The organism is Campylobacter sp. MIT 12-8780, from assembly GCF_006864535.1.
Taxonomy (GTDB): Bacteria; Campylobacterota; Campylobacteria; order Campylobacterales; family Campylobacteraceae; genus Campylobacter_D.
This window is the reverse complement of sequence record NZ_QHLL01000003.1, coordinates 57,672-173,014: the sequence shown is the minus strand read 5'-3', so window position 1 is coordinate 173,014 and position 115,343 is coordinate 57,672. Positions and strand designations below refer to the sequence as shown.

Below are 115,343 nucleotides of genomic sequence, written 5' to 3'. Positions count from 1 at the left end.
TTCAATACGCCTTAACGCCCAGCATATAAAACATTTTGAAAATTTCTAGCGATCATTTGCGCTCTTTGCAAGATCACCGCACTCATTTCTTCGTTAAAAACTTGATTTAAGCTTTCTTCAAAAAGTTTTAACCAAGTATCAAAAAACTCACGCGGAAAAGGCGGTAACTCAATATGAGCCTTCATAGGCTGTCCGTTATAATCACCTTGTCCTAAAAGCATACCCTGCCAGAAATTACTGATTTTTGCTTTATGGTTTTGCCATGCTTCATCATCTGTGCCAACCTTAGCGTTAAAAATCGCTCCTAAATCCTTATCGCGTCTAATCTTTTCATAAAAAATTTCCATTAAACGATCGATACCTTCTTTATTTATAGTATCTAACTTCATTTTTTCTCCTTGTTAAATTTGAAGCTAAAGTATAAGAAAATTTTCTTTAAAAATTATTGATTTGTGTTAAAATTAAGATAAAAAAACTAGGGAAAAATATGCAAAATGTGCTTGAAATTTTTCTTCGCATAGGGAGAAAAAAGCGATATCAAAAAGGAAATATTTTGTTTTTTGAAGGTGAAAAAGCAGAATTATTTTTTATCTTGCTAAGCGGAGAAGTAAGGGTTTATAAGACTTTAGCTGCAGGAAAGGAACTAAGTATCCATCATTTTACGCCTATATCTTTTATCGCCGAAATGCCAGCATTTGAGGGCTTAAACTATCCAGCAAGTGCTATTTGTGAAAAGGAAAGTGAAATTTTAGAGCTTGATTTTAAGCAGTTTAAGACTCTTTGTCAAGAGGATTCAAAAATCGCTTTAATGCTTATTAGCTCTTTGTTTAAAAAGATTCAAATTTTAGAAAAAGAGCTTGGTACCCAAAGTCTTGATTTAAGGCAAAAATTCCTATATTTTTTACTTGAAAATGAAGCAAATTTAAGCTCTTTGACGCAAAAACAAATCGCACAAAAGCTTAATTCAAGAGCTGAATCTCTTTCAAGATTGATTAAAGAGCTTAAAAATAAAGCTTTAATCGATACGCACAAGGGCAAGATTAAAATCACAAACAAAAACGAACTTTTCAAGCTTTTATAAAGGCAGATTTTGTTACAATAATGCTATGAAAAATCCCAAGCTAAGTATCATTATCCCCTTTGGCTTAAGTGTTGAGCGAGCTTATATCAAAGAAAGAGTATTGCAAAAAGCTTGTGCTTATAAAAGCGATGAGAAGGTGGAGTATATCTTTGTTGAGGGCTTTTCAAGTTGCTTTGATGAGAGTGTAAAAGAGTGTATTGTAAAGTCTGGACATATTTATATCAAAGACGAAATTCAAGTATATTTTTCTCAAGGCAAATGTAGAAATTTAGGTGCAATCAATGCTAGGGCAAATGTGGTGATGTTTTTAGACGTAGATTGTGAAATTTCACCTCAAAGTCTTGCAAAACTCCTTGAGCTTATATGTGTAAAGGGCATTGATGCAAACCCAAATGCTTTATTGTTGCTTCCTTGTATTTATCTTAAACAAGAAGCAAGTGAGTTTTTGCTTAGCCAAAGTCCAAATTTTTGGGATACTTTAGTGCAAAATGATTTGCTTAATGAGCAAAAAATGTGTAAATTTCTTGCCTTTTTTTCTAGCTCTTTTATAATGCATAAATATAAATTTCTTGAACTTGGTGGCAATGATGAAGGCTTTGTGGGGCATGGCTATGAGGATTTTGATTTGTTTGCCCGCGCTTTAAAAGCTTGCGTGCATTTTGAAAAAATGCCAGCAAATTTAGCTTATGATAGTAGAAACTGGCATTTTAATGAATTTAAAGGTTTCAGGGCTTTATTTTCCTTACTTGGCTATGAAAGTGCTTTTTACTCGCTTTTTGTGTATCATTTTTGGCACATTGAGCCTAATCAAAACAATTATCTAAGCAACAAAGAAGCCAATCATCGTTTATTTTTTACAAAATTAGAAAAGTATTTTAAAGACGAGCAAAGTTTTTTACAAAGCTTACCTCAGGTGTTACAACGTAAAGAAGCACAAGATCAAAAGGTGCTTGTTTTAAGTAAGGAACTTTTAAGTTTTAGGATAGCAAGCGTGTATTTTGGCTCTTTTGTATATAAGGAGTTTCAAAATGAAACCGAGTTTTTAAGCTTTCTTGAACAAGAAAAAATTGCTTTGATTTTGTTTAATGCGTCTTATTTATCTTCTCAAATTCAGTTTTTAGAATGTATAAAACAACACAGGCTTGAATATGCAGTATGTGAGCTTCAAAAAGATAAAAATGAGCTTGAACTTTGGCATTTTAAAGAGTTTCAAGGCAAAATTATAAATGAAAATTTACTTCAAGAAATAAGTAATTTTCAAGCTCATAAAAAAAGTTTTTATCCTTTAAAATCACTCATATTTAAGCCTTATATTTATGAGCTTAAGCATACTAAATTTAAGCTTTTACCAGCTTTTTTAGAGGCTAAACTCTCACAAACTAAGTTTTATAGGCTATTTAGAAAGCTTATGTGTTCGCCAAAAGAGTTCTTTAGGGACTCTAAATTTATTTCGCAAATGCGTTTTAAATGACAAAGGACTGGTATTGATGACAAATAAAGAAGCAAAAGTAGGTATAGTTGTGCCTATTTATAATATTGAAAAATATCTTAAAGCCTGCATAGAAAGTGTGCTTAAGCAAAGTTATTCAAATTTTGAACTTTTACTCGTAAATGATGGCAGTACAGATAAGAGCTTTGACATAGCTTTTGAGTATGCAAAAAAAGATAAAAGAATTACGCTCATTGATAAAAAAAATGCTGGACAAGGAAGCGCTCGTAATGTTGGTATAGAGTATTTTAGCGAGACTTTAAATTTTTATTTTAGTTATAAGAAAGAAAACTTGGCTTGTTTTAAACTTGATCAAGATGAAAAAAATGATATTTATGCTCTTTTTAAAAAAACTTCATTGCCAAAACTTGAAATTTCTAAGATAACTTATATTTGTTTTTTTGATGGAGATGATTTTTTAGCCTTGAATTGCTTAGAAGAAGCTGTGAAAAATATTAAAAATTATAATGTTTTATGGTTTGATTACCAGCCTTATTTCGATGGGGTTAAAGCTAAAAAAACTCAAACTCAAATGCAGCATTTTGCTTTTACTCAAAAGTCTATTATAAGCACTGAAGAATGGTTGCAAAGGGCTAGAAGTTTAAATATTGTAACTTTTTGGTTTGCATGGCAGGGTATGATAGCTTTTGAGTTTTTAAAAGACACTAAGATTCATTTTGTTGAAAAATCTTTTACTGAGGATGTGCATTTTGGTATAGCTTTATTTGCTGAGGCTCAAAAAATAGTTGTCTTGCCTCAAAAACTATACTATTACCGCATTCGCCCTAAAAGCTCCATGAATCATAGCCGCAAAAAAGCAGATATACAACTATCAACTTATTGCAATGATTTTTCTGTAAGTTATAAAGAGAATTTAGAGCTTATGAGGCAATATCAAGAAGCTTTTGCTTGGTTGCAAGTTGCTAGAGCTCTACTTCATTTTACACATAATTTTAAGGATAAAGAGCTAGCAAGGCAAATAGAAGAGCTTTTTTTACCTTATGTCTGCAATAAAGCTCTTGTCTTAGAGCTTTTAGACCCTCAAACCTTTAAAAAAGAGCTTAAGGAGCTTAAAAAATTCATAAAAACTCAGCCTTATGGTGCAATTGAAAGAACTAAAGAATATTTAAGCTACAAGCTTGCAAAAGAGTGTAATAAGGCAAAAGGACTTAAAAAACTAGTCTTGCCTTTTAAATTTATAAAAATTCTTTGCACCCATAAAAAGCGAAGTAATCTTAAGCGTCCAGAGTGCTATAAAGACTATATCTATGCTTTGAAAATGAAAAATAAAGCTAGCATAAAGAGGTTTTCAAATTTAGGGGCTAAGCTTTCAAGTATTAAAAATATATTATCTTTTTAGTTTTGCACTTGATAAAAAAGAATGAGAAAATTTAAAAGAATTTTTAACTTATTTAGACTAAAATTAGTCTTAAAAAACTACTAAGAGGAAAAAGATGGATTTTGATTTTATACTCAAATACACGCCAAATTTTATAAATGCAGCCTTACTTACACTTGAGGTTTTTGCTTTGGGGCTTTTCTTTTCTTTGTGTATAGGCATTTTTTGCGTGTTAATGCAGTATTTTAAGTTCAAACTTTTAAGCCAAATTTGCAGGGTGTATATAGAGCTTTCAAGAAATACGCCTTTGCTCATCCAGCTTTTCTTTTTGTATTATGGGCTTGGACGGCTTGGACTTGGGCTTGAGAGCTTTAGCTGTGCGGTTTTGGGGCTTTCATTTTTGGGCGGTTCTTATATGGCAGAGAGTTTAAGAGCTGGTATTGAAGCGGTAAAAAAACAGCAGTTTGAAGCAGCCTTAAGCTTAGCTTTAAGTCCTTGGCAGGTGTTTCGCTTTGTGATCTTGCCTCAAGCTTTAAGCGTGGCTATGCCAAGTCTTAGTGCAAATACTATTTTTTTATTTAAAGAAACCTCAGTTGTTACTATCATTGCCTTGCCTGATCTTGTTTATACGATGACGAGTTTAAATTCGCTTACTTATAAGACAGATGAGCTTTTATTTATGCTTTTTGTGAGTTATTTATGTATAATCTTACCTTTATCTTTGTTTTTAAGCTATCTTGAAAAAAGGTTGCGTTATGCCTGAATTACTGACTTTAAACACCTTTTCAAGACTGCTTGAAGGGCTTTTAATCACCTTAGAAATTTCTGCTGTGAGTATCATCATCTCTTCTGTGGGCGGGCTTTTTATGGGTGTAATTTATAATCTTAAAAATCCTTTTATAAACGCATTTTGTAGATTTTGCCTTGAATTTGTTCGCGTTATGCCTTTGATCGTGTGGCTTTTTGTGATTTATTTTGGTTTGTCGCGTTGGTTTGGCTTGAATTTAAGCGCGGTGAGTGCGGCGATTTTAGTCTTTAGCATTTGGGGCGTGTTTGAGATGATGGATTTGGTGCGAGCTGCCCTGCAAAGCATACCAAAACACCAATACGAATCAGCAGCTAGCCTTGCTTTAAACACTTATGAGCTTTATACTTTTGTCATCTTACCTCAAGCCTTAAGACGTCTAACTCCAGCAAGTATAAATTTACTTACTAGAATGATTAAAAGCACGACTTTTGCTTTTTTAATCGGAGCAGTTGAGCTTGTCAAAGTAGGGCAGCAAATCATCGAGTTTCATCATAGCAATGTTTATGCTTCTTTTGTCATTTATGGTATAATATTTTTTATATATTTTTTATTATGCTATCCGCTTTCTTGGTATTCTCAAATTTTAGAAAAAAAATGGAGTTAAAATGGAAATTTTAAAGATCAGCCATTTACAAAAATACTACGGCTCACACCATGTTTTAAAAGATATAAATTTAAGTGTAGCTAAAAAAGAAGTTGTGGTGATACTAGGACCTAGTGGGTGCGGTAAATCCACGCTTTTACGCTGTGTTAATGGACTTGAAAGTATAGCAAGTGGAGAAATTTATATTGATAAAGAAAAAATTGATACCAATTTTAAGGATTGGCAAAAGATTCGCCAAAAAGTTGGTATGGTCTTTCAATCCTACGAGCTTTTTGATCACTTAAATGTCGAGCAAAACTTGCTTCTAGCTCCTTTAAAAGTGCAAAAACGCAAAAAAGAAGAAATTTTGCAAGAGGCTATGACTTGGCTTGAAAAAGTAGGCTTAGCGCACAAGCTTAAAGCCTATCCAAGAGAGCTTAGCGGAGGACAAAAACAACGCATTGCCATAGTAAGAAGCTTGTGTATGAATCCTGAGCTTATGCTTTTTGATGAAGTAACAGCTGCTCTTGATCCAGAAATCGTGCGTGAAGTGCTTGATGTTATGCTTAATTTGGCAAAAGATGGTATGAGTATGCTTATAGTTACACATGAAATGGGCTTTGCAAGGGCTGTGGCTGATAGGATAGTATTTATGGACGCTGGGCAAATCGTTGAAATTTCAAGTCCGCAGGAGTTTTTTACCCAGCCTAAAACCCAAAGAGCGAGGAAATTTTTAAATTTATTTGATTTTCGTGCAGATAACAGATAAAGTAAAATTTTTGTGCGGTGATATTAGCTTGGCAATGTAGCCATTAAAAGCGTAATAAAGCTTTTAAATCCTTATAAAACTTATCCGCCATAAGCTCATAGCCTTGCACGCTTAAATGCACATCTTCTTTTGAATACCCTTGCTCTATCCACAAGTCTTTGCCTCCGCTTTCTTGCATAAATTTATGCATATCAAAAAGCAAGAGTTTTTGCTCTTTTGCGAGTTCATAAAGTGCATCTCTTACTGGGTAAAAGTCGCTTGAAAGTTGATAATTTTCAGCGATTTTTTGTGTAACACTTGGTGGAGAGATCAGCAAAATCACAGCATTGGGACTTGCTTGTTTGAGTGTGGTAATGAAATTTTTATAATTTTCTTTAAATTTAGTTTTATTGAAATTTCCTAACAAAACATCATTTGATCCATATGCAAGTATGATAAAATCGCTTTTTATTATGCCAAGTTGCGCTGGCAATGTTTTTTGATCCCATTTAAGCCACAAATCAGATCTTGCACCATTGATACCAAGCGTATCAAGTATGAGATTGTTTTTCGCATTATAGATAAAAAAGCCGTTTAAATTTGCTCCTTTTTCAAGGGCATGGATACTGATAGGAAAATGTATATTGTTAAATTCTTTGTAGTTAAGCCCAGAGTGCGTTGTTTTGAGCGTATAAGTTTTGCCTTTAGAGTCTTTGAGTATAAAGGCTTCTTTTTTGTTTTTACTTTCAAAAATGACGCCAAATTTGAAATTTTGTTCTTTGAGATTTGAGCTAAGTTTTACGAAAGCATTTTTTCTTAAAGCTTTTATACTTACGCCACCTAAAGCGTAGTTTTGTGTGCTATCGTTTTTAGAATTATACAGCTCAAAGCCCTTGCTTTCATAATCTAACATTAAATTATGTTGGTATTTGGGCTGTAAAGGGTAGGCAAAGCCTATGGCATTGACTTTTATAAGTAGCTTTCTTAGCTCTCTTGAAAAAAAATCAGCTGCCATATGAGAGTCGCCAAAAATGCGGATTTTCAAGTCTTTTTTATCGCTAAGGTATCCTTTTAGGCGTTCAAGTTCGCTTGAGCTTGCAAAGTTGATTAAAGCCGATCTTGGTTTGTCTAAAAGCTCTTTTTTGCTGATAGGCTGGCTTACTCGTATGCTTTTTGGCACGCTCATATATACACAAGCGTTGATAAAAAAAAGCCCAAAAACGCACAAAAGAAAAAAACAGATTTTTTTCATTTAAGCTCGTTTGTATCAAGTTTTTCAAGCAAAAGCTCAGACATAAGTTTTGCGCCTTTTATGTTAAAATGTGTGCCATCATCGGCTCTAATTTTAATGCTTTTGTTATTTTCATCTCTAATATAGCTTGAATACTTGCCGTCTTCACTTAAAGCTTGCGTTGTTTGAATGAAAATTTCGTTATTTTTAAGGTTTTCGCTACGATAAATTTCATTTAAGATTTTGATTTTTTCATTAAGACTGTCTTTTTTCACTGGAGGAATTTCATACCATAAAACCTTAGCATTGTGAAGTTTAGCGATTTTGATAATCTCATCAACGCGACTGGTATAAATTTCACGCCACTGCTCGCTGTTAAAGGCTTGGTATTTGCCCCCAAATTTAATGTCCCAAGGATCATTTGCGCCAAGTAAGACAACAAGATATTTTAAGTTCTTATTTTCCACAAATGCTGCTTGAGTCGCACTTGCCCAGTTAAAATAGCTTTTATAGCTTAAGCCTGTGCTTTGTTTGCTTAAATTCGTGCTTTTGATCTTAAGCTTGCTTAAATCTCTTGTCAAAGCCAAAGCTACACCTTGCATTAAAGAATCCCCTATCAGCAAGAACTCCTCGCCTTTTTGGATCACAAGCTTGCTTGGAATGGAGCTTAAATTTGTATCATAGTTTTGAATGCTTGTGTTTTTGTCAAGCTCAAGTGTTATTTTGCTTAAATTTTCATCAAGCTCATCGATAAGATAAGTTTCATTAAAACTTGCATTTATATCATTTGTGCTAAATTCACTCAAAGAGCCATAATGCAAGGCTTGGGTATCATTGCTTAGCACAGCTCGAATTTGTTCAAGCTTTACTTTAAAGCTGTTTGCTTCATCTAAAATATCATTTTGAAAAGCTACGTGCAAGTGATATTTTTGCTCTAAATACGAGGCTATGCTTTTATTCATCACAAAAGCAACGATGAAAAAAGTGCTTAGGATCACAAAGAAAAATCTAAAAATTTTCATCTTAAAAACTCTCGTAAATAAATTGAGGTATTCCACTTGGCATAAACGCAAAAACTACAAGTAAGATTAAAGCCAGCAAAATAGGCTTTAAAAACAAAGGAGTGATATGCAAAATTCGCACGCAATGTTTTTGAAAATTCACAAATAAAGGATAGATGATAAATAAAGCCACAAAGGACGCAAAAATATAAATATCTTTGTATTCAAGCTCAAAAAAGAAGTTATCCACGCAGGCTTTGAGGTATTCAAATGCTTTGTCAAAACTTGGATAATAAAAAAATATCCACGCAAAAGCCACAAAATGAAAGGTTAAAAAACTCCCCAGATATGGAATTTTTTGCAAATTTATCTTTTGGATAAATGGTAAATGCAAAAACACCACCCCAAGCCCATGCAAAAGTCCCCAAAATAAGAAATTGATGGTATTGTTATGCCAAATTCCAGAAAGCGCAAAAGCAATCAGCAAATTCACATAAGTTCGCATACGCCCTTTTTTGCTTCCGCCTAAAGGGATATAAATGTAATCTCTTATAAAGGTTGAAAGCGAGATATGCCATCTGCTCCAAAATTCTTTTAAGTTCTTTGAAAGATAAGGCATATCAAAGTTTTTAGGTAGGTTAAAGCCAAGCATTAAAGCAAAAGCTGTAACTAAATTCACATAGCCGCTAAAATCGCAATAAATTTGCACGCTAAAAGCATATATCGCACACAAAAGCTCTAAGAAATTATGCGTGCTAGGATTTGCTAAAATTTCTTTAGAGTAAATGCCTAAGTAATTAGCGATTAATACCTTTTTGATGATACCTAAGACGAGTAAAAAGATGATTAAATCGCCATTTGAAAATTCTCTTCTTTGATGAATTTGTTTGAAAAAAAACTCACTTCTCATGATAGGACCGGCTAATAAAGTCGGAAAAAAGGAAAGATAAGTGGCTAAATTTAAAAAAGTTTCGATTTTGTGTTCTTTATAAACGCTTACAAGATAGGTAATTGAAGCAAAAGTATAAAAGCTAATGCCTACTGGAAAAATAAGATCAGAATTTAAATACTCAAAACCAAAAAACGCTAAAAATTGATCAAAGCTATCTTTAATACTTGTAAAATACTTAAAAAAGCATAAATTCAAAACCGCAAAAGAAATGCAAGCAGCAAAAATGTATCTTTTTTGACGCACAAAAATCAACAAAGCAAAATAATGAATAAAAAAGGTATAAACAAAAAGCACAAGAGCAAAGTAAGGATTCATCAAGATATACACTATATAGCTAAATGCTAAAATAAAGATATTTTGTGCGCGAAAACTTTCTTTAAAACACCAATACAGCACAAAAAAAGCACAAAACATTAGTGCGAATTCTAAAGAAAAATAAGTCATTTCTACCTTTTTTGAGTGTATTTAAATTTGCAAATTAAAGCTTTGATTTTAGCTTATTTTGGCTTAAAGTGGGGTTAAGGATTTGAGTTTTAAGACTTTTGTTTTGTTGCCTCTTCGCTGTGTTTGTATAAAAGCTCTTCAAATTTTTGCACATTTTGTTGCAGTTCTTTAAGCATATTTTCAGCCTCAAGTCCTAGCATTAAAAGTTCATATACTCTTGGACGATCTTTTTTCCATTTGCGTAAGGTTTTGACATTGATATCAAGTCTGCCTGCTAAATCTCTTTGAGTCATCGCTTTTTCCAAAAAATTTTTACACAAGCATATATTTTTTAGCTTTAAAATACAACAAGGTAAATTTAGGATATTTTAAAGTAAAAAAGGGTAAATTTAGGACTTTATTTTCAAATATAAGTAGGGGGGGGGGGGAGCAAATTTTTATGATACCTTTTCAAAAAGATGAAAGAAATAATATCATTTATGGGGATTTAAGCAAGCAAAAAAATCTTAAATTTGAATTTAAAGGACGAGATAATATACTTTTCTTTGCCGCAGAAAGTGTAAATGTGAATGCAATTTTTTATGGAGACAATGCACTTTTATTTATTGCCGATAATATTCATATAAATGGAAGATTTGTTTTACATTCGCATGGGCTTTGTTATATAGGCAAAAATAGCACAAGTAATGGTGCAGATTTTCGGGTGTATGAGGGCAAAAATATCATTTTGGGTGATGATGTTATGTTTTCTTGGGGAATTTGGCTAAGCACCTGTGATCATCACTTGATTTTTAATAGCAAGACTTATGCAAGAAATAATTTCAGTAAAAGCATTTACATAGGCGATCATGTGTGGTGTGGGCAAGAAAGTGCGATTTTAAAAGGCTGTGTTGTGGCAAGTGGAAGCGTTTTGGGAGCAAAAAGCGTAAATTCTGGTAAAAAGTTTTCAAATGCTATTTATGCTGGAAATCCAAGTCAATGTATAAAAAATGAAGTATTTTGGAGCAGATTAGATCCATGTGTTGGTAATTGGGGTAAAGTCCAAACCAAGCAGCACAAAACCATGCAAACCGAAGATTTTAAATTCACCTTCCAAAAAGAAAAATTCCTCAATCCAGCTCTAATAGAAAAAGAACTAGAAAGTATGGATACAGCTTTGCAAAAGCTTGAGTTTGTGTATGATTATATCTATAATAACACAGAAAAAAATCGTTTTGCTTTGTTTGAAGATAGTGATAGTAGTGAATGTAAATTATATAAAGATGAAGGCAAAACAGCCTTTAAAGACTTAAAATTTATGGATAGTAAAGAACTTCAAAAACTAGAAATTTTTAAACCAAAAGGAGCTAAAGAAAGAATTCAAAACACACTTTCTTATAAACTTGGCTTAGCAATGATACAAAACTCAAAAAATACAAGTGGTATCATAAGCTTGCCTTTTACTTTGCTTAAGATTCAAAACAAACACAAAAAAGCTCAAAAACTTTATCAAGAACAAATTAAAATAAATCCAAATTTAAAACTTCCACCTTTGCAAATTTATAAAGACTATGAAGAAGCTTTAAAAGCAAAAGAGCATTTAAGTTATAAGTTAGGAGAAGCTTTGATACAAGCTCATAAAAACATACTTAAGGGAGGATATGTGAAATTTTTCTTTGAGTTAAAGAGGATTAAAAACAGCTACAAAAATACTCACAAATAAAACTATTTTGATTTAAATTTGTGTGTTTTTGTAAGAAAAGATAAAGAAGTTCTTAAATTTCAAGAAAAATTTTTCTTTTTATCGTTACAATTAAAAGAAAAATTAAGGAGTTTGAAAATGTCTTTTATCAAAGATTATCAAGAAAATGCAAAAGAAAGGGAAAACTTAGGCATTCCGCCCCTTCCTTTAAATGTAGAGCAAACAAAAGCACTTTGCAAGGCTTTACAAGATGAGCCAAGCGAAGAACTAGCCTTTTTACTTGAAAACCGAGTCAATCCGGGCGTTGATGATGCAGCTTTGGTTAAATGTGAGTTTTTAGATCAAATTTTAAAGTCAAAAATCAGCTGTAAAGTTATCGATAAAGCAAAGGCTTTAGATATGCTTGAGACTATGCTTGGAGGCTATAATGTTAAGGTTTTAATCCAGGCGTTAAAACAAGATGACACAGCCAAACAAGCTGCAAAAGTGCTTTCAAATATCATCTTTGTGCATGATGATTTTCATACCATTTGCGAACTAAGCAAAAGCAATACTTATGCTAAAGAAGTCTTAGAAAACTGGGCAAATGCAACTTGGTTTGAAAAAAGAGAAAAGCTTCCTGAACTTATAAAATGTATCGTCTTTAAAGTCCCCGGAGAAACAAATACTGATGATTTAAGTCCAGCAGGCGATGCTTTTACAAGAAGTGATATCCCACTTCACGCCCTAGCCATGCTTAAAAACCGCCAGAGCGGCAGCCTTGAAAAGATAGCAGAGCTTAAAAAAAGCGGTAGAGAAGTAGTCTATGTAGGCGATGTCGTAGGCACAGGTTCTAGTAGAAAATCAGCCATAAACTCTATACAATGGCATATGGGAAAAGACATCAAAGGCGTGCCAAACAAACGCACAGGAGGCATAGTTATGGGCTCAACCATAGCGCCGATTTTCTTTAACACTGCAGAAGATAGCGGAGCCTTGCCTATAGTGTGTGATGTAAGCAAGCTTGAAATGGGCGATGAGTTTGAAATTTATCCTTATAAGGGCGAGCTTGTTAAAAATGGCGAAGTCATAGCCAAATTTAAACTCAGCCCAAATACTATCTATGATGAAGTAAGAGCAGGCGGAAGAATACCACTTATCATAGGACGCGGTTTGTGTGCTAAGGCTAGAGAATTTCTAGGCTTAGAAACGGAGCAAATTTTCATCAAAGCAGAGCAGCCTAAAAACTCAAGCGGAGGCTATACTCTAGCTCAAAAAATGCTTGGTAGAGCCTGTGGAGTTGCTGGCGTGCGTCCGGGTATGTATATAGAGCCTATGACTTTAACCGTTGGTTCTCAAGATACAACCGGACCTATGACAAGAGATGAGATCAAAGAGCTTGCTTCACTTGGTTTTAATGCTGATATGGTTATGCAAAGCTTTTGTCATACTGCAGCTTATCCAAAGGTAAGTGATTCAAATTTACATAAAACTTTGCCATATTTTATGACAAGTCGCGGGGGCGTGAGCTTAAAGCCCGGCGATGGAGTCATTCACAGCTGGCTTAACCGCCTTGTGTTGCCTGATAGCGTTGGCACTGGAGGGGATTCTCATACTCGCTTTCCTATAGGCATTTCTTTTCCTGCTGGAAGTGGGCTTGTTGCATTTGCAGCTGTAACTGGCTCTATGCCTTTAAATGTGCCTGAGAGCATTTTAGTGCGTTTTAGTGGCGAGCTTCAGCCCGGAGTTACTTTGAGGGATTTGGTAAATGCTATACCTTATTATGCGATCAAAGAAGGACAGCTTACCGTAGCAAAACAAGGTAAGAAAAATATCTTTGCAGGTAAAATCCTCGAAATAGAAGGCTTGCCAAATTTAAAAGTCGAACAAGCCTTTGAATTAAGCGATGCTTCGGCTGAAAGAAGTGCAGCAGCGTGCTGTGTGGATTTAAGTGTAGAAAGTGTAAGTGAGTATATCAAATCAAATATCACCTTAATACAAGCTATGATTGAAGCAGGTTATGAAGATAAAAAAACCCTTGCAAGAAGAGCTGAAAAGATGAAAAAATGGCTTGAAAAACCTGAACTTTTAAGGGCTGATAAGGACGCAAAATACGCTTATGTTTTTGAGATTAATTTAAATGATATTAAAGAGCCTATTTTAGCTTGCCCAAATGATCCAGATGATGTAGCGACTTTAAGTGAGGTTTTAGCTGATAGCAAGCGTCCAAAACATATAGATGAAGTTTTTGTTGGCTCTTGTATGACAAATATAGGGCATTACAGAGCTTTAGGCGAAATTTTAAAAGGTAAAGGCATGATAGATACTCGCCTTTGGATAGTGCCACCAACGAAAATGGATAAAGCCCAGCTTAGTGCTGAGGGGTATTATAGTGTATTTGGTGCAGCTGGAGCGCGCATTGAGGTGCCGGGCTGCTCGCTATGTATGGGCAATCAAGCAAGAGTTGCTGATGGAGCTGTAGTATTTTCAACTTCAACTAGAAATTTTGACAATAGAATGGGTATGGGCGCACAAGTGTATCTTGGCAGTGCTGAACTAGCTGCTGTTTGTGCCTTATTAGGACGCTTGCCAAGCGTGAGCGAATATCTTGAACTTGTTAAAGATAAGCTTGATGATAGTAAAAAAAGCGAAATTTATAAATATCTTAATTTTAATGAGATTCAGGATTTTGAGCTTGTGGATTAAGAGAACTTTGGCTATAATTAACTTTTATTTTTATAGCCAATACAGCATTTTAGGGTTTTTGCCTTAAAATGTGAGCTTTTGAGGGGATTTTTTGAGATTTTTATTTTTCTTTCTTTTTTGTGCGGTTTTTACCTTTAATGCGTATGCAAGTTGCGAACTTTTAGAACAAGATAAAAGTCTCTTTCAAAGCGCAAACAAACGATCTGCTTTTGATCTTAATACTACGATCATAGAAACATTAAGAACTTGTGAAAAAAGTTTTAAAAACCAAAGCTTTAGCAAAAGACTTTATGAGCTTAGCAATGAAATCAGGGGCAATAATAGCTCTTGTGGAGGAATTCATTATTTTACTCATCTTGATTCTTTTCATCTTTTGCTCGCCCAGCTTGCACTTGATCCAAGCTCGTATCAAACGCCAAGTCATTTGGCGGATAAAAAAGGCGAGTTTCAAGCATATTTTCGTTATTGGGCGTATCAAAGTATAGGAAATTTCAGGCTTTACCGCGCATTTAATGAAGAACTTGAAAAAGCCAATAAAGCCTTTGTGGATTTTTTTATAAAAACGCACAAGATGAACGCACAAGATGCTAGAATTTATGCACAAAAGGCTACAGATGAGTTTTTATTTTGGGCTGTGGGTGAGACGAAAATCTTTAAAGATATTAGCGAGTTTCAAAAACTCATTATCGATAAAAGCAAAGGTTTAAGGCAAATTCAAGGCTATATCTATGCCAATAAACCAAGTGATATTGATCTTAGCATAGCCTTACAAACTGCACTTTTAAGCAAGAGAGATACAAGTATCATCAATGAGTTGATTCAATTTGGTGCGAAGATCAATGAGGGCTATGAAAGTGCTTTATTTTATGCTCTTGAAAGCTATGAAAATACGCAATTTCTTATTCAAAAAGGTGCTGATGTCAATGCAAGTAATGCTTTTGGCAAAACTCCTCTTTTTTATGCGGTAGAATTTAACCAAGAAAATATCGTCAGGCTTTTGCTTGAAAAAGGTGCAAATGTCAATGCAAGATACATCAATAATAACGAAAAATTAGCTATAAGTGGCAATACGCCTTATTATATCACACTTTGCGCGCTTGAGCATACTTCAAAAAATGTGTTTATGCACGCAGCAAGCTATGCAAATGTAAATATCTTAAAGCTTTTAACCACCTATAAAGTAGATATAAATGCAAAAGATGATTTGGGTTTTAACGCACTTGATTTTGCCATACTTGCACACAAAGATGAAAACATAGCCTATCTTAAAACACTAGGCTTAGAAGAAAACACAAATTTATTTTATGAAGGAACTTTAGAATGAAAACAGCATTTATCACAGGAGCAAGTTCTGGCTTTGGAGAAGCTATAGCTAGGGCATTAGCCAAAGATGGCTTTAAAATCATCGCTCTTGCAAGACGCAAAGAAAGACTTGAAAACTTAGCTAAAGATTTTCAAGGGCAGATTTATCCACTAGCCCTTGATGTAAGAGATAAAGAAGCTGTTTTTGAAGCAGTAAAAAATCTACCAAGTGAATTTCAAAATATAGACATACTCATAAACAATGCTGGTTTAGCCTTAGAAACTCAAAAATTTGACGAACTTGCCCTTGAAGATATAGAAACTATGGTCGATACAAATATCAGAGGTTTTTTATATGTAGCAAGGGCAGTTATCCCGCTTTTAAGAAAACAAAAAAGTGCTTATATCTTTAATCTTGGCTCAGTTGCTGGGGTAAATCCTTATTTTGGTGGCAATGTGTATTGTGGCACCAAAGCTTTTGTGCGTCAGTTTTCACTCGCTTTAAGAAACGACTTAAGAGGCTCAAATATCAAAGTAACAAATATCGCTCCGGGGCTTTGCAAAACCGAATTTAGCGAGGTGCGTTTTAAGGGTGATAAGAAAAAAGCTGATGAGTTGTATGAAAATACCAAGTATTTAAGCGCTGAAGATATAGCCAAAGTCATTTGCTCTATACTAGCCTTGCCCGATCATATCAATATCAACGAGCTTGAACTCATGCCTGTAACACAGACTTGGAATGGCTTTTTTGTGGAAAAAGGACAAACTCTATGAAAGCTGCATTTTTCTTATTTTTACCACTTTTTGCAATGGCTCAAAGCCCTGATTTGGCAAGTCAAAACGCCCAGCTTTTTGGCGTTTTTACACTTTTGCCCCCTATCGTTGCTATCGCTCTTGCTTTTATAAGCAAAGATGTGGTTTTATCGCTTTTCTTAGGAGCTTTTACGGGCACTTTTATGCTTGCGCTAACACAAAATGGACTTAGCAGTGAAGCCACGCTTTTAAACACTCAACTTGCAAATGAAACTTCTTTAAATTCAGCCCAAGTAAGCTTTTGGGCTATGCTGTATCATTCTACAATAGGAGCTTTTACCGGACTTGTTTTTAAGCTTTTAAATTCTATGGCAAGCGCTGGAAATGCTGGTATTATCTTGCAAGTTTTAACCATAGGAGGCGTAGTCGCTTTAATCACAAAAAGCGGAGGCACTAAGGCTGTAGCTTTGTGGCTTTCTCAAAAAGCTAAACAAGCTAAAAGCTCACAATTTGCTACTTGGTGCATGGGATGTTTTGTGTTTTTTGATGATTATGCAAATTCCTTAATAGTTGGACCTATCATGCGTCCAGTTACTGATAAGTTTAAAGTAAGTCGCGAAAAACTTGCCTTTATCATGGACGCAACAGCTGCTCCTATTACAGGGCTTGCTATCATCTCTACTTGGATAGGGCTTGAAATTTCACTGATTAGAAGTGGATATGATTTGATTGATTCGGCTGAAATTTTTACAGCTCTTGGGGTTGATAGGGCTTCGCTGAATGCTTTTGAAATTTTTGTGCAAACCTTGCCTTACCGCTTTTATAATCTTTTTATGCTCGTTTTTGTATTGCTGACTATCTTTATGGGACGTGAGTTTGGTCCTATGCTTAAGGCTGAACTTAATGCAAGAGCAGGTAAGTTTTCGCACGGACACGAGCAAATTGACAATATAGAAGATAAACTCTTAGAGCCAAAAGAGCATATCGCCCTTAAAGCAAGCAATGCTCTTATACCTTTACTTATCTTGGTTATTTTTGCTTTTGTGGGTTTTTATTTTAGTGGATATAATGCCCTTGAAGATGAAGCTTTAAAAGCCCAAATTAACGCAAGCCCACTTAGCCTTTTTGCCTTGCGTGAGACTTTTGGGGCAGCTGATGCTTCTGTGGTGCTTTTTCAAGCTGCGCTTTTAGCTTCTATAGTGGCTATTATCATGGGAATTTGGCGTAAAATTTGGACTTTAAAAGAAGGAATAGCGACTTGGACTCATGGCTGGAGGACTATGATAATGACGGTTATCATTTTGTTATGTGCGTGGAGTTTGGCTTCTACGATCAAAGATCTTGGCACTTCAAAATACCTTATCGAGCTTCTTTCAAGCACCACACCACTTTTTGTGTTAGCTTCAGCTGTATTTTTGCTTGCTTCTATCATTTCTTTTTCAACTGGCACAAGTTATGGAACTATGGGAATTTTAATGCCTCTTACCATACCTTTGGCTGCTGCTGTTGGCTTTCATAATGACTTAAGCGGAGCAGAACTTCATCATTATATGGTGATAAATATCTCAGCTGTTTTAACCGGAGCCATTTTTGGCGATCACTGCTCGCCGATTTCTGATACTACCATACTTTCATCTATGGGAAGTCGTTGTGAGCTGCTTGCTCATGTTAAAACGCAAATGCCTTATGCGCTTAGCGTTTGTGTTATAAGCATACTTTGTGGGTATTTGCCTGTAAGTTTTGGTTTAAATGTTTGGTTAAGCCTTATTTTAGGGCTTGTAGCTATGATCTTGCTTTTAAGATTTGTTGGCAAAAAGGTGTAAATGTCTGATTTTGCCAAAAAAAGTCAGTTTGCAAAAGAACTTTTTAAAGAGCTTGTAAATGAGCTTAAGATCGAGGAATTTCAAAACCATTCAAAAGCCTATAGAAACAGAGCCGAGCTTGCTTTTTATAAAGACGAGCAAGGCTTAAGTTATGCAAGTTTTGAGGGTAAGAAAAAGGTAAAAATTCAAAGTCTTGATTTTGCAGAGCCTCAAATTCAAAACTTTATGCCTTGCTTACTTGCGCGCTTAAATGCTAACAAAACCCTTTCAAATAAGCTTTTTGGCGTAGAGTTTTTAAGCACAAAAAAAGGCTTTAGCATAACCTTGCTTTATCATACAGATATAACTTTGTTTCAAGATGAATTAGCTCAACTTAGCAAACACTTAAATACTAACATCATCGCAAGATGCAAGGGCAAAAAACTTATCTTTGGCGATGAAAAACTCAAACAAAGCCTTGATATAAATGAAGATAAATTTGAATATATCTTTAGCAATGATTGCTTTGTGCAGCCTAATACTTTTATGAATGAAACTATGATTTCTTGGGTGTTAAATAAGCTTAAAAAGGATGATAAAAATGATTTGCTAGAGCTTTATTGTGGGTATGGAAATTTTACCCTGCCCCTTTCAAAGCTTTTTCATAGGGTTTTAGCTAGTGAAATTTCAAAGAAAAATATAGAATTTGCCCTTAAAAACTGCGAGCTTAATCAAAGTCAAAATATAGATTTTATCCGCCTTTCAAGCCAGGATCTTGTTAAAGCCTTTAAAAAAGAAAGAGCATTTTTTAGACTAAGGCATATAAACTTAGATGAATTTAAGTTCTCTCATGTCTTTGTTGATCCTCCAAGAGCTGGACTTGATGAGCTTAGTTTAGAATTTATTTCTCATTTTAAAAATATCATTTACATCTCATGCAATCCACTTACACTTAAAGCTAATCTTGACATTTTAAGCAAAAGTCACAAAATCAAACATTTTGCGATCTTTGATCAATTTGCTCACACTTCTCACCTTGAATGTGGAGTGATTTTGGAAAGAAAATAATTTTAGCTTTGAAATTGTATTTAAAGCTAAGATAAAGCTTGTATTTTATTTTTGCAAAATTTAAGCAAAATAAAGCTATGATTAATGCTTAGCAAAAAAAGGAATACTCAAAATGATAGAGCTCAATAAAATTTATCAAGCCAAACAAAAAATCGCTGATTTTATCATAAAAACACCATTTACTTACTCAAGTCAGCTCAGTGAAATTTGCAAGGCAAAAATTTATCTTAAAAATGAAAATTTACAACTTACTGGAGCTTATAAGATACGAGGAGCTTATAATAAAATCGCAAACCTTGATAAAAAAGCCCTAGAAGCTGGAGTAATAGCAGCAAGTGCTGGCAACCACGCCCAAGGTGTAGCCATAGCTGCACGAGAATTTAAAGCCAAAGCTATCATCATCATGCCTGAATCAACTCCCCTTCTTAAAGTCTCAGCCACTAGGGCTTTAGGTGCTGAAGTGCTTTTAAAAGGGGATAATTTTGATGAAGCCTATAGCTTTGCTCTACAATATGCCAAAGAACACAAACTTAGCTTCATACATCCTTTTGAAGACGAGCAGGTTATGGCTGGACAAGGCACACTTGCTCTTGAAATGCTTGATGAGATCAGTGATCTAAGCACTTTAATCGTGCCTGTTGGTGGAGGTGGGCTCATCTCAGGCATAGCAAGTGCTGCAAAACAAATCAATCCAAAAATAAGAATCATAGCAGCAAGTGCAAAAGGCGCTCCTGCAATGCATGATAGCTTTAAGGCAAAAAAGATTAAAAACTCAAAATCCGTTCGCACTATAGCTGATGGCATAGCCGTTAGGGACGCTCATAAGGTGAATTTAGATCTTATCTTAGAAAGTGTTGATGAGTTCGTGCAGCTTGATGATGAGGAGATTGCTAGGGCTGTGCTTTTCTTGCTTGAAAAGCATAAAATCATCGTTGAAGGCGCTGGAGCTGTGGGCGTAGCAAGCTTGCTTCAGCACAAGATCGAGTTTCAAAACGATGAAAAAGTAGGCGTAGTGCTAAGTGGGGGCAATATAGATGTGCAAATGCTTAATATCATCATAGAAAAAGGGCTTTTTAAGGCACACCGCAAAATGCTTATCTCAGTTACTCTTGTGGATAAACCAGGAGCCTTATTAGAACTTAGTGAAGCCTTAAAAGAAGCTGGAGCAAATATCATAAAGATTGACTATGATCGCTTTTCAACTAAGCTCAATTATGGAGATGCTATGATTAGCATCACACTTGAAACTAAAGGTAAAGAGCACCAAGAAAGCTTGAGGCAAATTTTGCACTCTAAAGGCTTCATTTTCAGCGAAAACAGCTAAAGAAAGGAAGAAAAATGCAAGAAAATATCGAATATATCATAAAAAATTGCAAAAAAGTTGCCGTTGTTGGCTTAAGTCCAGATGAGAGCAAGCCAAGTCATTATGTAAGCAAATGCTTGCAAGAGCATGGTTTTGAGGTTTTTCCTATCTATCCAAAAGAGCTTATGCTTTTTGATAAGCTTGCTGTGCCTAGTCTTGAGCATATAAATGAAAAGGTGGATTTAGTGCTGATGTTTAGAAAGGGCGAATTTGCAGATGAGCTTTTGCCTATCATCAAGAAAAAAGGCATTAAAAACTTTTGGCTCCAGCTTGGTATCACAAATGAAAAAGTCAAAGAAGAATGCAAAAAGGCTGGAATTTGCTTTGTGCAAGATAGGTGTATGAAAATCGAGCTTGAAAAAAGAGCTTGTATATAATAGAATTTTAAGCTAAATGGGGATTGTATGAATTATCTTATCATTGTTACTTGTATTTGGGCTTTTTCTTTTCCGCTCATAGGCTATTTTATCAGCGGACAAATGGATAGCTTTTTTGCCATTTTTATGCGTGTGTTTTTAGCTTTTTTGGTGTTTTTGCCTTTTTTGAATTGGCAGTGCAAAAACTCTTTAAAGCTTAAATTTATGGGTATAGGTGGCTTGCAAATTGGCATTATGTATATATTTTATTACCATTCTTTTTTGTATTTAAGTGTAGCTGAAGTGGCTCTTTTTACTATCTTTACGCCTTTTTATGTGAGCTTGATTTATGATTTATTTTCTCATCGCTTTAGAGCCTTTTATCTTTTAAGTATAAGTATTTGCGTGCTTGGAGCTTATATTATCAAAGCAAATGATTTAAGCTCAAATTTCCTCATAGGCTTTTTACTCATTCAGGGAGCAAATTTAGTCTTTGGCACAGCTCAAAGTCTTTATAAAATCGTGCTTGAAAAAGAGCCTATTAAGGATCAAAAAAGTATTTTTGGGTATTTTCATTTAGGAGCAAGTCTCATCGCTGGCTTAGCCTTTTTTACACTTGGAGATAGCTCAAATTTGCCAAAAAGTGCAAGTTCTTGGGCTGTTTTAATCTATCTTGGGCTTATTGCCTCTGGGCTTGGGTATTTTTGGTGGAACAAGGGAGCAACTATGGTAGATAGTGGGGTGCTTGCCATTATGAATAACGCTCTTATACCAGCTGCTGTATTAGCTAATGCACTTTTAATCTGGCTTTTTTTCCCAGAAAAACAAGTTCATTTTAGCACAGCTGAACTTGTGCGTATAAGCATAGGCACAGCCTTGATGTTTTTTTCTTTGTGGATTCATTATAAAATCATCAAGCATTATGAAAAAGGGACGAAAATTTAAAATTTGTTTTTACTTTTTTATCATTGTTAGAAAAGTTAGAGCATATAGCTTTCAACAAGTTTTTGCACAAGCAAATTCCAACCATCAACAAGCACAAATATGAGTAGCTTAAAAGGTAGTGAAATCATCACAGGCGGAAGCATCATCATACCCATAGACATTAAAACTGAACTAATGACCATATCAATAACCAAAAAAGGCAAATAAATCAAAAAACCTATCTCAAAAGCTGTTTTTAGCTCAGAAATCACAAAGGCTGGCACGATGATGGTTAAGGGCACATCATTGATAGTTTGAGGATTTGGCAGGTTTCGTATGCGGTAAAATAAAGCTAAGTCCTTTTCTCTTGTGTTTTTAAGCATAAAGTCTTTAAAAGGGCGACTTGCTCTATCAAAGGCTTCTTCATAGCCAATTTGTTCTGCTAAGTAAGGACGCACACCTTCATTATAAGCCTTTGTTGCTGTTGGCTCCATGATGAAAAAGGTAAGCACTAAAGCAAAGGTTAAAAGTATGGTATTTGGTGGCATGGTTGTGGTGCCTAAGGCTTGTCTTAAAAAAGAAAATACCACGATAAGCCTTAAAAAAGAAGTCATCACAAAAACTATGGTAGGAGCTAGGGCAAGTATGGTTAAAACGATGATGATATTCATCACGGTAACGAGCTGTTGTGGGCTATCTGGTGCGCTTAAGCTTAAATTTACGCTTGGTATAGTTGCTTCAGGAGCAGCAAATAAAACAGAGCTAAGCAAAAAAAGCAAAGAGATAATTTTCAAAATGAAGCCTTATTTTAATCTAAAAGCTGATTATAGAATTTCATCACTGAAATTTGGGTTAAAAGAGCTATAAAAATCAAGATAAATTCAAAAATTCCATAGCCAATTTACACCCTAAAATCAAGCCTTTTTAACTTTAACTTGCTACAATATAAGAAATTTTTCAAGGAAATATAATGAGCATTTCTGTAGTTGTCCTAGCAGCTGGACTTGGAACAAGAATGAAGTCAAATAAGGCTAAAGTTTTACAAAGTCTAAGTGGCAAGGCTATGATCTTTCATATACTCAAACAAGCTTTTGTAATCAGCGATGATGTGAGTGTGGTGCTTTCTCATCAAAAAGAACTCATAGAAGAAGAAATTTGCAAAGACTTTAAAAATGTGCGTTTTTTTACTCAAGATTTAGAGCATTACCCAGGAACCGCAGGAGCTTTAAAAGGCTATACACCAAAATATGAAAGGCTTTTAGTGCTGTGTGGGGATATGCCCTTAATCACTCAAAAAAGTTTGGAAAAAATGAGGGATTTACAAGCTGATTTTGGCGTGGCTGTCTTTGAAAGCAAAGAGCCAAAAAATTACGGCAGAGTGGTGCTTAAAAATGATGAAGTACAAAAAATCGTCGAATTTAAAGATGCAAATGAGAATGAGAGGAAAATTAGCATTTGTAATAGTGGCGTGTATGTGATTAAAAGTGAAATTCTTGCTCAGGTATTGCCTCAAATTTCAAACCAAAATGCGGCAAAGGAGTATTATCTAACCGATGCCATTGCCTTAGCTAAGAACTTAAATGCTAGTGTGAAAGCTTGCTTTGTTGATGAGCTTGAGTTTATGGGCGTAAATGATAAATTTGAGCTAAGCACAGCTGAAACCTTAATGCAAGATCGTATTAAAAAAGAGCTTATGCTACAAGGCGTGATTTTTCATAATCCTAGCTCAAGTTTTATCAGCTGCGAAGCTGTTTTTAAAGGAGAATGCGAAATTTATGAACATGTGCGTATAGAGGGTAAAAGTGTGATTGAAAACTCTATCATTAAAAGCTCAAGTGTGATTGAAGATAGCGTTGTGATAAACTCAGATCTAGGACCTTTAGCCCACTTGCGTCCAAAATGCGAGCTTGTAAATACTCACATTGGTAATTTTGTAGAGTGTAAAAACGCTAAACTTAAGGGCGTAAAGGCTGGACATTTAAGCTATTTGGGCGATTGTGAGATAGATGAGGGCACGAATGTGGGCTGTGGGACTATCACTTGTAATTATGATGGGCTTAAAAAACACAAAACCATCATAGGTAAAAAAGTTTTCATAGGCTCAGATACTCAGCTCATCGCTCCTGTTGAAATAGAAGATGAGGTTATTATCGCAGCTGGTAGTAGTGTAAGTGGGTGTGTGCCAAAAGGAAGCTTATTTATCAATAGAGCCGAAAAAAAGATAGTCAAAGACTTTTTTTATAAAAAATTTGGACTCCAATGAAAACGATTTTACTTGCCGTAAGTGGAAGCATAGCCTTTTATAAGGCTTATGAGCTCATTTCTTTGTTTAAAAAAGAAGGCTTTAGGGTCAAGGTTTTGCTTAGTGATGGTGTGCTTAAATTTGCAAGCGTTATGAGCTTTGAGGCTTTGGCTGATGAGGTTTTACACGGCTTAAATGAAAGCTGGGAAAATGATAAAAATCATATCGCTTTTAGCAAGGATTGTGATCTTATCCTTTTTGCTCCAGCAAGTATAAACTCTATCAACAAACTTGCCTTAGGTATAGCCGATACACTTTTTATCCAAACTCTAATCGCCACAAAAGCTCCTCTTATCATCGCTCCTGCTGCAAATACGGCTATGTATTTGCATTTTAGTACCCAAAACTCTTTAAAACTTTTAGAGCAAAACAAAGCCCTTATCATTAAGCCTATTTCAAAAGTTTTAGCCTGCAAAGATGAGGGCGTTGGAGCTTTAGCTGAGGTTCAAAGCATTTTTAATGAAAGCAAAAGAATGCTTTTAAAGCAAGATTTTTGGGCTGATAAAAGCATTATTATCACTGGTGGAGGCACTAAAGAAAAGATTGATGAGGTAAGGTGCATTAGTAATTTTTCAAGCGGAAAAATGGCTAAGGCTTTAGCTGATGCTTTTTATTTTTTAGGGGCTAAGGTTACACTTTTAAGCTCGGTGCATTTTGATACGCCTTATGAATTAAAGCTTTTTGAAAGCTCTAAGGAACTTGCAACCTTGCTTAAAGCTTATAAAAATGAGGATTATTTGTTTATGGCAGCTGCGGTAAGTGATTTTGTGTGCGAGGGTTTTAAGGGCAAGGTAAAGAAAAAAGATCACCCACAAGGACTTGATTTGCATTTAAAAACAAATATCGATGTGCTTAAAACTTGTGAATTTAAGGGTAAAAAAATAGGCTTTAAGATGGAACTTGATAAGCAAAATGCCCTTCAAAATGCTAAAAATATGCTTCAAGAAAAAAAGCTTGATATGGTATGTTTAAATATACTCAGCAAAGGCAAGGTTGAGTTTGGCTCTACAAAAAGCGAATTTGAGCTTTTTTTCAAGGATAAAAGTGTAAAACTTGATCTTAAAGATAAAGAAGAACTTGCTTTTGAAATCGCTCATTTGTGTAAAGGCTTATAAATGAGTATGATTAATGCAACCTTACCAGTGCAAATGAAGGTGCTTGAAAAAACAGGATATAATAACTATACCTTGCTTTTAAATCATAAAAAAGTCAGCACCAAAAGTCATATTGAGCTTGAGGTAGGGGCTGAATATTTGGCTGAGCTTTATACAGATAAAGGCGGTGTGATCACTTTTAAAAATCTTGCTCAAAAGCCAGAACTTATATATTATGAAGAGGGACTTAAGCTTATATTAAGGCTTTTAGAACACGATTTTGATTTTAAGGCTTTTGTGATTGAAAACTTAATCAACGCTAAAGATAAGGCAAGCTTTGAGCTTTTTAAGGCTATGCTTTTTGCAAGTTATGAAAATATCTATCATATCCCCTTTGTTTTTGAAGATAAGGCTTGTTTGTTTCAGCTTAGAGTAGGAGCAAAAAAAACCGAGCTTTATTTGTATTTTAGCGTATTTGGAAGCTTAAAGCTTATCATTGAAGAAGAGGGTGTAAAGCTTTATACGCCTTTTTTTAAGGTGGCGAATTTTTTAAGCAAGCATTTAGGATTTGCTATTTTTCAGCAAACTAAACTTACAGCTCTTTTTAAAGTAAAAAAACGGCTTGATTTTAAAGGATAAATATGAACACACTCAATCATCTTGCAGTGGTAATGGACGGCAACAGGCGTTGGGCAAGGCAAAATGGCTTTTTAGCAAAACTTGGCTATTCAAGAGGGCTAAAAACTATAGAAAGACTAATGCAAGTTTGCGTTGAAGAAGGTGTAAAAGAGCTTAGTCTTTTTGCTTTTAGTACTGAAAATTGGGCGCGTCCAAAAGATGAGATTGAGTTTATCTTTAAACTGCTTGAAAAGGTGCTTGATGAGAGCCTTGAGCGTTTTGTTGAAAACAATGTAAGATTAAGGGCTATTGGGGATTTAAGTCGCCTTGAGCCTCATTTGCAAGCTAAGATTAAAAAAGCTCAAGAGCTCACTTGTGATTGCACGCTTTTATGTGTCAATTTAGCTATAAGTTATGGCTCAAAAGATGAGATAGTGCGTGCAGTAAAAAGGTGTATTGAAAAGGGCTTGGAGCCAAATGAAGCTCATATCAGTGCAAATTTAGATCTACCTTTAGATGTGGATTTGCTTTTAAGAGTAGGGGATGCTAAGAGGCTTTCAAATTTCTTGCTTTGGCAGTGTGCTTATGCTGAAATTTGCTTTAGCAATACTCTTTTTCCAGGACTTACCAAAAGAGAATTTAAAAAAATCATCAAAGAATTTCAAAAACGCGAAAGAACCTTTGGTAAATGATAATTTTGGTAGGAATTTTAGGACTTTGCATAGGCTCATTTTTGACTGCTTTAGCTCAAAGATTTTGCTTTCAAATGCCACTTTTTAAGGCAAGGTCCTTTTGCTTTGTATGCAAAAATGATTTAAAGTTTTATCATTTAATCCCTCTTTTTTCTTTTGTGTTTTTAAAAGGAAAATGCGGCTTTTGTGGGGCTAAACTTCCTTATGAACTTTTGATTGTGGAGTGTTTATCTGCTTTACTTTTTGTGCTTGGTTTTGTTTTTAGCTCAAGTTTGAGTGAATTTTTTGTGCTTATTTTGCTTTTAAGCGTGCTTTTGCTCTTGTCGTTGATCGATTTTTATCTCTTAAGCGTGCCTGAGTTTTTGCTGTGGCTAGCATTTGTGTGTGCTTTTTTGCTTGGCTTTAAAAGTGAAGAGCTGTTTAATTTAGTCTTTTTGGAGCATTTTGAGCAAGGTTTTTTGCTTTGTGCTTTAGTATTTGCTGGTTTTATGTTTTTGCTGAAAAGCTTTGTAAGTTTTATCATCAATTTTCAAAAGCAAAATGAAGTGCTTGAGAGTATGGGCGAGGCTGATGTTTTAATCGTAGCAGCCTTAGCAGGAGTGCTGGGCTTTAAGCTTGGCTTTTTGATGATTTTTCTAGCAGCCTGCATGGCTTTACCTTTTTTGCTTGTTTTGAAATTTAAAGGTGAAAAAAGCCCCAAAATCGCAATGATTCCTTTTTTTAGCCTAGCTTTTGTTTGTATTTTTTTTATGGAAAGGTATTATGAAACTCGTTTATAAATACAGCTTAAATCATTTCTTAAGCACAAATTTATCACTTTTTTTAGTGCTTTTTCTCATCGTTTCTATGGTATTTTTTATCCAGCTTGCTCGCCTAACAGCAAGCATTGAAATTTCGTTTTTAGACTTTTTAAAACTCTATAGCTTTATGATCCCTCGCATACTTATTTTTACCTTGCCGATAAGTTTTTTTATCGCTCTAACTTTAGCTCTTTACCGCTTATCAAGGGAAAATGAAAGTATAGTGTGTTTTGCGCTTGGTTTCTCGCCTAAAGAAATAGGCTATTTTTTCTTAAAAATCGCTTGTTTGTTGAGTGCTTTTATGCTTGTGGTTGCTTTAGTGTTTATCCCAGTCGCAGCGGCTTTGCAGAGTAATTTTGTGGATTTTAAAAAAACTCAAGTAAAGCTCAATCTTAAAACCGGAGAATTCGGACAAAAATTCTTAGATTGGCTTGTATTCATAGAAAAAGAAAATCAAAGCTTATATGAAAATATCATTATGTATCACCCAAGCACTAAAACAAATCCTAAAGAACAGCTCATCATCGCCAAAGAAGGCGTGCTTGATCGAGTCGATCAAAGCCTTGCGTTTAAGTTAAGTGATGGCAAGGTCTATAGCTTCGAGCAGAACAATACTTGGTATTTGGGGCATTTTGATACTTTAGTTGTCAATACCTTGTTGAGTGGTTTTGATACAAACAAAGAGCCTTTTTATAGGTATTGGAATGATATGAACTCAAATGAAAAAAAAGCAAAAGAATTTGTTATTTACACTCTCATCGCTCTTTTTCCAGTGGCTAGCACCTTTTTTGCTTTGTGCTTTGGTTTGGTAACTTATCGCTATGAAAAAGGTTTTGTGTATTTTGGGATTTTTGGGGTGATTGCACTTTATTTTGGGGCTTTAAGCGTGTTTTATCAGCCACCTTTACTGGCTGTGATTTTAATCTTTTTGATCTTTTTGCTTGCTTCTGTGTTGTATTTTAAATTTAAAATTCTTAGCAGGTATTAAGTGAAGCTTAAACTTATCTTAGCTTATGATGGCTCTAAATTTCAAGGCTCAGCAACCCAGCCTCACAAAAATAGCGTGCAAGATCATTTAAGCTCTGCTTTAGCTCATCTTGGCATTTTTAATCAAGTTTTATTTGCTTCTCGCACTGATAAGGGCGTGCATGCCTTAAGAAATGTCGCAAGCGTAGAATGTGGCGAGCATTTTAGTGATCTTGAGTATCTTAAAAAACAAATCAACAAATTCGCTCGCCCGCATTTAGATATAAAAGCCATCTATAAAGTGCCTCAAAGCTTTCAGCCAAGATTTGATGCCAAAAAAAGAGCGTATCGTTATGTGTTTAATCATGCTTGTTTTAGCCCATTTTTAAGCCCATATTGCACTTTTTATCCAAAGATAGATTTAAAAAAGGCTAATCTTGCTTTGAGCTTATTTCTTGGCAAACACGACTTTGTGTATTTTCAAAAGCAAAGCGATAAAAATACCATTAAAACAATGTTTCAGGCAAAAGCTTACGCATTTAGGCATTATACGATCTTTTATTTTCAAGCTGATGGCTTTTTAAGGGCTCAAATTCGCCTTAGCGTTGCTGCTGTGCTAAGGGTGCTTGAAGGCAAGATAACGCTAAAGCAATTGCAAGATCAAATTGAGGCTAAAAGTATATCAAGCCGAGTTTTAGCCCCAGCAAATGGGCTATATTTAAGTTCCATAAGCTATTAAATTAAATAAAACAAATTTAATCATACTTTAAACTTTTAGCGTGTATAATGCCAAAGCTACATTTTCGTAGTAATTTAATATGATTTTTAACAATCATAAATTTCACAAGGAGAATAAATGAAAAGAATCATTTCTTCTGCCATTTTGGCATTGTTTGTAGCGTTTCTAAGCGCTTGCTCAAACTCATCTTCAAAAGAAGATACTAACACAACTTCTGCTAACACTCAAGCAGCTTCAACTCTTGAGAGTATCAAAAATAACGGCGTAGTGAGAATCGGCGTTTTTGGTGACAAACCTCCTTTTGGTTTTGTTGATGAAAAAGGGGTAAATCAAGGTTATGATATTGTCTTTGCAAAACGCATAGCACAAGAGCTTTTAGGCGATGAAAACAAGGTGCAATTTGTGCTTGTTGAAGCAGCAAATCGCGTTGAGTTTTTAAAGTCTGATAAAGTTGATATTATCTTGGCAAATTTTACTCAAACTCCAGAAAGAGCTGAACAAGTTGATTTTACTTTGCCTTATATGAAAGTGGCTTTAGGCGTAGTTGTGCCACAAGATTTGAATGTAACAAGTGTTGATGATCTTAAAGATAAAACTCTTATCTTAAACAAAGGCACTACAGCTGATGCATTTTTTACTACGAATTATCCAGAGATCAAAAGCTTGAAATTTGATCAAAACACCGAGACTTTTGCAGCTTTACTTGATGGACGCGGACAAGCCTTAGCTCATGATAATACGCTTTTATTTGCTTGGGTAAAAGATAAGCCAAATTTCAAAGTTGCTATCCAAGAACTCGGTAACAAAGATGTTATCGCTGCAGCTGTAAAAAAAGGCAATGATGAGCTTAAAAACTTTATCAATGATCTTATCGTAAAGCTTGCTGATGAGCAGTTTTTCCATAAAGCTTATGATGCAACTTTAAAAGAAGCTTTCACTGATGATATCAATCCAGAAAGCGTTGTTATCGAAGGCGGCAAGCTTTAATCCAAAAGAGGCTCTAAGCCTCTTTTCTTCTAATCCTTAAAAAGGCTTTTCTTGAGAAAAAAAGCGGTTAAAAACACCCTATATGCTTCTTTGGGTGGAATTTTAGAATTTTATGATTATATACTTTTTGTCTTTTTTGCTAAGCTTTTTGCAGAGATATTTTTTCCACCAAATAATGCTTTTTGGGCTGAGATTGGTGTATGGATAAGCTTTGGAGCAGGGTATTTAGCCCGTCCTTTTGGGGCTGTTGTTTTTGCCCATTTTGGTGATAAAAAGGGACGAAAAGATGTATTTTACATCACCATGCTTTTAATGATACTGCCAAGTTTTGCCCTTGCTTTTTTGCCAAGCTATGAAAGTATAGGACTTGTAGCAACTATAATTTTATTTGTGATACGCATTTTGCAAGGTTTGGCTGTAGGTGCTGAAGTAAGTGGGGCTTGGGTTTTTGTGAGCGAGTTTGTAAGTCAAAAGTATAAAAGCCTTGCACTTGGCTTTATCTCAGCAACTTTAACACTAGGCTTGCTTTTGGCTGGGCTTGTAAGCTTGCTTGTTAATGAAATTTTCACTCAAGAAGAGCTTAAGGCTTGGGCTTGGCGTTTGCCTTTTATTTTAGGTGGATTTTTTGGGGTTTTAGCTTGCTTTTTGAGAAAAAAACTCAGTGAAACGCCGGTATTTGAAAAACTTAGAAAAGATGAAACCTTGCTTAGCTTTCCACTTTTAGAGGCTTTAAAAACACACAAACTTGCCATGCTTGTGTGCGCTTTAATGAGCGTGGTTTTAACAAGCGGGGTAGCGACTTTAACCATAGTTCCCCAGCATTTTAACGCGCTTTTAGGTTTTGATACAAATCAAAGCTTGATTTACTCAAATTTAGCTATAGTTGCTATTATCTTTGGAAGTCTTATACAAGGAGCTTTGGCAAGTTTTTTTGGGAATTTTAAAATTTGTGTGCTGTTTAGTTTGCTTTTTGCTGTTTTTGGCATAGGGCTTGGCTTGTATAATGAACGCTTTTTATTTTACTATCTTTTGGCGTGTTTTATGCAAGGTATTATTTCTTTTGCACCTATTTTTATGACTAGTGTTTTTAAACCTGAACTTCGATTTAGCGGGCTTTCTTTTGCGTATAATATATCTTATGCGCTTTTAGCTTTTGTAACGCCTTTTGTCATTCGAGGAATTTATGAGAAGTATTTGGGGTATTATTTTGTTTTTGTGGCACTTTGTAGCTTGCTTTGCGTGCTTTTGGTAAGGCATTTAAATAATGCCTATTTAAGAAGAGTTTAAAAGTAATTTTTGAGCTGAATAAAATTTATAAGCAAACAAAGTCTTAAAATGGTGGTTAGAGGCAGAATCGAACTGCCGACACGCAGATTTTCAGTCTGCTGCTCTACCGACTGAGCTATCCAACCACGATTTAAAATAGAAGTTGAGATTATAGCTTTTTTTTGCTTAGATAAAGCTAAAATTTAAAAAACTTAATTTTTATCCTTAAATTTAAGTTTTTTGTGCTACAATACAAACTTTTTGATACAAATTTATATTGGAGTTGTTTTGAAACAAACGCATTTTGATAGAAAAACCGTGAGATTTTTATTTCTTGGTTATATTATCATTGCTTTTTTGGGTGCTTTTTTGTTGCGCATTGAAGGTGTGGCAAAAGGAGAGCTTGGCTTGATTGATGCTCTTTTTACTTCTGTTTCAGCTATTTCTATGACTGGACTTATTGTAAAAAATACTGCCGTTGATTTTAATTTGAGCGGACAAATTATCATTTTGTTTTTAATACAAATTGGTGGGCTTGGTTATATGGGGCTTGGAGTATTTTTTTATGTGCTAATCCGTAAAAAAATTGGCTTTCATGAAAGAAATATGCTTAAAGAATCCTTGCTTTATCCTCATATGGAAGGGGTTGTGGATTTTTTACGAAAAATTTTGCTTTTTGTTTTTATGGTAGAGTTTATCGGAGGAATTTTACTTTTTTTACGCTTTGCTCTTGATATGCCTATAAATCAGGCTCTTTGGTTTGGTTTTTTTCACGCAATTTCAGCATTTAATAATGCTGGTTTTTCTATCTTTGAAACAGGCTTAGCAGCGTATAGGGGTGATTTTTGGATCAATTTTGTCATCACTAGTCTTGTTATCATTGGTGGTATAGGGTATTTTGTGCTTTTGGAGTTGTATTTATTTCAAAGAAAACGTCTTTCAGGTTTGAGTGTGCATACTAAGATAGTGCTTATTAGCACGCTTGCACTGATTTTAAGTGCAACTTTGGCTGTGTTTTGTTTTGAGTATGCAAATGCCAAGAGTCTTGGCGCACTTTCTTTTTTTGAGAAGCTTTTAAGCTCTTATTTTACAGCGGTAAATTACCGAACTGCTGGTTTTAATACGCTTGATCTAAGCACTTTTAAAGATGCAAGTTTATTTTTTGGCTCTTTGTTTATGATTATTGGTGGGGGACCGGGTGGAACTTCAGGCGGTATAAAGGTAACAACTTTTGCGGTTTTGATTATTTATACTTATTGGGTGATTAAAAATGGACGTGTGCGGGTTTTTCATTATGAAATTCCAGATGAAGTGGTTAAAAGAGCTTTTGTTATCGCTGTTGGATCAGCTACTTATATAGTAACTTGCGTTTTACTCTTGAGTTTGCTTGAGAGTGATGTGCGTTTTATTTATCTGCTTTTTGAGACAAGTTCAGCTTTTGCAACCGTTGGAGTATCAGTTGGTGATGGTGGCACGCTTTCTTTAAGTGCGCTTTTTGGCGATGATGCAAAACTTGTTATTATAGTGTTGATGATAAGTGGAAGGATTGGCGTTTTTGCCTTTTTAGTGGCAATTTTTACAAAAGATAAGGAAAAATACATCAAATATCCAGAAGGGAAAATTTATCTATGAAAAATGGAAAAACTTATGGGATTATAGGACTTGGTAAATTTGGTTCAGTGATTGCAAATGAACTGATTAACGGCGGACAAAGCGTGATTGTTGCTGATCGAGATGAAAACAGCCTTAAAGAGTTGCAAGACAAGGTAAGTTGTGCGTATATACTTGATTCAACTAATGCTGTCGCTCTTAAAGAAGCTGGCTTTCACAATATCGATGTTGTCATCGTGAGTATAGGCGAAAATGTCGAAAAAAGCATACTCACTCTAATGGCGTTAAAAGACATTGGCGTTGAAACCGTGATCACAAAAGCCACTTCTTTGATACACGGACAAATTCTTTCAAAACTCGGCTCTTCAAAGGTGATTTATCCAGAAAAAGAAAGTGCCATAAGGCTTGCTAAGGAGTTTTTACTACATACTGAATTTGAGGTGATTGATATCTCAGCAAATACTGTCCGTGCTGTGAAAATCATCATCAATGATAGTCTAGTGGGACGCAGCTTGCAACAAATCGCTCAAAATATGCGCTTGATAGGATACAAAAAGAAAGGCTCAAGTGATTGGGAGCTTTTGCCAGAACTTCTTACCACCCTAGTTGATGCTGGAGATAGCGTCATTTTGCTCGGCACAGCAAAAGAATTAGAGGAATTTGAGCATTAAAATTTAGATTTTGATAAAAAGGCTTATTTTGATTTTCTTCTTAAATTGTCGCTATTTTGATCAAGTTAATCTTTAAATTTGGAATAAGCCTTTTTGCTATTATTGCAAGTAAAATTTATTTTGCAATCTATTTAAAAATTAATAAAAATAGAGTTTTTTTAAAAAATAAAAATTTCAAATTTTTATTTTTTATCCAAGAGAGAAAAAATATGCTAAAATATAGCAATTTTCTTTTCAAAGGCTAAAAGATGCATAATAACCCAAAAATGTTTTTAAATAGAGAGCTTTCTTGGCTGAGATTTAACACTCGCGTTTTAGATCAGTGCTCTCGTGATATACCCTTGCTTGAAAAACTCAAATTTATAGCCATTTATTGCACGAATTTAGATGAGTTTTATATGATACGCGTAGCTGGGCTTAAGCAACTTTTTGCCGCTGGAGTAAGTTTAAGTGGGGCTGATGAGATGACGCCTTTAATGCAGCTTAAAGAAATCCGCAAATACCTTCACAAAGAAAAACCCCTGCTTGAAAAGTATTTTATGCAGATTAGAAACGAGCTTGAAAAAGAAAATTTATTTATCAAGCCTTATGAGGAGCTTGATTGCGAGCTTAAAGAAAAATGTGATGAGTTTTTTTTCTCAAATATCTTTCCAGTGATCGTGCCAATCGCTGTTGATGCGACGCACCCTTTTCCACACCTAAACAACCTTTCTTTTTCTTTGGCTGTAAAGCTTTGCGATGCCTTGCAACCTGAATTGATTAAATTTGGAATGATCCGCATACCAAGGCTTTTGCCGCGTTTTTATGCGGTAAGCACGAATGTTTATGTGCCTATAGAAAGTATAGTTCATCGCCACGCAGAAGAGATTTTTCCGGGCTATAAACTTTTAGCTTCAGCAGCTTTTAGGGTAACAAGAAATGCTGATATTAGCATAGAAGAAGAAGAAGCAGATGATTTTATGATGATACTTGAAAGAGGGCTGAAACTTCGTAGAAAAGGAGCTTTTGTTCGTCTTCAAATTCAAAAAAACGCTGATGAGCAAATCGTCAATTTCTTAAACACGCATATGAAAATTTTTCATAAAGATGTCTATGAATACGAGATACTTTTAAACCTTCCTTCTCTTTGGCAAATCATCGGCAACAAAGCTTTTACACATTTGCTTTTTCCTTCTTATACGCCAAAAGTTTTACCACCATTTAGTGAAAATATGTCTGTGTTTGAGTGCATAGACAAAGAAGATGTTTTGCTTTTTCATCCTTATGAGAGCTTTGATCCGGTGTTTCGGCTCATCAAAGAAGCAAGCACTGATCCTAAGGTGATCTCCATACGCATGACTTTATACAGAGTGGAGAAAAACTCAAATATAGTCCAAGCGCTTATTGACGCGGCAAATGAAGGCAAGCAAGTTACGGTTATGGTGGAGCTTAAGGCGAGATTTGATGAGGAGAATAATTTGCATTGGGCAAAAGCATTAGAGGACGCTGGAGCTCATGTGATTTATGGTATAGCTGGCTTTAAAGTGCATGCAAAAATTTGTCAAGTGATAAGACAAGAGGGTGAGAAGCTTAAGTTTTATATTCATCTAAGCACAGGTAATTATAATGCCAGCACAGCTCGAATTTACACTGATGTGAGCTATTTTACAAGTAGGGCAGAGATCGCTAAAGATAGCACAACCTTTTTTCACATACTTTCTGGCTTTTCAAAAAATCGTCGCTTAGAAACCTTAGCAATGAGCCCAAATCAAATCAAAGAAAAAGTGCTTGAAATGATAGGCGTTGAGATCGCCAAAGGCAAAGAGGGTGTGATCATCGCAAAGATGAATTCACTTGTGGATAGTGATATCATTAAAGCTTTGTATGAAGCTTCAAAAGCTGGAGTAAAAATCGATCTTATTATAAGAGGTATAAGTTGTCTTAGACCTAAGGAGGAATACAGCCAAAATATCTGTGTAAAAAGTATCATTGGTAAGTATTTAGAGCATGCAAGAATTTTTTATTTTAAGCATTCAAATCCGAGTTATTTTATCTCAAGCGCGGACTTTATGCCAAGAAATTTAGAGCGAAGATTAGAGTTGATGACACCTATATTTGATGAGACTTTAAAGGCTAAGTTAGCCGAGCTTTTAAGGCTTCAGCTTAGTGATAATGAGCTTGCGTATGAGCTTGAAAGTAGCGGAGAATATATCAAAAAGCCACATACTGAAAAAAGTATGAATTCCCAAGAAGTGTTAGAAGCATATATGAGTAGAATTTATAAAAGCATCACAAAACATAGCGATCAAAGTAGGGCAAGTAGGCTTGTATCTAAGCTTTTTAAAGAAAGTTGAGCTTGACGATATAATTTTAAATTATAAAAAATTGACAATAATAAGGCTTTGAATAAAAGTGATAAAATTTCATGATAGTATTTTTGTAAGTTTGGCAAGCTAATATATCGCTTTAAGAAATCAAATCAAAATCAACCTAAATTATTGCCAAGAAAAATGACGCGTAATTTATACAAATCAAACACATTTTTGTTTGATTTGTTCTTCAAGTTGATTTGAAACAACAAAGCCTGTGTTATAAAGCAAGCAAGAGCCGACATATCTTACTTTTAAGACAAGTTTTTTATGCTCGGTATTGCTTGGGTCGTGAGCTTTTCTTGCAAGTTCGTGTATCTCATATACTATGTCCTTATTAAGCTTACTTAGATCAAGTTCTAGCACCATATTTTCAAACTCTTTTGGGGCTTGGGTAAATTCTTTTTCTTTGTATTTATTTCTAAAGCCAACTTTAGCTTTTATTTCTCTTTTCTTTGCGTCCTCAAGCTCTAAAACTTCATTAACCATAAAGCTTGACTCACTTTCATCTTTTCTGTAATTAATGACAAAAGCATAAGCTTTTACTCTTCTTTTTTCATCTTTAAAAATTTCTTCAAGTTCAGCTACATTTTTTTCAAAAACAACCACATCAAAACTTGAGTAAAAGTCTAAAATTTGCATTTTGGCATATCGTTTGCCGTTTTTACTCATCATCGCCTTAAAATCCTCTATGCGTCCAACGCACAAAATTTGCCCATTACCCTTAAGATTTTCAAAATCAAGACTTTTATAATACTCAATTTCAGCAATTTGCTCGCTAAATTCATCAAGTGGGTGTGCTGAAACATAAATGCCTAAGATATCTTTTTCAAAATCTAGCTTTTCTTTGAGATCGTATTCGCTTATATTTTTTAAATCAATCTTGATATTATCAGCCACTTCATCAATGCCAAACAGCGATGAAGCTGAATTTCTCTTAAGTTCAGCTATCTTTCTTGAGTTTTCACACAAGTGAGGTAAATTTTCGATTAAACACCTACGCGTAAAGCCATATTCATCAAAAGCACCGACTTTTATAAGACTTTCCATAGTGCGTTTATTAACTTTAGTTGGATCGATTTTACTCATAAACTCATCTATATCCTTAAAGCCTTCTTTTGGACGCGCGCTCATTAAATTTGTAACTGCTGGCGTGCCAACTGATTTGATCGCTCCTAGCCCATACACTATAGCCTCACTGCCATCTTCAAGCTCAATAGCTTTAAACTCGCCCTGAGCTTTGTTAATGCTAGGTGGTAAAAGCTTGATATTCATTCTTTTCATTTCTTCTATATATTGAGCGACTTTTTCAACCTTATTTTGCTCGCTAGTAAGTAATGCAGCCATAAATTCACTTGGATAATAAGTCTTAAGATAAGCTGTTTGAAAGGCGATAAGCGCATAAGCAGCAGAATGAGATTTGTTAAAGCCATATTCTGCGAATTTTAAGATAAGCTCAAAAAGATCATCAGCTTTTTGTGCGTCATAGCCTTGTTTTTTTGCCCCTTCTAAATACTCAGCCTTTAAGCCATCAAGTATTTCTTTCTTTTTCTTACCCATAGCACGGCGCACATTATCAGCACCACCTAAGCTAAAGCCACCGATTTTTTGCACGATTTGCATAACTTGCTCTTGATAAACTATAACACCATAAGTATCTTCAAGTATAGGTTTTAAGTCTTCAAAAGCATACACAGCTTTTTTTCTGCCATGTTTTATATCAATATAATCATCAACCATACCACTTTCTAAAGGTCCTGGGCGATACAAAGCCAAAACAGCGATTAAATCCTCAAAGCAATCGGGTCTTAGCCTTGAATTTAAAGCTTGCATACCGCCTGATTCGATTTGAAAAATGCCAAGTGTGTTTCCACTTTGTATAGTTTCATAGGTTTTTTTATCATTTAAATCTATCTTTTCCCAGATGATATCTTTATCAAATCGCTGTTTAATAAGCTTTACAGCATTATCAACAACGGTTAGGGTTTTTAAGCCTAAGAAGTCAAATTTGATTAAATCAACATCTTCTAAAAAGTCCTTTGAATACTGCGTTACAAGGTGCTTTTCATCGTTTTTACTTGGGCGAAATAAAGGTGTTTTTTTCCATAAACTTTCATTTGAGATCACAAGTCCAGCCGCATGCACGCCAGCGTGGCGATTTAGCCCTTCAAGTGCAAGCGCAAACTCCCACCATTCTTTACCTTTAGCGTGGCTATCTAAAAATTCTTTGATCTTTGGCTCTTTGGCATAAGCATCTTCAAGCGTGATCTTAAGCTCTTCAGGCACAAGCTTAGCAAGCTCATCTCCATCTTGTATGCTGATATCAAGCACACGAGCTACATCACGGATTACGCCTTTTGCAAGCATTTTACCAAAAGTGATGACTTGAGCGACTTTATCAAAGCCGTATTTATCGATCACATAATCAATCACTTCATCGCGTCTATCTTGACAAAAATCCACATCGATATCAGGCATTGATACGCGTTCTGGATTTAAAAAACGTTCAAAAAGCAGATTGTAAGGTAAGGGATCAAGATCAGTTATCTTTAAAGCATAAGATACTAAGCTACCAGCTGCAGAACCTCGCCCAGGTCCAACTGGTATATCTTTGCTTTTTGCCACAGCGATAAAGTCATGCACTATAAGCATATAACCAGAAAATTTCATATTTTTAATCACTTCAACTTCCATAGCTAAACGCTCTTTATACTGCTCGTGCTTATTTTCATCGATAAATTCAAGCCTTTGATCAAGTCCGATTTTACATAAATGTTCAAAAACAACATCATCATTTTTAAAACTAAACTCAAGCTCTGGTTCTGGTAAGCTTAAGCCGTGTTCTTTAGCGTATTCTCTTGTGAATTTAAAATTTGGCGGGGTTGGATTGCCAAGATTGAGCTCAAGATTGCATTTATCAGCGATTTCTTGAGTGTTTGCAATAGCATCAGGTAAGTCTGCAAAAAGCTCATTCATTTGTTCGCTTGATTTGACATAAAACTCATGCACGCTGTGTCTTAAACGATCTGGATCGTTTAGCTTTACACCCATATTTACGCACATCAAAGCCTCATGTGCCGCAGCTCTATCTTTAAAAGTATAATGCGTATCATTTGTCGCGATAACTTTAATGTCAAGTTCTTTAGCCAATCTTAAAATTTGATCATCGATAAAAAGCTGATCGCCTATACCATGACGCATAAGCTCAAGATAAAAATCATCTTTAAAAACCTCTTTATACCACAAAGCCACTTCCTTGGCAGCTTCATAGCCTTTGGCTCCAAATTTTTGATTTTTTTCACTTTGGGTGTTTAGGTGCCAATTTACCTCACCTTGCAAGCAAGCTGAAGAGCAAATCAAGCCCTCACTATGTTCTTTAAGAATTTTTTTGTTAATGCGTGGATAATAATACAAGCCCTTGATGTAGCTTTGAGAGCTTAAATACATTAAATTTTGATAGCCTATTTCGTTTTTAGCATATAAACAAAGATGAAAACGTTGTCTGGTGCTCTTGTCGTTTAGCTCCTCGCCATTGTGTATATATGCTTCAAGTCCGATGATAGGCTTTAAGCCCTCTTTTTTCATCGTTTGGTAAAAGTCAATCGCTCCAAACATATTGCCATGATCAGTCATTGCTACACTTGTCGCACCTTGAGCTTTGAGCGTTTTTGCAAGTTCTTTAAGTTTGTTTGCTCCATCTAGTAAAGAGTATTCAGTATGTAAGTGCAAGTGGGTAAATTGACTCATCTTTTATCCTTAATTTTTTTAGCTTGATTATATAGAATTTGCACTGAAAAAAAAGTAAAAAAGAGCTTGTTTGTAGCTTAAATGATTAAGGAAAAAAATAAGATTTGTTTTCAAAATTTAAAACAAAATTATTAAAAATCAAGGATTTTTAAACAAAGCCTTGCAAATTCATTTTACAAAGCTTGTTGCAATCATTCAAAGAAGATCAAAATAAATTTAATAAAAGCCCTTCGCTCACACTTTGATAACTTGCTTCGCCGCATAGATACCTTACAAGCTCAAGTGCAAATTGGGTGGCATAAGCTGGTCCTGCAGCGGTGATGATATTTTTATCTACCACTACAGCCTTTTTTTGATAATTTGCTTTTATATCCTTTTCAAAGCCTATATAGCAAGTAAAATCACCCTTTAATACCCCAGCACTTGCCAAAACTACTGGTGAAGCACAAATGGCACTGACAAGTTTATTTGCTTCATACATAGCTTGTATGCCTTTAAGCAAGCGGATGTCTGCTTTAAGATTAAGCATACCATCAAGCCCACCAGCTAAGGCTATGGCGTCAAATTCTAAAAAATCAAGTTCTTCTAAGTTTGCCTCAGCTTCAATGCTTATATTATGAGCTCCAAGCACGATTTTTTCATTATTTAAGCTTGCTAAACATACCTTTATACCAGCCCTTCTTAAAATATCTACTATGCTTACAAGCTCGATTTCTTCAAAACCTTTTGCTATAGGTACTAAAACGCTTTTCATTCTTCTTTTTTCTCCTTAAGTTTTTTATATCTTTGTTCTCGCTCCTCATTTCTTTGCATCATTTGGCGGTTAAAACCTATGACTAAGATAGCAATAAATGCGATAAAAAGCAAGAAGATTAAAGCCTTGAAAATTCCCATTTTTACTCCCAGCACTCAGCATTTTTAATGCCAAGTTTTGTTGCACTAAATTTTGGATCTATACCCATAGCCTTTTGAGCTGAAAAGTCTTGCATAACTTTTTTGACTATACCGCCTAAAAGCAAGATAGAAATGATATTTGTCGTTGCCATAAAAGCCATAGTTAAGTCTGCAAAATTCCAAGCAAGCTCTAAGGTAAGTTGAGCACCGATGAAAATAATAGCCACAGCACAAATTCTAAAAATCATCATCACTGATTTTGAATTAGTAAGAAATTTGATGTTTGCTTGAGCATAGTAATAATTACCTATCAAAGAAGTTATAGCAAAAAGCACTACAGAAAAAGAAACAAAGTGAAGCCCAATGTCTCCATAATAACTCTTCATCGCCTCTTGCACCAAAGGAAGAGCCTTTAAAATAGGCTGACCACTGGCATCAAAATTTTGAAAATACGCTGTTGAAAACAAAACCAAAAAGCCTGTAGCTGTGCAGATGATAACATCGATTAAAACGGCAAAAGATTGCACTATACCTTGTTTTGCTGGGTGGCTTGTAACTGCAGCTGCAGCAGCATTTGGTGCTGAACCCATGCCAGCTTCATTTGAAAATAAGCCTCTTTTAATGCCTATAACAAGAGCTGAACCTGCAAAACCACCAAAAATAGCCTCAAAATCAAAAGCACTTTCAAAAATCAGCTTTAAAACACTAGGGATAAGCTCATAATGCATCACAATAGCCACAAAAGCAAGAGCAATATAAATCAAAGCCATAATAGGCACGATGATAGAACTTACCTTACCAATAAGACTATGATGAGAAAAGAAAAGCCAAGCCCCAAAAAGTGCTAAAATCGCTCCTATGATAGGAGGAAAATTTGAATCCGCAAAACTCACGCCAGTTTCAGCTATATTTTTATAATACACCTCAAAGGCTGAAGTCATAGTATAGCTTTGCAAGGCATTAAAACCAAAAGCATAAGTAAGCACTAAAATGATCGCAAAAGCAATAGCAAGCCATTTTATACCAAGAGCTTTTTGTATATAATAAGCTGGTCCTCCTTTAAAGCCTTTTCCATCTTTACTTTTATATACTTGAGCTAAAGTACTTTCAGCAAAAGCAGAAGCCCCACCAAAAAACGCCATAGCCCACATCCAAAACAAGGCTCCAGCACCTCCTAAGGTAATAGCTGTAGCTATACCTGCTATATTTCCTATACCTACTCTTGAAGCAGTTGAGATCATCAAAGCTGCAAAAGGTGAGATATGATCTTTGTTTTTCTGGCTTTTGTCTTGTCTTTCTGTGAGGATTTTAAAGACAAAAGGTAGCATTCTAAACTGCACGAAAGAAAGCTTAAAACTATAATAAAATCCACAGGCTATAAGACAAAATATCATTATAAGATCAGTTCTTGGAACGATTTGCGAGCCTATAAAATCAGCTAAATTTGGCATTTTTTCTCCTTAAAATTTTATTTTAACACAAGCTTTGTTATAAAGACTTTAAGACAAAGCCCTAAAAACTCTAATGTGTAAAATCAGCAAAATTTTGCCTTAAAGCCTCATAAGCGATAATGCCAGCACTTGTGGCTAAATTTAAGCTTCTACCATAGCTTTTCATGGGTATGGTGATCATATTTTTTGCATTTATTTGCATAAGTTCTTTTGGTAAGCCAAAGCTTTCACTGCCAAAAAATAAAAAATCGCCCTTTTGAAAACAAGCTTCAAAATAAGGCTTTTTGCTCTTTGTCGTAGCAAAGAAAAAGCGTTCTTTATAAGCTAAATTCATCTTTAAAAAATCCTCTAAACTCTCCCAGATAATAGGCTCAAGCTTCCCCCAATAATCAAGCCCAGCCCTTTTTAAAGCTTTTTCATCAAGGCTAAATACACAAGGTTTGATGATATGCAAATGAAAGCCTGCATTAAAGCACATTCTGCCTATACTGCCGGTATTTTGAGGAATTCTTGGATTGACAAGCACGATATGAAACATAATAAAGCCTTTTTAAAAGCTTATAGTATAGCAAATTTTGCTTATTTTTGTATGAGATTTATGAGACATAAATTTATTAAAACTTTTTTAAAATCTGCTATAATGAGGGTTATTTTTAATTTTTAATAAGCATTAAGGAAAAATTGATGAGTGATATACACAAAATCTTTGCTTTTTTAGAGCAAAATCCTATACAAATTCTTAGCACCAGTGTTGCAAACAAGCCCACTTCTCGCCCTATAGGTAGTGCAAGCTTGATTGAGAATAGAATTTATTTTTGTATGAATAAAGACAAGGCTATGTATGAAGAGCTTTTAGCTAATCCTAATGTATGTATTTGCGTGTGTGCGGCGGATTTTTCTTGGATTAGGGTATTTGGCGAAGTAAAATTTGATGAAGACAAGGCTATAAAGGCTGAGTTTATAAAGCGTAAAAAGACACGATTTGAAAGCGTTGATGAGCCAAATTTTAAGGTATTTTATCTTGAAAATGTGAAGGCTGATCTGAGTATAAAAGGTGTTAAAACGAGGCTTGAGGCTTGATAAACAAGCCTCTTTTTTAGCTTAAAACAGCTAGAATTTTGTTTAGGTTATCTTGCTTGATACCTTTCCATACAAGGAAAAAATCAACGATTACCCACACCCACAAAATAATCAAAAACACAGCCCCTATATAAAATATCACCGTTGCACAACCAAGTATCCACAAAACAAGCTTTGCTATACCAAGTCCTATGTCACCTTTATAAAAGCGATCTATGCCAAAACCACCAAACAAAAGCCCAAGCACAAGCCCGATGATTACATTTTTCAAAGGAAGCACCATTAGGGTATTTAGCTTGTCTTCACTTGCTACTTTAAGCTTATCTTGCACGATAGCAAGGCTAGAGTCTGGAATTTTATCTTTGATTGATAAAAGCACCGCATTTGCGTCCATTTTTTCTCCTTAAAATAAATTAAAGGCTTAATTTTAGCCTATCAAGCTTTTATGTTTGCTTAAAATTCAACGCTTGTTTAAATAATATGCTTTGATATTATAATCAATTGGTATGCTAAAGCTAAGCACCTCCCTACCTTTAAGTATCTCAGCTGGCGGTTTTGGTAGGGGATTTGCACTGCTGATAAGTTTTAAGCTTGCTTCATCAAGCAAAGTTTCAGAGCTGCTTTTTTTAAGCACGCAAGAAAGCACTTCCCCTTGTGCGTTTATCTTGATCTCAAGCAAGGCTACACCTTGAATTTCTTTTGTTAAAGCCTCGCTTGGATAGTGTTTGAAGCGATTAAGATGAGCCATTATAAGCCCTTGATAGCTTTTAATTTGTGCTCTTGCTGAACCGCGAATAACCGTGCTTGCTTCTTTGCTTGTGCCTTGCACTGGGGCTGAGGAAAAGTCATCTTTTTTAGTCCTATCTAAATCCGAGTTTAAATTTGAGGCTTGACTGCTTTGTTGCTGGCTTTGAACTTGTTTGCTTTCGTTGTTTGGCTTTGAATCCTTGCTTTGATTGAGTTTAAGCGTAGCTAAGTCTTCATCTTCAAGATCAAGACTTTTTTTGTCAGTTTTTTGCTTTTCTTGCTTGGTTTTTTTCTCTGATTTGTCGCTTTTTAGGGATTTTTGCGAAGGATTTGAAAGCTCTTTAAGCTCGCCAAGTGGGACATTTGCTACTATCATCACACTTTGAAAAGTATCACTTAAATCCGCCTCAAAGCCACCAAGCTCTTCTTTTTGACGTGAGGAAAAATCAAAAAGCAAACAGGCTAAAAAAGCCAAATGCACGCTTAAAGCTAGGATTATACCGATGATTAGGGCTTTTTGTTCGCTCATGGTGCGTTCTTGATCTGGGTTGCAAGGGCGATTTTGTGAAAGCCGCCATTTTTAAGCTCATTTATGATTGAAGCTAGCCTTTCATAAGGTACAAGCTTATCGATATAAAGATAAATCAGCTCATCTTGTTGCACGCTTTTAGCTTTTAAACTCGGGATAAGCTCGTTTAAAGCGAGCTTTGTATCATTGAGCGAGAGTTCATTTTCGTTGATATAAAGTATAAAAAGCTTGTTTTCATCGCTTTTTGCACTTGATGAACTTTGTGGGAGTTCTACCTTAACCGAGCTTGTGATTAAGGGCGCAACCACCATAAAAATGATAAGTAAAACAAGCATTATATCGATAAATGGCGTTACATTAATCTCGCTAAGCTCTTGTTCATCGCTGTGTGTTAGCATGTCTTGTTTCCTCTTAAGCTCATCACAAAAAGCATAGTGGCGTTTTCATCAAGTCTTTGGGCAAATTTAATGCTTAAGCGCAACAAATAATTATAAAAAAGCACCGCAGGTATCGCAGCAGCTAAGCCAAAAGCTGTAGCAAATAAAGCCTCAGCTATGCCAGGAGCCACTACAGCCAAACTTACGCTATCATTTTTTGAAATACCAATAAAAGCATTCATAATCCCCCAAACCGTGCCAAAAAGTCCTATAAAAGGAGCACTTGAGCCAATAGAAGCTAAAAGAGCTATGCCTAGCTTTGCATTAAAAACAAGTTCTTTAAGCTTGCTTTCAAGGCGAATTTGAATGCGTTTTTCTAGGTGCGCATCCGCCTCACTTTTTTGTCTTTCATCTTGAATTTCTTGCACTAAAGCAAGGCTTAAAGGGCTAAGACTTTGGGTTTCATTTAAATTTGAAAGCTCGCTTAAGCTTTGTTTATCCTTTTTTGTCATCTTAAGCAAGGCATTATAACGCAAGCTTTTTGCGAAAAACACAGCCCAAGAAAGCACAGAAAACAACACTAATATAACAATGACTGATTTTACCACCGCATCAGCGTTTGAATACAGCGAGCTTAAAGAAAACTCAAGCGTTTTATGTGGCTCTTGTTCTCTAGCTTGTATTTGCCCAGCCTGTGTTTTTTCAGTGCTGTTTTGCTCTAAAACTGCTTGATTTAAATTTAAGTCTTGCTCGCTTAAATTTCCCTCAGCATTTAGCCAAGTAAAGCTCAAACTTGCTAGTAAAGAAAGCAAGAAAAAAGATTTTAAGGTATTCATAGTTCTCCTTTAGTATTTATATGAAAAGCCTATAACAAAAGTGCGTCCTCTAGCAGCATTGTTAAAAAGCGTAATGTCATTTCCAGCAACTTGCGCGGAGCTAGAATTATAAGTATAAAGTGCATCCATGTAATTACGATCTTGTAAATTTTGCACTTCACCGCGAATGACGAAGTTTTTCAAAGGTTCAAAACTTGCGTAAAGATCAATGATAGTTGGAATTTTTGGCAACTCTTGTGTGCTAAAAGCCCAAGTATTATCCTCTGGCGCACCCGGAGTAGTGCCATTACTAACATTTGTAAGGATTGGATTAACACGCTCGGTTTTTCCGGTGTATTTGATAAGTGTGCCAAAAACTATGCGTTTATCCCAAAAACGAAGTCCCAAATCAGCTGTTGCGATATCTTTTGGCAGAGTTGAAAACTGGCTTTGTCCGGTGTGTTTGATATTTGCACCTCCTCCTCCACCACCTGCGTTGGCTTCATTTTCTGAAATTTGTCTATCTGCGTTTTGGTGTGTGTAAGAAATTTTTGCATAAGCAAAGCCAGCGTCATAGTAAAGCTCACTTTCAATACCGCTAAATTTTGCCTCGCCATTAAAGGACAGAAACAAAAGTGGAGAATCTGCCGTATCGCTAATATTTCCGATGGATTTGTTATAAATATAATCCTTAACATCGGTATAAAAATAAGTCGCCTTAAAACCAAAAACATCATGCTCGCTGATTAATCCCTGCTTAAAAGAATTAAAGCCGATTTGATAAGTATCAGAAAATTCTGGTCTAAGTCCTGTGTTTATATCTTGAAAATCATCATAAGTACTTGAGAAAAAGAACTCTTGCACATTTGGTGCTCGGTGTGTGCGTGAGTAAGACATAAAAGGCGTAAAAAGCGTGTGTAGCTTAAGGCTAGCCATAAGTGAGGTGTTAAATTTCATATCTTTTTGTTTAAAATACCCAGCCGCTTTTGGTTCGCAGTAAGAATTCACCTCACGACACGCCCCTTTATCAGCACTTAACTCATAATACATAGCATTAACATTAGCATTAAGCTCAAAAATTTCATAATTGTAAGTATTATCTAAATAAATTGTAGTGATTTTTTGCTTCCCCTCAGGCGCAAAACCATAACGAAAATAATTGATATATGTGCCATTATCATAATCATAGCACATACTATCATTTGGATCACAAGAGCTTGTATCAAAATCTCTATCATAAGAATTGCTTAAGAAATTTACACCTAAAGTGCTTGTTAAATTCTGCGCCTCATTTAAATCAAAATAAAAAGCATTGCTAAGATCAAGCGTTATAGCTGTGTTAGTCGCTACGCCTTTCATCTTACCAGCTGCTCCTTGCATAAAAGAAGCTGTTTCGTTGTAGTATTGATCAGCTTTGTGATAAGCTGCTAAAAAACGCAAATCCACAAGTTCTGTCTCAGGATCAAAGCGGTAGTTAAGTTGATAGTTATCATCATTGATTTCACGCCCAGCTAATTCGTTATCATAGCGCCTATAAGAAAGCACGGCTGAACTTGCATTTTTTTGAAATTCAACTTTTGCTAGTTTATTTATAGGTTTTTGCGTAAGATTGCTTTGATCAAAGGCTGCATTATCAGGGCGCCCATCACCATCTGCATCGTTTCCACCCAGATCGCTTAAAAGTCTGCCGCCGCCTATTTTATAACCTTGCGAAAGTTTGCGCCCACTATAAGCATACATAAGACCCAAAAAGCCATCATTTGTAAAATTATACTTACCTGCTACAGCGCCCATATAGCTTGGACCAAGTTTATTTGAGCCATAGCTGTATTTAGTAAGCACGCCAAATGATCGATTGTCGCTAATAATATCACTTATGCCTATAGTGCGAAAATTTGCAGAACCCATTAGCGCATTAGCCCCACCAGCACCCGAAAAAGTTCCTCGTTGCATATCAACACCTACTAGTAAATTTTGATCGATTGCCGCGCCAAAGGCTGAAGTGCCAACAATCTTACCATTTGCGTGAAACCGCCCTTGATCTTCGCTGCTACCAAAAAATGTCTGTGTAACTCCATCAATTTGTGTATTAACGCGTCCAAGTCCGGTAAGCCCACGAATATTTACAGAAATAGTGCCTTGAGACTCATCAACCTGCGTAAAGCCACCCGGAATACTACGCACTATACTATCTAAACTTTGCGTAGCGGTATTAATCCCCTCACGACTTGATACAGCACCTGGTGTGATAAAGGGCTTTTCGTCATTTTTGACATTTGTGCCTGAAACTTCTAGAGTGTCAAATTCTAGTATTTCTTCTTGCAATGCCCCCCCCCCTCAGCTGTTCTTCTTGTGCAAGTAGTTGCATACAAGCAAAGCAAGTTGCGAGAGAAAATTTAAATAAATATCTCATTACTTGTCCTTTGGTATTAAATTTAAATTGTTTTGTTTTAAATTTTTTAAAAACCTTAAAAACACTTATATTTCCTTTAGTATTTATACTCAAAACTTACCACAAAGGTGCGTCCGCGTGCTGAATTTGAGAAAAGATAGATCGGATCGCCTGTAGTACCATCATATTGAATCTGATTATCTAGTGAATTGTAAGCATTTAAAGCGTCCATATAGTTTTCATCAAAAGCATTTTGCACTTCAGCTCTCATAGTGAAATTTTTAAGCCATTCTATATTCCAATATAAATCTACTATGGTAGGAATTCTTGGCAAATCCTGTGTGCTTGGATCAGGATAATAAGGGTTGTTTGGATCCTCTGTCCAAGCGTCAGTATTTGGATTTACTCTTTTTGCTTTTCCGGTGTATTTTGCTATACCGCCAAAGCTGATCCTATCACTGAGCCTAACACCAAGTTCTATATTTGCATAATCCTTTGGAAGTTCCATAATTTTACTCGCTGAAAAAGAGCCAAATTGAGGTCCTGAAGTTTGAGAGATAGCCGAGCTTGTTTCTTGCCTTGAATACATAGCTTTAGTATAAACAAAGCCAAAATCATAGCTCAATTCTAATTCTACACCCTTAAATATAGTATCATCAACCGAATTTAAGTGCATATAAAATTGCGAGCTTTGGCTACCATCCGCATTCTCGAGATAAAACTGATCGTTATAAATATAATCTTTTATTTTCGTATGATAATACACTGCTTTAAAGCCAAAGCGATCATCATCTTTTAAAAGCCCATGCTTGAAGCTGTTAAAGCCTATTTGCCAAGTATTGGCTTGCTCTGGTTTTAAGAAGGGATTAACACCATTGCCTTCGTTATTTGAGAAAAACATTTCTTGCACGTTAGGAGCTCTATTTGTTCTTGCAAAGCTTACAAAGGGTGTAAAAAGTTCATGAAAAGTAGCCGAAAGCATCACAGAAGCATTAAAACGTAGTCCATCTTTGTCTATATCAGTAGCTGTTTTTGGAAAGCACATAAAATTTACTTCATCGCAAGCTGGTCTGTGTCCTTTGATATTCCAATCTAAAAGGTTGACATTGGTGCCAAGTGTGAAAATACCATAGTTTAAGCTATTATCAAGATAATAAGTTAAAAGATTTTGTTTTCCACGAGGCTGAAAAGGTAGAGAGCTTGTTCCTGTGTTTGCTGATATATTTATGGTATTTTTATAATCATTAAGCAAAACATTTGTCCCAAAACGAGTGTTTAGCTTAAATCCGCCAAATTCACTCTCTAAAGTATCGCTTATATCAAAAGTAGTAGCTTTGTTTTTCGCTTTTGTATTAGCTATGGCGATATTTGCTCCAAAAGTAGAATTTGAGCCATAAGTTTGTATGCCCTGATTGTAGGCAAAAAGGGCGTTGAGATTGAGCCACCAAGTAGGATTATGCCAAAAGTCAAGTTGATAGTTGTCATTATTTATCTTTCTGCCAGCAAGCTCATTTTGATACCTGCGGTAAGAAAATATAGCGTTGGTAAAAGAATTTGGGGCGTATTCGAGCTTGAAAAGTTGTGAATTTGGTTTTTGGGTTAAAAAATCTGGATCAAAAGGAGCGGTGCTAGTATCGGCTATACCATCTCCATCAGTATCCACCATAGTATCACCTATCTTGCCACCTCCGCCTACGGTGTAATTTTGAGTAATTCTCTTTCCGCTATAACCAAAAAGCACGCCTATATATCCACCACTTTCAAGCTCGCTTTTGCCAGCTACTGAACCCATATAACTTGGTCCAATTCCATTACTCCCATAAGAAAAACGTCCTAAAAGCCCAAAGACATTGCCCTCGCGCACAAGATCATTTACGCCTATAGTTTTAAAATTTGCTGAACCCATAAGCCCACCATGTCCGCCACTAAATGAGCCTCTTTCTATATCTGCACTGATGAGAAAATTTGTATCAACAACAGCTCCAAAGGCTGAAGTGCCAGTTTGCGTGTGAAAGCCAGCTGGATCATCTGATACGCTACCATAAAAAGTTTGAGTTACGCCATCAATCATGGTATTAACGCGTCCAAAGCCAGTCATACCACGAATATTAACTTGAAGCGTGCCTTGAGCTTGATCGGTGTTTGTATAGGCTCCGGGCACGCTACGCACTATACTATCTATACTTTGTGTATTTGAGCCTATACCTTCTCTTGAGCTTACTGCTCCGGGTGTTACAAAGACTTTTTCGTCATTTTTTACACCTGTGCCTGAAACCTCTAGAGTGTCAAATTCAAGAGTTTCCTCTTGCAATGCCCCCCCCCCTTCTTGTGCAAGTAATTGCATGCAAGCAAAACAAGCCATGAAAGAAATTTTAATAGCATTTTTCATTTTTATCCTTTAAAATTAATTAACAGGTAAAAAATAAATGCTCTAAAAGCTCATTCACGCTCATTTCCTTTCTTTTTGATATATGTTTAAAGTAGTGATAAATCATTGATCTTTAAAAGGCTTTAAAAACCATACAAAATCAGCCGTGCTTGCGTTTATATCGCTTTTATCCACACCAAGCATCACTACAACAAATTTCTTTTTGCTTTTAAAGTCTTTTATATGCAAAGGCACGCCTATGCTTTTATCTACATGGTAACGTCCGGCTACGAGTAAGGCTGGCTCAGATGAATGCACTAAAACATCTGCCATGCGTCTGTCTTTATACTGCTGAGCTTCAACAAAGCTATCAAGCATAGCACTTTGCACGCTATCGTTTAGATCGACTTTGTGATTATAAGCGATGATTTTTTTGATATTATTTTTGACTTCTTTTGTGGTTGAAAGCACGCCATTTAAAGGCATAGCACCTTTGTGAATGGTGCTTATCTCAGCTTTTGAAAGATTTGCTCCACTTAATCTTGCCTCATAAAAGCCAAGTTCAACCACGCCTTTATAATCTTCATAATTCCAGCGCTTATCCCAATCAATCGCTGTTTGAAGCTTATCTGCAGGAACTCCTTCAGCCTTTGCCTTATCGATTAAGCTTTGCTTATCTGTGCTAATCATTTCCATAGCGATATTGATCTTTTTATGCTTTAAAAGCTCTTTTGCAAGTCGTTCTTCAGCTAGATGATGAAGCACTTCATCGTGTTTTTCGCCAAGTAAGATGATGTCTTGCTTTAAAAGCTCGTTCATAAAGGCTTCAAAGTTAATTTGTTTTTGAGTAAGACTTTCATAGATGATGAAATTTTCATCTTTAAATTCTGCCCTAGCACTTGCGACTTTAGAAACAGAACATGCCATAAAAACTAAAGCTAAAAAGCTTAATAAAAAAATATTTTTCATAATAACCATTCTCTAAATTAAAATAAAATGACAAATCTTATACTTTTTTAACTTAAAGCTGTATTAATTAAAAACAAAAATCAAAATTTATTTTAATATAAAATTTAAAAAATAAAAAGAGAAAGTCTTAAAAAAAGATATATTCTAAGTTTTGTGCTCTAAACAAAGAATATATCTAAAAAGCGAAGAGTGATTACAGATCAAAATACATATTTGAGCATTAAATTTCCACCATAATAATTCAAACCTGAATCATAGTGCTTGTAAATCATTTCAGCATTAAGCCTAGCGTTGTTTATAGCAAAAATTTGCGCCCCAATACTTGCTTGCAAACTGCTATCAAAACTTTCATTTTTGTATTTTAGGCTTTGATCATTGACTCTAAAAAAGATATTTTTATGCGAATGATAGAGTTTGTCCTCATAGCTTACCTTAGCAAAAACAAAGGCTGAGTTATCAAGCTCAAGACGCGTTTCAGCTCCTACAACTCCGCCTAAAGCATAGTGTGTATAGGCTTTTGATTCTATACCAAGCCCACCTTCTTCTTTAAAGCCACCTTGGTGTATAAGATAATGCTCTAAACCAGCAAAAGGCTTAAATGACAATCGCTCGCCAAACCTATAACCTAAAGTAAAGCCTCCATTGAGCTCTTGAGTATTGAATTTAGACTTTGAGCTTAAAAGAGGGTTGATAAAGCTATCACTTTGAACCGAAAAAAAGCCAGCAATAGCATTTAAATTCAAATCAAGCTCTAAAGCAGGCACAAAATCTATCCTTGAAAAAAATCCAAGTTGGATAAAATCACCTGTCGTTTTAGAGCTTTGCGTGCTTAAATCCTGTGTGCTTGAGCCTCTTGCATAAGAAATTTGTCCTTGAACGAGGTAATTTTCATCAAAGCTACTTAAGCCTAAGTTAAAACCACCCAAATAGCCCTTTGTATCATCAGCTCTTAAAACCCCACCAAAAGCATTTGCATAAAAATCTTTACCGCTGTAATCAAGTCCGCTTACTAAGCTTCCATTATCAAAGCGGATCAAGTCATTTGAAGCTGTAGGTCTTGAAACAAAACCTTGAGCCAAAGGAGCAACCATAGCATCGCTTTTGAACGCTGAAAGAAGTGTTTTTGGACGCGTGATGAGATTATCCTCTACGCTTTTGTTAATCGTTTTCATTGTTTCTTTGACATCAAGATCGCTAGTTAAAAGCTTGTCTGCTCCGCCAAAACGATTAACTAGGGAGCTAAGAAGCTTTTGATCTTGGGTGTTAAGTGAGCTTTTGTATTCATCAAGAGCAGTTTGATTTGAGCTTCCGCCTGAGTTGCCACCGCCAGAACCTGAATTTCCACCACCTGAACTACCGCCTCCGCCTGATCCACCACTTGAACTACCATTGCAAGAGCCACCGCCACCGCTTGAGGTTTTTTGGGTAATAGTAACTGAACCATTTTGACAAATCACATTCAAAAAGCTTGAATTTGGATTTAAAAGCTCAATGCTTGTAACACCGCTAATGCTACCAGTAACGATTTGATAAGCTGTGTCAAATTGTATATTATCTGTATCGATAAACACCTTGCCTTTATCATTGCTTAAATCACCTTCTAGCTTACCCATAGTGTTATTAAGCACACCAAAGGTTAAATTTGAACCTTCTTTGTTTTCAAAGCCACCCGTAACGCTAAGCGTGCTACCATAAATTTTTACATTTGATTCTTGGCTAAGATCGTTGCTTGCCCTAGATACGAATTTGCCGCTAACACTCATTGTGGTGTTATTTAAGATCAAATTTCCTCCACCATTATAATATGGATCAAAGACATTGAAACCGCTCACAGAGCCACTTTCATCAACCTTGGCATTGCCGCCGTTATAAAAATCTCCATTGATTTCTATTTTGCTACCATTGCTAGTCCAGGTTGAAGAAGAAGTTTGAAAACCAAAGAGTTTGTTGCCTATGTTATAGACATCGCCACTCAATTTAATCGTAGCATTTGTGCTTTCTAAGGTTCTTTGTATCCTTATACCTTTACTTGCCTCAACTTCTAGGGTTGAGTTAGCAAGGAGGATGATCTTTCCATCATGGATAAAAAAGTCAGCATTTGAAAATTTTGCTCTTGATCCACTTTGAAGCGAGAGTGTGGCGTTTTGATTAAATCTTACTTTTGAAGCTCCGCCATAATCACTAAATTGAGCGTTGATCGTATTTCCACTTGAGATAACGCTAAGCGTAGAGTTTGCATTTACGTTTATACCTCTTTCAAAAGCTATGGTGTGAAAATTACTTAAGGCAAATTGCGAGTTTTGATTTAAGGTGATAAGCCCCATATAAAAGGTGGTGGTTGTGTCCTTAGCCTTAAGGGTGTAGCTTGCATTGCTTGCTCCATTTAGGGTAAAGCTAGCTTTATCTGAACCAAAAGTGCTTGCTTGTCCATTGCCTTGCTTTGAAACCGCACTATCTTCTTTTTGTTCGCCTGCTTTTAAACTCACAGAGCCTGATAAAGCACTGATATCAGCTGCGTATAAGGCATTTGCGCAGATAAGAGACAGGGTTAAAATCTTTGTATTCATGTAAGTTCTCTTTTTTGTATTTTAAACTCCATTCTAACACAAAAATGTTACACTTGACTTTGTTTAGGCTTAAAAAACGATAGTTTTGTTTGTGTGGATAAAAATCCTATCCTCAAGAACCAAATTTAAAGCCTTTGCAAGTACATCTTTTTCGATATTTGCTCCAGCTTCTTTCATCTCTTGCCAGCTATGTTGATGGCTTACTGGCAAAACAGCTTGAGTGATGATAGGTCCTTCATCAAGGTTGTTATTGACAAAATGAGCGGTTGCACCGATGATCTTTACTCCTCGTTCATAAGCTTGTTTATAAGGATTTGCACCGATAAATGCAGGTAAAAATGAATGATGAATGTTAATGATCTTGCCCTCATAATGAGCCACAAACTCAGCACTTAAAATTCTCATATATTTAGCTAAAACTATATAATCAAATTCGTATTGTTTTAAGCATTCAAGCACCTTTTTTTCATGCTCTTGTCTATCTAAACCCTCGCTTTTTATGCTGTGATAAGGGAGATTAAATTTCTTTACAAGTTCTTGCAAAGTATCATGATTTGAGATCACAGCTTTAATATCAGCAAACAAAGCAGCACTATAATGACGAATGAGCAAATCCCCCAGACAATGAGCTTCTTTTGTGGCCAAAATGATGATATTTTTCTTTCTTTTTTCGCTCAATTTAATGCTTGCATTTTGAGGAAGAGTTTGTTTTAAGGCGTTTAAAAAGGCATTTTCATCAAGTTCGCCTTCTAAGCTTGCCCTAAAAAAGAAACGCCCTTCACCTACAAATTCATCGTTTTTAATGATGTTGATATGGTGCTTGAAAATGATTTCAGAGATTTTGTAAATCAAACCTTTTTCATCATGCGTTGTGATTTTGAGTATATAATTTTTCATTTTTTTCCTTATTTTGAAGATAGTTTTTGATTTTCTCTTGTTGCAAAAGCTTGATTTTATCACCAAGTTCTTTGCCCTTAAAGCCTTGTTTTTCAAGTTCTTTTGCATTGACTTTGCATTGAAAAGCTTGATGATACACATTGAGTTCTTTTGCCCTTTGTATGCGTGTTTTATCCCAAAGTCCAAGCCACTGACAAAGTGGCATTTGACACGCTATATAAAGCAATTCAAAGTCTTTTACTTCATCTTGAAAAAAGTCTTGCTTTGTTTTTTGCAAAAGTTCTTTTTTCAGCTTTGTTCTCTCAAAAAAAGCCTTTTTATCGATACAAAAAAGATTAAGATATACATATAAAAACAAAGCTTCATCAGCGATAAACTCTCTTGCACTGCGTAGAATTTGTTTTAAAAATGGTAATTTTTCATTTTTGCTTGTATCGTGCAAAAAGAGCTTTTGTTCTAAATTTAAACTCTGCAAAGCCTCAAAACCAAAGACTAGATCGCTTGCTTTAAAGAATTTATACAACTCAGCATTGATTCTTTCAAGGCTAAGATCACTTATATCCATACTTTGCATAAGTTCTAGGCTTTTTGGTTCGATATCAAGCTTAAATCTTGCGATAAAATGCACTGCTCTAAGCACTCTTAAACTATCTTCCACAAAGCTTTTTGCATCAACACAACGCAAAATTTTTCGCTCCAAGTCTTCTTTGCCTTGATAAAAGTCTAAAAACTCCTCTGTAAAGATATTAATCATCATCGAATTGATAGTAAAATCCCTGCGTCTAGCAGCCACTTTTTCATCGTTGCAAATATGGATTTTAAAGCCCTTATGTCCGTAAGCGATTTTATTTTCTGTGCGTGCTAAGGCAAGATCAAAATTCTTGTATTTATACACAAAAAAACTTTTTCCAACTCCGCTTGCACCAAGTTTTATACAAAGTTCATCAAACAGCTCTAAACTTATATCATAAAATTCTATATCAAAGTCATTAAGCTCAAGTCCTAAGAGCATATCTCTTACACTTCCACCCACAAGATACGCTCTTTTGGTGTAAGGCTTGAAGTATTCTTTGATAAAATCTAAATTTGCTTTATTTTTTAAGCTTATCTTCGATATTTGCAAGCAAAAACTCTAAGAAATTTATGGTTAAATCAAGCCTTGAACGCAAATCTTTTTCATCGCTACTGCTTAAACCCTCAAAAAGCACTAACACGCGTTCTCTTATATTTTTTAAAAACACTTCTTCATTAAAAGAAAGTCCAGCAAATTCGTCTTGTTTGTCATTGATGAGGACTTGCGGTTCTTTGTTTTCCTCGCTTTTTTTCTCTATAAGCTCGTTTATTTCTTTTTCATAGGCATTAAAATCAATCACTTCTGGCTCATCAAGTTGAGTTTCTTCAAGCTTGCTTTCTTCTTGCTCTTTGGCTAAAGCGATTTTATTTTCCACCTCTTCGTGCAACTCTTCTTTGCTGACTTCATCTATAGTTTTTTTTGCTAAATCGTGCAAATTCATATCTTTATCAACCACCTTTTAAACTCATTAATCTCTTCTTCGCTTTTCATTCTTAAGAAAAAATCGAGCATTTGTGTATTTAAATCCGGATGCTTTGATCGCAAGCCACTTAAGCGACGAATCGCATCAATAGCATTTTGGTTATTTGGATCATTTTTAAGTATATTTTTATAAATTTCTAAAGCTTCATTTTTAAGCCCCTGAGCTTCATAAATAGACGCTTCTGTTATGGTATTTTTAATCATCATCACTCACTTTTTTCCAAAAAATGCAAGCAGATTATAGCGTAAAGGAGGTTAAGTATTGTTTAAATTTAAGATAAAATTAAAATTTTATGCTACACTTTTAAATTAAAATTTAAAAAATATAAGGAAAATCTATGCAAGAAGTTTTAGGACACTTTACACAAATCAGCCAAATTCCACATTGCAGCTTTGATACCATAAAACTCAAGCAGTTTTTAGAGCAATTTGCAAAAGAAGCTGGTTTTAAGGTGACAAGTGATAAGGCTGGCAATATCCATTGTATCAAAGGCGAGCCACAAATTTGTCTGCAAGCTCATTATGATATGGTTTGTATGGGCGAAGCTCCAAAGATAGAGCTTTTTGAAGAAAATGGCTTTTTAAAGGCTAAAAACTCAAGTCTTGGGGCGGATAATGGCATAGGTTTGGCTATGATTTTAGCTGCTATGCGTGAGTTTAAAAATTTAGAATGCCTTCTGACAAATGATGAAGAAGTAGGGCTTTTAGGGGCAAACGCCTTTGAGGGTAAGCTTTGTGCAAATAAGCTTTTAAATTTAGATCATGAGATTGATGATGAGGTGGTTATTGGCTGTGCTGGGGGCGTGGATATAGAAGCTATTTTGCCTTTTACTAGAGAAAAAATGAAAGGAAAACTCTATGAACTTGAAGCCGTAGGCTTTAAAGGCGGGCATTCTGGTATGGATATAATCAACAATGTCAAAAGCTCGATCAAAGAACTTGCCGCCTTTATCTTTAAAAATGAGGGCGTGATAGTAGAATTTGAAGGCGGAGAGAGGATAAACTCTATACCAAAACACGCTAAAGCCTTAGTTTGTTTTAAAAATGAACCTTTGCAAAGCGAGCATATTAAGTGTAAATTTATAAACGAAGCTGAGTTTTTAGCTTGCGCGCAAAGTCAAAACTTGCTTTATACTATAAATGCCTTTTCTCAAGGTGTAAGAGCATTTGATAAACATTTAAACATAGTGCAAACAAGCATTAATCTCTCCTTACTTAAAATGAAAGAAAATGCTATACAAATCGAGCTTTTTGCAAGATCAAATACACTTGAGGGACTAAGAAATTTAGAGTTTGAAACCAAAACCTTTTTTGAAAGCTTTGGCTTTAAAACCAGCTCGTCAAATTTTTACGCTCCTTGGGAAGGGCAGGAGAATGATTTTACCGAAGCTGTGCTTGAAGAGCTTAAGAAGGAATTTAAAACAGCTCAAATTTTAGCTGTGCATGCTGGGCTTGAATGCGGGGTGCTTGAGAAAAAACAAGCCCTAAAGTGCGCTTCTATAGGACCAAATATCTTTAATCCTCATTCTATAGATGAGCGTCTTGATCTTGCTTCTACAGCTAAAATTTACAAAGTTGTGCAAGCTTTGTGTGCTCGTTTTCAGTGAAAGAAAATTTTATTTTCAAAAAGGGTAAATTTGAAATTTAAAGCTTTAAAAAAGTGTTTTTCCATAACAATGATTTTAAAATTTGCTACAATAAAACTTTAACAACACAAGGATACACAATGAAAGACAAGATTAACACTTCTTTTTTAGGGCACCCAAAACCGCTTTTTTCTCTTTCTATGACTGAGCTTTGGGAGAGATTTTCATTTTATGGAATTCGTCCTTTGCTCGTGCTTTTTATGGCTGCTACACTTTTTGAGGGTGGGCTTGGCATGGATAGGAGCGAAGCGGCGGCGATTGTGGGTATATTTGGAGGTTGCTTATACCTTGCAGCCTTACCGGGTGGCTGGCTAGCAGATAATCTTTTTGGGCAAAAAAAGGCTGTATTTTATGGAGCAGTTATCATTGCTCTTGGACATTTGCTTATCGCCTTGTCCTTTTTTTGGCATGCTTCATTTTTCTTAGGGCTTGCTTTTATCGTCGCTGGCACAGGGCTTTTTAAGACTTGTTCTTCTGTGATGGTGGGTATGCTTTATACCAAAGAGGACGCAAGAAGGGATTCTGGTTTTACTATCTTTTATATGGGGATAAATATCGGTGCGTTTGTAGCTCCTTTAATCTGTGGGGCTGTGCAACAAAATTTTGGCTACCATCTTGGTTTTGGTATAGGTGGGCTTGGTATGCTTGTGGCTTTGATTATATTTTATTTTAAAACTATTCCAGACTTTTATGAATTTCAAAACTTGCACCTTATAAATGCCCAATGGGACAAGATCACAGGCACAAATTCACGTCTTGCTAAAGGCTTTATTGTCGCTATAGTGTTGATTTTTGCTTTACTTTTTATCTTGTGTGTGAGCGGTTTTTTAACTATCAATTCAGTCAGCCTTTCTAAAAATATGATATTTATCATTTTAGTTTGCACATTAGTGTATTTTGCATATCTTTTCATCTTTTTAAAGCTTGATAGACGCGAAAAGAAAAATCTTATCGTTTTAATCGTGCTTTTTATAGCAGCTGTGTTTTTTTGGGGTGCATTTGAGCAAAAACCAACCTCTTTCAACCTTTTTGCGCAAGATTTTACAGATAGGATTATCTTTGGTTATGAAATTCCAGCTGCTTGGTCTCAAGCCTTAAATCCTCTTTTTATCATTATCTTTGCACCTTTGATGAGTGCGTTTTGGATATTTTTAGCTAAAAAAGGCTTTGAGTTAAGTTCTATTACTAAATTTGCATTAGGTGTTATCGGTGCTGGGCTTGGCTTTGGTGTGATGATCTTTGCGGCTAAGCTTGTTTTAGCAAGTGGGGGACAAAGCGTGTCTATGCTTTGGCTTATTGTGAGTATCTGGTTTTTGACTATGGGCGAGCTTTGTCTTAGTCCGGTAGGGCTTTCTATAATGTCAAAAATCGCTCCTAAAATCATACAAAATCAAGTTATGGGCTTGTGGTTTGTAACTTCAGCACTTGGAAATATAGTCGCTGGACTTATAGGTGGGGGCGTAAGAGCTGATGAGATAGAAAATTTGCCAACATTGTTTTTTCAATGCGCTTTAGCTCTTTTTATCATTGCTTTAGTGCTTTTTATTGTTAAAAAACCAATTTATGCTATGCTTAAAAAGGAAGAAAAATGAGTATTTACGCCTCTCGCATCAAAGCCTTACAAACAAGTATGAAAAAAGAAAAAATTTCAGCTTTTGTGGTGCTTAGTAGTGATATACATTTTAATGAATACCTGCCAGCTTGCGCTAAACAGCGAGCTTTTCTCAGTGGCTTTACAGGCTCGGCTGGCACTTTAGTGGTGCTTGAAAATGAGGCTTTGCTTTTTGCTGATGGGCGCTATCACTTGCAAGCCTTAAAAGAACTTGAGGGAAGTGGCATAAGGCTTGAGAAACTTAGCCCGACAAATTCTTACATAAGTTATCTAAGCAAGCATTTAAAACAATCCTGCGTAGCTGTGGATTCAAAAAGCTTAAGTGTAAGTGCTTGCAAGGAGTTTAAAAAAAGTTTAAAAGCTCAAAAAAACAAGCTTATTTTTAAGGACTTAAGCGAGCCTTTGTTTGTGCCAAAACCTCCTTTACCTAGAAAAGAAATTTATGAGCAAAAAAAGGCTTTTATCAGTGCGAGCAGGAGTGAAAAACTAGCTCAAATAAGAGCCAAAATGAAAGAGTTAAACGCCTCTTATCATCTCATCTCAAGTCTTGATGATATCGCTTATATCACGAATTTAAGAGGTAAAGATATAGAATGCAATCCCGTTTTTTTATCTTTTTTGTGTATAGGTAAAAAAGAAGCTGTTTTATTTGCCTCTTTAAAAAGTCTTGATATGAAGCTTAAAGCAAAGCTTTTAAAGGAGGGTTTTGAGCTTAAAGAGTATGAGGAGCTCATAAATACTATCAAAACACTTCCAAAATCCCATATACTCATAGATCCACTTAAAACAAGTGTTTTTATAGCAAGAGCTCTTAAAAAACAAGGCTTAAAGCTCGTTAAAGCACCAAATCCTAGCACTTTGCTTAAAGCTTGCAAAAATGACAAAGAAATTCAAAATATCAAAAACGCTATGATAAGTGATGGAGTTGCACTATGCGAATTTTTTGCGTGGCTAGAAAAGGCTTTAAAGCAAAAACAAGAGCTTAGCGAACTTGATATTAATGATCAAATCACAGCCTTTAGAGCTAAAAATCCTTTATTTATAAGCAATAGCTTCAGTGTCATCGCTGGCTTTAATGAAAATGGGGCTTTACCCCACTACAGAGCGACTAAGGAAAGTTTTAGCAAGATCAAGGGTAATGGACTTTTGCTTATTGATTCAGGCGCTCAGTATGAAAACGGCACTACAGATATCACAAGAGTAGTGCCAATACATCAAATTTCAAGAGAACAAAAGAAAGACTACACCTTAGTATTAAAGGCGTTGATTGCTATGAGTAGGGCTGTTTTTCCAAAAAATATCGCCTTGCCTTTGCTTGATAGCATAGCAAGATTAAATTTATGGCAAAACCATCTTGATTATATGCACGGCACCGGACATGGAGTAGGGTATTTTTTAAATGTGCATGAAGGACCAGCTGTGCTTTCAGTGCATACTCCCCTAAACGCACATAATATAGCCTTAAAAGGTGTTTTTCACTCTATAGAACCTGGAATTTACAAAGCAAATAAGCACGGCGTAAGGCTTGAGAACTTAGTCGCGATCAAAGAAGAGCACAAAAACGAATTTGGCGAGTTTATGAGCTATGAAACGCTTACGCTTTGTCCTTTTGAAAAGACTTGCATAGAGCTTAAAATGCTTGATGAAAGTGAACAAAAATGGTTAAATGACTATCATAAACTTGTATTTAAAAAACTTTCTGTAAAACTCAAAGGCGAAGCTCTAGCTTGGCTAAAAAGAAAAACAAAGGCTTTATAAACTTGCTTACAAAGCCGTATTTTATAGAAAAACTAAAAATTAAATACGGCTTTAATCAGTCAAATTTTGCATTTTATCAAGAAAGCAAGGTGAGAAAAAAACTCACCTATTTCTTCTTCGCTAGTATAAGGAGCTTTTTCAAGTAGATATAAAAATTCCTCATCATTGTTTTTGTCTATTTGAACATTAAAATAGTTATTTTTATTTTTCATCTTTTAGTCTCTTACTTCCATAGCTTTCCTGCTTCATCTGCATTCATACAATCTTTTCCAAGTACTTTTTCAAGATCTTTATCTTTTGCTTGAGGATTTTTTGCCATGTAATCATATAATTTTTTCCAACATTCATTGATTTTTTTCTTTCTTTCTTCAGGGTTGTTTTTATAGTATTCAACGCTTTTTGGTTCTTCTGAGCAAGCACTAAAAAGTATTGTAGCTAAAACAGCCAAGAGTAAAATTTTTGTTTTCATTGTGTGTCCTTTTTTAAGAAGTTAAAATTTAAAAATCTACATATAAGCTTCTAGGAGTTTATTGTAAATCTTTTTAATTTTATCATATTTTTCTTGATTTATTATTTTAAAAAAAGAATTTTTAAATTCTTCATCATTTATAAAGCTTTCTAAGATAAGTAAAGAAAATTCTTTAAAAGGGCTCGTTTAGTAAATTTAAGTTTTAAAAAGTGAAATTTTTCCTACTTAAAATTGCATTTATTAAGATATAATGAGAATTTTATTTTAAGTTTGATTGATAAAAACAAGGATGGATTATGAAACAAATGCCTTTTTTAAAGATTTATGGGGTAATACCTTTTTTGCTTGTGGGTTTTATCAATGCTTTTGTGGATTTAGGACATAAGATCATCATTCAAAATACTATCTACAAAGTCTATACAGGCGATACACAACTTTTTTTAACGGCTATAGTCAATGCCTTAATGCTCCTTCCTTTCATCATGTTTTTATCGCCGTCTGGCTTTTTGGCGGATAAATTTCCAAAAAATTTGGTAATGAAAATTTCAGCTTTTGCTTCTGTGATTTTAACTCTTATCATTTGCGTGGCGTATTTTATAGGGGCTTTTTATTTTGCTTTTGCAATGACTTTTTTAATGGCGGTGCAATCAGCGCTTTACTCGCCTTCAAAATACGGCTTTATTAAAGAGCTTGTCGGTAAAGACTTACTTACTCTTGGTAATGCTGCTATAGCTGCGATTAGCATAGTAGCAATTTTAGCTGGTATGAGCGTATTTTCTTTGAGTTTTGAGCTGTTTTATCAAGTGGGAACAACTGAGCCTGAGCAGGTTTTAAAAGATGTTGCACCTTTAGGTTTTGTGCTGGTTTTGTTTGCTTGTTTTGAGCTTTTTATGGCGTTTCGTTTGCCACATTTAAAAGAAGGCGATACAAAGGCTAAATTTGATACAAAAGCTTATGTTAGAGGCAAGCTTTTAGCACAAAATTTAGGTTTGGTGTTTAAAGATCAAGTGATTTGGCTGTGTATCTTTGGAGTGGCTTTGTTTTGGTCTATTTCTCAGCTTTATTTAGTAGCTTTTCCAAACTATACAAAAAGTTATTTAGGCGTTGAAAATACCTTTTTTGTGCAAGCGAGTATGGCTTGCTCTGGACTTGGTGTGATTGTAGGCTCTTTAATCGCTGGACGTTTTTCAAAAAACTATATCGAACTTGGCTTTATACCCCTTGGTGCTTTAGGTGTTTTTCTCACTACGCTTTTAGTGCCTTTTTTTGAGAATTTGTTTATTTATGCGTGTATCTTTTTTGTATTTGGGTTGTGTGGGGCGTTTTTTACCATACCTTTAACCTCGCTTATTCAGTTTCGTGCAAAAGAGCATGATCTTGGTAAAATCCTAGCTGGCAAAAACTTCATCGAAAATATAGCTATGCTTGCTTTTCTTGTGCTTGCTACAGCTTGTGCCCTGCTAAGTGTGAGGGCTGAAAATCTTTTTTATTTTAATATCGTCGTTACTTTTTTTGGGGCGTGCTATGTTGTCTTGCTTTTGCCTTTTTCTTTAGTGAGAATTTTAGTCTCCTTGGCATTTTTTCAACGCTATCGTTTGCTTGTTGAGGGCTTTGATAATGTGCCTGAAAAAGGCGGTGCTTTGCTTTTGGGAAATCATATTTCTTTTATTGATTGGGCTGTGGTGCAAATGGCTGTGCCTCGCAAGGTATATTTTGTCATGGAAAAAAGCATTTATGCGAAGTGGTATATGCGAATTTTTCTTGATCGCTTTGGTGTGATACCTGTTTCTTCAGCAGCAAGTAAAGGAGCGATGGAGCAGGTTGCAAAACATATCAAAGAAGGGCATTTGGTTTGTATTTTTCCTGAGGGTGTGCTTTCAAGACATGGACATTTGAATGAATTTAAGGCTGGGTTTGAGGTAATTTGCTCTCAGCTTAAAGAAAATGACGGCATTATCTTGCCTTTTTATATCAAAGGGCTTTGGGGCAGCTCGTTTTCAAGAAGCGATGAGGGCTTTTCAGCAAGACATAGAAGCTTTGCAAAGCGAAATATAGCCATAGCCTTTGGTAAGCCTATGAGCCTTCATTCAAACAAAGAAGAAGTTAAAGCTAAAGTCTTTGATCTTTCTTTCATCGCTTGGCAATCACAATGCGATAATATGCAAACCATAGCTAGGGCTTTTATCGACAATGCAAAGAAAAATCTTTCAAGAGTAGCTATAGTCGATCCTTTAAGTGGAAGTATGACATATCGTCGTTTTTTAGCTCTTGCTTTAATGCTCTCGCTTAAGATTAAGCAAAACTCAAAGCTTTTTAAGATTGTGCCAAAACAAGGTGAGTTTGCACCAAAAGAAGAATGTGTAGGCATAATCTTGCCTGCAAGTTTGGCTAGCTCTTTGTGTAATTTTGCTGTGCTTATCGCTTCAAAGGTGGTTGTAAATTTAAATTTTACAGCTGGAGTTAAGGCTTTAAATTTAGCTGTAGAAAATGCTGGTATAAAGCAAATTTACACTTCTAAAAAATTCCTTGAAAAGCTTGAGAGTAAAGGCGTAACTTTAAGCTTTGATGAGAGTGTGAAAATCATCTTTATGGAAGACATTATCGCTGAGTTTAAGGCTAAAAAGGTGCAAATTCTAAGCTTTTTAGCTCTTGTAAGTCTTACTCCTAGTGCTTGGATCAAATCAGCCTTTGCTTATCAAAACAATAATAAATTTATCGCAGCCATACTCTTTAGCAGCGGAAGTGAAGGCACTCCAAAAGGCGTAATGCTTAATCACCGCAATATCATGAGTAATATCGCTCAAATTTCAGATGTACTTTGCACTAAAGATGATGATGTTATACTTTCATCTTTACCACCATTTCACGCTTTTGGGCTAACGGTTACGACATTTTTGCCATTTTTAGACTCTATCTTAAGTGTAAGCTTTCCTGATCCAACTGATGCAGTTGGTGTGGCTAAGGCTGTAGCGAAAAACAATGTAAGCATAATGTGTGGGACTTCAACCTTTCTTGGAATTTATGCGCGCAATAAAAAGCTTGATGCTTTAATGTTTGAGAATTTGCGTATAGTTGTAAGTGGGGCTGAAAAGCTTAAAAGCGAGGTAAGAACGGCTTTTGAGATGAAATTTAAGAAAAATATCTATGAAGGGTATGGAGCGACTGAAACTACGCCGGTTGCAAGTGTAAATTTACCAAATAAATTTGATCCAGAGTATTGGGTTTTGCACCGCGCTTCTAAGGAAGGAAGTGTGGGTATGCCACTGCCTGGAACTGCCATAAGGATAGTTGATCCAAATACACTTCAAAGCCTTAAAGCAAATGAAGATGGGCTTATCTTAGTAGGCGGACATCAGGTTATGGTTGGCTATCTTAATGATAAGGCAAAGACTGATGAAGTGGTGCTTGAGCTTGATGGAATTCGCTGGTACAAAACAGGCGATAAGGGGCATTTAGATGAAGATGGCTTTTTATATATCGTAGATCGGTATTCTCGTTTTGCTAAGATAGGTGGTGAGATGATCTCGCTTGGTGCACTTGAAGAAGAACTAGCCAAAATCATTACAAATGAAGAAATTCGCTTTGTGGCTGTAGCCTTAGAAGATGAGAAAAAGGGCGAAAGTGTAGTGCTTTTGCTTGAGTGCAAGCAAGATGAACTTGAGGGCATAAGCGAGCAGATTAAAAACTCAAATTTACCGGCTATTTTTAAACCAAGTAAGATACTAAGAGTTGAAAAAATTCCACTTCTTGGCTCTGGTAAAGTTGATCTAAAGGGTGCTAAAGAGTTAGCTAAAGAAAAATTATCTTAATATATGTTTAAACATATATTCAAGCATAAAATCAGCTCCATTGCTATACTCTTGTGCTTTAAGCTTGCTTGAGATAAGCTCAAGCTTTAATTTGAGTATGGATTGTAAAAGCAGGGCTTCATTTTGTGCTTGCTCTTGGGTAAAAATTTGACACAAGTTTTGATCAAATAAAAATTTCGCGTTAAAATACTGATGATTTTTACTTGCGCTTGGATAAGGTATGAAAAGTGTAGGCAAAGCATTTGCGCTAAGTTCAAAAAGTGTGCTTGCCCCAGCTCTTGATATGGCTAAATCCGCTTCTTCCATTTTTTGTTCTAAATTTGGCTTGAAAGCAAAAACTTCCGCATTTATCCCCAGCTCCTTATAAGCATTTTGGCATTTTTCAAATTCAAGCTTTCCTGCTTGGTGAATGATTTGTATGCCCATTTCATTAAGCTTTGGGGCAAGCTTTAAAGCAAGGGCGTTGATAAAACTAGCACCTTGAGAACCGCCTAGAAAAATGATGGTTTTTAGCTCTTTTCTTATCCTTGCTTGTTCAAAAAAGCAAGCTTTTATAGGATAAGGACAAAAAATAGGCTCAAAGGCACTAAAAAAGCCTTTTGAAAAAGGTTTTAAAAGTTTATTTAAACTCCCACTTTTTGAGTTTTGCTCGTGTATAAAAAGCGGTGTTTTGCTTAAAATCGCCCCAAAAGAAGCTGGCGCTGCTGAATACCCACCTACGCTAAAAACAGCTTTTACATCTTCATTGCGTATGATTTCTTTGCATTGTAAAGCAAGTTTAAGAGTATGCGTAAGGCTTTTAACTTTGCCTAAGCCTTTTTGATTAACCACGCCTTTGCTACTTAAAAAATGCTTTTGCGTAAAACCATCTTCATTTTCAAACCAAGCTTTATCTTGCCCACTTTCACTGCCTATATAAATACATTCTAAGCCCTTTTTTAAAGCACTTTCAAGCAAGCAAGCAACTATGTTTAAATGTCCGCCTGTGCCTCCTCCTGTAAGGATTATTTTCATAACTTCACCTTTTTTGAGATCATTAAAACATAGCCCAAGCCTATACAAATACTCCACATAGAACTTCCCCCATAGCTTAAAAGAGGCACAGCCACACCTTTAAGTGGGGTTAAAGAAATAATACCAAAGGCATTCATAAAAAAGCTAAATAGCAAGAGTAAAGCCACACCAGAACAAAAGATAAAATGCACCTTATTTTCACAACGTCCAGCTATACGAAAAATTCGCAAGATTAGCAGTAAATACAGCACACAAACCACGCCCAAGCCAAAAAGCCCAACTTCTTCAGTAATACCTGAAAGCACAAAGTCTGTATGCACCTCGCTTAAAAAGCCAAGTTTAAATATCCCAAGCCCTAAACCCTCGCCAAAAAAGCCTCCGTGTGCTATAGCATTTAAGGAGTGTGAAATTTGGTAAGGTTCTGAGTTTGAGCTAACTTTTAAAGCATTTGCAATCCATTCTGGGAAAAAAGGCAAAAAAGCATCTTGGATATTGCCCCACCAATTCATAATGCGTTCAATCCGCCTTTGATTGCTAAAGATTACCAAAAAACCAATGAGTGTAACGATAACAAGCCCAAAAGCAAAAAGTCTTTTGCTTGCTCCAGCAAAAAAGGCAAGCGCAAGGATTAAGAAAAAAGAAATCACGCTTTGTCCAAGATCATTTTGAGTAAGATAAATATAGCCTATAACGATTAAAGCCACGATAACATAGGGTAAAAGTATGAGTATTTCGTGTTTTATTGCCTTTTTACTCTCATCAATCCTTCTTGTATAAGACCATGCTAAAAAATAAATCAAACCTATCTTAAAAAATTCAACCGGTGAAATAGAAACTGCCCCAAGTCTTATCCAACGTTTTGCTCCACCGCTTGCAGTAGCTAAAGAATTAGGCAAAAAAGGCAGGATAATAATAGCTAGGAAAGATATGAGTAATAAAGCAATCATTATGCGGTGAAAATAAACTCCGTCTGGATCAAGCTTTGAGATAAAAAACATAATCAAAATTCCACTTACCCCAAAGGCAAGCTGACGAATGAAAAAATGAAATTCATCATAGTTAAAATACAGCACCACAAAAGCACTTAAAGAATAAGAAAAGACTATGCCTATAGTGATTAAGATACAAGAGAGGTAAAATAGTTGTTTATCTGCAAGCACACTTTTCCTTTTTTGTTACAAAAAGCCTTATTGTATAAAAATTTGGCTTAAAGCCTTGTTAGAATTTATAAATTTTAAGGTTTTGTTCTTATAAATTTTTAAAAGTCTTTTTGAGAAAAATTTCAAACAAAATTAAAGATTTTTGCTTATAATTGTAAAAGAAAATCTTTTTGTAAGGGCAAGTGATGATTCATAAAATTTTAATCGCCAATCGTGGAGAAATAGCCGTTAGGATTATCAGAGCGTGTAGGGATTTACACATTAAAAATGTAGCTATTTTTACAGAGCCAGATAGAGAATGTTTGCATGTAAAAATCGCTGATGAAGCTTATAGGATAGGAACTGATGCGATTAGGGGCTATTTGGACGGAAAGAGGATAGTTGAGATCGCTAAGGCGTGCGGTGCTGATGCTATACATCCAGGATATGGTTTTTTGAGTGAAAATTATGAATTTGCTAAAGAGTGCGAGGACGCTGGGATTATCTTCATAGGACCAAAATCAGACATTATTCGCAAAATGGGAAATAAAAATATCGCAAGGTATTTGATGAGTAGAAACGGAATTCCTGTAGTTCCGGGCACTGAAAAGCTCAATAATAACACCTTAGAAGAGATTAAAAACTATGCTGAAAGGATAGGCTATCCTGTGATCTTAAAGGCAAGTGGAGGTGGCGGAGGACGCGGAATTCGTGTCGTGCGTAAGGAAGAAGAGCTTGAAAATGCCTTTGAATCTTGCAAAAGAGAGGCTTTGAGCTTTTTTAATAACGATGAAGTTTTTATGGAAAAATACATAGAAAATCCACGTCACATAGAATTTCAAATTCTAGGCGATAATTATGGCAACATCATTCATCTTTGTGAAAGAGATTGTTCTATACAACGTCGTCATCAAAAGGTTATAGAAATCGCTCCATGTCCTAGTATTAGTGAAAATTTACGCAAAACTATAGGCGTAACAGCCGTAGCAGCAGCTAAAGCAGTGGGCTATACAAATGCTGGAACTATAGAGTTTTTGCTTGATGATTATAACCGCTTTTATTTTATGGAGATGAATACAAGAATACAAGTTGAACACCCTATCACTGAAGAAGTAACCGGCGTTGATCTTGTAGTAAGACAGATTAAGATCGCTTCTGGGGCGATTTTAGACTTACAGCAAAGTGATATACATCCAAGAGGTTATGCTATAGAAGTAAGAATCACAGCTGAAAATGTATGGAAAAATTTTGTGCCAAATCCGGGTAAAATCAGCGAATACTTCCCAGCCTTAGGACCGGGCGTGCGTGTGGATAGTCATATTTACAAAGGCTATAGCGTGCCTCCTTTTTATGATAGTTTGCTTGCAAAGCTTATCGTTAAAGCCACAAGTTATGATCAAGTCGTCAATAAGCTCGAAAGAGCCTTGAAAGAATTTATCATCGATGATGTGCGAACGACTATACCTTTTTTAATCGCTATTACAAAAATCAAAGAATTTAGAAGAGGGTATTTTGATACTTCCTTTATAGAAACACATATGCAAGAGCTTTTAGAAAAGACAGAAGATCGCCATCAAGAAAACAAAGAAGAAGTTATAGCTGCCATTGCTGCAACTTTGAAAAAGATCAGAGAAAGCAGGTAGAATGGACTTTACTGAAAGTTTAAAAAATATAAAAGCTCAGATGATTAAAGAGGGCAAAGAAAATCACACTCAAGCAAAAGACTTAAAGCCTGAAAAAAAAGATCAGCAAAAAACGCAAAAAGAATTTGAAAGTGTGGCTGAAAAAGAAGAAAGATTGGCTGCTGAGTTTTTGGAATTTATTCAAAATGAGGATATAAAAAGAATTCGATGAGGCAAATTGGCTTTTGCACCTTAGAAGATGAGTGTCCTTATCTTGAGAGTAAGCGTTGCAAGATGGAGTATAAGTTCATCGAGAATTGTTCTAAAGAGCTTAATTTTGAGCTTGTAAATAGAGGTTGGAGACGTTTTGGAGCGTATTTTTCTCGCCCTATTTGTTCAGCTTGCAATGAATGCTTAGGCTTAAGGATTAAAGCAAGTGAATTTAGATTTTCTAAAAGCTACAGAAGAGTGATTAACAAAAACACCCACACTCAAATTTATCTTAAAAAGCCCCAGCTTAGTAACGAGCATTTGTATTTATATGAAAAATATCATCGTTTTATGGGCGAAAAAAGATCGTGGAAAGTCTATAATCTTTCTTTTAGACAATACTATAATCTTTATGTTGATGAGGCAAATGATTATGGCTTTGAGCTTGATTTTTATGTGGATAAAAAGCTAGTTTGTGTTGATCTTATCGATATCTTTGAGGGTGGAATTTCAAGCATTTATTGTTTTTATGATCCAGAATACGCACATTTAAGTTTGGGTAAGTTTTCACTTTTAACAGAGATTAAGCTCGCGCAAAATAGGGGGCTTGAGTATATTTATCTAGGATATTTTGTCAAAGGGTGTCAATCTTTGTCGTATAAAGCCGATTATAGTCCAAGTGAAATTCTAAAACAAACAAGCCCACTTGCACAAGAGGCTTTTTTATGGGAGGATTATAATGCAAATCGTTCAAAGTCTAGGTTCAATTAGCGTTCATACCGATGATATAAGCGTTTTTCATTATTTTAAAAATCTAATTAAAAAAAATTTTTCAAAGGTTTTGGGTAAAAAGGATAAGATTTTTTCTTTTTTTCAAGAAGATGAAATTCCTCAGCGAAAATATTTTTTAAAGCTACTTGAAAAGCGTTATAAAGAAAGTGTAAATGGCGATCTTGCAAATTTAAGTGAGGCATATCATAAAACCTTTAAGCTTAATTTTAAGCAAGAAAATACACTCAAGCCGGTGATTTTTGTAAAGATTGAGTTTATGCCAGCTGGTTTTGCTTTGAAATTAAGCTCGAATGAAAAGCTTTTTATCTCTTATATAAAGCAGTATTTTAAAGATCATGAATGTGAATACAAAGAAGAAAGTCAGCTTTTAATCATCTCTTATAAAGATAAAAACACGCTTGCTTTGTTTGAAGAGTTTGCAAGCACAAATGAGCATTTAAAATACTGCATTGACTTTGATGTCAATGAGGAAGAGTATGAAAATTTCAAACACAAGGTGCAAAAAAAAGAAGACAATAAATGGAAATTCAACGCTCTTGCAAAGCTTTTTAGTTCATATTTTCAAGTGCTTGAATGTTCTCCAGAAAACGATTTAAATCAAATCAGACAAAAATATCTTGTGCTTGTAAAGCTTTATCACCCAGATTTTTATCATGGCAAGAGTATGAGTGAGATCGCACAAGCAAGAGTTCAGTTTGAGAAAATTCAAATCGCTTATGACAATCTTAAAGCCCTTTACAAAAATAATGCCTAAAGGGCTTTAAATTCCTATAAATTCGAAGTTTTAATAAGACTTTAGCTCATTTTTTACACATATACACAAAAAAGCTTAAAAAAATATAAATAAATTTCTTAAATTTTTTAAACTTAAAGCTCTATTTTTCAATGCTTTAAAGATAAAATCACATTGTGAAATAGCTGTGAATAAAATCAAAAAAATAACAAGCTTAAATTGTGAAATAATTATAAATAAAAATTAAACAAATGAGCTTTAAAGCTAGAAAAGCCATATAACAAAGCCTTTTAGCTTTCATTGTAATTTTTTATTCATTTAGCTGTATTTTATGTTACAATGTAGCGATTTTAATTCTTAGGAAATAAAGTGAAAATTGTGTGCTTTTTATGTGCTTTTATATTGTGTGTAAGCGCTGATAGGAGTTTAAGTCTTATTATGTCAGGTGATGCCTTGCTTCATTCACGCGTGTATAAAGACGCTGCTTTTAAGGATAAAAACTCAAGCACAGGCTTAAGTTATGATTTTTCAAAAACTTTGGCTCATCTAAAGCCTATCATAACAGAGTATGATCTTGCATTTTATAACCAAGAAAGCATACTTGCAGGCAAAGAATTTGGCTTAAGCTCTTATCCAAATTTTAACGCACCGCAAGAATTTGGCACACAAATGCTACAGCTTGGATTTAATCTTGTAAGTCTTGCAAACAATCATACTTTAGATAGAGGAGAAGCAGCTGTGCTCGCTTCTTTGAAATTTTGGCAGGCACAAAAAGAAGTTGTAAGTGCTGGAAGCTCTTTTTCTTTTGAGGATCAAAAACGTTTAAGGATTAAAGAGATAAATGGCATTAAAGTAGGGCTTCTAGCTTATACTTACGGCGTAAATGGGCATTTTTTACCTCAAGAAAAGGCGTATTTGGTTGATATTTTTGATAAACAACGAGCCAAAGAAGATATTAGGCGTTTGAAAAAGGAGGCTGATCTTATCCTTGTTTCAATGCATTGGGGCGTAGAATATGCCTTTGAGCCAAATGAGGAGCAAAAAGAATTAGCCTCATTTTTAGCCAAACAGGGCGTGCATATTATCATAGGAAATCATTCGCATTTCATTTCGCCTATCGAGTTTGTAGATGATACTTTAGTGATTTATTCACTTGGTAATTTTATCTCATCACAAATCGGCTTAAATCGCCGCATAGGCTCGCTTGTAGGTGTAAAGCTTAGCCTTGATGAAAAGGGTAGGGTAGTGTTTGAAGATATTGGCTTTGAGCTTATTTTTACTTACTATGATGAAAATTTTAAAAATTTTAAGCTGTATCCATTTTCGCTTTTAGATGACTCTGTGCTTGCAAATCATAAGCAAATTAGACTTGAATTTGAAAAGATTATTCAAAGCAAAGACAAGAACATTAAGGCAGGCTTGCCAAAGTTTTAATTACTGCTTCGGTAGCGGAATTGCCCTTTTCTAAACACCATAGGAAAGCCTCCTAAAGAAAAAAGCCAGCGATTTTCTATGGTGTTTTTCATAAAAGCTGCAAATTCTCCAGATACATTTTTGCCATATACAATGCCAACGCCATCGGTATGCCCTATAGAACACACTGTGCCCCTATGCTTGAAAGAAAAACTTTCTGTGAAGCTTTTACCTTTGAGTTTTTGGCTCAGCATACGAGCTACAAAGTCTCCCATTTGTGCTGAAAGCTGGGCTGTTGGTGCGTGAATGGCGTCTTTTGTTGTAGGACAAGCGCTATCTCCTACAACAAAAATTTCAGGATAATCAAAACAACGAAGCTGTCTATCAACTTCTATCCTGCCTTTTCTATTTGGTATGCTTGATTTTTCTATGATATCACTTCCCTTTACTCCAGCTCCCCAAAGAATGGTATTTGCTTTGATAAATTCATCTTTGCCATTTCTTTCTATGATAACGCCATTTTTACAAACTTCTTTGACGTTGCCTTTTGTGATGAGTTTTACACCCATATCTTCAAGCTTTTTGACAGCTTTTTGACTCAGTTTTGTATCAAAAACAGGTAAAATTCGATCACTCCTTCCTATGCAAGTGATTTTAGGTATTTTTTTATCAATACCACAAATCAGGCATAGCTCCTCGATCTGTGAAGCAAGTTCAGCTGCAAATTCAATGCTTGTAAAACCCGTTCCACAAACAACAACGCTAAGATCATCAGGGTTTTTGCTATGTATGTAATCTTTGAATTTATGTTCTATGTGCTGGGAAAGCTTTAAGGCTCTATTGAGCGAGGATAGCTTAAAGCTGTGTTCTTTCACACCTTTTATGCCAAAGCTATCTGGTTTAAAACCAAGCGTGATGACTAAAACATCATAATCATATCTGCCCCCATTTCCATACACACAACGTTCATTTGGGCTAAGATTAATGATCTTATCTTTGATAAAACGCACTTTTTTTGGATCTAAAAGTTTGCGGTAGTAAATTCTTGCTTTTCGTGGCGAGAGCGTGCCTATGGCAACTTTGTGTAAAAGTGTGGTTTGGTAGTGATAGTCGTGCTTGCTGATTAAAGTGATCTCAGGCTTATTGTTTGATGAAAAAGAAACGAGTTTTTGAAGTCCAAGTGCAACTTTTAAGCCTCCATAGCCTCCTCCTATAATAAGAATTTTTGGGTTTTGAGGGAGCTTGAGTTCTTCTAAATTTTTAAGTTGGCAGCTTGTGGTTTTTTGCATTCATTTTCCTTTGTGTTGAGTGTAGATTTTGCTTATTTGATTATAACTTATTTTTAAAAATATTACTCTATTTTGCATACTTTTATACACCTAAATGTTAAATTTATAAACACAGATAAGCTTTATAAATTTAAAATGCAATTTTATAGAAAAGGTATCAAAACTTATGTTGCAAGCTTTCCTTGTTCTTGCATAGAGTTTTGCAGAACAAGGATTTGAAGCTTTTATGACTATTTGCAAAGTTAAATTGGCTAGGCTTTTAGCTCGCTTTGATTTGAGCTTGCTAGGCTATCTTGTTTAAGATTGGCATTTGCTAGGCTTTGATTATGCAAGGTTTGAGCCATATCAAACACGACAGAACTTAAAGAAGCAAAGCTTGAGCTTGAAAGCGATGAGTTTGTAAAATACTGACTTATTTTCATAAAACTATTTTCGAAGGAATTTGCAAATTCCTTTGTTTTGTCTTCGTTTGAGCTTTTATCTTCTGCATTTGAGCTTTGTTCCTTTGTGCTTTCATTTTTGTTTTCAAATAAGCTTTCTAAATTTTCAGAGATAAAATTACGAGCAAAAATATCAAGATTATTAAATCTGGCATTCATAGCCTCTTGCAAAGATGAGAAATCGCTTCCGCTCATATCAAAAAGCCTAATGACTAAAACACTTATCCGAGTAGTTTGCTCAACAATCGTTGTTGTCGTTGTGAGGCTGGAAGTATTTGAGCTAAGCTCGCTTTCATCAAGGTGGGAGCTAAAGTCTTTATCTTTTTGTATGAGCTCATCAAGACTAGCATTTGTTTGACTTTTTTCATTTGCTGTATCCAAAGCCTTGCTCCAGCCACTTACAAATTTTTCAGCCTCAGCACTTAAGACATATACCCCATCTTCTCTTTTATAGACGCTTTCTTCGCCAAATTGTTCTTTAAGAGCATTTAGGCTTTCTTTACTCAAGGCTTTTTGGCTAAATTCTAAACTTGAGCTATCTCTAAAAAAGACAGATTCTAATCCTAAGGAATTGTTTTGTTCTAAAAGCTTTTCATCGGCTTTTAAAGTATTGGCTATGGCTTCAAATTGCTCTTTTTCTATACTATCAAATTCGACTTTATAGGCATTTTGGGGCAGATTGGTTTGGGTTTGAGAAAGCAAGCTTGAAGCAGTTATGCTTGTGCGTTCAACTCCACGATTTACTATATTTAAAAAGGCTTCTTGTTTGCTGTAGGCTATGGTAAAATCTCCTAGCCCAAAGCCTATGTTTTCGTTTGTGCTTAAATCTTTACTCAGCACATTAGAAAGACTTGAGTTTTTTACATAATCGCTAAAACTTGTATTGTCAATCGTCTGCAAGCTTTTTTGCATACGATCAAGCAAGCTTTCATACCCAAAAAGAGCGTTTGTGTCATTTGAAAAAATGCTATTCATTAGAAATCCTTTTTTTGAATTTCCTTCAATCTATACTTCATTTTACTAAAAGCAAATTTCATTCCAAAACAAACAAAAATTGACTTTTTTTATTAAAAATTTGATTTTTTGATGATAAAGGGTAAGAAATGATAAAGGCAAAGTGTTTTTTTTAAGAAGCTAAGAAGCTAAATTTACTTTGCCTTGCAAAGCACGCAAGGCAAAGTTTATAATAAAAAGGAAGGTAGGCTTACATCATGCCACCCATTCCTCCCATGCCACCCATACCGCTCATATCAGGCATAGCTGGTTTTTCTTCTTTTATCTCGCTAATTGTTGCTTCTGTAGTTAAAAGCATTGAAGCTACGCTTACTGCGTTAAGTAGGGCTATTCTTTCTACTTTTACTGGATCAATGATACCAGCTTTAAGCATATCAACATATTCGCCCTTTGCAGCGTCAAAACCAAGATGTTCTTCTGTGCTGCTTTCAACTGAATTTACAACCACGCCTGCGTCAAAGCCAGCATTTTCAGCGATTTGTTTTAAAGGTGCTCTTAAAGCTCTTTCAACTATGGCTGCACCTATAGCTTCATCGCCTTTTAAATCAAGCTTGATTTTTGATTTTGCTTTGATTAAAGCAGCTCCACCGCCGATAACTATACCTTCTTCAACAGCAGCTTTAGTAGCGCTTAGTGCGTCATCAACACGATCTTTTTTCTCTTTCATTTCAGTTTCAGTAGCAGCACCAACCTTGATAAGAGCTACTCCACCGCTTAATTTAGCAAGTCTTTCTTGGAGTTTTTCTCTATCATAATCGCTTGTAGTTTCTGCGATTTGAGCCTTGATTTGATTGACTCTTGCGTCTATATTTTTCTTTTCGCCAGCACCATTAACTATAGTCGTGTTGTCTTTATCAATGATAACTGAGCTTGCTTGTCCTAAGTCTTGCAAACTAGCACTTTCTAAGGTTCTGCCAAGCTCTTCAGCGATAACTTCACCTCCTGTTAAGATGGCAATATCTTCAAGCATAGCCTTGCGTCTATCGCCAAAGCCCGGAGCTTTTACGGCTGAGATATTAAGCACGCCTCTAAGTTTATTTACAACTAAGGTTGCTAAAGCTTCGCCTTCTATGTCTTCAGCGATGATTAAAAGAGGTTTGCCTGTTTTTTGGATTTGCTCTAAGATAGGAAGCAAATCTTTTAAGCTAGTGATTTTTTTATCAAAAAGCAAGATATATGGGCTTTGAAGCTCAACAGTCATTTTATCTGCATTAGTGATAAAATAAGGGCTTAGATAGCCTCTGTCAAATTGCATACCCTCAACCACATTAAGCTCATCATTGATTGACTTTGCTTCTTCAACGGTGATAACGCCGTCTTTGCCTACTTTTTCCATAGCATCAGCGATTAATTCACCGATTTTTTCATCTGAATTTGCTGAGATAGTTGCTACTTGAGCGATTTCTTTTTTATCCTTAACTTCTCTTGAAAGCTTTTTAAGTTCAGCTACTATAGCTTCGCAAGCTTTATCCATACCTCTTTTGACTTCTATAGGATTAGCTCCAGCTGTGATATTTCTTAAGCCTTCTTTAAAGATAGCATGAGCTAAAACTGTAGCTGTTGTGGTGCCATCGCCTGCTTGATCAGCTGTTTTGCTTGCTACTTCTCTAACTAAAGCAGCACCCATATTTTCAAGACTATCTTTAAGCTCAACTTCCTTAGCTACGCTTACGCCATCTTTTGTAATGCTTGGAGCACCAAAACTCTTTTGGATCAAAACATTACGTCCTCTTGGTCCCATAGTTACTTTAACAGCGTCATTAAGTTTTTTTACGCCTTCATAAAGTTTGTTTCTTGCTTCATCTGAAAAAAATATTTCTTTTGCCATTGTTTATCCTTTTTCTAAAATTTATTTTACTATACCTAAAACATCATCGATGTTAAGCACAAGGTATTCTTCTGTGCCAAGTTTTACTTCAGTGCCGCCATATTTAGCAAAAAGCACTTTATCGCCAACCTTAACATCGCTAAGCTCTTGACTTACTGCGATAATTTCTCCCATTAAAGGTTTTTCTTTGGCATTATCTGGTATAATTATGCCAGAAGCTGTTGTATTGGTTTCTTCTACGCGTTTAACAAGGACGCGTTTTCCTAAAGGTTGAAAATTCATTTGTGTAGTCCTTTCTCTTTGTAAATTGTCGCTATTTTTAGCACTCTTTATATTTGAGTGTTGTGATTATACGATAAAAAATGAATTTTGTCAATACCTTTATAAAAAAAATTCAATAAACTTTAGTTTAACCGACTAAAGTTTATTTATAAAAAACTTTTAAGGACGGGATAAAATGAAAAAAGCTCTCTACATTATAGGGGTTGTGTTGGCTGTGATTCTCATAGCTTTGTATGTGATTTTATTTACTTCTTTTGGAAATAAAATCGTTGCTTCTTACGCTGAAGATAAGATTAGAACCTTGAGTGGTTTAGACGCAAATTTATCTACATTTAAATTGCGTTTTTCAAGCCTTGATGTCGCTCTTGATATAGCAAATATGGCTCAATTAAAGGTAGAGGGCAATCTTAGTCTTTTTAGCTTAGGTTTTGATTTAAATTATCTTTTAAGTCTTGATAAAAATTATGCTCAAAAAATGAGCTTAAATTTAAAAGACAATCTTAATTTCGGCGGCAAGATAGCAGGAAAAGCAAGTGATTTTAATGTGAGTGGAAATGGGGCTTTGTTTGGCTCAAATGTAGCTTTAAATGCGCGTTTGCTTGATTATTCTCCTTTGGAATTAAAACTGAGTGCAAATGGTATTAAGATAGAAGAGCTTTTAAATTTACTTTCAAAACCAAGTTATGTCAAAGGAAATATCAATATAAATGCCGATATAGCAGCAAAGGATCTAAAACCTGAGGGTAATGCCTTCATAAATCTTGCTACGAACTCTATCAACTATGATTTACTTCAAAGGGATTTTAATCTTTCCTTACCGCAATCAAATTTAAGCTCAAATATCACTATCTTTATGAAAGATCAAGATATTAACGCAAAAAGCGAGACTTTAACTTCTTATATAAGCTTGAAAACCGATAAAACACATTTTAACCTTGCCAATAGTGTTTTAGACACAGATTATACTCTTTTAGTGCCTGATTTAAGCAAGCTTGAAAAACTTATAGGCTCAAAAGCAAGCGGAAATTTAAATCTTGATGGCAATGCAAGCATTGATCTTAATTCACTAAGCTTGCTTCAAGAACTTCAAGCTAAACTTATAGGAAAGGACATCAAGTTTGCAAATTTAAATCTTAATTCCCTTCATCTTAATGCCAATGCTAAAGGCGAGGGCTCAAAGATTAATTATAATGCAACTTTAAAATCAAATCTAGCTAATGTGCCAAAATTACAAGGTTTTTATGATATGAAAACACAAGAATTAAGCCTAGATACTGAAGCAAAAATCGATGATTTAAATGAGTTTAAAAGCATAGCTGGACAAAGCTTGCAAGGTAGTGTAAGCTTAAATGCGAGTGCAAATTTACTGGGCTTTGTCATTAAAAGCTTAAAAGCTGATGCAAATGTGGCTGGAGGCACAATCAATGCAAGCTCAAATGGCAAAAGTCTTGATCTAAGCATAAATAAACTTGATCTTAGCAAGGTTCTAGCTATAGTGGCTCAGCCAAGTTATGTCAATGCAAACTTAGACGCAAAGGCTCATTTAAGCTCTCTTGATTTTAGCAAGCTAAATGGCTCATATGAAGCAAAAAGTAGTGGAACTTTTGGGGCAAAAGCTTTAAGTGCTATGCTTGGTAAAACTTTTCCTGCAAATACTCAATTTAATCTTGATTTAAAAGGCGATATTAAAGATAGTGTAGCTGGTTTTGATCTTGTTTTTAAGAGCGATTTAGCGAATTTAGAAAGCTTTAAAGGCTCATTTGATCTTAACAAAATGCTTTTAAGCTCGACTTTTAAACTCAATGCCTATGATTTTTCAAAACTAGGCTTTTTAGCTGAAAGAAAGCTCAGTGGAAAGGCTGTATTTACTGGAAATTTAGACTTTGATAAAAGCATAAAAGCAAATATTAACAGCGAAAATCTCTACCAAGGAAAGCTTAATGCTAGCCTCATAAACAACGCTTTTAAAGCAAATATAGCTGGTGTTGATTTTTCTAGCTTGATGAAGGGACTTGATTTGCCTGATTATTATGAAGGAAAAGCAAGCGTTGATGTGGATTATAATCTTGTAAGTTCAAGTGGAAATGCAAGTGCAAATTTAAACAATGGTAAATTAAAAAATGTAGGCTTAGTAAAGACTGTATCAACGCTAACTAAAAGCGATTTGACAAAGGATTCATTTAGTGAAGCAAAGCTCAATGCAAAGCTTAGCACAAACCAAATTGGCTTGAACCTCAATATGAAATCGCCTCGTGTAAGCATAGCCATTAATAATGGCACAATCAATTCCAAAACAAGCACTTTAAACCTTCCTCTTACCCTAGGCGTAGATAAAGCAAGCTTTAAAGGCACGATCAAAGGCACAAGTGCTAATCCAAGCATAAATATAGACTTAGGAAGCGTGCTTAAATCAGCAGCTGATAAATTTATCGATGATAAGGTTAAAGAAAAAGGTGCAAAAGAGCTTAATAAGTTTTTGGATAAATTATTTTAGTCATAAATCAAGCCTAGCCCAAGCTAGGCTTGTATAAATTTAAAACTAAAATAAGCCTTAATGAGTTAAAATGAATGATATGAAAAAGGTAAAAGTAGATGAAAGCATATTGTAATAAAAAATTTATATTACTCTTTTGCAAATGCTTTTTTGTTGTGCTTATTATCAATCAATTTTGTATCCATAGAGCCTTTGCGGGCGAGTTGGTAAGAGCTGTCTTAATAAGCTTGCCTCATATCATTTTGATCGCTTTTTTAATCGCTTTTTATATCGATAAAGAGAAAAAAGCCAAAGGAGAGTAGAGTGTTAAGTATTTACACAAAAACAAATAATAAGCTTGTGCAAAAGCTTCGTTTTGATATACAAACAAGTGTTTTGCCTGAAAATATCTTATGGCTTGATTTGTTGCGTCCAAGTGCTGAGGAGATTAATTTTGTCTCAAAGTTGTATAATCTTGAAATTCCAACCCAAGAAGAGCGAGAAGAGATCGAGCTGAGTGCGAGGTATTGGGAAGATAATACCAGCATTACGATTAACACTCACTTTCTTATCCGCACGAGTATGGACGAGCTTTCCTTGACAAATGAGACTTTGACTTTTTTGCTTTCTCAAAATATCTTATTTACTTTAAGATATAAAGAATTTACGATTTTTGAAGAGATTGAGGCAAGAATTCTAGCAAGTCCAAAGAATTTTGAAGATGGTTTTGATGTTATTGATAAGATGTTTGAAGTGCGCGTAGAAAAGGACGCGGATATCTTAGAATGGATAGACAGAGAAGCAAGGAAACTAAGGATAGAAGTATTAGAGCGAAAAAATGAGCTTGTGTATGATAGGATTTTAAAATCCATTTCAAATTTGCAAGAGCTGAATATGCGTGTGAGAGATTCGCTTTTTGATAAAAGAAGAGCAATGACTTCTTTGATAAAAAGCGATAAGATTGATAAGGATATTAAGCAGAATTTAACCATAGTGCTTAAAGACTTAAATTCGCTCGTGGAATTTGATGTTTCTCAGCTAAACATTCTTGATAATATCCAAACCATCTTTGCCAATCAAATCAATATAGAACAAAACAAAACGATCAAGCTTTTCACGGTTGCAACGGTGGCGATGATGCCAGCAACGCTTATAGGCACGATTTATGGTATGAACTTTAAATTTATGCCAGAATTAAACTGGACTTTTGGCTATCCTATAGTAGTAACTTTGATGGTAGCTTCTGTGATCTTGCCTGTTGTATTCTTTAAAAAGAAGGGTTGGATTTGATAGAGTATAAATTCACTATCCAGACAATTAAGAGCAAGTAAAGGCAATGTATTTAAATCGTGAAAAATTGCCTTTACTAAAACTCGACATATCGTTCAAATCTTGGCGGTTCTTTTGGTGGATTAGTGCCATTGCTATCAATAAAGCTTTGAAGCTCCTTTTCATACTCAAGTATCACATTTTGAAAATCTTGCTTATCCTTGCCCTTGAGTTCTGATTTGGTGATTTTGACAACCGAGAGTGGATTGATAGCTTGGTTATTAAGATATAAACCAAAGTGCAAATGAGGTCCTGTACTCATTCCGGTTGAGCCTACATAAGCGATAGTTTGTCCTTGAGAGACTTTTTGCCCTTTTTTAATGGCTGCAAAGCGGCTTAAATGCGCATAAAGAGTGCTATATCCTGAACCATGCTGCACCTGAACGGTTTTGCCATAGCCTCCTTTTGTGCCTACAAAGCTTACCACTCCAGCTCCAGCGCTTCTTACTGGTGTGCCAGTAGGTGCTGCATAATCAACACCTAAGTGCGCTCTATATCGCTTTAAGATAGGATGATACCTTGCTCTTGTAAAATATGAACTTATCCTTGTTGCATTAACCGGTGAAGTTAATAAAAAAGACTCCATTTCTTTACCCTTGCTATCATAAAAGCTATCTTTATAAAAATATACTTTTTTTGCTTTTTTATTCACTTCAATGCTTGCCATTTTGATAAGTATATCACCAAAACGCTCGCCCATTCTTTCTTTTCGCTCATAAACCAAAATAACTTCATCGCCCTTTTGCATAGCCTTAAAATCAACGCTCCCACCAAAAGCATTTCGCATAGCACGAGCAAGTGGCGTTGAGCCTGTGGCTTGCTCAACATCTTGATAGGCTGAATTTTGCACATTAAGACGCAAAATTCGTGTTTGGGTTTCATAAGAGATGGGCGAATAAGTCAGCGTGTATTCGCCTTGCAAGTTTTTATAAATGTGAAGTTGCAAATCAGAGCCATTAATCGGGATTAAAACCTGCTCGATTGTGTTTGTGTTGTTATCCCAAAGAATTTGAAATCTTTCACCTTCTTTGATCTCTGAAGCAAGTTCTCTATCTTGAGGATCTAAATTCCAATACAAAGAAAGAGGGAGATTATTGTTTTCTAAAAAAGTTAAAAAGAATTCATTTTTTGCCCATTCTCTTTCTTCTATACTTGAAACAGCAAAAACTTGCAAGCAAAAAATACACAGCACAAGTAGTTTTTTCATCAAATCAAACCTTCATTCATACTTTATTTTCAAAACAAGAAAAAGTATTTTACTTTATTTTTCTTACAATTTTGTAAGAAAAAAAGAATATAATACAACTTTGTTAAAAAATAAGGAGAAAAGTTTGTTTAAAAAAATCCTTTTGTATTGTTTTTTTATGCATATATCTTTATATGCTTTTGATTTTGCTCCTTTGCATTCAAATATCGCTAAGATCGAGGATAATTTCATTTATATCAATGATGATGAAAACATCATTTTAAATGCAAATGCGGTAATCATCAAGCATTTTAAAAGTGTAAAATCCATCATCGCAAGGGCAAGTGTTGTCGAAAAAAGAGAGGGTTTAGCCAAACTGAGACTTGAAGCCTTTACAAATTTAGAGCAAAAGGCTTTGCCTGTGCTTGATGTCGTGCCTGAAGTTGGCGATGAAGTGATTGTTAATTTTTTATATGATAGAGCCTTGCTTATCGCTCCTGATGAGGAAAATTACGCACATATTACACAGAATTTAAGAAATTTTTATTTTATTCATCCTGATGTTTTTGGTGCGATGATGATTAAGGATTTTAGGCTAAGTCCTAAACAAGAGAATTTTCAAGCTTTTTGCTCAAATAACGCACTTGGTTTAGTGATTTTTGCTCTTGAAAATGAGCTTGCTTTTGTGGATTGTGCGAGTTTTACTTTGTTGTTTAAGCAAGACTTTACTACACATTCTTTAGCTCCTCAAAAGCCTTTTTATTCAAGGGTAAGTAATTACAAAAAAAACTTTTTTAATTTCTTTGAAAGAGAAGTAAGGGATTATTATGAATACTACACCACACTCACAAACTCCTCTAGCAAATGAGCATAAAGCCTTTTTTGAAAAGCTTTTGGGTGCTGAAAATGCGTATTTTGATGAAGCACACAAAAGAGCGTATAGCTATGATGCTACAAGAAAGCATTATCTGCCTGATGGGGTGCTTTTTCCAAGAAATGAAGCTGATATTAGCGAAATTTTAAAATACTGCAACGAGCATAAAATCATCATTATCCCAAGAGGAGCTGGTTCTGGCTTTACGGGCGGGACTTTAGCAGCAAGTGGTGGTGTGATTTTAAGCTTTGAAAAGCATATGAATAAAATTTTAGAAATCGATCTTGAAAATTTAGTAGCTGTAGTGCAACCGGGTGTGATTAATTCAAGTCTTCAAAAAGAACTTGCTAAGCTTAATCTTTTCTACCCACCTGATCCTGCAAGTATGGATTTTTCAAGCATAGGTGGCAATGTTAGCGAAAATGCAGGAGGTATGAGAGCAGCAAAATACGGCATTACGAAAGACTATGTTATGGCTTTAAGAGCTGTTTTGCCAAATGGAGATATTATAAGGGCTGGAAAAAGGACGATTAAAGATGTGGCTGGATACAATGTCGCTGGGATTTTAATCGCAAGTGAGGGCTCTTTAGCTGTAATTAGTGAGATCACCTTAAAGCTTTTGGCTTTACCAAAATTCAAGCAAACCGCAATGGGTGTTTTTGATAGCGTAAAATCAGCGATGAATGCTGTATATCAAACCCTAGCTCAAGGTGTAAGCCCTGTAAGTATGGAGTTTTTGGATAATTTAAGCATAAGAGCTGTTGAGATGAAATTTAACAAAGGCTTACCAAAAGAAGCTGGAGCGATTTTAATCGCTGATGTTGATGGCAATGTAAAAGAAAGCGTAGAAGCTGATCTAGCCGTGCTTAAAGAGATGTTTTTTAAGGCTGGAGCAAGTGAGTTTAAGATCGCTAAAGATGAGGCTGAGGCAGCTGATATTTGGTTTGCAAGGAGGAATTGCTCGCAAAGCATCAATGTTTATGGCACACTTAAGCTTAATGAAGACATCACCGTGCCTCGCTCAAAACTACCAGAGCTTTTAGAAGGTATTGAAAAAGTGGCGCAAAAATATGATTTTAAAATTCCTTGTTTTGGACATACAGGCGATGGCAATGTGCATACTAATGTTATGGTTGAGGATAAAAACGACGTCAAGCAAGTTGAAAGAGGACACGAGGCAATTACAGAAATTTTTAAACTTGCAGTAAAACTTGGCGGGACTTTAAGCGGAGAACATGGCATAGGCTTGTCAAAAGCACCTTTTATGAAGCTTGCCTTTTCTGAGGCTGAGATGAATCTTTTTAGAAATATCAAAAAAGCCTTTGATCCAAACAATATCTTAAATCCTTTTAAAATGGGCTTATAAAGGCGAGTTATGCTTAAAAAAATTTGGCGTTTTGTGTTGATTTTTAGGGATAAAGAAATTTTTAATTTTTCTGCGGCTTTAAGCTTTTATACTGTGCTTTCTTTGATCCCACTTTTATTTGTCTGTTTTTCTGTTTTTACCCAAATTCCAAGTTTTAAGGCGTATTATGAGAGGATTAAAACCCTTATTTTTACCTTTTTAATCCCAGCCCAGCAAGAGCTTATCGCTACTCATCTTGATACTTTTTTAAAAAATAGCGTCAATTTAGGTATAGTTGGGCTTATTGCTATGGCGATTACCTCGCTTATGTTTTTTTCAAACTATGATTTTGTAGTCAATCGCATCACAAAAAATGAGCCAAAAACCTTGTGGCAAAGCATTAGCTCGTATTGGACTCTTATTACGCTTACGCCTTTGGGCTTAGGGCTAAGTTTTTATATCTCAAGTTATATACAAAAGACTTTAGATGATTTTAAGGTGGGCTTGAATTTTTTTGAAATTTTACCTTTTCTTATCATCTGGGGCTTATTTTTTGTCTCTTTTTCGAGCTCTATTGCTAAAGGCACGCTTAAAATGCTTGCTTTAACTTCTTTTGCAAGTGCAGCCATTTGGTATATCAGTAAAAATCTTTTTGTGTATTATGTGGTGTATAACAAGACTTATACTAATGTCTATGGTTCTTTTTCAACCCTACTTTTTTTCTTTGTGTGGATTTATGTTTCGTGGGTTATTTATCTTTTTGGACTTAAGTGCTATCATTATTTTGGAGAACTAAGACAAGAAAAAACTTTAGCACCAAAAGTAAGCAAAACCCCAGCCAAAAGATCACGCACTAGCGCTAAAACAGCTTCTTAAATACAAAAATTAGCCTACAAACAAAGAGTAATAATAAAATAGAAAAGAGCTTGCAAAAGTTTATTTTAAATTTAACTTTGCAAGCTTTGGTAATATATCTTAAGCAAGTCAAGATTTTAATTCTTTTACTTGCTTGTGTTATTATCGTTTAAGTTGATTGACGATAGAAAGCATTTCATCACTTGTTGTGATGGCTTTTGAGCCAGCTTCATAAGCTCTTTGTCCGGTAATAAGATCAGTCATTTCCTCGACAAGTTGGACATTGCTTGATTCAACAAAGCCGTGTCTAATCGTGCCAAAGCCATCTTGTCCTGCTATACCAGCAACCGGAGCGCCGCTTGAGCCTGTTTCAAGAAAGAGATTATCACCAAGGGCGTGAAGTCCGGCTGGGTTGATGAAATTCACAAGTTCGATTTGCCCGATTTGTGTTTCTTCAGTTTCGCCAGCAAGCATTACAGAAACCGTGCCATCTTGCGCCACACTTACATTTGTAGCTCCTTCTGGAACTGTCATTTGAGGCATAAGAAAATACCCATCAGCATTGACGATATTTCCTTCGCTATCCCTTGTGAATTGTCCGTTTCTTGTGTAAGCTGTTGTGCCATCTGGAAGCTGAATTTGAAAAAAGCCATTACCTTGAATAGCCACATCAAAATTATCTGTGCTTGTAGATTTGTAACTTCCTGCTGAAAATATCTTTGTAACAGCACTTGGACGCACCCCAAGCCCCACTTCTATACCAGAAGGTGAAAGCGTTGTGGCTGAAGTTGAAGTGCCGGCGTATTTCATGACTTGATACATAAGATCAGAAAATTCAGCCCTTGATTTTTTAAAGCCGACTGTATTAACATTAGCGATATTGTTTGAAGTAACATCAATTTGAGTTTGTTGCGCTATCATTCCTGTAGCTGCGGTGTGAAGTGATCGTAACATTTTGTTTTATCCTTTCTTTAACTTATTTTACTACTGAACGCTTGCAAGTTTATTAATAGCGTCTTGATTAAGATCGTCCATATGAGAAGTCATTACTTTTTGATACATCTCAACCATTCTATTTGCTTCGATCAGTCCTGTCATCTCAAGCACAGCATTGACATTTGAGCCTTGAGTAAAGCCTTGTTTGACTGAATTTGATTGTTCTAAGTCCCTAATGCGTGTAGGATCGTTTATCCTGTAGGTATTATCGCCGTCTTTTTCTAAGGCTCTTATATCATCAACTTGAGCGATAAAAAGCCTTGCTATATCGTTTTGATCGGCTTCTATGTTACCATTGGTATCAACGCTAAGATAGGTTGAGTTTGGTGGAATTTGTATGCTATCAAAATCTGGATTGTTAAAATAATTGCTACTAAGCACTTTATAGCCTTGTTTATTGACTAAATTGCCCTCATCATCAAGTTGAAAATTACCATCTTTTGTGAGGCGAATTTCTCCGTTATTGGTTTTGACAAGATAAAAGGTATCTTCTCTTGTCATCGCCAAATCCAAAGGATTGGTGGTGCTTCTTAAAGAGCCTGTGCTAAAGTCTGTGTAAGTTTGGCTTACTTGTGGGACTCTATCTATAGTCGAGTTTAAAAAACGAGCCGCATCATAGGTGTGATTGTCGATTGGTAGTTCATCTTGCACTTCTCTAAACACTCTTTTAAAATCAGCGATCACAACATCATCTTTTTTATAACCGCTGGTATTGATATTTGCAAGATTATTACTAATCACATCAAGTCGGTTAAACTGGGTAACCATACCGCCTGTGGCTTGATAATATCCATTTTGCATAGTTTTGCCTTCATTTCAATAAATTTCTTAAAGCTTAAAGCAAAGAGTGTTCCAACTTTTGTAAAAGTTACAAATTCAAAGCTTTAGGTAGCTTTTTTAAGAAACAAAACGAAAATAAGATATCATTTAGTTAAGATTAAACAAACTAAGCTATAATAACAAATTCAAAACTGCTTCTAAAAAAGGAAAAGTCAAAACATGTCAAACGCAGCAAAAACTGAAAAAGAACTCGAAGATTATCTCAAACATACTAGTTACGCAACTTATGAAAAATTAGTTAAATTTATGCCAAAACAACCGGGCATTAATACTGCTAAAAAAATCGCAGCTTTATGTAAAAAATACAAAGTCAGTATTTATTCATCAGCAGAGATTGCTAAGATGAAAAATATAGCCGAAGCAAAACAAAGAGAAGAAGAAAAACAAAAGCTTCAAGATGTGGGCTTGGAAAATGACTTTGATTTGGCTAATGAAAGCGAGCTTTTAGAATGGAGTCGTTCTGATTCACCTGTGCGTATGTATTTGCGTGAGATGGGGCAGATTGATTTGCTTAGCAAAGATGAAGAAGTTGAAATTTCAAAAAGAATAGAGCTTGGAGAGGATATTATCATCGATGCTTTTTGTTCTGTGCCCTATCTCATAGACTTTATACTTGATTATAAAGAACCTTTAATCAACAGAGAAAGACGCGTTAAAGAGCTTTTTAAAAGCTTTGATGATGAAGAAAAAGATGATGAAAAACCCGAAGAATTAGAAGAGCTTGAGGAGCTTGAAGAAGAAGAATTTGATGAGGAAAACGAAGAGCAAAATGTCGAAAAACTCAAAAAAATCAAAAAACTTAAAAAAATCGTTACCAAAAAAGAAGATGAACGCACTTTAAAAGTGGTAGAGAAATTCAAAGCCCTTGAAAAAGCCAAAAAAGAGTGGCTTAAAACAGCTCAAAATTTCAAAGAAGTTGAGGGAAATGAGCTTTTAAACAAGCTTAGCATAGCGTTTAAGAAAAATATCTTAAAAGAAAAACTTATGGATTTAGGACCGACTTCTAAGCTTATCAGTGAGATCGTAAAGTCCATAGAAACAGCTCTTAAAAGCGATGAGGAATTTGATAAAGAACTTAAACGCTTAGAATACCGCTTACCTATGTTTTCAGATGAGCTTAAAAATACGCACGCCAATATCTTGAAAAATATCACCAAGCTTGGCAAAGAAGAAATTTCAGAAATGGTGCTTGAAACGACTATGGTAAGCACTTATATGGAGATAAAAAAGCTTTTTCAAACCAAAGAAGCGAGTAAAAAAGGCTTTGATCTTGAAAAAGAGCAACTCAAAGAAATTTTAGAGCAGATTAAGAGAGGAAAAACGATTTCAGATGAAGCCAAAGGGAGAATGGCAAAGTCAAATTTACGCCTTGTCGTGAGTATAGCCAAGCGTTATACAAATAGAGGTTTGCCTTTTTTAGATCTTATTCAAGAAGGCAATATAGGGCTTATGAAAGCTGTGGATAAATTTGAGTATAAAAGAGGCTATAAATTTTCAACCTATGCGACTTGGTGGATTCGCCAAGCCATATCGCGTGCAATCGCAGATCAAGCTCGCACCATTCGAATTCCTATTCACATGATAGAAACGATTAATCAAATCAATAAAATCGTGCGTGAATATCTGCAAAAAGAGGGTAAAGAACCTGATGTAAGCTTTATCGCCAAAGAAGTGGGCTTAAGCGTGGATAAGGTAAAACAAGTCATAAAAATTACCAAAGAACCAATCAGCCTTGAAGCGCCTATTGGCAATGAAGATGATGGTAAATTTGGAGACTTTGTAGAAGATAGGGCTTCGCTTTCGCCTATGGATCATATACTTAAAAATGACTTAAAAGAACAAATTGATGAAGTTTTAGATCAACTCAATGACAGAGAAAAAGCAGTTATTAAAATGCGTTTTGGGCTTATGGATGATGAGAGTGATAGAACGCTTGAAGAGATTGGAAAAGAACTGAATGTAACGCGAGAAAGAGTGCGCCAGATCGAAAGCTCAGCCATTAAAAAGCTCAAACATCCAAAAGTAGGCAGAAAACTTAAAAATTATATAGAAGGCTGGAAATAAAAACAAGTTTAAATTTAAGCTTGCTTTAAAGATATAAAAAAGTAGATTGTAAAATATTGCCGAGTATTTTTTGCATTATTTTATAAATTTATTATTTTGATAGCAGTTTTTTTGCAGTTTGTTTTTTTGAAATGAAAGGAAATATAAATGATTTTAGCTTTGATTTTATGTGTGTATACCTTAGTTTTTGTAGGCATTTCTTATGCTCAAATTCGCTTTTTAAAGCAAGAAAAAGATAAACAAGCCATTATTTTAGATGAAAAAACTTACAAAGAAGCTGCGCAAATTGGCATTGAGAATGAACAATTTAAGATTTTTTCTCATATTTATACTTTGATCTTATATCTTTTTTGGCTTTTTTTTGGCTTTTTTTGGCTTAAAAATGTTTTAATTAGTCAAAATTCAGTGCTTGAAAATACCTTATTTTTACTGGCATTTTTATTTATCAATACACTTGCAAACCTTCCTTTAAGCATATATGAAGACTTTGTCAAAAACAAAAAGCAAGGTTTTTCAAATATGAACGCCACGCTTTTTATTAAAGATACACTTAAAAGTCTTGTTTTGCTTGCTGTTTTTGGCTTTTTGCTTTTATATGCTTTGGTCTTTTGTTATGAGTTTTTGGGGCAGTTTTGGTGGGTGTGGGCTTTTGTGCTTTCTTTTGTGGTGATTGTATTTATCAACTTGCTTTATCCAACCCTTATTGCTCCTTTGTTTAACAAAATGTCTCCGCTTGAGGATAGCTCGTTGCTTGCTAAAATAGACACACTTATGCAAAAATGCGGTTTTAGCGCAAAAGGCGTGTTTGTGATGGATGCAAGCAAGAGAGATAAGAGGCTTAATGCTTATTTTGGAGGGCTTTTCAAGAGCAAAAGAGTGGTGCTTTTTGATACACTTTTAAAGGCTTTAAATGAAAATCAGCTTCTAGCTGTTTTAGGACATGAGCTTGGGCATTTTGTGCATAAAGACTTGATCAAAGGCTTATTTAGCTCGGCTTTAATGATTTTTGTTTTGTTTTTTGTTTTTGCTCACCTGCCTGAGTTTTTTTATACTCAAAGTGGTTTGCAAGGCGTAAATGCTGGGGTTTTTGCTTTATTTATCATCTTTAGTGAGGTTTTTTCACTTATCTTTTCACCTTTAGTGAATTTATTAAGCCGAAAAAATGAATTTAACGCTGATAAACACGGAGCCTTAATGACTTCTAAGGAAGATATGAAAAATGCTTTATTTGTGCTTGCTAAGGAAAACAAAGCCTTTGTAAAGACAAGTAAAATTTATGAGTTTTTTCATCTTTCTCACCCAAGCATAGATAAACGCATAAAAGCTCTATCTTGAAGCTAAAAACCGCCTTAAATCTTGCTAAAAAGAGTTTAAAAACGCACAAAGATGAAGCCCTTTTTATACTTTGTGAGTATTTACAAAAGGATAGGGCGTTTATAGCTTTAAATGGGGATTTTGACTTTGATGAAAAGCCTTATTTTAAGCTTATAGAACGTTTTGCTAGTGGGGAGCCTTTTGAGTATATTTTTGAAAAAGCGCAGTTTTATGGGCTTGAGTTTAAGGTGCAAAAAGGTGTATTAATCCCTCGTTTTGATACTGAAATTTTGCTTGAACTTGCCCTAAAAGAACTTAGCCAAAAAAACTATACAAATATCTTAGAAATAGGCTTTGGAAGTGGAATTTTAAGTATAATTTTAGCCTTAAAATTAGCACTTAAAATCAAGGCTTGTGATATTAGCGAGCTTGCTTTAAAACTCGCTAAAGAAAATGCCTTAAGGCACGAAGTGGGACATTTGATAGATTTTAGGCTTTGTGATTTTAAAAATTTTGAGGGTGAGGTTGATTTTATCATCTCAAATCCACCTTATATACAAAATGATTATAAGCTTGATATTTGGGTGCAAAATGAGCCTAAGCAAGCCTTATTTGGTGGAGTTAAAGGCTATGAATTTCTTGAAGAGCTCATTGTTTTTGCTAGAAAAAATAAGGTAAAAGCTCTAGCTTGCGAGTTTGGATACGATCAAAAAGAAATTTTACATAAAATTTTACATAAAAATGGCTTTAAGGCTCAATTTTTCAAGGATTTTGCTGGTTTTGATCGTGCCTTTTTAGCGCATGCGGTTGAGACTATATAGATGAACTCATACCCTCCCTTAAAATCTTAAAATTTAATAAACAAAAAACAAAAATTATTATTAAATTAATACTCTTTTTGCTATAATCCTTTAAAAAACAAAAATTATTTTTTTAAAGGACAAAAAAATGAAAGCGATTAATCTTTTGCTGCTTGGTTCTATCATCGGCATAGGGCTTTTTCTTGGCATAGCTGTGGCTGTGAGTGTATTTTATCCACCTACAGGCTTGGGAGGCGAAGCGATTACAGATGCGTTTGGTAGTGGGCTGATTATGGGACAGATTTTTTTAAAATTTGGTTATGTACTCATTAGCATAGCCCTTATAAACACTATCTATGAGCTATTTTTTGCAGAAGCGAGTTTAAAAATTATAAAAATTTTGCTTGCTGTTGTAATTTTGGCACTATCTTTGCTTTTTGTGTTTTATTATACTTTGCCAATGCTTGAAACTCAAAGCTTGATTATAGAAGGAAAAGCAGGTTTAGAAGCTTTAGCAGGCGAGGAATTTAGCACCAAACACACACAAAGTGAATGGCTTGTAAAAATTATCTTGATTTTGCAAGTAGCTTTATTCTTTTTAAGTTATAAGTCAGCAAAAGTAGGGTATAATCGATAAATTTACCTAAAAACAAGGTTGAAGGAGGACAATATGACTATCAATAACAATCCAGCGAGCTTACAGCAAAATAACTACCTCAATAATGCTCAAAAAGCCTCTGAAAAAGCGTTGGGTAATATAGCGGCTATTCGCGCGATTAGCGGTGTGGATACGGCTGATTTGGCTATAGCTGATTCTTTAAGATCGCAAGCTAGCACTATAGATCAAGGCGTTGCAAATGCTTATGATGCTGTGGGTGTTTTGCAGATTGCTGATGCGAGTTTAAGCCAGATCACAAAAACAACTGATGAGCTTAGTCAGCTTGCCGTGCAAAGAAATAGTGCTGTGCTTAATGATCAGCAAAAAAATATGCTTGATGTTAGAGCTACAGAGCTTATTTCTTCGATTAATGATGCGTTTAATAATGCCCAGTTTAATGGAAAAAATGTATTTCAAACTATGGATTTTGTGGTGGGAAGCGGAGTTGAAACAACAAATTTAAATCCTCTTAGCACAGGAAATCTTAGCCTTACAGATCAAAGTAGTATAGATTCGTTCAGTCAGCAAGTCGCTTCTTTGCGTGCAGATATTGGTGCAGGCATTAATGCGATCACTTCAAATATCAGCGCAAGTGTAGAAAATAGTATCAATACAAAAGCTGCTGAAGGAAATTTGCTTAATGATGATTTGGCGAAAAATGTTACTGATCTTAACGCAGAGTTTTTGAAAACTAATTCAGCTTCATTTATGATGGCTCATCAAAACGATATACTTCAAAGCAAAGTAGCTAGTCTTTTGCAATAAACATTTTAGATTTTCTTACTCTTTGCAAGTAAGAAAATCTTTTTTATTTTTAAGTTCTTATACAGCTTATAAAGTTTTAAATAATACACTCCCCAAACGCAACATATTTGAACCACACTTTAAAGCTAGCTCAAAGTCATTACTCATACCCATAGAGCAGATTTTTGCTCCGTGTTTTTGTAGGGCTTCATAAATTTTATAGGTGGCTTCAAAGCTTTTGATGATTTCTTTTTGATTGTCCGTGTTTGCGCCTATACTCATCACTCCACAAAGCTTTATTTTAGGGCATTCATCTTGAATTTGTAGGTATGTATCAAGGGCTTTTTGAATTTCAAGTCCGCTTTTGCTGTTTTCATCAGCACTATTGATTTCAAGCAAAGCCTCAAGCTCGTAATCTAGCCTTTGATTTACCGCCTTAGCAAGCTTTAGGCTATTGCAAGACTGCCATAAAATAGGGTTTTGTTTGAGTAAAAGATTGATTTTATTGCTTTGTAAGGTGCCGATGAAATGCCATTTAAGCTCCAAGTTTTCTTTTAAAGCTTCTTTTTTCTGTGCTAGGGCTTGCACTTGATTTTCCCCAAATTCACAAAAACCAAGCTTAAAAAGTTCGTTTATAAGCTCGCTTGAGCCATATTTGCTTGCTACGACTATGCGTGTGTTTTGTGTTTTTTCAAGGATTTGTTCTAAATTCATGAGTATTCTTTGTTTTTAAGATAGCCTTAAAAGTGGTGCGCCCAAGAGGATTCGAACCTCTGACCTTTTGAACCGCAATCAAATGCTCTATCCAGCTGAGCTATGGGCGCAGAATTAAAAAATTAAGATTATAGCACAAAAAGCTTAAATTTAGCCTAATTTTATGAAAAACAAGCCTTATATCTTGTGTAAAATTGTATTTTTAGAAAGCTTAAAAATAAGCGGAGTTTTAATGAAAATGCAAAAAAGTGTTTAGCTCAAACTCGCTTATAAACAAATATGCAAAAATTATCTTAAAAATTTGAGCTATTTTTAAGGTGGCTTTGTCAATTTGAGGCAAAAGCTTGATTTTGTGCTTTCTCACTCAAGATATTTTTCATTTTTATCTTTTGTAAGCTTTTTGAAATCCTCGTCCAAATTCAGTCTTTCTTTAGCTTTTGTGTAATAATAACCCACGCCAAGCAAAGCGATTGCACACATTGTAAGCAAGATGATGAGACTTCCATATTCATTTTGTGCTAGAAAAAGTCCGCCTGTATTCATACCAAAAAAGCCAACGATGAGATTGAGCGGTAAGACTATGGTTGAGATGATGCTGAGTATATAGATATTTTTATTCATTTTTTCATTTTTTATCCCAATGATAAGCGTATAAAGGCTATCTACTCGTAGGCTGAGTTCTTTGGCGTTTTTTTCTAAACTTAAAGCAGTAAAGATGATGAATTTAAGGCTTTTTTTGAGCTCATTTTGCTCGTTGGCTAAGGCACCAAGGCTTTCGTGAAGCTGGCTAGCAAGCTTAAGAGCTTTTGCAATCTTTTGCCTAAGTATGAAAATTTTTCTTAAGATATTTTCTATATTTTTACCCTTTAAGACGCTATTTTCTTTATGCTCAAGCAAATCTTGATAATGATTAAGCCTTGTTTTAAGTAAGTCAAAGATGTTTTTAAGCTCAAGATTAAAATCATTAAGTGAAATTTGCATAAAGTCTTGATCTTTGAATTTAAAGATTTGATCTTCTTCAAAGCAAAAGATTAAATTCTCATTCTTATCAAGTTCTTTGTTTCGCAAAAGAGCGATGATAAGGAGCTTTTTGCCAAAAAATTCTCCAAAAATAGAATTATTAAAATTATTTTGCAAAAAAGTTTTTAAATTTTCAGTCATAAGCATTGATTTTCCACCTATATACGAGTTCTTTGAGCGTAAAATTCTTTCTTAAATTCACTAAATTTATCCTTAAGTATAGCCTCTCTTGCATTTTTTACAAGCTCTAGGTAAAAATGTAGATTGTGTAAGCTTGCCAGTCTAAAAAAGCTTAGTTCTTTTGCCCTAAAAAGATGATTTAAATAAGCTCTGCTAAAATGCGTGCAAGCATAGCAAGCACATTTTTTATCTATGGGCTCATGATCGTTTATAAACTCAGCCTTTTTGATATTAAGCTTGCCAAAGCTTGTAAAAAGCGTGCCATTTCTTGCATTTCGTGTTGGCATCACACAATCAAACATATCCACGCCTCGTTCTATATTTTCCACCAAATCTTCAGGCGTGCCAACTCCCATTAAATACCTCGGACGCTTTTCATCAACAAAAGGCATCATCGCTTCAACTGTATCATACATCAAGGCATTTTCTTCACCAACGCTGAGTCCTCCTATAGCAAGTCCATCAAATTCAAGCTCACAAAGTGCTTTGGCACAGGTTTTTCTTGCCTCAAAATCAGTGCCTCCTTGGATAATGCCAAAGATATTATTTGTCTGTGCCTTGCCTTTTGCTTTTTGAGCTAGATGATACTTGATGGCTTCTTTAGCCCATTTTATAGTCCTTTGCACGGATAAATCTATACGTTCTTTACTTGCAGGTAAAGCCACTAAATCATCTAAAATCATCATAATATCAGAATTTAAATCATATTGCGTATCAAGCACACTTTGAGGGGTAAAAAAATGCAAACTTCCATCAATATGGCTTTTAAATCTAATCCCATTTTCATCAGGCTTTGAGTTTTTACTCAAAGAAAAGGCTTGAAAACCTCCACTATCAGTTAAAAAAGAGCGATCAAAGCCAGTAAAACCATGCAAACCGCCAAATTCTTTCACCAGCTTTGAACCCGGACGCAAATAAAGATGATAAGTGTTTGCAAGTATGATTTGAGCATTAAGTATGTCTTTAAGATCAAGCGCGTCAAGGCTTTTAACCGCTGCTTGCGTGCCTACAGGCATAAAAATAGGCGTTAAAAAGCTTGAATGAGCAGTTTTAAGCTCGCATACTCTTGCGTTTTGAGATTTATGCTTTATTTTAAATTCCATTTGCTATAATATCCTTTTTATTTTGGAGTATATATGGATAAAATTTTATTTATCGTTGATGGAAGTTTAGCAAAATATTTCTTAGAAAGGCTTTGTTTGCAAAAAGCTTTGAATTTTTTTTATACGATTTTATACTACAATGACGAAACAATCAGCGTTATCACAAAGGGTGAAAATATAGACTTTGTAAAATTTGATCCTACGAGCTCAAGCAAGCTTAATAAGCTTTTGTTGAGTAATTTTTCCCAAATTTTTATTTTTTTACAAGATGAGTTTGATACAAAAAACACTTATGAAAATATCAGAGCTTTTAGCAAAGAACAAGATATCGTTTTGATGGACTTTTGGGGACTTAGCGTAAGTGATGAGCATTGTGATTTGATTGATTTAAGGGCGATTTTAAGTAATCACTTGCTAGGATTTTTACCCGATGTAGCCTTAGTCGCTCAAAACATAGGGCTTAACACAGGCGAGATTATGGAGGTAAAAATTCCAGCTGATAGTATCTTTGCATATAGACATGTAGGCTCTATAGGACAAAAAAGGTGGCGAATCGCCCTGCTGTATAGGAATTCAAAGTTTATTTTTGTCAATGCTTCAACCATGCTTATGCCAAATGATTCTATACTCCTTGTTGGCGATCCTAGCGTCTTGCAAGGTGTGTATCACAATATCAAGCGAGGAAGAGGGCAGTTTCCAAGCCCTTTTGGGAGTAATATCCTTGCCTTAATGGATATGAAAGATAAAAGCGAAGCTGAGCTTGAAAATTTCTTAAAAACAGCCTTGTTTTTTCATTCAAAAACAAATTCAAAGAAGCTTATCATCCGCGTAATCAACCCTCGTTTAAATGAAATTTATGAAAAACTCAAGCACAATGACAAAAATAGTGTTAGCATAGAACTTGATTACAAAAATACTGATTTTAAGTCTATTCCAGCACTTTTAGAGGGTAATGATATAGGTGTGATTGTTACTGATTTGCTTCATTTTGAAAGGAAGAAAAAGCAGTTTTTTGAGCTTAAAATTCCTATACTTAAAACAGGAGAAAGAAGCTTTGAAGAGTTAAGCGAGGCTGTGATTTTAAACTCAAATGAAGCCGAGCTTGAAACTCAGGCAAATGTGATGATTGATCTAAGTAAGCAGCTTGGGCTTTCAGTAAAGCTGTATCACTACAAACCAAATGATGATTCAAAACAAGTTGTAGAACACTTTCAAAGTCTTTCAAAGCTTTATAACAAAGAGATTAAAATCATCAACGACACTAGCAAAAATCCTCTTTTAGAGCTCAGTTTAAACAATGATATTTTGCAGTTTGTGAGCTTTAAAAAAGAGCTAACAAGCTCTCGTTTAAGCACCTTTTTAAGCACAGATTTTAATGTCTTATACGCAAAAATGAATAAAAATTATCAACTTTTTATACCAATTAGTTAAATTTGGTTAAAATTTATTCAAAAAAGGCAAAATGATGAATATAAAAGTAGATTTAGAAAAAAACTCTTATGAAGTCAGTGTAAATGAGCTTAAAAAGCTTGAATTCAAAGGCAAAGTTGCTGTGGTGAGTAATGCAAAAATAGCCGGACTTCACTTACAAAGCTTGCTTTCAAGGCTTAAAGCTGATGAAGTCTTTATCATTACGCTTAAAGATGGGGAGCAGTATAAGAATTTACAAAGCATAGAAGAGCTTTTAAATCAGCTTTTTATCTCTAAACTTGACCGAAAAAGCACGCTCATCGCATTTGGTGGAGGTGTGATTAGCGATATAGTGGGCTTTGGGGCAAGCATTTATCAAAGAGGTATAGATTTTATCAATGTTCCCACCACGCTTTTGGCTATGGTTGATGCAGCTGTGGGCGGAAAAACAGGAGTAAATAATGCCTTTGGGAAAAATCTCATCGGCTCATTTTATCAGCCTCGTGCTGTGTATTGTGAGAGTGAGTTTTTAAAAACCCTGCCCCAAAGAGAGCTGAGTGCTGGAATGGCTGAGTTTATCAAAATGGCGATTACTTTTGATGAGAAAAAACTTGAATTTATAGAAAAGCTTGATGAAAATGCTTTTTTTGATAAAAGCTTAGATGATGCAATTTATGCTCAAATCATCTTTGAAAGCGTAAAATTAAAAGCTGATATAGTCTCAAAAGATGAAAAAGAAAATGATTTAAGAATGCTTTTAAATTACGGACACACCTTTGCTCATGTTATAGAAAATCAAACGCAATACAAGACTTTTTTACACGGCGAAGCTGTAGCTATAGGCATAAATATGGCAAATCACCTTGCTTTAAAGCTTGGCTTTTTAAGCGAAGAAGAATGCAAAAAAGTAGAAAAACTCTTGCATAAATTCAAACTTCCAACACAATATAAGATAAAAGATATCAATAAGTTTTATGAGGCTTTTTTCCTTGATAAAAAAAGCTTAAACGCAAAACTTCATTTTATCCTGCCTCAAGGCTTGGGTAGGGCTGTGATTAAAAATGATATTAAAAAAGAGCTGATTTTGGAAGTTTTGGCTGAATTCACAAAGGATAAGGCTTGAGAGAAAAGGTGTTTTTCAAAACCTTTGGTTGTAGAACAAATATCTATGATACCGAGCTTTTAAAAAGCTATGTCAAAGACTATGAAATCACTCAAGATGAAAAAGAAGCTCAAATCATCGTGATAAATTCTTGCACGGTTACCAATGGAGCAGATAGTGGCACAAGAGCTTATATAAATAGCCTTAAACAAAGAGGCATAAAGGTGGTGCTAACAGGTTGTGGAGCAGTAAGCAAGGGCAAAGAGCTTTTGGAGAGTAAAAAAGTCTTTGGTGTGCTTGGAGCTTCAAATAAAGCAAGGATTAATGAGTTTTTAGGCTTTAAACAAAGCTTTTTTGAACTTGGGGATTTAAATTTCATCGACAAAGACATTGTTACGCAGTATGAAAATCATACTAAGGCTTTTGTAAAAATTCAAGAAGGTTGTGATTTTGCCTGCTCATATTGCATTATCCCTAGTGTGCGTGGTAAATCAAGAAGTATTAGCGAGGAAGAAATTCTCAAACAAATTAAAATTCTAGCAAATAATGGGTATAATGAAGTCGTGCTAACTGGCACAAATATAGGCTCTTACGGCTTAAAACAAGGTTCGAGCTTAGGTAAGCTTTTGCAAAAAATAGGGCAGGTTTCAGGCATAAAAAGAGTGCGTTTAGGGAGCTTAGAACCAGCTCAAATTGATGCAAGTTTTAAAGAAATTTTAGATGAAACTTGGCTTGAGCGGCATTTACACATAGCCTTACAGCACACAAGTGAAAAAATGTTGCGTATCATGCGCAGACGCTCACACACTCAAAATGACTTAGAACTTTTTGAAATGCTTGCAAATAAAGGCTTTGCCTTAGGCACGGATTTTATCGTGGCACACCCGGGCGAAGATGAACTTGTATGGGCTGAAGCTTTAGAAAATTTTAAGGCTTTTAAACTCACGCATATCCACGCTTTTATCTTTAGTCCAAGGGCAAATACACATTCAGCAAATCTTAATGAAAAGCCAGTAAATGGTAGCATAGCCAAAGATAGGCTTAACACACTTAAAGATATAGTAAAGCATAATAATCTTGAGTTTAGAAAAAACAATAAAAAAAGGCTTGAAGTGCTTGTGGAGAGTCAAAAAGAAGGTGTTTTTGAAGGCTATGATCAATTTTATAACAAAATCAAAATTCACAGCCCAAAAGACTTGAGTAAAACTTGGCTCATACTTGATGAGTATGAGTGCAAAACTGAATATAATGAAGCCAGTTTAGGAGGCTAGATTTGAATAAAAATAAAAAAATCATTATTTTTTCTTTTGCGTTATTGTGCGTGCTTGTTGGTGTTATTTATTTTAAAAATGAGCCAAGATATATTGATAAAAGGCTTTATGAAAGCTTTTTGCAAGAAAATCTTATCACAAAAGCTGTTATTAGTGACAAAGAGATTATTATCAAGGCAAATAATGATAATTACGCCATTATTAAAGATGGCATTGATCTTGATGAGCTTTTGCAAAAAGTGCCTGTTGAAGTAAGACAAGAAAATACAGCATTTTTTTTAAGTTTTATAATAATCACTCTTATAGCTATGTTTGTTTCAGCTTTTTATTTTTCACGAAAAAAGCAAATACAAAGATTTCCTATCTCGCCTCCAAACGAATCGCAAAGCAATCCTATCTTAGAAAGTGCAAACTCTGGTATAAAACCGGTGATCTCTCATATCAAATTTGATGATGTAGCTGGGGTTGATGAGGAAAAAAGTGAGCTTAGTGAGATCGTGGATTTTCTTAAAAATCCGCAAAAATACAAAGAATTTGGCATAAAAATGCCAAAGGGCGTGTTGATGGTAGGACCTCCCGGAGTTGGTAAAACCTTGATCGCAAAAGCTGTAGCAGGCGAAGCTGGAGTGCCATTTTTTTATCAAAGTGGTTCAAGTTTTGTTGAAATTTATGTAGGAATGGGAGCAAAAAGGGTGAGAGAGCTTTTTAATAAAGCTAAAATGATGGCTCCAAGTATTATTTTCATCGATGAAATAGACGCTGTTGGTAAAGCAAGAGGCGAGGTAAGCAATGTCGAGCGAGATAGCACCTTAAATCAGCTCTTGACCCAAATGGACGGCTTTGAGGATAATAGCGGCGTTATCGTTATCGCAGCAACAAATAAAATCGAGCTTATGGATCCAGCCTTGCTTCGCTCAGGTCGTTTTGATAGACGCATTTTTCTTTCTTTGCCAGACTTTAAAGATAGGCTTAAAATCCTTGAAATTTATATGAAGGACAAAAAAAATAATGTCGAGCTAAAAAATATCGCCAAGGCAAGCGTAGGTTTTAGCGGAGCAGGGCTTGAAACTTTGGTGAATGAAGCAGCGATTAATGCCTTAAGAAGAGGTTCGAGCTTGGTTGAGGAGAGTGATTTTTTCGCTGTTTTAAACAAGGTTTTAGTTGGTAAAAAGAAAATCTTAAGCTTTGATGAAAATGAGAAAAAGATACAAGCAACTTATCAAGCTGCAAAGGCTTTAAGTGCGTATTATTTTGATGTAGGCTTTGAAAAAATTACCCTCATTGAGGATCGTTTTAAAGAGTATGAAAAGCAAATCAGATCAAAATCAGAGCTTTTAAACAAGATCAAAGTGCATTTAGCAGGATCGTGTGCGATGAAGCTTATTTATAATGAAAGCTACACCAACTCACAGCATGATTTTCTTAAGGTAAAAGAGCTTGTTGGCTTTATGCTTAGCTTTGATATGGCTGATGAAAAAACTTTAAGCGATCAAAAACAAGAAGTGCAAAATTACCTTGAGCCTATGAAAGATAAGATTTTAGAGCTTGCAAATGTGCTTTTGGAATTTGAAAAGCTTGAAAGCGAAGATGTTGCAAGAGTGATGAGAGTGCATTAAGGAGCTTGGTAATGGATAGTATAAAGGTAGGAATTTTAAGCTTAAGTGATAGGGCAAGTGCTGGAATTTATGAAGATAAAGCTACCCCAAAGGTAAAAGAAGTGCTTCAAAGTTATATCAAAAATGAATGTGAGTTTATATGCGAGCTTATCGCTGATGAGTTTGAGCTTATCAAAGAAAGATTGCTTTTTTTAAGCAAAGAAGCACAATGTGATCTTATCATTACTTGTGGTGGAACTGGACCTGCTTTAAGAGATGTGACGCCTGAAGCTACTGAGGCGGTTTGTGAAAAAATGTTACCGGGTTTTGGCGAGCTTATGCGTCAAGCAAGTTTAAAATTTGTCCCAACAGCGATTTTATCGCGTCAAAGTGCAGGGATAATCCAAAACTCACTCATCATTAACCTACCGGGCAATCCAAAGGCTATTGCTGAGTGTTTAGAGCCTATTTTTCCAGCTGTGCCTTACTGCTTAGACTTAATAGGAGCTCATTTTATACATACAAATGAAGCCATTATCAAGGCTTTTCGTCCTAAAAATACTTAAAATTTAAATTTTACAAAAGGAGAAACATTAATGAAAATAGCAATGCTTTATATTTGCACTGGCAAATATGATATTTTTTGGAAGGATTTTTTTATTAGTTGTGAAAAATACTTTCACCCAGAATGTCAAAAAGAATACTTTGTATTTACAGACTCAAATGAGTTGTATCAAGAGCATGAAAATGAAAGAATTCACAAAATTTTTCAAGAAAATCTTGGCTGGCCTTATAACACCTTAATGAGATTTCATATGTTTTTAAAAATCGAAAAAGAATTACAAGAATTTGATTATATCTTTTTTATGAATGCAAATGTAGAATTTTTAAAAGAAGTTTCATTTTTGCCTACAAAAGAGCAATTAATCGTTGTAAATCATCCCGGATTTTATAATAAAAATCCACAAGATTTTACTTACGATAGAAATGAAAAAAGTCTAGCATATATACCATTTGAACAAGATGAAGAAAAAGAAAATCTATTTTATGGAAAAATCAAAGGCAAATATTATGTTTTTGGTGCATTTAATGGGGGGGGGGCTTAGCATATTTAGAACTCATTAAAACCTTGGCTCAAAATATACAAACAGATTTAGATAATAATATCATTGCATTATGGCATGATGAAAGTCATCTAAATGCTTATATCGCAAGTAAGGTAGAAGGAGAGGATTTTATCCTTTTGGATCCATCTTTTGCCTATCCACAGGATTGGGATATACCTTTTGAGAAAAAAGTTCTCATTAAAGATAAAAAGCACTATGGAGGACATAATTTGTTAAGAGGTATTCCAGAGAAAAAGAAAGGTAAATTTCACTTTTTAAAAACATTTTTTAAAAGATGTAAATAAAAATTAATTTTTGCCGATAGTTTGAGAGTGCAGGGATATATGCACTCTTATTTCTAAAGTAAATTTAAAGATTTTGCAATTTTTTTAGTCGTCAAACTGCTGTCCAAGCACATTGCCATTCATATCAGTATAAACTTCCATCATATTATTAAGTTTAAATTTAAACCCTCCGATTTTACGATCTACATCGATAATCACCGCATTGGGCTGAGCTGCTCTTACTTTAGAAACTATAGCTTGTCCTAAAAAGCCTGTTGGAATAGCTTTGTATTTGCCATCAACGCTTGTCCATTGTCCGTTGATATTGAAGTCAATCTCAGTGCCATCATTTAAGGTTACATCAAAAGAGTCAAGATCTCTTTTTACGAGCATGATTTGAGCAGCTGGGAAATTCTGCTTGATAAAGCCTTGAGCATTTGCTGGAAGCGTATTTGGAGCAACCACCATATCAGCTAGTAAAAAACTAGCACCACAAGTTAAACTCGCTAAGATTAGTTTGAGTTTCATTTTTTCTCCTTTAAAAAGTTATGCTGTAATTCTAGCCTTATTTTGTGAATTCAAAGTGAAAGCTTTGTGAAGTATGCGTGAAATGAAGCAAAAAAATAAAAAAGATGGAGCGGGAAACGAGATTCGAACTCGCGACCCCAACCTTGGCAAGGTTGTGCTCTACCCCTGAGCTATTCCCGCATTTTTAAAAAGTAAGATTATACAAAAATCAAGTTTAAAAGTCAAGAATTCTAACAATTTTTACCTTTTGATTTTGTGCCAGGCTTGAGCTTTCAAGCTCACTGATAAGCAAATACTCATTTTCAAGTAAAACCTTAAGCATATTTGAGCCAAAGTTTTTAGCATAAGGTGTAAAAACACCATTTTCAAATTTGCCAAAGATGAAGTTGTTACGCCCGCTTTTTAGCTCTATGTCCTTACTTAAAAGGGCTTCATAGCTTTTATCTTGTAAGATTGTGCCAAAAAATAAAGAAAAAAGCTTTGGCACGATCAAACGCGTAGCTAAAAAGCATGAAAGAGGATTGCCCGGTAAAACAAGGACAAGTTTGTTATCTTTTTGAAAAAGCTTACTTGGTTTGATAAATTTAGCCTTTATACCCTCAAAAATAGGCGTAAAGCCAAGCTCTTTTAAGGCTTTTTGCATAAAATCAGCCTCACCAACACTAGCTGCACCGCTCGTTATAAGCAAATCATAGTTGCAATTTATCAAAGCCTTTTTTACCTCACTAAGCTCATCTTTAATGATGCCAAGATAGGAAAGCTCTATGCTTGGCTGCGTAAGCTGGGCTATAATGCTTGTAGCGTTTGTATTATAAACGCTGTTTTCATCAGCTTCTTGCCAAGGCTCTTTTAGTTCATTTCCGCTTGAAAGCACACCTACACGAAGCTTTTTATATACTTTAAGCTTGCTTATGCCCTGACTTGCAAGCAGGGCTAAGTGAGTGTTTGTTAAAAGCGTGCCTTTTTGAAACAAGGGTTCATTTTGTTGATATTCCTCGCCTTTAAAACGCACGGCATTAAGACGTTTTGGTGGATTTTTGATGATAAGTTTGCCTTCTTGTATGCACTCATCTTCTATCATTAAAATCGTATCAGCATTTTTGGGTAGCTTTGCTCCTGTCATGATCTTATAGCATTCGCAAGGTTTAAGCTCGTATTCAGCCTTATCTCCAGCAAAAATCACTCCTTTTATATGTAAGGGCTTATCTTTATCATCATAATTGAAAGCATAGCCATCAAGGGCTGAGTTTGTAAAACGTGGCGTATCAATCCTAGCTTTTATATCTTCAAAAAGCACTCTTTCTTTTGCCTTAAAAAGCTCTACATATTCAAAGCTAAAAAGCTCTTTTATATGATTTTCTAAAAGCTTTAAAGTGGCAAAAAGATCATTCATTCTTCAAGCCTTTTGATATTTGCTCCAAGGGCTTTGAATTTTTCCTCAAGTCTCTCATAACCACGATCTAAATGATAAATTCTATGCACGCGGCTCACACCTTTTGCCGCAAGGGCTGCTAAGATGAGAGCTGAACTTGCCCTTAAATCAGTCGCCATCAAATCAGCTCCATTAAGCTCCTTGCCTCCATTGATCGTAGCAATATGTCCGTTTAATCTTATATCAGCTCCCATTCTTAAAAGCTCACTTGCGTGCATAAAGCGGTTTTCAAATAGCCTTTCATCAATGATACTTGTGCCATTTGCTTTGAGCGCTAAAGCCATAAATTGCGCTTGCATATCAGTTGGAAAGCCCGGATATTCACTTGTAATGATCTCAACGGGCTTGATTTCTTTGGCTGGAAGTATGGTGATTGCATCATCTTGCACCTCTATACCAAAGCCCATTTGTTTGAGTTTATCTAAAACCGCACTTAAATGACTTGCATTTGCTTTACAAATCGTAATTTTTGAATTTGTAATCGCTGCAGCACATAGGTAAGTTCCTGCTTCTATCCTATCTGGTATAACACTAAATTCTTGAAACTCTAAAAGCTCGCCATCACTTCCTATTATCTCAAGTTCATCACTTCCTATGCCTTTTATATCAAGTCCAGCATTTACTAAAACCTCACAAAGCTGCACCACTTCAGGCTCTTTAGCGACATTAATGAGTCTTGTTTTACCTTTTGCAAGGCTTGCTGCCATGATGATATTTTCACTGCCTGTAACTGTGATCTTATCAAAGATGATCTCAGCTCCTTTAAGCTCGCCACTTGCCATAACATAGCCTTGCTTTATGCTGATATTTGCACCCATTTTTTCAAGGGCTTGCAAATGCAGATCAATTGGGCGTTGTCCTATAGCACAACCTCCGGGTAAGCTTACTTCACACTGATGAAAGCGAGCAAGCAAGGGTCCAAGTGTAAGTATAGAAGCACGCATTTTTCGCACTATATCATACACAGCTTTAGTGTTATTAAGCTTGCTTGTGTTTATCCTTGCATTGTGGTTTTTAAGCTCATACTCAGCCCCTAAATTCTCAAGCAAAACAAAAAGTGTTTTGATATCAGCAACTTCTGGGATATTATGGATAAGCACTTCATTTTTGGCTAAAATGCTTGAGACGATAAGGGGTAGGGCAGCATTTTTTGCACCGCTAATCTCTACACTTCCACTTAGATAATCACAAGCTTGAATTTGAAGGTATTGCATCGTTTTCCTTTTATGATAATAAAAAATTTTAGCATATTTTTAAGACAAATTGCCTAAATTTAAACTTTCTTTATTTAAAATAAGCTTGGTTGAATGTCCAAGCTTTGGCTAAAAAAGCTTATGAACTCTTCTTGGTTTTCAAAAATCAAGCAATATCTAAAGTCTTTATATGCTTTTAAATCCTCTAAACTTGAATAAGAAAAATCACAAAAAAGAGTATTTTTAGCCGCTGTTTTAAAGCCTTTAACCTTACTTAAATGCGTAGCCAAAAAGTCAAAATGAAGCTCATTTTTAGCAAGTAAAAAAGCCCTTGAGCTTGAGCCAAATTCACAAATTTCATTGTTTTTATTGATAAAATAAACTTGCAAAAAATCAAGTTTTTTTTCCTTTATGTGAAGCCTTAAGTTATGTTCTAGGATAAAATTTACAAAGCTCGCAAAAAAAGAAGTATATACAAAAGGTAAGGCAAGGTTTTTAAAATACATTTGCTTACAAATAAAGCTTGTAGAAAACAAGCTTGAATGCTCTAAAAGCGTAAATTCGCATGCCTTAAGCGTATCAAAACTCGCACAAATTCGAAACAAATACAGTTCTTTATCACAAAAAAAGAGTGTTTTTTTCTTTGCATTGATAAGTTTTGAAAAGTCCAAAAACACCTCACCACTTAAACGCTCAAGATAAAATACCTCGCAAAAATCAAGCGCTAAAGGCTCGCAAAGCACAAACTCAAGCTCTTTTTCCTCACACATAAAACGCATGAGCTTTAAGATAGCCAAGCTTAAATCCTCGCAATAAAGATAAAAAACTTCCTTATCTTTAAGCAAAAGCTTTTTTTCACTAATGATAGCAAAAGCACCTTTTTGCACAGCTTCATTGATAGCTTCTTCATCATTTGAAAAAAAAGCAAAGCCGTGTTTGAGCTCATTTAAACTTATAGCAAAGCCACTTACGCTTGAAGTAGAGCCTTCATTAAGCATTTGAGTTTGTAAAAGCTCGTTTAAATTTGAGATATTCATCAGCCTACTATAGAGCCGTTTTCTACAAGTTGCTCTGGGCTTATAAGCACAAGCTTATCTTTACTTTTTGCTGAAAGTATCATGCCATCGCTTTCATGCCCAAAAATTTTAGCTTTTTTAAGATTGCTTAAGAGGCATACTTGCTTGCCAATGAGGCTTTGAGGCTCATAAAATTTAGCTATGCCTGATAGAACTTGTCTTAACTCGCCATTTTCAAGCTCAAGTATAAATTTCAAAAGCTTTTCACTACCTTCTATACTTTGACAATCTTTAACAAGGGCTATTTTGATCTCAATCTTTGCAAAATCATCAATTTTTATTTTTTGTGTTTTTTGTTCTTGAATTGGCTCTTGTATAGCAGGCTTTAAGCGAGCTTCTTCTATCTTGGTAAATAAAGGCTCACAAGCCTTGCTTTGAAAAGAAAGCAATTCATCGTCTAAGATAAGTTTTTGATAATTTTCACTTGTTATTGCAAAGCCTAAGCTAAGGGCTATTTTTTCACAACTTTGTGGTAGGGCAGGGCTTAAAAGCACACTTACCTTTGCAAGTATGTTCGCACATAAAGCAACTAGGGCATTTGCTTTTTTTGTATCGCCATTTTTGATTAAATTCCAAGGCTCGTATTTGCTTATGCTTGAGTTTGCAAGGCTTAAAGCCTTAAAAAGCTCTTCTAAATACCTGCTTGTTTGCACGCTTTCTAAAAAATTTATGGCATTAAAGAGATATTCTTTGGTTTGTGTAAGCTCGCTTGTGAAAAATTCTTTTATATCCTCGCTTTGAATGCTTGAATTTGAGTATTTTGCACTCATACCTACTATACGACTTAAAAGATTGCCAAGTTCGTTGCAAAGCTCTGAATTAACGCGGTTTATAAAGGCTGTTTCGTTAAAATCTCCATCATTTCCAAAAGGCATTTCTCTTAGTAAAAAATACCGCATAGGCTCTATACCATAAGCATCTTTTAATTCTTTTGGTTTGATGACATTGCCTTTGCTTTTACTCATCTTTTCCCCATCCCTTGTCCACCAACCATGAGCGCCTATATAACGAGGTAAGGGCAGATCAACACTCATTAAAAAAGCGATCCAATACACAGCATGAAAACGCAATATATCCTTACCTACAAGATGAATATGGGCTGGAAAAAATTTTGCGTTTTTGCCATTTTCAAGATAATCAAGACTAGAAAGATAGATAAAAAGTGCATCAAGCCATACATAAATCACATGTTTTTCATCATTCATCTCTTTTGGTAAAGCTATGCCCCAATCAAAGCTTGTCCTTGTGATAGAAAGGTCTTTTAAGCCACCTTGCACGAAGTTGATAAGTTCATTTTTTTTGTTTTTAGGTAAGATAGGATCAGCTTCTTCATACCATTTTAAAATCGCTTTTTCATATTTTGAAAGGCGGAAAAAATAGCTTTCTTCTTTGACAAGCTGAGTATTTTTACCACAATCTGGGCAGGTATTGTTAGCAAGAAGTTGGCTTTGAGTAAAAAAACTCTCACAAGAAACACAATAATGCCCCTCATAAGTGCCCTTATAAATATCACCCTTTTCAAACATCTTTATAAACATAGCTTGCACGCATTTTATATGCCTTTCATCTGTGGTGCGTGCGTATATATCATAAGTGATATTAAACTCGTCCCAAAGCTCTTTAAATTCAGCACTGATTTTATCAGCATAAGCCTTTGGGTTTGAATTTTTTTGTTTAGCAGCTTGTTCTATCTTTTGTCCGTGTTCATCTGTTCCTGTTAAAAAAAGCGTTTGCTCGCCTTGCAAGCGGTAAAATCTTGCCAAGGTATCAGCGATGATAGTCGTATAAGCATGCCCTAAATGAGGTGCATCATTAACATAATAAATAGGAGTAGTTAAATATCTCATTTTTTTCCTTATAATTTTGCAAGCTTTAAAAATAAGCTTACTTTTACTTATTTTAAATTTGAGAGTATAGCAAATTTAAGCTTTGATAAAGCATAAAACAAGGCTTTAAAAGTCAAATCCACCTTCATTTTTGCCTTTTGACATAGAATTATATACAGCTAAAACATAGTTTTTTCGTATTTGGCATTCAAAAAGTTCCTTACAATCAAAACAAGTTTGCATATTTTTTTCTTGCTGACAGCTTTGTAAAATTTGCTTTTTTTCCTCAAGCTCAAGTTCAAAAGAATCTTTTTCACTCACTTCACTCATTGTTCTGCCTTAAAGCTTAAAAGCTTGTCAATTTCATAACTTGAGCCAAAAAAACAAGGCGTAGTAGAATGAGGCTTGCTAAATTCAAGTTCAAGTAAGCTTTTATTTATGCCATTGCTTGTCTTACCTCCTGCTTTTTCGCATATATAAGCAAAAGGAAAAACCTCAAAAAAGGCTCTAAGTTTTCCATTTGGTGCATCAGTAGTGGCTGGATAACTAAAAAGCCCTCCACCCTTGCATAAAATTTGGTGTATATCACTTACCATAGCCCCACTATATCTTAAGCGGTAACCCTCGTCAAAAAGACTTTTAATAAAGCTTGCATGAGTTTTGCTCCAGTTTTTTTGTGTGCCACCTGTAGCGTTGATCTTGCCCTTTTGGCTCAGCTTTAAGTCTTTGATATACTCAAACTCATTTTTATGATTGAGGCGGTAAAGTTTAGGTATATCAGTGCAAATGATAAGCTCAAGTCTAGCTGAATATATACTATAAATAGCCATTTTGAGATTTTTTGCACTCATTTTTTCCTCATAAATTCCAAAGATAGAGCCAACTGCAAAATTTACATCAAGCAAAGATGAGCCATCAAGTGGATCATAAGCTACTATATATTTAGCTTCTGTATTTAGCTCAAGGGCTTCTGGTTTTTCTTCACTTACAAGGGCTTTGATATTTTTGCACTTACTTAAAATTTCAGTGATAATCATATCACTTTTAACATCAAGTTTAAGTTGGGTATCTCCTGTTGCATTGTGCGTGCTTTGATAGCCTGTATCTGGGAATTTAAGCTCATTTGCTATGTTTAAAACAGCTTTTTGTATATGAGAAATAATCTCTTGCATTTTCTATCCTTTAAATTGAAAAGCATTTTGCAAGATAAAGCTTGCAATGCCTTTTATATCATCAAGATCAAGCCAAGTTAGTGTGTTATTTTTGGGCTTTTCATAGCTTGCTATAGCATTGCATACGCTAAAATAACTCTCATCAAGCTTATCTTTAAAAACACCGATTCTAGGGTAGGGCAGGGTTTTTAGCCCCTCGATCAAAAATAGATCAAAATCCCCAGCCAGCCTCAAGCACTCTTCAACGCTTCTTGGCTCATGTGAAAAAAAAGTCGTTCTTGTAGGACTTAGCACGAAAACTTCAGCCTTGTTTTCAAAAAAACTAAAACTATCCTTGCCCTTTGTATCAAAGCAAGCCTTATCGCTTGGATCGTGCTTTAGCACAAAAACCTTTAAATTTTGGGCGCTAAAATGCTTTATAAGCTTGTTAATCAAAGTTGTTTTGCCTGAATTTGAAGGACCGCTAAAAGCCATAACTTGTTTTTTCACAATTTTCCTTAAAAATTTAAAAAATTATAACTTTTTAAAGCAAAAAATAGAGTTAAAAAAGTTAAAATATCATTAAAAATTTGGGAATTTTTATGATGAAAATATTGCTTTTTTGTGCCGTGTTTTTTTTCTTAAGCTGTTCTAAGCCTTTAAGTATCACTGATGAGTTAAGGGCTCAAGGCTTGATTCACACCCAAAAACAAAGAGTGGTCCAAAACGAGCATAATTTGATCTTTTTGCTAACTTATCTTAATCCTATCTTAGATGAGCTAAGTCAAGATGAGCTTTTTTTGCTTGGTATTACGCCTAAAATAGATGAAATTTCAGACATTGCAATCAGCCTTGATCAAGAACAAGGCGAACTTAATCTTCTTGAAAAAGATGACGAGCTTTTAAAATATGTCTTTACAAACGAATATTCAAGTTATTACAAACTTAGCTTTAAAGAAAAAAGTGCTTCTGTGCTTAAGCTTAATCTTTGCGTGAAGGCTCAGTGTTTTGAACTAAACTTTCAAAAATACTCGAAATCTTTGTATTATCGTTCAGTAGATGTAGATACGCAATATAATTAGCTAATACCTTTTTTGCATAAATCCTGCTTTCTTGATACGGCACAAGTTCCATTGATAAAAAAGGCTCAAATTTACCCTTTTTAAACATATCATCTCGTGCAAGCATTTTGTTTGTAAAGCCTATACCGCCATTATACGCATAAGCGATAAAAACAGGGGATTTTAGCCTTTCTTCAAGATAATTTAAATGATGATTAGCAAAAAAATACGCCGTTTTTGGATCAAACATATCATCTTGATCAAAATCTTTAAGCTTTAATTCTTTTTGTGCGATATGATTTGCCACAAAAGGCATAAATTGCATCATTCCAAGTGCGTAAGAGGTTGAAACAGCAGTTGGGATAAAACGGCTTTCTTGTCTAGCAATGGCTAAGATAAGTGCTTGACGCTTAGTATCATAGTCCTTGATAAACTCATAATAAGGCATGATAAAGTAATTGTTTTTAAATTTAAACTGCCTTTCAAGTATATACGCATAAATAGGCAGGGTGTGCTTTGAGTTAAACTCTTTTGCAAGGGTTTCAAGTTCTTTTGGGCTTGCTTTTTGAATTTTTTTTGCTGTGCTTTGCCACAAAAAAGGATCTTTCATATTAAAATTTGATTTTGTATCTTTTGCCTCAAGAAAAGTAATAGGAGGCAAGGGCTCACGCATAAGCTCTTTGGCATAAAGGCTATAGATATTTAAACTTTGGCTTTTGGCTAGGCTTTGTAAATGTTCTTTTTTCTTGTTAATCTGCCATATCCAAAATAAAGCATTATCTTTATCAGCGGCTTTATCAAAGCTTTCATAGGCTTTTTGAAAGAAAGCAAGAGCTTTTTTTTCATCATTAAAAAGCAAGGCATTTACGCCCAGATAAAAAGCCACACCTTCACTTACCATACTTGGATCGATTTTTACAAAAGAGGAGCGAAGTTTTGGGGCTTGTTTTTTGATGATTAAATCTTGAGCAAACTTTGCAAAGCCATTTTGCTTGGCAAGTTCATTTAAAAAGCTGGCATTAACATTATCTAAATCACTTGCTTTTAAAAAAGTAAAGGTGCGTATAAAATCCTTGCTGTTTTGATTATTTACAAGAAAAGTTAAGATATTTGTATCATTAAAGGCTAAAAGTAGGGTGCTTAAATCACTACCTTTGTAATGATATGCAAGGTTTTGACGCGTATTTGTATCAAGATTTGAGATAAAAGCAAGTGAGCTAAGCCTAAATTTTTGACAAGTTGTATTTGCTTCTGTGATGGTTTTTGTGGTGTAATTATAGCATTTTGCGTATTTTGGATCAACATAGGCTTTGGGTGGAGGCACAAGTTTTTCTAAGTCTTTTTTAATCTTTCCAGCATAGCGAAAAATTTGCTTACGCAAGCTATTTGCTTCTTTTTTTGAAATTTGATTTTCCTCAAGCAAGCGGTGCAGGTAATAATCCTTAGCTAAAGAATTATCCTTTGTTTTTAAGGTTTGCAGATCATAAATGGCTGCAAATGCCACAGCACAAGTAAAAACTAAAGCTAAAACTATCCTCATAAAGCCAACCTTGCGATATTGCCTATCAAGATACTGATAAATTGAAGAGCGATAATGATGATTAAAGGAGCAAGATCAATAGCGCCTATTCTTGTAGGGATAAAACGCACAAGGCGGTAAGCTGGGGCTGAGAGCTTGTAAAGAATTTGCACGATTGGATTATAAGGATCAGGATTTACCCAAGAGATAAGGGCTGTGATGATAATCACCCACATATAAGCATTGATAAGTATTTGAATCACGCCAATTACTGAAAGCAAAAAAGAACTTCCCAACACATCAACCATGTTTTTCTCCTAAAATTTCTTTCATCAAAGGCTTTAAAAGAGGATAAAGCTCGCTTAAATCAGGACCATGCAAAGAACTAGTAAGCAGCAGCCTCAAAGGTGCAAAAAAAGCCTTGCCTTTAAGCTTGCTTTTAGTTAAAAGCTCGTTTTTAAAGCCCTCATAATCTAAATTTGAAAGCTCAAGCTGCGTTAGAATTTCTTTTAAAAGCTTAATTTGTTCTTCATATTCTTTATACTCAGCTAAATGCGTATTTGGCTTAAAAATGCCTTGTAGCTTTTCTTTAAGCTCATTTATAGTGCTTGCTTCTTGAGTATAAAACTTAGCTAGTTTTGCAAAATCAGCCTTTAAATTTAAGCTTAAGCCCAGCTCATCAAAGCCTAAAAGTCCTGCTAAGCTCTCATCATCAAGTCTTTTGATGTGTTCTCTGTTGATTTGTAAAAGCTTTTTAAGATCAAAACGAGCAGGGGCTTTGCTGATCTTTTTAAGATCAAAAAACTCTACTGCTTCTTTAAGTGTAAAAATTTCTTGTGGGGTTTTATTGCCAAGTAAAAGCAAATAATTTGCAATGCTAGCAGGCAAAATTCCAAGCTCTAAAAGCCATTTTACGCTAGAATGCGCTTCTCTTTTACTCATCTTTAGCCTTTCTTCGTTTAAAATGATAGGCAAATGTGCATAAAGCATAGGCTTATCATAGCCTAAACTTGCTCTAATATGCTCTTGTTTAGGCGTGTTTGAAGTGTGATCTTCCCCTCTTATAATGCAAGTAACGCCCTCCATCATATCATCAACCGCACAAGCAAAATTATAAGTTGGGGTTTTATCAGCCCTCATAATCACAAAACTATCTATATTTTCAGGCTCAAAATGAAGTTTTCCCTTGATCAAATCCGTAAATTCCATAGCCTTGCTTGGTTTTTTAAGGCGGATCACAAAGGGCTTTTCATTATCTAAAACCTCGCTATCGCTAAGTTTTTCACAAGTGCCATCATAGCGGTATGGCTTACCCTCAGCCTTAGCCTTTTCTTTTTTTGCCTCAAGCTCCTCAGTCGTGCAAAAACAAGCAAAGGCTTTTTTTTCACTCACTAGCTTTAAAGCCATTTGGCGGTGGTATTTTAAATTCTTACTTTGCACATAAAAATGCTGCCAATTCACACCAAAAAGCTTCAAAAGCTCTTTGATCTCCTCATCTTTACCAGCGATATTTCTAGCTGTATCAGTATCTTCTATACGCAAAATAAAGCCACTTTTATCCTGCAAAGAACAAAGATAATTAATCAAAGCTGCCCTTAAATTGCCTATGTGCATATCCCCGGTAGGCGAGGGTGCAAATCTATACATTAAATTTTCTCATTTTCTTTATAAATTTAAAGCTTCAATTATAGCTTGAAAAGATTAATAAAAGCTAAGCAAAACTAAGTCAAAGCCTGTGCGATAAGCTCGGCTTGCTTTATTGCATTTTCTGCGGTGATTTTAATCATATTTGGTGGATAGCCAAATTCTCTTAACACTTTTCTAACGGCGATTCTAAGCTGTGCCCTTACACTTTCTCTTATTTCCCAGTCTAAACTCGCTTTTGATTTTATCTCTAAAAATACTGCCTTTGAAAGCTCTAGCAAAGCCTGTTTTCCCATCACTTCTTCTACGCTTTTATTTTCCACCAAAACACTATAAAAAGCAAATTCATATTCACTTAGCCCAAGCTCCTTTTTATCCTTATCCTGTTTTATCAGCTCCTTGCTAAGCTCTATTAGCTCTTCTATAACCTTTGTCGCATTGATAAGCTTATTTTGATAATTTAGCAAAATTTCAGTCATTTTTTCAAATAAACTCTTAGTCCTTAGCTCGCTTTGCATTCTGGCTTTTAGTTCATCATTTAAAAGCTTTCTTAAAGTCTCAAGTGCGATATGCTTATGTTTATATGCTCTCATATCCTCTAAAAATTCATTTGAAAGTATGGATATATCTTTTGTATTAAGTTTACTTTTATCCAAAATATCAACTATACCCTCGCTTTTTAATTCATTATCAATGATTTGTTTTATAAGGCTTTGTTGTTCTCTATCTATAGAAATTTTACTTTCTTGCTGGCTTTTTTTGATTCTATTTTTTAGCATATCAAAAAGAGCGATTTCTTTTGCAAGTTCATTTGCTTTTTCATTTGGCAAAAGTAGGGTATAGGCTTTTATTAGCTGTGTGCATTCATCTAAAAAGCGTCTTTTTTCTTTTTCATCACTTAAGATTTTATTTATGATTTGCTGGATAATTTCTAGTTTATTTATATCAGATTCTTTAAAATACTGCATATAATCAAACTCAAAAAGCATATCTTTTATCACTTCATATTTTTCTAGCATTTTTTGTTCTAGCTCGCTTTTATCAGCGATAAACTCACTTTGAGAATCTTTAGTATAAAATTTTAAAGCCTCTTGCAAAGATGTCATTATACCGATATAATCAACGATAAGCCCTCCGCTTTTATCCTTACATACTCTATTTACGCGAGCAATTGCTTGCATGAGATTATGCCCGCTCATAGGCTTATCCACATACAAAGTATGCAAAGGCGGTGCGTCAAAGCCTGTCAGCCACATATCACAAACGATGATAAAATCAAGCTCATCATTTATATCTTTGACGCGATTTGCGATGATTTTTTGCTCTTCTTTGCTTGTATGAAAGCTCGCTAGCTCCGCCCCATCATCGCTACTTGCAGTGATGATAAGCTTAGCACGCCCCTTTTTGCAGTCCGTATCGTGCAAGCTAGGCTCAAGGGCGATGAGCTCCTTATATAAATCAACAGCGATTTGCCTACTCATACACGCT

At 35.1% G+C, this 115,343-nt stretch carries 105 protein-coding genes and 3 tRNA genes (1 of these 108 only partly in view); 56 read left to right on the top strand and 52 right to left on the bottom strand.

The features are described from left to right. Positions 1-11: 11 nt before the first annotated feature. Positions 12-389 (bottom strand): group III truncated hemoglobin, encoded by a 378-nt coding sequence (locus DMB95_RS03455; RefSeq protein ID WP_137633281.1) that lies wholly within the window; start codon positions 387-389, stop codon positions 12-14. Between the two features lie 98 nt (positions 390-487). Between DMB95_RS03455 and DMB95_RS03450 the strand changes: the two genes are divergently transcribed. From DMB95_RS03450 to DMB95_RS03425, 6 genes are all read left to right on the top strand, one after another. Then, the gene (locus DMB95_RS03450) at positions 488-1,081 is read left to right on the top strand and encodes a Crp/Fnr family transcriptional regulator (RefSeq protein ID WP_142930937.1); all 594 of its coding nucleotides are present in this window, start codon (positions 488-490) and stop codon (positions 1,079-1,081) included. A 25-nt stretch (positions 1,082-1,106) separates the two neighbouring features. Beyond that, entirely contained in the window at positions 1,107-2,552 is a 1,446-nt protein-coding gene (locus tag DMB95_RS03445; protein WP_142930936.1) for a galactosyltransferase-related protein, read from the top strand. A 16-nt stretch (positions 2,553-2,568) separates the two neighbouring features. Continuing rightward, complete coding sequence (locus DMB95_RS03440) at positions 2,569-3,930, top strand: glycosyltransferase family 2 protein (RefSeq protein WP_142930935.1); 1,362 nt, start codon at positions 2,569-2,571, stop codon at positions 3,928-3,930. A gap of 94 nt (positions 3,931-4,024) precedes the next feature. Continuing rightward, positions 4,025-4,672, top strand: a complete 648-nt coding sequence (locus tag DMB95_RS03435; protein ID WP_142930934.1) for an amino acid ABC transporter permease — start codon at positions 4,025-4,027, stop codon at positions 4,670-4,672. Then, the gene (locus DMB95_RS03430) at positions 4,665-5,321 is read left to right on the top strand and encodes an amino acid ABC transporter permease (protein ID WP_142930933.1); all 657 of its coding nucleotides are present in this window, start codon (positions 4,665-4,667) and stop codon (positions 5,319-5,321) included. The genes DMB95_RS03435 and DMB95_RS03430 overlap by 8 nt, the downstream gene beginning before the upstream one ends. Position 5,322: 1 nt before the next feature. Then, positions 5,323-6,069, top strand: a complete 747-nt coding sequence (locus tag DMB95_RS03425; RefSeq protein WP_142930932.1) for an amino acid ABC transporter ATP-binding protein — start codon at positions 5,323-5,325, stop codon at positions 6,067-6,069. Between the two features lie 43 nt (positions 6,070-6,112). Here the strand turns inward: DMB95_RS03425 and DMB95_RS03420 are convergent, their stop codons facing one another. From DMB95_RS03420 to DMB95_RS03405, 4 genes are all read right to left on the bottom strand, one after another. Then, positions 6,113-7,300: a GDSL-type esterase/lipase family protein gene (locus DMB95_RS03420; RefSeq protein WP_142930931.1), complete on the bottom strand. Its 1,188-nt coding sequence runs from the start codon at positions 7,298-7,300 to the stop codon at positions 6,113-6,115. After that, a complete protein-coding gene (locus DMB95_RS03415) occupies positions 7,297-8,301 on the bottom strand; it encodes an SGNH/GDSL hydrolase family protein (RefSeq protein WP_142930930.1) in 1,005 nt (334 codons plus the stop codon). The genes DMB95_RS03420 and DMB95_RS03415 overlap by 4 nt, the downstream gene beginning before the upstream one ends. Before the next feature lies 1 nt (position 8,302). Next, complete coding sequence (locus DMB95_RS03410; protein WP_137633289.1) at positions 8,303-9,676, bottom strand: MBOAT family O-acyltransferase; 1,374 nt, start codon at positions 9,674-9,676, stop codon at positions 8,303-8,305. Between the two features lie 89 nt (positions 9,677-9,765). Beyond that, entirely contained in the window at positions 9,766-9,969 is a 204-nt protein-coding gene (locus DMB95_RS03405) for a hypothetical protein (RefSeq protein WP_142930929.1), read from the bottom strand. A gap of 146 nt (positions 9,970-10,115) precedes the next feature. On the opposite strand from DMB95_RS03405, the gene DMB95_RS03400 reads away from it, so the two are divergent. From DMB95_RS03400 to DMB95_RS03360, 9 genes are all read left to right on the top strand, one after another. Beyond that, positions 10,116-11,378, top strand: coding sequence for an acyltransferase (locus DMB95_RS03400; RefSeq protein ID WP_142930928.1), 1,263 nt, complete (start codon positions 10,116-10,118; stop codon positions 11,376-11,378). A gap of 117 nt (positions 11,379-11,495) precedes the next feature. Beyond that, on the top strand, positions 11,496-14,042 hold the full coding sequence (locus DMB95_RS03395; protein ID WP_142930927.1) for a bifunctional aconitate hydratase 2/2-methylisocitrate dehydratase: 2,547 nt from the start codon (positions 11,496-11,498) through the stop codon (positions 14,040-14,042). Between the two features lie 91 nt (positions 14,043-14,133). Continuing rightward, a complete protein-coding gene (locus tag DMB95_RS03390) occupies positions 14,134-15,366 on the top strand; it encodes an ankyrin repeat domain-containing protein (RefSeq protein ID WP_142930926.1) in 1,233 nt (410 codons plus the stop codon). Beyond that, on the top strand, positions 15,363-16,118 hold the full coding sequence (locus DMB95_RS03385) for an SDR family NAD(P)-dependent oxidoreductase (RefSeq protein ID WP_142930925.1): 756 nt from the start codon (positions 15,363-15,365) through the stop codon (positions 16,116-16,118). Before DMB95_RS03390 ends, DMB95_RS03385 begins: the two co-directional genes overlap by 4 nt. Further along, on the top strand, positions 16,115-17,920 hold the full coding sequence (locus tag DMB95_RS03380) for a Na+/H+ antiporter NhaC family protein (protein ID WP_142930924.1): 1,806 nt from the start codon (positions 16,115-16,117) through the stop codon (positions 17,918-17,920). Before DMB95_RS03385 ends, DMB95_RS03380 begins: the two co-directional genes overlap by 4 nt. Beyond that, entirely contained in the window at positions 17,921-18,967 is a 1,047-nt protein-coding gene (gene trmA, locus DMB95_RS03375) for a tRNA (uridine(54)-C5)-methyltransferase TrmA (RefSeq protein ID WP_142930923.1), read from the top strand. Between the two features lie 112 nt (positions 18,968-19,079). Further along, the gene (ilvA, locus tag DMB95_RS03370) at positions 19,080-20,291 is read left to right on the top strand and encodes a threonine ammonia-lyase (protein WP_142930922.1); all 1,212 of its coding nucleotides are present in this window, start codon (positions 19,080-19,082) and stop codon (positions 20,289-20,291) included. 14 nt (positions 20,292-20,305) lie between these two features. Further along, on the top strand, positions 20,306-20,707 hold the full coding sequence (locus DMB95_RS03365; RefSeq protein ID WP_142930921.1) for a CoA-binding protein: 402 nt from the start codon (positions 20,306-20,308) through the stop codon (positions 20,705-20,707). A gap of 27 nt (positions 20,708-20,734) precedes the next feature. Further along, entirely contained in the window at positions 20,735-21,631 is an 897-nt protein-coding gene (locus DMB95_RS03360; RefSeq protein WP_142930920.1) for an EamA family transporter, read from the top strand. Positions 21,632-21,666: 35 nt separating this feature from the next. On the opposite strand, the gene fliP is transcribed toward DMB95_RS03360, so the two are convergent. Continuing rightward, positions 21,667-22,404: a flagellar type III secretion system pore protein FliP gene (fliP, locus tag DMB95_RS03355; protein ID WP_142930919.1), complete on the bottom strand. Its 738-nt coding sequence runs from the start codon at positions 22,402-22,404 to the stop codon at positions 21,667-21,669. Positions 22,405-22,580: 176 nt separating this feature from the next. On the opposite strand from fliP, the gene glmU reads away from it, so the two are divergent. The 9 genes from glmU (at position 22,581) to DMB95_RS03310 (ending at position 31,095) form a co-directional block, all read left to right on the top strand. Further along, the gene (gene glmU, locus DMB95_RS03350) at positions 22,581-23,873 is read left to right on the top strand and encodes a bifunctional UDP-N-acetylglucosamine diphosphorylase/glucosamine-1-phosphate N-acetyltransferase GlmU (protein WP_142930918.1); all 1,293 of its coding nucleotides are present in this window, start codon (positions 22,581-22,583) and stop codon (positions 23,871-23,873) included. Further along, positions 23,870-25,027, top strand: a complete 1,158-nt coding sequence (gene coaBC / locus DMB95_RS03345; RefSeq protein WP_142930917.1) for a bifunctional phosphopantothenoylcysteine decarboxylase/phosphopantothenate--cysteine ligase CoaBC — start codon at positions 23,870-23,872, stop codon at positions 25,025-25,027. Before glmU ends, coaBC begins: the two co-directional genes overlap by 4 nt. Next, entirely contained in the window at positions 25,028-25,645 is a 618-nt protein-coding gene (locus DMB95_RS03340; protein ID WP_142930916.1) for a hypothetical protein, read from the top strand. It abuts the gene before it with no gap. 2 nt (positions 25,646-25,647) lie between these two features. Continuing rightward, positions 25,648-26,316 carry a polyprenyl diphosphate synthase gene (gene uppS, locus DMB95_RS03335; RefSeq protein ID WP_142930915.1) on the top strand — a complete coding sequence of 223 codons (669 nt, stop codon included), beginning with the start codon at positions 25,648-25,650 and terminating at the stop codon, positions 26,314-26,316. Further along, positions 26,313-27,095 (top strand): prepilin peptidase, encoded by a 783-nt coding sequence (locus tag DMB95_RS03330; protein WP_142930914.1) that lies wholly within the window; start codon positions 26,313-26,315, stop codon positions 27,093-27,095. Before uppS ends, DMB95_RS03330 begins: the two co-directional genes overlap by 4 nt. After that, positions 27,079-28,104 (top strand): LptF/LptG family permease, encoded by a 1,026-nt coding sequence (locus tag DMB95_RS03325; protein ID WP_142930913.1) that lies wholly within the window; start codon positions 27,079-27,081, stop codon positions 28,102-28,104. Before DMB95_RS03330 ends, DMB95_RS03325 begins: the two co-directional genes overlap by 17 nt. Continuing rightward, positions 28,105-28,821, top strand: a complete 717-nt coding sequence (truA, locus tag DMB95_RS03320) for a tRNA pseudouridine(38-40) synthase TruA (protein ID WP_142930912.1) — start codon at positions 28,105-28,107, stop codon at positions 28,819-28,821. Between the two features lie 117 nt (positions 28,822-28,938). Further along, positions 28,939-29,808, top strand: coding sequence for a cysteine ABC transporter substrate-binding protein (locus tag DMB95_RS03315; RefSeq protein WP_142930911.1), 870 nt, complete (start codon positions 28,939-28,941; stop codon positions 29,806-29,808). A 51-nt stretch (positions 29,809-29,859) separates the two neighbouring features. Continuing rightward, positions 29,860-31,095, top strand: a complete 1,236-nt coding sequence (locus DMB95_RS03310; RefSeq protein WP_142930910.1) for an MFS transporter — start codon at positions 29,860-29,862, stop codon at positions 31,093-31,095. A 49-nt stretch (positions 31,096-31,144) separates the two neighbouring features. On the opposite strand, the gene DMB95_RS03305 is transcribed toward DMB95_RS03310, so the two are convergent. After that, positions 31,145-31,220: transfer RNA gene (locus tag DMB95_RS03305), tRNA-Phe, on the bottom strand. 142 nt (positions 31,221-31,362) lie between these two features. On the opposite strand from DMB95_RS03305, the gene DMB95_RS03300 reads away from it, so the two are divergent. The 3 genes from DMB95_RS03300 to DMB95_RS03290 all read left to right on the top strand — a co-directional run bounded on the left by DMB95_RS03300 (position 31,363) and on the right by DMB95_RS03290 (position 35,689). Continuing rightward, on the top strand, positions 31,363-32,706 hold the full coding sequence (locus DMB95_RS03300; protein WP_142930909.1) for a TrkH family potassium uptake protein: 1,344 nt from the start codon (positions 31,363-31,365) through the stop codon (positions 32,704-32,706). Next, positions 32,703-33,356: a potassium channel family protein gene (locus DMB95_RS03295; RefSeq protein WP_142930908.1), complete on the top strand. Its 654-nt coding sequence runs from the start codon at positions 32,703-32,705 to the stop codon at positions 33,354-33,356. The genes DMB95_RS03300 and DMB95_RS03295 overlap by 4 nt, the downstream gene beginning before the upstream one ends. Positions 33,357-33,604: 248 nt before the next feature. After that, positions 33,605-35,689 (top strand): RNA degradosome polyphosphate kinase, encoded by a 2,085-nt coding sequence (locus tag DMB95_RS03290; protein ID WP_142930907.1) that lies wholly within the window; start codon positions 33,605-33,607, stop codon positions 35,687-35,689. A 177-nt stretch (positions 35,690-35,866) separates the two neighbouring features. On the opposite strand, the gene dnaE is transcribed toward DMB95_RS03290, so the two are convergent. From dnaE to DMB95_RS03270, 5 genes are all read right to left on the bottom strand, one after another. Then, positions 35,867-39,451, bottom strand: coding sequence for a DNA polymerase III subunit alpha (dnaE, locus tag DMB95_RS03285; RefSeq protein WP_142930906.1), 3,585 nt, complete (start codon positions 39,449-39,451; stop codon positions 35,867-35,869). A 205-nt stretch (positions 39,452-39,656) separates the two neighbouring features. After that, complete coding sequence (locus DMB95_RS03280) at positions 39,657-40,205, bottom strand: DJ-1 family glyoxalase III (protein ID WP_142930905.1); 549 nt, start codon at positions 40,203-40,205, stop codon at positions 39,657-39,659. Further along, the gene (locus DMB95_RS09540; RefSeq protein ID WP_170999487.1) at positions 40,202-40,345 is read right to left on the bottom strand and encodes a hypothetical protein; all 144 of its coding nucleotides are present in this window, start codon (positions 40,343-40,345) and stop codon (positions 40,202-40,204) included. The genes DMB95_RS03280 and DMB95_RS09540 overlap by 4 nt, the downstream gene beginning before the upstream one ends. A 2-nt stretch (positions 40,346-40,347) precedes the next feature. Then, on the bottom strand, positions 40,348-41,796 hold the full coding sequence (locus DMB95_RS03275) for an alanine/glycine:cation symporter family protein (protein WP_142930904.1): 1,449 nt from the start codon (positions 41,794-41,796) through the stop codon (positions 40,348-40,350). Positions 41,797-41,866: 70 nt separating this feature from the next. Further along, positions 41,867-42,334 (bottom strand): tRNA (cytidine(34)-2'-O)-methyltransferase, encoded by a 468-nt coding sequence (locus tag DMB95_RS03270; protein WP_142930903.1) that lies wholly within the window; start codon positions 42,332-42,334, stop codon positions 41,867-41,869. Positions 42,335-42,480: 146 nt separating this feature from the next. On the opposite strand from DMB95_RS03270, the gene DMB95_RS03265 reads away from it, so the two are divergent. Continuing rightward, positions 42,481-42,876, top strand: coding sequence for a pyridoxamine 5'-phosphate oxidase family protein (locus tag DMB95_RS03265; protein ID WP_142930902.1), 396 nt, complete (start codon positions 42,481-42,483; stop codon positions 42,874-42,876). A gap of 16 nt (positions 42,877-42,892) precedes the next feature. On the opposite strand, the gene DMB95_RS03260 is transcribed toward DMB95_RS03265, so the two are convergent. The 12 genes from DMB95_RS03260 to DMB95_RS03205 all read right to left on the bottom strand — a co-directional run bounded on the left by DMB95_RS03260 (position 42,893) and on the right by DMB95_RS03205 (position 56,296). Further along, positions 42,893-43,270, bottom strand: coding sequence for an NINE protein (locus tag DMB95_RS03260; protein WP_142930901.1), 378 nt, complete (start codon positions 43,268-43,270; stop codon positions 42,893-42,895). Positions 43,271-43,336: 66 nt separating this feature from the next. Then, positions 43,337-44,152 (bottom strand): energy transducer TonB, encoded by an 816-nt coding sequence (locus tag DMB95_RS03255; RefSeq protein WP_142930900.1) that lies wholly within the window; start codon positions 44,150-44,152, stop codon positions 43,337-43,339. Continuing rightward, positions 44,149-44,550: an ExbD/TolR family protein gene (locus DMB95_RS03250; RefSeq protein WP_142930899.1), complete on the bottom strand. Its 402-nt coding sequence runs from the start codon at positions 44,548-44,550 to the stop codon at positions 44,149-44,151. Before DMB95_RS03250 ends, DMB95_RS03255 begins: the two co-directional genes overlap by 4 nt. Then, positions 44,544-45,365: a MotA/TolQ/ExbB proton channel family protein gene (locus DMB95_RS03245; RefSeq protein ID WP_142930898.1), complete on the bottom strand. Its 822-nt coding sequence runs from the start codon at positions 45,363-45,365 to the stop codon at positions 44,544-44,546. The genes DMB95_RS03250 and DMB95_RS03245 overlap by 7 nt, the downstream gene beginning before the upstream one ends. A gap of 9 nt (positions 45,366-45,374) precedes the next feature. Next, complete coding sequence (locus DMB95_RS03240; RefSeq protein WP_142930897.1) at positions 45,375-47,669, bottom strand: TonB-dependent receptor domain-containing protein; 2,295 nt, start codon at positions 47,667-47,669, stop codon at positions 45,375-45,377. A gap of 164 nt (positions 47,670-47,833) precedes the next feature. Next, positions 47,834-50,098, bottom strand: coding sequence for a TonB-dependent receptor domain-containing protein (locus DMB95_RS03235; RefSeq protein WP_142930982.1), 2,265 nt, complete (start codon positions 50,096-50,098; stop codon positions 47,834-47,836). 129 nt (positions 50,099-50,227) lie between these two features. Further along, positions 50,228-51,073, bottom strand: a complete 846-nt coding sequence (locus DMB95_RS03230) for a ChaN family lipoprotein (protein ID WP_162056711.1) — start codon at positions 51,071-51,073, stop codon at positions 50,228-50,230. A gap of 200 nt (positions 51,074-51,273) precedes the next feature. Then, on the bottom strand, positions 51,274-53,640 hold the full coding sequence (locus DMB95_RS03225; RefSeq protein ID WP_142930895.1) for an autotransporter outer membrane beta-barrel domain-containing protein: 2,367 nt from the start codon (positions 53,638-53,640) through the stop codon (positions 51,274-51,276). Between the two features lie 69 nt (positions 53,641-53,709). Further along, positions 53,710-54,537 carry a formyltetrahydrofolate deformylase gene (purU, locus tag DMB95_RS03220; protein WP_142930894.1) on the bottom strand — a complete coding sequence of 276 codons (828 nt, stop codon included), beginning with the start codon at positions 54,535-54,537 and terminating at the stop codon, positions 53,710-53,712. Beyond that, on the bottom strand, positions 54,503-55,660 hold the full coding sequence (locus tag DMB95_RS03215) for a CCA tRNA nucleotidyltransferase (RefSeq protein ID WP_142930893.1): 1,158 nt from the start codon (positions 55,658-55,660) through the stop codon (positions 54,503-54,505). Before DMB95_RS03215 ends, purU begins: the two co-directional genes overlap by 35 nt. After that, positions 55,629-56,051 carry a CiaD-like domain-containing protein gene (locus DMB95_RS03210; protein ID WP_142930892.1) on the bottom strand — a complete coding sequence of 141 codons (423 nt, stop codon included), beginning with the start codon at positions 56,049-56,051 and terminating at the stop codon, positions 55,629-55,631. Before DMB95_RS03210 ends, DMB95_RS03215 begins: the two co-directional genes overlap by 32 nt. Next, positions 56,048-56,296: a hypothetical protein gene (locus tag DMB95_RS03205; RefSeq protein ID WP_137633336.1), complete on the bottom strand. Its 249-nt coding sequence runs from the start codon at positions 56,294-56,296 to the stop codon at positions 56,048-56,050. Before DMB95_RS03205 ends, DMB95_RS03210 begins: the two co-directional genes overlap by 4 nt. 134 nt (positions 56,297-56,430) lie before the next feature. Here DMB95_RS03205 and DMB95_RS03200 point away from each other — a divergent pair, with 134 nt between their 5' ends. From DMB95_RS03200 to DMB95_RS03190, 3 genes are all read left to right on the top strand, one after another. Then, entirely contained in the window at positions 56,431-57,699 is a 1,269-nt protein-coding gene (locus DMB95_RS03200; protein ID WP_142930891.1) for a M20/M25/M40 family metallo-hydrolase, read from the top strand. A 119-nt stretch (positions 57,700-57,818) separates the two neighbouring features. Further along, a complete protein-coding gene (locus DMB95_RS03195; protein WP_142930890.1) occupies positions 57,819-59,330 on the top strand; it encodes a peptide MFS transporter in 1,512 nt (503 codons plus the stop codon). Beyond that, positions 59,327-61,108, top strand: coding sequence for an aminopeptidase P family protein (locus DMB95_RS03190; RefSeq protein ID WP_142930889.1), 1,782 nt, complete (start codon positions 59,327-59,329; stop codon positions 61,106-61,108). Before DMB95_RS03195 ends, DMB95_RS03190 begins: the two co-directional genes overlap by 4 nt. A gap of 59 nt (positions 61,109-61,167) precedes the next feature. Here DMB95_RS03190 and DMB95_RS09535 read toward each other — a convergent pair whose 3' ends face one another. Next, positions 61,168-61,320 (bottom strand): hypothetical protein, encoded by a 153-nt coding sequence (locus tag DMB95_RS09535; protein ID WP_162056712.1) that lies wholly within the window; start codon positions 61,318-61,320, stop codon positions 61,168-61,170. Between the two features lie 11 nt (positions 61,321-61,331). Beyond that, a complete protein-coding gene (locus tag DMB95_RS03185; protein ID WP_142930888.1) occupies positions 61,332-61,577 on the bottom strand; it encodes an EexN family lipoprotein in 246 nt (81 codons plus the stop codon). A gap of 296 nt (positions 61,578-61,873) precedes the next feature. Between DMB95_RS03185 and DMB95_RS03180 the strand changes: the two genes are divergently transcribed. Continuing rightward, a complete protein-coding gene (locus DMB95_RS03180) occupies positions 61,874-65,386 on the top strand; it encodes an acyl-[ACP]--phospholipid O-acyltransferase (RefSeq protein ID WP_142930887.1) in 3,513 nt (1,170 codons plus the stop codon). Here the strand turns inward: DMB95_RS03180 and DMB95_RS03175 are convergent. Together DMB95_RS03175 and ftsW are read right to left on the bottom strand one after the other, a co-directional pair. After that, positions 65,378-66,400, bottom strand: coding sequence for a UDP-N-acetylglucosamine--N-acetylmuramyl-(pentapeptide) pyrophosphoryl-undecaprenol N-acetylglucosamine transferase (locus tag DMB95_RS03175; protein ID WP_142930886.1), 1,023 nt, complete (start codon positions 66,398-66,400; stop codon positions 65,378-65,380). The two genes, DMB95_RS03180 and DMB95_RS03175, sit on opposite strands and share 9 nt — an antisense overlap. Then, positions 66,397-67,560 carry a putative lipid II flippase FtsW gene (ftsW, locus tag DMB95_RS03170; protein ID WP_137633085.1) on the bottom strand — a complete coding sequence of 388 codons (1,164 nt, stop codon included), beginning with the start codon at positions 67,558-67,560 and terminating at the stop codon, positions 66,397-66,399. The genes DMB95_RS03175 and ftsW overlap by 4 nt, the downstream gene beginning before the upstream one ends. A 185-nt stretch (positions 67,561-67,745) precedes the next feature. Here ftsW and DMB95_RS03165 point away from each other — a divergent pair, with 185 nt between their 5' ends. The 5 genes from DMB95_RS03165 (at position 67,746) to DMB95_RS03145 (ending at position 72,330) form a co-directional block, all read left to right on the top strand. Then, entirely contained in the window at positions 67,746-69,182 is a 1,437-nt protein-coding gene (locus tag DMB95_RS03165; RefSeq protein WP_137633084.1) for an acetyl-CoA carboxylase subunit A, read from the top strand. 1 nt (position 69,183) lies between these two features. Beyond that, a complete protein-coding gene (locus DMB95_RS03160) occupies positions 69,184-69,393 on the top strand; it encodes a hypothetical protein (protein WP_137633083.1) in 210 nt (69 codons plus the stop codon). Beyond that, the gene (locus tag DMB95_RS03155) at positions 69,390-70,142 is read left to right on the top strand and encodes an arginyltransferase (RefSeq protein ID WP_137633082.1); all 753 of its coding nucleotides are present in this window, start codon (positions 69,390-69,392) and stop codon (positions 70,140-70,142) included. The genes DMB95_RS03160 and DMB95_RS03155 overlap by 4 nt, the downstream gene beginning before the upstream one ends. After that, positions 70,111-70,917 (top strand): adenylosuccinate lyase, encoded by an 807-nt coding sequence (locus tag DMB95_RS03150; protein WP_137633081.1) that lies wholly within the window; start codon positions 70,111-70,113, stop codon positions 70,915-70,917. Before DMB95_RS03155 ends, DMB95_RS03150 begins: the two co-directional genes overlap by 32 nt. Before the next feature lie 348 nt (positions 70,918-71,265). Next, the gene (locus DMB95_RS03145; protein ID WP_260604816.1) at positions 71,266-72,330 is read left to right on the top strand and encodes a CapA family protein; all 1,065 of its coding nucleotides are present in this window, start codon (positions 71,266-71,268) and stop codon (positions 72,328-72,330) included. Here DMB95_RS03145 and DMB95_RS03140 read toward each other — a convergent pair. From DMB95_RS03140 to groES, 4 genes are all read right to left on the bottom strand, one after another. After that, complete coding sequence (locus DMB95_RS03140) at positions 72,327-73,598, bottom strand: NAD(P)/FAD-dependent oxidoreductase (RefSeq protein WP_142930885.1); 1,272 nt, start codon at positions 73,596-73,598, stop codon at positions 72,327-72,329. The genes DMB95_RS03145 and DMB95_RS03140 overlap by 4 nt on opposite strands. A gap of 251 nt (positions 73,599-73,849) precedes the next feature. Further along, positions 73,850-75,013, bottom strand: coding sequence for a hypothetical protein (locus DMB95_RS03135; protein WP_142930884.1), 1,164 nt, complete (start codon positions 75,011-75,013; stop codon positions 73,850-73,852). Between the two features lie 229 nt (positions 75,014-75,242). Then, positions 75,243-76,880, bottom strand: coding sequence for a chaperonin GroEL (groL, locus tag DMB95_RS03130; RefSeq protein ID WP_142930883.1), 1,638 nt, complete (start codon positions 76,878-76,880; stop codon positions 75,243-75,245). A gap of 21 nt (positions 76,881-76,901) precedes the next feature. Further along, positions 76,902-77,162 (bottom strand): co-chaperone GroES, encoded by a 261-nt coding sequence (groES, locus tag DMB95_RS03125; protein ID WP_137633077.1) that lies wholly within the window; start codon positions 77,160-77,162, stop codon positions 76,902-76,904. A gap of 175 nt (positions 77,163-77,337) precedes the next feature. On the opposite strand from groES, the gene DMB95_RS03120 reads away from it, so the two are divergent. The 3 genes from DMB95_RS03120 to corA all read left to right on the top strand — a co-directional run bounded on the left by DMB95_RS03120 (position 77,338) and on the right by corA (position 80,925). After that, entirely contained in the window at positions 77,338-79,656 is a 2,319-nt protein-coding gene (locus tag DMB95_RS03120; RefSeq protein WP_142930882.1) for a hypothetical protein, read from the top strand. Positions 79,657-79,754: 98 nt separating this feature from the next. After that, positions 79,755-79,958, top strand: coding sequence for a hypothetical protein (locus tag DMB95_RS03115; protein WP_137633075.1), 204 nt, complete (start codon positions 79,755-79,757; stop codon positions 79,956-79,958). A 1-nt stretch (position 79,959) separates the two neighbouring features. Then, positions 79,960-80,925, top strand: a complete 966-nt coding sequence (gene corA, locus DMB95_RS03110; RefSeq protein WP_137633074.1) for a magnesium/cobalt transporter CorA — start codon at positions 79,960-79,962, stop codon at positions 80,923-80,925. A gap of 76 nt (positions 80,926-81,001) precedes the next feature. Here corA and DMB95_RS03105 read toward each other — a convergent pair whose 3' ends face one another. Next, the gene (locus DMB95_RS03105; protein ID WP_142930881.1) at positions 81,002-82,171 is read right to left on the bottom strand and encodes a peptidoglycan DD-metalloendopeptidase family protein; all 1,170 of its coding nucleotides are present in this window, start codon (positions 82,169-82,171) and stop codon (positions 81,002-81,004) included. A 124-nt stretch (positions 82,172-82,295) separates the two neighbouring features. Here DMB95_RS03105 and DMB95_RS03100 point away from each other — a divergent pair, with 124 nt between their 5' ends. From DMB95_RS03100 to DMB95_RS03090, 3 genes are read left to right on the top strand one after another with little or no spacing between them, the layout of a single operon-like run. Then, complete coding sequence (locus DMB95_RS03100; RefSeq protein ID WP_142930880.1) at positions 82,296-83,018, top strand: plasminogen-binding N-terminal domain-containing protein; 723 nt, start codon at positions 82,296-82,298, stop codon at positions 83,016-83,018. Next, positions 82,978-84,390, top strand: a complete 1,413-nt coding sequence (locus DMB95_RS03095; protein ID WP_142930879.1) for an FAD-linked oxidase C-terminal domain-containing protein — start codon at positions 82,978-82,980, stop codon at positions 84,388-84,390. The genes DMB95_RS03100 and DMB95_RS03095 overlap by 41 nt, the downstream gene beginning before the upstream one ends. A 9-nt stretch (positions 84,391-84,399) precedes the next feature. Next, a complete protein-coding gene (locus tag DMB95_RS03090) occupies positions 84,400-85,245 on the top strand; it encodes a YihY/virulence factor BrkB family protein (protein ID WP_142930878.1) in 846 nt (281 codons plus the stop codon). Between the two features lie 141 nt (positions 85,246-85,386). On the opposite strand, the gene flgG is transcribed toward DMB95_RS03090, so the two are convergent. Continuing rightward, a complete protein-coding gene (gene flgG, locus DMB95_RS03085) occupies positions 85,387-86,178 on the bottom strand; it encodes a flagellar basal-body rod protein FlgG (protein ID WP_137633069.1) in 792 nt (263 codons plus the stop codon). 30 nt (positions 86,179-86,208) lie between these two features. Further along, positions 86,209-87,021 (bottom strand): flagellar hook-basal body protein, encoded by an 813-nt coding sequence (locus DMB95_RS03080; protein ID WP_142930877.1) that lies wholly within the window; start codon positions 87,019-87,021, stop codon positions 86,209-86,211. 198 nt (positions 87,022-87,219) lie between these two features. Here DMB95_RS03080 and rpoD point away from each other — a divergent pair, with 198 nt between their 5' ends. The 5 genes from rpoD (at position 87,220) to DMB95_RS03055 (ending at position 92,661) form a co-directional block, all read left to right on the top strand. Then, positions 87,220-89,124 (top strand): RNA polymerase sigma factor RpoD, encoded by a 1,905-nt coding sequence (gene rpoD, locus DMB95_RS03075; RefSeq protein ID WP_137633067.1) that lies wholly within the window; start codon positions 87,220-87,222, stop codon positions 89,122-89,124. Between the two features lie 147 nt (positions 89,125-89,271). Next, entirely contained in the window at positions 89,272-90,459 is a 1,188-nt protein-coding gene (locus tag DMB95_RS03070) for a M48 family metallopeptidase (RefSeq protein WP_142930876.1), read from the top strand. Continuing rightward, complete coding sequence (locus DMB95_RS03065) at positions 90,456-91,259, top strand: HemK/PrmC family methyltransferase (protein WP_142930875.1); 804 nt, start codon at positions 90,456-90,458, stop codon at positions 91,257-91,259. The genes DMB95_RS03070 and DMB95_RS03065 overlap by 4 nt, the downstream gene beginning before the upstream one ends. A 127-nt stretch (positions 91,260-91,386) precedes the next feature. Then, entirely contained in the window at positions 91,387-91,875 is a 489-nt protein-coding gene (locus tag DMB95_RS03060) for a DUF4149 domain-containing protein (protein ID WP_137633064.1), read from the top strand. A gap of 33 nt (positions 91,876-91,908) precedes the next feature. After that, positions 91,909-92,661: a flagellin gene (locus DMB95_RS03055; RefSeq protein ID WP_137633063.1), complete on the top strand. Its 753-nt coding sequence runs from the start codon at positions 91,909-91,911 to the stop codon at positions 92,659-92,661. A 66-nt stretch (positions 92,662-92,727) separates the two neighbouring features. On the opposite strand, the gene DMB95_RS03050 is transcribed toward DMB95_RS03055, so the two are convergent. From DMB95_RS03050 to tgt, 4 genes are all read right to left on the bottom strand, one after another. Continuing rightward, complete coding sequence (locus DMB95_RS03050) at positions 92,728-93,354, bottom strand: YggS family pyridoxal phosphate-dependent enzyme (RefSeq protein WP_142930874.1); 627 nt, start codon at positions 93,352-93,354, stop codon at positions 92,728-92,730. A 33-nt stretch (positions 93,355-93,387) separates the two neighbouring features. Continuing rightward, positions 93,388-93,464: transfer RNA gene (locus tag DMB95_RS03045), tRNA-Arg, on the bottom strand. A gap of 250 nt (positions 93,465-93,714) precedes the next feature. Next, entirely contained in the window at positions 93,715-94,521 is an 807-nt protein-coding gene (locus tag DMB95_RS03040; RefSeq protein WP_142930873.1) for a CorA family divalent cation transporter, read from the bottom strand. A gap of 11 nt (positions 94,522-94,532) precedes the next feature. Continuing rightward, positions 94,533-95,657, bottom strand: coding sequence for a tRNA guanosine(34) transglycosylase Tgt (tgt, locus tag DMB95_RS03035; RefSeq protein WP_142930872.1), 1,125 nt, complete (start codon positions 95,655-95,657; stop codon positions 94,533-94,535). Between the two features lie 33 nt (positions 95,658-95,690). Between tgt and DMB95_RS03030 the strand changes: the two genes are divergently transcribed. The 7 genes from DMB95_RS03030 to DMB95_RS03000 are packed head-to-tail and all read left to right on the top strand — an operon-like array spanning position 95,691 to position 102,446. Then, a complete protein-coding gene (locus DMB95_RS03030; protein ID WP_142930871.1) occupies positions 95,691-97,088 on the top strand; it encodes a COG3400 family protein in 1,398 nt (465 codons plus the stop codon). Between the two features lie 34 nt (positions 97,089-97,122). Further along, positions 97,123-98,190 (top strand): 3-dehydroquinate synthase, encoded by a 1,068-nt coding sequence (gene aroB, locus DMB95_RS03025; RefSeq protein WP_142930870.1) that lies wholly within the window; start codon positions 97,123-97,125, stop codon positions 98,188-98,190. Continuing rightward, entirely contained in the window at positions 98,187-99,440 is a 1,254-nt protein-coding gene (gene mtaB, locus DMB95_RS03020; RefSeq protein ID WP_142930869.1) for a tRNA (N(6)-L-threonylcarbamoyladenosine(37)-C(2))-methylthiotransferase MtaB, read from the top strand. Before aroB ends, mtaB begins: the two co-directional genes overlap by 4 nt. Before the next feature lie 2 nt (positions 99,441-99,442). Beyond that, positions 99,443-101,056, top strand: a complete 1,614-nt coding sequence (locus DMB95_RS03015) for an AAA family ATPase (RefSeq protein WP_142930868.1) — start codon at positions 99,443-99,445, stop codon at positions 101,054-101,056. An 11-nt stretch (positions 101,057-101,067) separates the two neighbouring features. Further along, positions 101,068-101,601, top strand: coding sequence for a molybdopterin adenylyltransferase (mog, locus tag DMB95_RS03010; protein ID WP_142930867.1), 534 nt, complete (start codon positions 101,068-101,070; stop codon positions 101,599-101,601). 30 nt (positions 101,602-101,631) lie between these two features. Next, positions 101,632-102,141 (top strand): hypothetical protein, encoded by a 510-nt coding sequence (locus DMB95_RS03005; protein WP_142930866.1) that lies wholly within the window; start codon positions 101,632-101,634, stop codon positions 102,139-102,141. 14 nt (positions 102,142-102,155) lie between these two features. Beyond that, positions 102,156-102,446 (top strand): hypothetical protein, encoded by a 291-nt coding sequence (locus DMB95_RS03000; protein ID WP_442861443.1) that lies wholly within the window; start codon positions 102,156-102,158, stop codon positions 102,444-102,446. Between the two features lie 84 nt (positions 102,447-102,530). Here DMB95_RS03000 and DMB95_RS02995 read toward each other — a convergent pair whose 3' ends face one another. The 9 genes from DMB95_RS02995 to mobB all read right to left on the bottom strand — a co-directional run bounded on the left by DMB95_RS02995 (position 102,531) and on the right by mobB (position 110,141). Beyond that, the gene (locus DMB95_RS02995; RefSeq protein WP_137633053.1) at positions 102,531-102,953 is read right to left on the bottom strand and encodes a PepSY-like domain-containing protein; all 423 of its coding nucleotides are present in this window, start codon (positions 102,951-102,953) and stop codon (positions 102,531-102,533) included. A gap of 105 nt (positions 102,954-103,058) precedes the next feature. Further along, positions 103,059-103,133, bottom strand: a tRNA-Gly gene (locus DMB95_RS02990). 34 nt (positions 103,134-103,167) lie between these two features. After that, positions 103,168-104,346 carry a molybdopterin molybdotransferase MoeA gene (locus DMB95_RS02985; protein WP_142930864.1) on the bottom strand — a complete coding sequence of 393 codons (1,179 nt, stop codon included), beginning with the start codon at positions 104,344-104,346 and terminating at the stop codon, positions 103,168-103,170. Next, the gene (gene murA, locus DMB95_RS02980; RefSeq protein WP_137633051.1) at positions 104,343-105,599 is read right to left on the bottom strand and encodes a UDP-N-acetylglucosamine 1-carboxyvinyltransferase; all 1,257 of its coding nucleotides are present in this window, start codon (positions 105,597-105,599) and stop codon (positions 104,343-104,345) included. Before murA ends, DMB95_RS02985 begins: the two co-directional genes overlap by 4 nt. 74 nt (positions 105,600-105,673) lie before the next feature. Beyond that, the gene (locus tag DMB95_RS02975; protein WP_142930863.1) at positions 105,674-106,615 is read right to left on the bottom strand and encodes a hypothetical protein; all 942 of its coding nucleotides are present in this window, start codon (positions 106,613-106,615) and stop codon (positions 105,674-105,676) included. Next, positions 106,615-108,501, bottom strand: coding sequence for a methionine--tRNA ligase (gene metG, locus DMB95_RS02970; RefSeq protein ID WP_142930862.1), 1,887 nt, complete (start codon positions 108,499-108,501; stop codon positions 106,615-106,617). The genes DMB95_RS02975 and metG overlap by 1 nt, the downstream gene beginning before the upstream one ends. A 105-nt stretch (positions 108,502-108,606) precedes the next feature. Beyond that, on the bottom strand, positions 108,607-108,810 hold the full coding sequence (locus DMB95_RS02965; RefSeq protein ID WP_142930861.1) for a hypothetical protein: 204 nt from the start codon (positions 108,808-108,810) through the stop codon (positions 108,607-108,609). Further along, on the bottom strand, positions 108,807-109,652 hold the full coding sequence (locus DMB95_RS02960; RefSeq protein ID WP_142930860.1) for a class 1 fructose-bisphosphatase: 846 nt from the start codon (positions 109,650-109,652) through the stop codon (positions 108,807-108,809). Before DMB95_RS02960 ends, DMB95_RS02965 begins: the two co-directional genes overlap by 4 nt. Positions 109,653-109,655: 3 nt before the next feature. Next, positions 109,656-110,141, bottom strand: coding sequence for a molybdopterin-guanine dinucleotide biosynthesis protein B (gene mobB / locus DMB95_RS02955; RefSeq protein WP_142930859.1), 486 nt, complete (start codon positions 110,139-110,141; stop codon positions 109,656-109,658). A gap of 92 nt (positions 110,142-110,233) precedes the next feature. Here mobB and DMB95_RS02950 point away from each other — a divergent pair, with 92 nt between their 5' ends. After that, positions 110,234-110,713 carry a hypothetical protein gene (locus tag DMB95_RS02950; protein WP_142930858.1) on the top strand — a complete coding sequence of 160 codons (480 nt, stop codon included), beginning with the start codon at positions 110,234-110,236 and terminating at the stop codon, positions 110,711-110,713. Here the strand turns inward: DMB95_RS02950 and DMB95_RS02945 are convergent. The 4 genes from DMB95_RS02945 to DMB95_RS02930 form a co-directional block, all read right to left on the bottom strand. Then, positions 110,613-112,232, bottom strand: coding sequence for a lytic transglycosylase domain-containing protein (locus tag DMB95_RS02945; RefSeq protein ID WP_142930857.1), 1,620 nt, complete (start codon positions 112,230-112,232; stop codon positions 110,613-110,615). The genes DMB95_RS02950 and DMB95_RS02945 overlap by 101 nt on opposite strands. Next, positions 112,229-112,519 (bottom strand): YggT family protein, encoded by a 291-nt coding sequence (locus DMB95_RS02940; RefSeq protein WP_202922020.1) that lies wholly within the window; start codon positions 112,517-112,519, stop codon positions 112,229-112,231. Before DMB95_RS02940 ends, DMB95_RS02945 begins: the two co-directional genes overlap by 4 nt. Next, on the bottom strand, positions 112,512-113,858 hold the full coding sequence (gene gltX / locus DMB95_RS02935; protein ID WP_142930856.1) for a glutamate--tRNA ligase: 1,347 nt from the start codon (positions 113,856-113,858) through the stop codon (positions 112,512-112,514). Before gltX ends, DMB95_RS02940 begins: the two co-directional genes overlap by 8 nt. Positions 113,859-113,932: 74 nt before the next feature. Beyond that, positions 113,933-115,343 carry the 3' portion of a type I restriction endonuclease subunit R gene (locus DMB95_RS02930; protein ID WP_142930855.1) on the bottom strand. It continues 1,685 nt past the right edge of the window, so 1,411 of the gene's 3,096 nt are visible here — the last part of the coding sequence; its start codon lies off the right edge, out of view; the stop codon is at positions 113,933-113,935.

What these genes read in the sequence shown, in the direction of transcription:
- groES (WP_137633077.1), bottom strand. Translation starts at nt 77,162, where the DNA reads ATGAATTTTCAACCTTTAGGAAAACGCGTCCTTGTTAAACGCGTAGAA.
- rpoD (WP_137633067.1), top strand. Translation starts at nt 87,220, where the DNA reads ATGTCAAACGCAGCAAAAACTGAAAAAGAACTCGAAGATTATCTCAAA.
- coaBC (WP_142930917.1), top strand. Translation starts at nt 23,870, where the DNA reads ATGAAAACGATTTTACTTGCCGTAAGTGGAAGCATAGCCTTTTATAAG.
- DMB95_RS03290 (WP_142930907.1), top strand. Translation starts at nt 33,605, where the DNA reads ATGCATAATAACCCAAAAATGTTTTTAAATAGAGAGCTTTCTTGGCTG.
- DMB95_RS03280 (WP_142930905.1), bottom strand. Translation starts at nt 40,205, where the DNA reads ATGAAAAGCGTTTTAGTACCTATAGCAAAAGGTTTTGAAGAAATCGAG.
- DMB95_RS09540 (WP_170999487.1), bottom strand. Translation starts at nt 40,345, where the DNA reads ATGGGAATTTTCAAGGCTTTAATCTTCTTGCTTTTTATCGCATTTATT.
- trmA (WP_142930923.1), top strand. Translation starts at nt 17,921, where the DNA reads ATGTCTGATTTTGCCAAAAAAAGTCAGTTTGCAAAAGAACTTTTTAAA.
- DMB95_RS03440 (WP_142930935.1), top strand. Translation starts at nt 2,569, where the DNA reads ATGACAAATAAAGAAGCAAAAGTAGGTATAGTTGTGCCTATTTATAAT.
- DMB95_RS03450 (WP_142930937.1), top strand. Translation starts at nt 488, where the DNA reads ATGCAAAATGTGCTTGAAATTTTTCTTCGCATAGGGAGAAAAAAGCGA.
- DMB95_RS03445 (WP_142930936.1), top strand. Translation starts at nt 1,107, where the DNA reads ATGAAAAATCCCAAGCTAAGTATCATTATCCCCTTTGGCTTAAGTGTT.
- DMB95_RS02960 (WP_142930860.1), bottom strand. Translation starts at nt 109,652, where the DNA reads ATGCAAGAGATTATTTCTCATATACAAAAAGCTGTTTTAAACATAGCA.
- DMB95_RS03245 (WP_142930898.1), bottom strand. Translation starts at nt 45,365, where the DNA reads ATGAATACCTTAAAATCTTTTTTCTTGCTTTCTTTACTAGCAAGTTTG.
- DMB95_RS03385 (WP_142930925.1), top strand. Translation starts at nt 15,363, where the DNA reads ATGAAAACAGCATTTATCACAGGAGCAAGTTCTGGCTTTGGAGAAGCT.
- DMB95_RS03315 (WP_142930911.1), top strand. Translation starts at nt 28,939, where the DNA reads ATGAAAAGAATCATTTCTTCTGCCATTTTGGCATTGTTTGTAGCGTTT.
- DMB95_RS03030 (WP_142930871.1), top strand. Translation starts at nt 95,691, where the DNA reads ATGGATAAAATTTTATTTATCGTTGATGGAAGTTTAGCAAAATATTTC.
- DMB95_RS03415 (WP_142930930.1), bottom strand. Translation starts at nt 8,301, where the DNA reads ATGAAAATTTTTAGATTTTTCTTTGTGATCCTAAGCACTTTTTTCATC.
- purU (WP_142930894.1), bottom strand. Translation starts at nt 54,537, where the DNA reads ATGAAAAATTATATACTCAAAATCACAACGCATGATGAAAAAGGTTTG.
- DMB95_RS03230 (WP_162056711.1), bottom strand. Translation starts at nt 51,073, where the DNA reads ATGAAAAATATTTTTTTATTAAGCTTTTTAGCTTTAGTTTTTATGGCA.
- DMB95_RS03275 (WP_142930904.1), bottom strand. Translation starts at nt 41,796, where the DNA reads ATGCCAAATTTAGCTGATTTTATAGGCTCGCAAATCGTTCCAAGAACT.
- DMB95_RS03115 (WP_137633075.1), top strand. Translation starts at nt 79,755, where the DNA reads ATGAAAGCATATTGTAATAAAAAATTTATATTACTCTTTTGCAAATGC.
- DMB95_RS03105 (WP_142930881.1), bottom strand. Translation starts at nt 82,171, where the DNA reads ATGAAAAAACTACTTGTGCTGTGTATTTTTTGCTTGCAAGTTTTTGCT.
- DMB95_RS03135 (WP_142930884.1), bottom strand. Translation starts at nt 75,013, where the DNA reads ATGAATAGCATTTTTTCAAATGACACAAACGCTCTTTTTGGGTATGAA.
- DMB95_RS03435 (WP_142930934.1), top strand. Translation starts at nt 4,025, where the DNA reads ATGGATTTTGATTTTATACTCAAATACACGCCAAATTTTATAAATGCA.
- DMB95_RS03185 (WP_142930888.1), bottom strand. Translation starts at nt 61,577, where the DNA reads ATGAAAACAAAAATTTTACTCTTGGCTGTTTTAGCTACAATACTTTTT.
- DMB95_RS03095 (WP_142930879.1), top strand. Translation starts at nt 82,978, where the DNA reads ATGAATACTACACCACACTCACAAACTCCTCTAGCAAATGAGCATAAA.
- DMB95_RS02985 (WP_142930864.1), bottom strand. Translation starts at nt 104,346, where the DNA reads ATGAATGATCTTTTTGCCACTTTAAAGCTTTTAGAAAATCATATAAAA.
- DMB95_RS02965 (WP_142930861.1), bottom strand. Translation starts at nt 108,810, where the DNA reads ATGAGTGAAGTGAGTGAAAAAGATTCTTTTGAACTTGAGCTTGAGGAA.
- DMB95_RS03190 (WP_142930889.1), top strand. Translation starts at nt 59,327, where the DNA reads ATGAGTATTTACGCCTCTCGCATCAAAGCCTTACAAACAAGTATGAAA.
- gltX (WP_142930856.1), bottom strand. Translation starts at nt 113,858, where the DNA reads ATGTATAGATTTGCACCCTCGCCTACCGGGGATATGCACATAGGCAAT.
- DMB95_RS03055 (WP_137633063.1), top strand. Translation starts at nt 91,909, where the DNA reads ATGACTATCAATAACAATCCAGCGAGCTTACAGCAAAATAACTACCTC.
- DMB95_RS03325 (WP_142930913.1), top strand. Translation starts at nt 27,079, where the DNA reads ATGAAACTCGTTTATAAATACAGCTTAAATCATTTCTTAAGCACAAAT.
- DMB95_RS03255 (WP_142930900.1), bottom strand. Translation starts at nt 44,152, where the DNA reads ATGAGCGAACAAAAAGCCCTAATCATCGGTATAATCCTAGCTTTAAGC.
- mog (WP_142930867.1), top strand. Translation starts at nt 101,068, where the DNA reads ATGGATAGTATAAAGGTAGGAATTTTAAGCTTAAGTGATAGGGCAAGT.
- DMB95_RS03165 (WP_137633084.1), top strand. Translation starts at nt 67,746, where the DNA reads ATGATTCATAAAATTTTAATCGCCAATCGTGGAGAAATAGCCGTTAGG.
- DMB95_RS02995 (WP_137633053.1), bottom strand. Translation starts at nt 102,953, where the DNA reads ATGAAACTCAAACTAATCTTAGCGAGTTTAACTTGTGGTGCTAGTTTT.
- DMB95_RS03070 (WP_142930876.1), top strand. Translation starts at nt 89,272, where the DNA reads ATGATTTTAGCTTTGATTTTATGTGTGTATACCTTAGTTTTTGTAGGC.
- DMB95_RS03175 (WP_142930886.1), bottom strand. Translation starts at nt 66,400, where the DNA reads ATGAAAATAATCCTTACAGGAGGAGGCACAGGCGGACATTTAAACATA.
- DMB95_RS03395 (WP_142930927.1), top strand. Translation starts at nt 11,496, where the DNA reads ATGTCTTTTATCAAAGATTATCAAGAAAATGCAAAAGAAAGGGAAAAC.
- DMB95_RS03410 (WP_137633289.1), bottom strand. Translation starts at nt 9,676, where the DNA reads ATGACTTATTTTTCTTTAGAATTCGCACTAATGTTTTGTGCTTTTTTT.
- uppS (WP_142930915.1), top strand. Translation starts at nt 25,648, where the DNA reads ATGAACACACTCAATCATCTTGCAGTGGTAATGGACGGCAACAGGCGT.
- DMB95_RS03365 (WP_142930921.1), top strand. Translation starts at nt 20,306, where the DNA reads ATGCAAGAAAATATCGAATATATCATAAAAAATTGCAAAAAAGTTGCC.
- DMB95_RS03265 (WP_142930902.1), top strand. Translation starts at nt 42,481, where the DNA reads ATGAGTGATATACACAAAATCTTTGCTTTTTTAGAGCAAAATCCTATA.
- ilvA (WP_142930922.1), top strand. Translation starts at nt 19,080, where the DNA reads ATGATAGAGCTCAATAAAATTTATCAAGCCAAACAAAAAATCGCTGAT.
- DMB95_RS03295 (WP_142930908.1), top strand. Translation starts at nt 32,703, where the DNA reads ATGAAAAATGGAAAAACTTATGGGATTATAGGACTTGGTAAATTTGGT.
- DMB95_RS02950 (WP_142930858.1), top strand. Translation starts at nt 110,234, where the DNA reads ATGATGAAAATATTGCTTTTTTGTGCCGTGTTTTTTTTCTTAAGCTGT.
- DMB95_RS03160 (WP_137633083.1), top strand. Translation starts at nt 69,184, where the DNA reads ATGGACTTTACTGAAAGTTTAAAAAATATAAAAGCTCAGATGATTAAA.
- DMB95_RS03155 (WP_137633082.1), top strand. Translation starts at nt 69,390, where the DNA reads ATGAGGCAAATTGGCTTTTGCACCTTAGAAGATGAGTGTCCTTATCTT.
- DMB95_RS03250 (WP_142930899.1), bottom strand. Translation starts at nt 44,550, where the DNA reads ATGCTAACACACAGCGATGAACAAGAGCTTAGCGAGATTAATGTAACG.
- DMB95_RS03260 (WP_142930901.1), bottom strand. Translation starts at nt 43,270, where the DNA reads ATGGACGCAAATGCGGTGCTTTTATCAATCAAAGATAAAATTCCAGAC.
- DMB95_RS03270 (WP_142930903.1), bottom strand. Translation starts at nt 42,334, where the DNA reads ATGTTTCATATCGTGCTTGTCAATCCAAGAATTCCTCAAAATACCGGC.
- DMB95_RS03235 (WP_142930982.1), bottom strand. Translation starts at nt 50,098, where the DNA reads ATGGCTTGTTTTGCTTGCATGCAATTACTTGCACAAGAAGGGGGGGGG.
- murA (WP_137633051.1), bottom strand. Translation starts at nt 105,599, where the DNA reads ATGCAATACCTTCAAATTCAAGCTTGTGATTATCTAAGTGGAAGTGTA.
- DMB95_RS03050 (WP_142930874.1), bottom strand. Translation starts at nt 93,354, where the DNA reads ATGAATTTAGAACAAATCCTTGAAAAAACACAAAACACACGCATAGTC.
- tgt (WP_142930872.1), bottom strand. Translation starts at nt 95,657, where the DNA reads ATGGAATTTAAAATAAAGCATAAATCTCAAAACGCAAGAGTATGCGAG.
- groL (WP_142930883.1), bottom strand. Translation starts at nt 76,880, where the DNA reads ATGGCAAAAGAAATATTTTTTTCAGATGAAGCAAGAAACAAACTTTAT.
- DMB95_RS09535 (WP_162056712.1), bottom strand. Translation starts at nt 61,320, where the DNA reads ATGAAAAATAAAAATAACTATTTTAATGTTCAAATAGACAAAAACAAT.
- DMB95_RS03150 (WP_137633081.1), top strand. Translation starts at nt 70,111, where the DNA reads ATGCAAATCGTTCAAAGTCTAGGTTCAATTAGCGTTCATACCGATGAT.
- glmU (WP_142930918.1), top strand. Translation starts at nt 22,581, where the DNA reads ATGAGCATTTCTGTAGTTGTCCTAGCAGCTGGACTTGGAACAAGAATG.
- DMB95_RS03380 (WP_142930924.1), top strand. Translation starts at nt 16,115, where the DNA reads ATGAAAGCTGCATTTTTCTTATTTTTACCACTTTTTGCAATGGCTCAA.
- DMB95_RS03205 (WP_137633336.1), bottom strand. Translation starts at nt 56,296, where the DNA reads ATGATTAAAAATACCATAACAGAAGCGTCTATTTATGAAGCTCAGGGG.
- DMB95_RS03210 (WP_142930892.1), bottom strand. Translation starts at nt 56,051, where the DNA reads ATGAATTTGCACGATTTAGCAAAAAAAACTATAGATGAAGTCAGCAAA.
- DMB95_RS03330 (WP_142930914.1), top strand. Translation starts at nt 26,313, where the DNA reads ATGATAATTTTGGTAGGAATTTTAGGACTTTGCATAGGCTCATTTTTG.
- dnaE (WP_142930906.1), bottom strand. Translation starts at nt 39,451, where the DNA reads ATGAGTCAATTTACCCACTTGCACTTACATACTGAATACTCTTTACTA.
- DMB95_RS03090 (WP_142930878.1), top strand. Translation starts at nt 84,400, where the DNA reads ATGCTTAAAAAAATTTGGCGTTTTGTGTTGATTTTTAGGGATAAAGAA.
- DMB95_RS03430 (WP_142930933.1), top strand. Translation starts at nt 4,665, where the DNA reads ATGCCTGAATTACTGACTTTAAACACCTTTTCAAGACTGCTTGAAGGG.
- DMB95_RS03225 (WP_142930895.1), bottom strand. Translation starts at nt 53,640, where the DNA reads ATGAATACAAAGATTTTAACCCTGTCTCTTATCTGCGCAAATGCCTTA.
- DMB95_RS02945 (WP_142930857.1), bottom strand. Translation starts at nt 112,232, where the DNA reads ATGAGGATAGTTTTAGCTTTAGTTTTTACTTGTGCTGTGGCATTTGCA.
- DMB95_RS03140 (WP_142930885.1), bottom strand. Translation starts at nt 73,598, where the DNA reads ATGCAAAAAACCACAAGCTGCCAACTTAAAAATTTAGAAGAACTCAAG.
- flgG (WP_137633069.1), bottom strand. Translation starts at nt 86,178, where the DNA reads ATGTTACGATCACTTCACACCGCAGCTACAGGAATGATAGCGCAACAA.
- DMB95_RS03400 (WP_142930928.1), top strand. Translation starts at nt 10,116, where the DNA reads ATGATACCTTTTCAAAAAGATGAAAGAAATAATATCATTTATGGGGAT.
- DMB95_RS03060 (WP_137633064.1), top strand. Translation starts at nt 91,387, where the DNA reads ATGAAAGCGATTAATCTTTTGCTGCTTGGTTCTATCATCGGCATAGGG.
- DMB95_RS03120 (WP_142930882.1), top strand. Translation starts at nt 77,338, where the DNA reads ATGAAAAAAGCTCTCTACATTATAGGGGTTGTGTTGGCTGTGATTCTC.
- DMB95_RS03340 (WP_142930916.1), top strand. Translation starts at nt 25,028, where the DNA reads ATGAGTATGATTAATGCAACCTTACCAGTGCAAATGAAGGTGCTTGAA.
- DMB95_RS03040 (WP_142930873.1), bottom strand. Translation starts at nt 94,521, where the DNA reads ATGCTTATGACTGAAAATTTAAAAACTTTTTTGCAAAATAATTTTAAT.
- DMB95_RS02940 (WP_202922020.1), bottom strand. Translation starts at nt 112,519, where the DNA reads ATGGTTGATGTGTTGGGAAGTTCTTTTTTGCTTTCAGTAATTGGCGTG.
- DMB95_RS03195 (WP_142930890.1), top strand. Translation starts at nt 57,819, where the DNA reads ATGAAAGACAAGATTAACACTTCTTTTTTAGGGCACCCAAAACCGCTT.
- DMB95_RS03005 (WP_142930866.1), top strand. Translation starts at nt 101,632, where the DNA reads ATGAAAATAGCAATGCTTTATATTTGCACTGGCAAATATGATATTTTT.
- DMB95_RS03200 (WP_142930891.1), top strand. Translation starts at nt 56,431, where the DNA reads ATGCAAGAAGTTTTAGGACACTTTACACAAATCAGCCAAATTCCACAT.
- DMB95_RS03420 (WP_142930931.1), bottom strand. Translation starts at nt 7,300, where the DNA reads ATGAAAAAAATCTGTTTTTTTCTTTTGTGCGTTTTTGGGCTTTTTTTT.
- metG (WP_142930862.1), bottom strand. Translation starts at nt 108,501, where the DNA reads ATGAGATATTTAACTACTCCTATTTATTATGTTAATGATGCACCTCAT.
- DMB95_RS03405 (WP_142930929.1), bottom strand. Translation starts at nt 9,969, where the DNA reads ATGACTCAAAGAGATTTAGCAGGCAGACTTGATATCAATGTCAAAACC.
- DMB95_RS03180 (WP_142930887.1), top strand. Translation starts at nt 61,874, where the DNA reads ATGAAACAAATGCCTTTTTTAAAGATTTATGGGGTAATACCTTTTTTG.
- DMB95_RS03080 (WP_142930877.1), bottom strand. Translation starts at nt 87,021, where the DNA reads ATGCAAAATGGATATTATCAAGCCACAGGCGGTATGGTTACCCAGTTT.
- DMB95_RS03360 (WP_142930920.1), top strand. Translation starts at nt 20,735, where the DNA reads ATGAATTATCTTATCATTGTTACTTGTATTTGGGCTTTTTCTTTTCCG.
- DMB95_RS03425 (WP_142930932.1), top strand. Translation starts at nt 5,323, where the DNA reads ATGGAAATTTTAAAGATCAGCCATTTACAAAAATACTACGGCTCACAC.
- DMB95_RS02975 (WP_142930863.1), bottom strand. Translation starts at nt 106,615, where the DNA reads ATGAATATCTCAAATTTAAACGAGCTTTTACAAACTCAAATGCTTAAT.
- aroB (WP_142930870.1), top strand. Translation starts at nt 97,123, where the DNA reads ATGAATATAAAAGTAGATTTAGAAAAAAACTCTTATGAAGTCAGTGTA.
- DMB95_RS03455 (WP_137633281.1), bottom strand. Translation starts at nt 389, where the DNA reads ATGAAGTTAGATACTATAAATAAAGAAGGTATCGATCGTTTAATGGAA.